106 protein-coding genes (1 of these 106 only partly in view) are annotated in these 115,343 nt (G+C 57.0%); 41 read left to right on the top strand and 65 right to left on the bottom strand.

The annotated features are described in order from the left end of the window. Window positions 1-281 precede the first annotated feature (281 nt). The 9 genes from csrA to mltB form a co-directional block, all read right to left on the bottom strand. A complete protein-coding gene (gene csrA / locus HII27_RS11770) occupies window positions 282-467 on the bottom strand; it encodes a carbon storage regulator CsrA (RefSeq protein WP_000906486.1) in 186 nt (61 codons plus the stop codon). A 240-nt stretch (window positions 468-707) separates the two neighbouring features. Next, on the bottom strand, window positions 708-3,335 hold the full coding sequence (alaS, locus tag HII27_RS11765; protein WP_185668073.1) for an alanine--tRNA ligase: 2,628 nt from the start codon (window positions 3,333-3,335) through the stop codon (window positions 708-710). Between the two features lie 250 nt (window positions 3,336-3,585). After that, entirely contained in the window at window positions 3,586-4,086 is a 501-nt protein-coding gene (recX, locus tag HII27_RS11760) for a recombination regulator RecX (protein ID WP_185668072.1), read from the bottom strand. 152 nt (window positions 4,087-4,238) lie between these two features. Continuing rightward, complete coding sequence (gene recA, locus HII27_RS11755) at window positions 4,239-5,297, bottom strand: recombinase RecA (protein ID WP_035892538.1); 1,059 nt, start codon at window positions 5,295-5,297, stop codon at window positions 4,239-4,241. An 80-nt stretch (window positions 5,298-5,377) separates the two neighbouring features. Beyond that, complete coding sequence (pncC, locus tag HII27_RS11750) at window positions 5,378-5,875, bottom strand: nicotinamide-nucleotide amidase (protein ID WP_185668079.1); 498 nt, start codon at window positions 5,873-5,875, stop codon at window positions 5,378-5,380. A 138-nt stretch (window positions 5,876-6,013) separates the two neighbouring features. Beyond that, window positions 6,014-6,892, bottom strand: coding sequence for a metal ABC transporter substrate-binding protein (locus tag HII27_RS11745; RefSeq protein WP_185668071.1), 879 nt, complete (start codon window positions 6,890-6,892; stop codon window positions 6,014-6,016). 17 nt (window positions 6,893-6,909) lie between these two features. After that, complete coding sequence (locus HII27_RS11740) at window positions 6,910-7,764, bottom strand: metal ABC transporter permease (RefSeq protein WP_185668070.1); 855 nt, start codon at window positions 7,762-7,764, stop codon at window positions 6,910-6,912. Beyond that, window positions 7,761-8,471: a metal ABC transporter ATP-binding protein gene (locus tag HII27_RS11735; RefSeq protein WP_185668069.1), complete on the bottom strand. Its 711-nt coding sequence runs from the start codon at window positions 8,469-8,471 to the stop codon at window positions 7,761-7,763. Before HII27_RS11735 ends, HII27_RS11740 begins: the two co-directional genes overlap by 4 nt. 194 nt (window positions 8,472-8,665) lie before the next feature. After that, window positions 8,666-9,736: a lytic murein transglycosylase B gene (gene mltB, locus HII27_RS11730; protein WP_185668068.1), complete on the bottom strand. Its 1,071-nt coding sequence runs from the start codon at window positions 9,734-9,736 to the stop codon at window positions 8,666-8,668. A 391-nt stretch (window positions 9,737-10,127) separates the two neighbouring features. Here mltB and srlA point away from each other — a divergent pair, with 391 nt between their 5' ends. The 7 genes from srlA to gutQ all read left to right on the top strand — a co-directional run bounded on the left by srlA (window position 10,128) and on the right by gutQ (window position 15,053). After that, window positions 10,128-10,691, top strand: coding sequence for a PTS glucitol/sorbitol transporter subunit IIC (gene srlA / locus HII27_RS11725; protein ID WP_185668067.1), 564 nt, complete (start codon window positions 10,128-10,130; stop codon window positions 10,689-10,691). Beyond that, a complete protein-coding gene (gene srlE, locus HII27_RS11720) occupies window positions 10,688-11,674 on the top strand; it encodes a PTS glucitol/sorbitol transporter subunit IIB (RefSeq protein WP_185668066.1) in 987 nt (328 codons plus the stop codon). The genes srlA and srlE overlap by 4 nt, the downstream gene beginning before the upstream one ends. Window positions 11,675-11,684: 10 nt before the next feature. Next, the gene (srlB, locus tag HII27_RS11715) at window positions 11,685-12,047 is read left to right on the top strand and encodes a PTS glucitol/sorbitol transporter subunit IIA (RefSeq protein ID WP_185668065.1); all 363 of its coding nucleotides are present in this window, start codon (window positions 11,685-11,687) and stop codon (window positions 12,045-12,047) included. Window positions 12,048-12,064: 17 nt separating this feature from the next. Then, complete coding sequence (srlD, locus tag HII27_RS11710) at window positions 12,065-12,844, top strand: sorbitol-6-phosphate dehydrogenase (RefSeq protein ID WP_185668064.1); 780 nt, start codon at window positions 12,065-12,067, stop codon at window positions 12,842-12,844. Window positions 12,845-12,893: 49 nt separating this feature from the next. Next, on the top strand, window positions 12,894-13,253 hold the full coding sequence (gutM, locus tag HII27_RS11705; protein WP_185668063.1) for a transcriptional regulator GutM: 360 nt from the start codon (window positions 12,894-12,896) through the stop codon (window positions 13,251-13,253). 68 nt (window positions 13,254-13,321) lie between these two features. Next, a complete protein-coding gene (gene srlR / locus HII27_RS11700) occupies window positions 13,322-14,095 on the top strand; it encodes a glucitol operon DNA-binding transcriptional repressor SrlR (RefSeq protein WP_185668062.1) in 774 nt (257 codons plus the stop codon). After that, entirely contained in the window at window positions 14,088-15,053 is a 966-nt protein-coding gene (gene gutQ, locus HII27_RS11695; RefSeq protein ID WP_185668061.1) for an arabinose-5-phosphate isomerase GutQ, read from the top strand. Before srlR ends, gutQ begins: the two co-directional genes overlap by 8 nt. On the opposite strand, the gene norR is transcribed toward gutQ, so the two are convergent. Continuing rightward, window positions 15,050-16,573, bottom strand: a complete 1,524-nt coding sequence (gene norR / locus HII27_RS11690) for a nitric oxide reductase transcriptional regulator NorR (RefSeq protein WP_185668060.1) — start codon at window positions 16,571-16,573, stop codon at window positions 15,050-15,052. The two genes, gutQ and norR, sit on opposite strands and share 4 nt — an antisense overlap. A gap of 191 nt (window positions 16,574-16,764) precedes the next feature. Here norR and norV point away from each other — a divergent pair, with 191 nt between their 5' ends. Both norV and norW read left to right on the top strand, forming a co-directional pair. Further along, window positions 16,765-18,213: an anaerobic nitric oxide reductase flavorubredoxin gene (gene norV, locus HII27_RS11685; protein WP_185668059.1), complete on the top strand. Its 1,449-nt coding sequence runs from the start codon at window positions 16,765-16,767 to the stop codon at window positions 18,211-18,213. Then, complete coding sequence (norW, locus tag HII27_RS11680) at window positions 18,210-19,343, top strand: NADH:flavorubredoxin reductase NorW (protein ID WP_185668058.1); 1,134 nt, start codon at window positions 18,210-18,212, stop codon at window positions 19,341-19,343. The genes norV and norW overlap by 4 nt, the downstream gene beginning before the upstream one ends. Before the next feature lie 177 nt (window positions 19,344-19,520). Here the strand turns inward: norW and HII27_RS11675 are convergent, their stop codons facing one another. The 5 genes from HII27_RS11675 to HII27_RS11655 form a co-directional block, all read right to left on the bottom strand. Further along, window positions 19,521-20,537 (bottom strand): HoxN/HupN/NixA family nickel/cobalt transporter, encoded by a 1,017-nt coding sequence (locus HII27_RS11675; RefSeq protein WP_185668057.1) that lies wholly within the window; start codon window positions 20,535-20,537, stop codon window positions 19,521-19,523. 10 nt (window positions 20,538-20,547) lie between these two features. Next, window positions 20,548-22,773: a carbamoyltransferase HypF gene (gene hypF, locus HII27_RS11670; RefSeq protein WP_185668056.1), complete on the bottom strand. Its 2,226-nt coding sequence runs from the start codon at window positions 22,771-22,773 to the stop codon at window positions 20,548-20,550. A 4-nt stretch (window positions 22,774-22,777) separates the two neighbouring features. Continuing rightward, entirely contained in the window at window positions 22,778-24,928 is a 2,151-nt protein-coding gene (fdhF, locus tag HII27_RS11665; protein WP_185668055.1) for a formate dehydrogenase subunit alpha, read from the bottom strand. 35 nt (window positions 24,929-24,963) lie between these two features. Continuing rightward, a complete protein-coding gene (gene hydN, locus HII27_RS11660) occupies window positions 24,964-25,509 on the bottom strand; it encodes an electron transport protein HydN (RefSeq protein ID WP_185668054.1) in 546 nt (181 codons plus the stop codon). A gap of 144 nt (window positions 25,510-25,653) precedes the next feature. Beyond that, the gene (locus HII27_RS11655) at window positions 25,654-26,667 is read right to left on the bottom strand and encodes a LacI family DNA-binding transcriptional regulator (RefSeq protein WP_185668053.1); all 1,014 of its coding nucleotides are present in this window, start codon (window positions 26,665-26,667) and stop codon (window positions 25,654-25,656) included. A gap of 262 nt (window positions 26,668-26,929) precedes the next feature. Here HII27_RS11655 and ascF point away from each other — a divergent pair, with 262 nt between their 5' ends. Beyond that, window positions 26,930-28,387 carry a PTS cellobiose/arbutin/salicin transporter subunit IIBC gene (gene ascF, locus HII27_RS11650; protein ID WP_185668052.1) on the top strand — a complete coding sequence of 486 codons (1,458 nt, stop codon included), beginning with the start codon at window positions 26,930-26,932 and terminating at the stop codon, window positions 28,385-28,387. Window positions 28,388-28,406: 19 nt separating this feature from the next. Beyond that, window positions 28,407-29,831 carry a 6-phospho-beta-glucosidase gene (locus tag HII27_RS11645; RefSeq protein ID WP_185668051.1) on the top strand — a complete coding sequence of 475 codons (1,425 nt, stop codon included), beginning with the start codon at window positions 28,407-28,409 and terminating at the stop codon, window positions 29,829-29,831. Between the two features lie 153 nt (window positions 29,832-29,984). On the opposite strand, the gene hycI is transcribed toward HII27_RS11645, so the two are convergent. The 9 genes from hycI to hycA all read right to left on the bottom strand — a co-directional run bounded on the left by hycI (window position 29,985) and on the right by hycA (window position 37,839). Continuing rightward, window positions 29,985-30,458 (bottom strand): hydrogenase maturation peptidase HycI, encoded by a 474-nt coding sequence (hycI, locus tag HII27_RS11640; protein ID WP_185668050.1) that lies wholly within the window; start codon window positions 30,456-30,458, stop codon window positions 29,985-29,987. Between the two features lie 21 nt (window positions 30,459-30,479). Continuing rightward, window positions 30,480-30,890: a formate hydrogenlyase maturation HycH family protein gene (locus HII27_RS11635; RefSeq protein ID WP_065357866.1), complete on the bottom strand. Its 411-nt coding sequence runs from the start codon at window positions 30,888-30,890 to the stop codon at window positions 30,480-30,482. Further along, the gene (locus HII27_RS11630; RefSeq protein WP_035892565.1) at window positions 30,887-31,654 is read right to left on the bottom strand and encodes an NADH-quinone oxidoreductase subunit B family protein; all 768 of its coding nucleotides are present in this window, start codon (window positions 31,652-31,654) and stop codon (window positions 30,887-30,889) included. Before HII27_RS11630 ends, HII27_RS11635 begins: the two co-directional genes overlap by 4 nt. Further along, the gene (locus HII27_RS11625) at window positions 31,654-32,196 is read right to left on the bottom strand and encodes a formate hydrogenlyase complex iron-sulfur subunit (RefSeq protein ID WP_035892566.1); all 543 of its coding nucleotides are present in this window, start codon (window positions 32,194-32,196) and stop codon (window positions 31,654-31,656) included. Before HII27_RS11625 ends, HII27_RS11630 begins: the two co-directional genes overlap by 1 nt. A gap of 9 nt (window positions 32,197-32,205) precedes the next feature. Then, window positions 32,206-33,915, bottom strand: a complete 1,710-nt coding sequence (gene hycE / locus HII27_RS11620) for a formate hydrogenlyase subunit HycE (protein WP_185668049.1) — start codon at window positions 33,913-33,915, stop codon at window positions 32,206-32,208. A gap of 16 nt (window positions 33,916-33,931) precedes the next feature. Then, window positions 33,932-34,855 carry a respiratory chain complex I subunit 1 family protein gene (locus HII27_RS11615; protein ID WP_185668048.1) on the bottom strand — a complete coding sequence of 308 codons (924 nt, stop codon included), beginning with the start codon at window positions 34,853-34,855 and terminating at the stop codon, window positions 33,932-33,934. A gap of 2 nt (window positions 34,856-34,857) precedes the next feature. Then, window positions 34,858-36,684 (bottom strand): formate hydrogenlyase subunit 3, encoded by a 1,827-nt coding sequence (gene hycC / locus HII27_RS11610; RefSeq protein ID WP_185668047.1) that lies wholly within the window; start codon window positions 36,682-36,684, stop codon window positions 34,858-34,860. After that, window positions 36,681-37,289 carry a 4Fe-4S dicluster domain-containing protein gene (locus HII27_RS11605; RefSeq protein WP_185668046.1) on the bottom strand — a complete coding sequence of 203 codons (609 nt, stop codon included), beginning with the start codon at window positions 37,287-37,289 and terminating at the stop codon, window positions 36,681-36,683. Before HII27_RS11605 ends, hycC begins: the two co-directional genes overlap by 4 nt. 82 nt (window positions 37,290-37,371) lie before the next feature. Continuing rightward, a complete protein-coding gene (gene hycA, locus HII27_RS11600) occupies window positions 37,372-37,839 on the bottom strand; it encodes a formate hydrogenlyase regulator HycA (protein ID WP_185668045.1) in 468 nt (155 codons plus the stop codon). 213 nt (window positions 37,840-38,052) lie between these two features. On the opposite strand from hycA, the gene hypA reads away from it, so the two are divergent. The 10 genes from hypA to HII27_RS11550 all read left to right on the top strand — a co-directional run bounded on the left by hypA (window position 38,053) and on the right by HII27_RS11550 (window position 48,847). After that, the gene (hypA, locus tag HII27_RS11595) at window positions 38,053-38,403 is read left to right on the top strand and encodes a hydrogenase maturation nickel metallochaperone HypA (RefSeq protein WP_185668044.1); all 351 of its coding nucleotides are present in this window, start codon (window positions 38,053-38,055) and stop codon (window positions 38,401-38,403) included. Between the two features lie 3 nt (window positions 38,404-38,406). Continuing rightward, a complete protein-coding gene (hypB, locus tag HII27_RS11590) occupies window positions 38,407-39,279 on the top strand; it encodes a hydrogenase nickel incorporation protein HypB (protein WP_185668043.1) in 873 nt (290 codons plus the stop codon). Beyond that, window positions 39,270-39,542, top strand: a complete 273-nt coding sequence (locus HII27_RS11585) for a HypC/HybG/HupF family hydrogenase formation chaperone (protein WP_035892574.1) — start codon at window positions 39,270-39,272, stop codon at window positions 39,540-39,542. Before hypB ends, HII27_RS11585 begins: the two co-directional genes overlap by 10 nt. Further along, entirely contained in the window at window positions 39,542-40,663 is a 1,122-nt protein-coding gene (gene hypD / locus HII27_RS11580) for a hydrogenase formation protein HypD (RefSeq protein WP_185668042.1), read from the top strand. The genes HII27_RS11585 and hypD overlap by 1 nt, the downstream gene beginning before the upstream one ends. After that, a complete protein-coding gene (gene hypE / locus HII27_RS11575) occupies window positions 40,660-41,670 on the top strand; it encodes a hydrogenase expression/formation protein HypE (RefSeq protein WP_185668041.1) in 1,011 nt (336 codons plus the stop codon). The genes hypD and hypE overlap by 4 nt, the downstream gene beginning before the upstream one ends. 116 nt (window positions 41,671-41,786) lie before the next feature. Next, window positions 41,787-43,871 carry a formate hydrogenlyase transcriptional activator FlhA gene (gene flhA / locus HII27_RS11570; RefSeq protein WP_185668040.1) on the top strand — a complete coding sequence of 695 codons (2,085 nt, stop codon included), beginning with the start codon at window positions 41,787-41,789 and terminating at the stop codon, window positions 43,869-43,871. A 56-nt stretch (window positions 43,872-43,927) separates the two neighbouring features. Continuing rightward, entirely contained in the window at window positions 43,928-44,356 is a 429-nt protein-coding gene (locus HII27_RS11565) for a TOBE domain-containing protein (RefSeq protein WP_185668039.1), read from the top strand. Window positions 44,357-44,547: 191 nt separating this feature from the next. Beyond that, window positions 44,548-45,483 (top strand): alpha/beta hydrolase, encoded by a 936-nt coding sequence (locus HII27_RS11560; RefSeq protein ID WP_185668038.1) that lies wholly within the window; start codon window positions 44,548-44,550, stop codon window positions 45,481-45,483. A 225-nt stretch (window positions 45,484-45,708) separates the two neighbouring features. Further along, window positions 45,709-48,006, top strand: coding sequence for a formate C-acetyltransferase (locus HII27_RS11555; protein ID WP_185668037.1), 2,298 nt, complete (start codon window positions 45,709-45,711; stop codon window positions 48,004-48,006). After that, a complete protein-coding gene (locus HII27_RS11550) occupies window positions 47,972-48,847 on the top strand; it encodes a [formate-C-acetyltransferase]-activating enzyme (RefSeq protein WP_185668036.1) in 876 nt (291 codons plus the stop codon). Before HII27_RS11555 ends, HII27_RS11550 begins: the two co-directional genes overlap by 35 nt. A gap of 97 nt (window positions 48,848-48,944) precedes the next feature. Here the strand turns inward: HII27_RS11550 and HII27_RS11545 are convergent, their stop codons facing one another. Beyond that, window positions 48,945-49,712 (bottom strand): phytanoyl-CoA dioxygenase family protein, encoded by a 768-nt coding sequence (locus HII27_RS11545; protein ID WP_185668035.1) that lies wholly within the window; start codon window positions 49,710-49,712, stop codon window positions 48,945-48,947. A 161-nt stretch (window positions 49,713-49,873) separates the two neighbouring features. On the opposite strand from HII27_RS11545, the gene HII27_RS11540 reads away from it, so the two are divergent. Continuing rightward, window positions 49,874-50,695, top strand: coding sequence for a helix-turn-helix transcriptional regulator (locus tag HII27_RS11540; RefSeq protein ID WP_185668034.1), 822 nt, complete (start codon window positions 49,874-49,876; stop codon window positions 50,693-50,695). Here HII27_RS11540 and HII27_RS11535 read toward each other — a convergent pair whose 3' ends face one another. After that, window positions 50,696-51,040, bottom strand: a complete 345-nt coding sequence (locus tag HII27_RS11535; protein ID WP_185668033.1) for a nitrous oxide-stimulated promoter family protein — start codon at window positions 51,038-51,040, stop codon at window positions 50,696-50,698. Between the two features lie 64 nt (window positions 51,041-51,104). Continuing rightward, entirely contained in the window at window positions 51,105-51,392 is a 288-nt protein-coding gene (locus HII27_RS11530; RefSeq protein WP_185668032.1) for a SelT/SelW/SelH family protein, read from the bottom strand. Window positions 51,393-51,598: 206 nt separating this feature from the next. On the opposite strand from HII27_RS11530, the gene HII27_RS11525 reads away from it, so the two are divergent. The 5 genes from HII27_RS11525 to HII27_RS11505 all read left to right on the top strand — a co-directional run bounded on the left by HII27_RS11525 (window position 51,599) and on the right by HII27_RS11505 (window position 57,628). Next, window positions 51,599-53,956 carry a TonB-dependent receptor domain-containing protein gene (locus HII27_RS11525; protein ID WP_185668031.1) on the top strand — a complete coding sequence of 786 codons (2,358 nt, stop codon included), beginning with the start codon at window positions 51,599-51,601 and terminating at the stop codon, window positions 53,954-53,956. 61 nt (window positions 53,957-54,017) lie between these two features. Further along, the gene (locus HII27_RS11520; protein ID WP_185668030.1) at window positions 54,018-55,049 is read left to right on the top strand and encodes a hemin-degrading factor; all 1,032 of its coding nucleotides are present in this window, start codon (window positions 54,018-54,020) and stop codon (window positions 55,047-55,049) included. Continuing rightward, on the top strand, window positions 55,046-55,861 hold the full coding sequence (locus HII27_RS11515; RefSeq protein WP_185668029.1) for a heme/hemin ABC transporter substrate-binding protein: 816 nt from the start codon (window positions 55,046-55,048) through the stop codon (window positions 55,859-55,861). Before HII27_RS11520 ends, HII27_RS11515 begins: the two co-directional genes overlap by 4 nt. After that, window positions 55,861-56,856: a FecCD family ABC transporter permease gene (locus tag HII27_RS11510; protein ID WP_185668028.1), complete on the top strand. Its 996-nt coding sequence runs from the start codon at window positions 55,861-55,863 to the stop codon at window positions 56,854-56,856. Before HII27_RS11515 ends, HII27_RS11510 begins: the two co-directional genes overlap by 1 nt. Further along, window positions 56,849-57,628: a heme ABC transporter ATP-binding protein gene (locus HII27_RS11505; protein WP_185668027.1), complete on the top strand. Its 780-nt coding sequence runs from the start codon at window positions 56,849-56,851 to the stop codon at window positions 57,626-57,628. The genes HII27_RS11510 and HII27_RS11505 overlap by 8 nt, the downstream gene beginning before the upstream one ends. 64 nt (window positions 57,629-57,692) lie before the next feature. On the opposite strand, the gene HII27_RS11500 is transcribed toward HII27_RS11505, so the two are convergent. The 3 genes from HII27_RS11500 to yedE all read right to left on the bottom strand — a co-directional run bounded on the left by HII27_RS11500 (window position 57,693) and on the right by yedE (window position 60,835). Beyond that, window positions 57,693-59,237 (bottom strand): DUF1593 domain-containing protein, encoded by a 1,545-nt coding sequence (locus HII27_RS11500; protein ID WP_317983849.1) that lies wholly within the window; start codon window positions 59,235-59,237, stop codon window positions 57,693-57,695. Between the two features lie 156 nt (window positions 59,238-59,393). Further along, window positions 59,394-59,627, bottom strand: coding sequence for a sulfurtransferase-like selenium metabolism protein YedF (gene yedF / locus HII27_RS11495; RefSeq protein WP_035892595.1), 234 nt, complete (start codon window positions 59,625-59,627; stop codon window positions 59,394-59,396). After that, window positions 59,624-60,835 carry a selenium metabolism membrane protein YedE/FdhT gene (gene yedE, locus HII27_RS11490; RefSeq protein ID WP_185668026.1) on the bottom strand — a complete coding sequence of 404 codons (1,212 nt, stop codon included), beginning with the start codon at window positions 60,833-60,835 and terminating at the stop codon, window positions 59,624-59,626. Before yedE ends, yedF begins: the two co-directional genes overlap by 4 nt. A gap of 303 nt (window positions 60,836-61,138) precedes the next feature. Here yedE and mutS point away from each other — a divergent pair, with 303 nt between their 5' ends. Continuing rightward, window positions 61,139-63,700 (top strand): DNA mismatch repair protein MutS, encoded by a 2,562-nt coding sequence (gene mutS / locus HII27_RS11485; protein WP_185668025.1) that lies wholly within the window; start codon window positions 61,139-61,141, stop codon window positions 63,698-63,700. 745 nt (window positions 63,701-64,445) lie between these two features. Here mutS and HII27_RS11480 read toward each other — a convergent pair. From HII27_RS11480 to HII27_RS11470, 3 genes are read right to left on the bottom strand one after another with little or no spacing between them, the layout of a single operon-like run. After that, the gene (locus HII27_RS11480) at window positions 64,446-64,682 is read right to left on the bottom strand and encodes a non-oxidative hydroxyarylic acid decarboxylases subunit D (protein WP_035892892.1); all 237 of its coding nucleotides are present in this window, start codon (window positions 64,680-64,682) and stop codon (window positions 64,446-64,448) included. Window positions 64,683-64,692: 10 nt separating this feature from the next. Next, the gene (locus HII27_RS11475; protein ID WP_185668024.1) at window positions 64,693-66,120 is read right to left on the bottom strand and encodes a non-oxidative hydroxyarylic acid decarboxylases subunit C; all 1,428 of its coding nucleotides are present in this window, start codon (window positions 66,118-66,120) and stop codon (window positions 64,693-64,695) included. Beyond that, a complete protein-coding gene (locus HII27_RS11470; RefSeq protein ID WP_185668023.1) occupies window positions 66,120-66,713 on the bottom strand; it encodes a non-oxidative hydroxyarylic acid decarboxylases subunit B in 594 nt (197 codons plus the stop codon). Before HII27_RS11470 ends, HII27_RS11475 begins: the two co-directional genes overlap by 1 nt. 152 nt (window positions 66,714-66,865) lie before the next feature. Between HII27_RS11470 and HII27_RS11465 the strand changes: the two genes are divergently transcribed. Then, window positions 66,866-67,270 (top strand): MarR family winged helix-turn-helix transcriptional regulator, encoded by a 405-nt coding sequence (locus HII27_RS11465; protein ID WP_185668022.1) that lies wholly within the window; start codon window positions 66,866-66,868, stop codon window positions 67,268-67,270. Between the two features lie 61 nt (window positions 67,271-67,331). Here HII27_RS11465 and rpoS read toward each other — a convergent pair whose 3' ends face one another. The 12 genes from rpoS to cysD form a co-directional block, all read right to left on the bottom strand. Beyond that, complete coding sequence (gene rpoS / locus HII27_RS11460) at window positions 67,332-68,324, bottom strand: RNA polymerase sigma factor RpoS (RefSeq protein ID WP_035892885.1); 993 nt, start codon at window positions 68,322-68,324, stop codon at window positions 67,332-67,334. A 115-nt stretch (window positions 68,325-68,439) separates the two neighbouring features. Then, entirely contained in the window at window positions 68,440-69,588 is a 1,149-nt protein-coding gene (nlpD, locus tag HII27_RS11455) for a murein hydrolase activator NlpD (RefSeq protein ID WP_185668021.1), read from the bottom strand. A gap of 122 nt (window positions 69,589-69,710) precedes the next feature. Then, a complete protein-coding gene (locus tag HII27_RS11450; protein ID WP_185668020.1) occupies window positions 69,711-70,340 on the bottom strand; it encodes a protein-L-isoaspartate(D-aspartate) O-methyltransferase in 630 nt (209 codons plus the stop codon). Then, window positions 70,334-71,095: a 5'/3'-nucleotidase SurE gene (gene surE, locus HII27_RS11445; protein ID WP_185668019.1), complete on the bottom strand. Its 762-nt coding sequence runs from the start codon at window positions 71,093-71,095 to the stop codon at window positions 70,334-70,336. The genes HII27_RS11450 and surE overlap by 7 nt, the downstream gene beginning before the upstream one ends. Further along, a complete protein-coding gene (gene truD / locus HII27_RS11440; RefSeq protein WP_185668018.1) occupies window positions 71,076-72,125 on the bottom strand; it encodes a tRNA pseudouridine(13) synthase TruD in 1,050 nt (349 codons plus the stop codon). Before truD ends, surE begins: the two co-directional genes overlap by 20 nt. After that, the gene (gene ispF, locus HII27_RS11435) at window positions 72,122-72,601 is read right to left on the bottom strand and encodes a 2-C-methyl-D-erythritol 2,4-cyclodiphosphate synthase (RefSeq protein ID WP_185668017.1); all 480 of its coding nucleotides are present in this window, start codon (window positions 72,599-72,601) and stop codon (window positions 72,122-72,124) included. The genes truD and ispF overlap by 4 nt, the downstream gene beginning before the upstream one ends. A 15-nt stretch (window positions 72,602-72,616) precedes the next feature. After that, entirely contained in the window at window positions 72,617-73,312 is a 696-nt protein-coding gene (gene ispD / locus HII27_RS11430) for a 2-C-methyl-D-erythritol 4-phosphate cytidylyltransferase (RefSeq protein WP_185668016.1), read from the bottom strand. Between the two features lie 19 nt (window positions 73,313-73,331). After that, window positions 73,332-73,649 carry a cell division protein FtsB gene (ftsB, locus tag HII27_RS11425; RefSeq protein ID WP_185668015.1) on the bottom strand — a complete coding sequence of 106 codons (318 nt, stop codon included), beginning with the start codon at window positions 73,647-73,649 and terminating at the stop codon, window positions 73,332-73,334. A gap of 161 nt (window positions 73,650-73,810) precedes the next feature. Next, on the bottom strand, window positions 73,811-74,137 hold the full coding sequence (locus HII27_RS11420) for a DUF3561 family protein (RefSeq protein ID WP_185668014.1): 327 nt from the start codon (window positions 74,135-74,137) through the stop codon (window positions 73,811-73,813). A 43-nt stretch (window positions 74,138-74,180) separates the two neighbouring features. Next, window positions 74,181-74,786, bottom strand: coding sequence for an adenylyl-sulfate kinase (gene cysC, locus HII27_RS11415; RefSeq protein ID WP_185668013.1), 606 nt, complete (start codon window positions 74,784-74,786; stop codon window positions 74,181-74,183). Further along, the gene (cysN, locus tag HII27_RS11410) at window positions 74,786-76,213 is read right to left on the bottom strand and encodes a sulfate adenylyltransferase subunit CysN (RefSeq protein WP_185668012.1); all 1,428 of its coding nucleotides are present in this window, start codon (window positions 76,211-76,213) and stop codon (window positions 74,786-74,788) included. The genes cysC and cysN overlap by 1 nt, the downstream gene beginning before the upstream one ends. A gap of 9 nt (window positions 76,214-76,222) precedes the next feature. Beyond that, the gene (gene cysD, locus HII27_RS11405; protein ID WP_185668011.1) at window positions 76,223-77,131 is read right to left on the bottom strand and encodes a sulfate adenylyltransferase subunit CysD; all 909 of its coding nucleotides are present in this window, start codon (window positions 77,129-77,131) and stop codon (window positions 76,223-76,225) included. Window positions 77,132-77,462: 331 nt separating this feature from the next. Here cysD and HII27_RS11400 point away from each other — a divergent pair, with 331 nt between their 5' ends. Further along, complete coding sequence (locus HII27_RS11400) at window positions 77,463-78,509, top strand: aminopeptidase (RefSeq protein ID WP_185668010.1); 1,047 nt, start codon at window positions 77,463-77,465, stop codon at window positions 78,507-78,509. 40 nt (window positions 78,510-78,549) lie between these two features. Here HII27_RS11400 and HII27_RS11395 read toward each other — a convergent pair whose 3' ends face one another. Continuing rightward, complete coding sequence (locus tag HII27_RS11395) at window positions 78,550-79,329, bottom strand: SDR family oxidoreductase (protein ID WP_185668009.1); 780 nt, start codon at window positions 79,327-79,329, stop codon at window positions 78,550-78,552. Then, entirely contained in the window at window positions 79,307-79,639 is a 333-nt protein-coding gene (locus HII27_RS11390) for a nuclear transport factor 2 family protein (protein WP_185668008.1), read from the bottom strand. The genes HII27_RS11395 and HII27_RS11390 overlap by 23 nt, the downstream gene beginning before the upstream one ends. Window positions 79,640-79,742: 103 nt before the next feature. On the opposite strand from HII27_RS11390, the gene HII27_RS11385 reads away from it, so the two are divergent. Then, on the top strand, window positions 79,743-80,645 hold the full coding sequence (locus tag HII27_RS11385) for a LysR family transcriptional regulator (RefSeq protein WP_185668007.1): 903 nt from the start codon (window positions 79,743-79,745) through the stop codon (window positions 80,643-80,645). Between the two features lie 37 nt (window positions 80,646-80,682). Here the strand turns inward: HII27_RS11385 and cysH are convergent, their stop codons facing one another. The 3 genes from cysH to cysJ all read right to left on the bottom strand — a co-directional run bounded on the left by cysH (window position 80,683) and on the right by cysJ (window position 85,012). After that, window positions 80,683-81,417 (bottom strand): phosphoadenosine phosphosulfate reductase, encoded by a 735-nt coding sequence (gene cysH, locus HII27_RS11380; RefSeq protein ID WP_185668006.1) that lies wholly within the window; start codon window positions 81,415-81,417, stop codon window positions 80,683-80,685. A gap of 80 nt (window positions 81,418-81,497) precedes the next feature. Continuing rightward, a complete protein-coding gene (gene cysI, locus HII27_RS11375) occupies window positions 81,498-83,210 on the bottom strand; it encodes an assimilatory sulfite reductase (NADPH) hemoprotein subunit (RefSeq protein WP_185668005.1) in 1,713 nt (570 codons plus the stop codon). Then, on the bottom strand, window positions 83,210-85,012 hold the full coding sequence (gene cysJ / locus HII27_RS11370) for an NADPH-dependent assimilatory sulfite reductase flavoprotein subunit (protein ID WP_185668004.1): 1,803 nt from the start codon (window positions 85,010-85,012) through the stop codon (window positions 83,210-83,212). The genes cysI and cysJ overlap by 1 nt, the downstream gene beginning before the upstream one ends. Window positions 85,013-85,316: 304 nt before the next feature. On the opposite strand from cysJ, the gene queD reads away from it, so the two are divergent. Further along, window positions 85,317-85,682, top strand: coding sequence for a 6-carboxytetrahydropterin synthase QueD (gene queD, locus HII27_RS11365; protein ID WP_163446301.1), 366 nt, complete (start codon window positions 85,317-85,319; stop codon window positions 85,680-85,682). 166 nt (window positions 85,683-85,848) lie between these two features. Then, window positions 85,849-87,090 carry a bifunctional glucose-1-phosphatase/inositol phosphatase gene (agp, locus tag HII27_RS11360; protein WP_185668003.1) on the top strand — a complete coding sequence of 414 codons (1,242 nt, stop codon included), beginning with the start codon at window positions 85,849-85,851 and terminating at the stop codon, window positions 87,088-87,090. Between the two features lie 81 nt (window positions 87,091-87,171). Here agp and queE read toward each other — a convergent pair whose 3' ends face one another. Next, window positions 87,172-87,843 (bottom strand): 7-carboxy-7-deazaguanine synthase QueE, encoded by a 672-nt coding sequence (queE, locus tag HII27_RS11355; protein ID WP_185668077.1) that lies wholly within the window; start codon window positions 87,841-87,843, stop codon window positions 87,172-87,174. A gap of 292 nt (window positions 87,844-88,135) precedes the next feature. Between queE and HII27_RS11350 the strand changes: the two genes are divergently transcribed. Together HII27_RS11350 and HII27_RS11345 are read left to right on the top strand one after the other, a co-directional pair. Beyond that, window positions 88,136-89,473 (top strand): gluconate:H+ symporter, encoded by a 1,338-nt coding sequence (locus HII27_RS11350; RefSeq protein ID WP_185668002.1) that lies wholly within the window; start codon window positions 88,136-88,138, stop codon window positions 89,471-89,473. Between the two features lie 340 nt (window positions 89,474-89,813). Next, entirely contained in the window at window positions 89,814-90,923 is a 1,110-nt protein-coding gene (locus tag HII27_RS11345; protein WP_185668001.1) for an SDR family oxidoreductase, read from the top strand. A 50-nt stretch (window positions 90,924-90,973) separates the two neighbouring features. Here HII27_RS11345 and eno read toward each other — a convergent pair whose 3' ends face one another. The 5 genes from eno to rlmD form a co-directional block, all read right to left on the bottom strand. Beyond that, window positions 90,974-92,272, bottom strand: a complete 1,299-nt coding sequence (gene eno / locus HII27_RS11340) for a phosphopyruvate hydratase (RefSeq protein WP_035892853.1) — start codon at window positions 92,270-92,272, stop codon at window positions 90,974-90,976. A 79-nt stretch (window positions 92,273-92,351) separates the two neighbouring features. Then, entirely contained in the window at window positions 92,352-93,986 is a 1,635-nt protein-coding gene (gene pyrG, locus HII27_RS11335; protein ID WP_035892851.1) for a glutamine hydrolyzing CTP synthase, read from the bottom strand. Window positions 93,987-94,209: 223 nt separating this feature from the next. Next, the gene (mazG, locus tag HII27_RS11330) at window positions 94,210-95,001 is read right to left on the bottom strand and encodes a nucleoside triphosphate pyrophosphohydrolase (protein ID WP_185668000.1); all 792 of its coding nucleotides are present in this window, start codon (window positions 94,999-95,001) and stop codon (window positions 94,210-94,212) included. Window positions 95,002-95,061: 60 nt separating this feature from the next. After that, entirely contained in the window at window positions 95,062-97,299 is a 2,238-nt protein-coding gene (relA, locus tag HII27_RS11325) for a GTP diphosphokinase (protein ID WP_185667999.1), read from the bottom strand. Window positions 97,300-97,349: 50 nt separating this feature from the next. Continuing rightward, a complete protein-coding gene (gene rlmD / locus HII27_RS11320) occupies window positions 97,350-98,648 on the bottom strand; it encodes a 23S rRNA (uracil(1939)-C(5))-methyltransferase RlmD (protein ID WP_185667998.1) in 1,299 nt (432 codons plus the stop codon). A 56-nt stretch (window positions 98,649-98,704) separates the two neighbouring features. Between rlmD and barA the strand changes: the two genes are divergently transcribed. Continuing rightward, complete coding sequence (gene barA, locus HII27_RS11315) at window positions 98,705-101,458, top strand: two-component sensor histidine kinase BarA (RefSeq protein WP_185667997.1); 2,754 nt, start codon at window positions 98,705-98,707, stop codon at window positions 101,456-101,458. A gap of 81 nt (window positions 101,459-101,539) precedes the next feature. Here barA and HII27_RS11310 read toward each other — a convergent pair whose 3' ends face one another. From HII27_RS11310 to syd, 6 genes are all read right to left on the bottom strand, one after another. Next, window positions 101,540-102,679, bottom strand: coding sequence for a glycerate kinase (locus tag HII27_RS11310; RefSeq protein ID WP_185667996.1), 1,140 nt, complete (start codon window positions 102,677-102,679; stop codon window positions 101,540-101,542). A 62-nt stretch (window positions 102,680-102,741) separates the two neighbouring features. Then, on the bottom strand, window positions 102,742-104,082 hold the full coding sequence (gene gudD / locus HII27_RS11305) for a glucarate dehydratase (RefSeq protein WP_185667995.1): 1,341 nt from the start codon (window positions 104,080-104,082) through the stop codon (window positions 102,742-102,744). 220 nt (window positions 104,083-104,302) lie between these two features. Beyond that, the gene (locus HII27_RS11300) at window positions 104,303-104,746 is read right to left on the bottom strand and encodes a flavodoxin (RefSeq protein ID WP_185667994.1); all 444 of its coding nucleotides are present in this window, start codon (window positions 104,744-104,746) and stop codon (window positions 104,303-104,305) included. Between the two features lie 15 nt (window positions 104,747-104,761). After that, on the bottom strand, window positions 104,762-105,544 hold the full coding sequence (gene truC, locus HII27_RS11295; RefSeq protein WP_185667993.1) for a tRNA pseudouridine(65) synthase TruC: 783 nt from the start codon (window positions 105,542-105,544) through the stop codon (window positions 104,762-104,764). Further along, window positions 105,544-105,873, bottom strand: coding sequence for a YqcC family protein (locus HII27_RS11290; RefSeq protein WP_185667992.1), 330 nt, complete (start codon window positions 105,871-105,873; stop codon window positions 105,544-105,546). The genes truC and HII27_RS11290 overlap by 1 nt, the downstream gene beginning before the upstream one ends. Window positions 105,874-106,506: 633 nt before the next feature. Continuing rightward, a complete protein-coding gene (gene syd, locus HII27_RS11285) occupies window positions 106,507-107,052 on the bottom strand; it encodes a SecY-interacting protein (RefSeq protein ID WP_185667991.1) in 546 nt (181 codons plus the stop codon). Between the two features lie 69 nt (window positions 107,053-107,121). Here syd and queF point away from each other — a divergent pair, with 69 nt between their 5' ends. From queF to xni, 5 genes are all read left to right on the top strand, one after another. Beyond that, window positions 107,122-107,967, top strand: coding sequence for an NADPH-dependent 7-cyano-7-deazaguanine reductase QueF (queF, locus tag HII27_RS11280; protein WP_185667990.1), 846 nt, complete (start codon window positions 107,122-107,124; stop codon window positions 107,965-107,967). A gap of 115 nt (window positions 107,968-108,082) precedes the next feature. Continuing rightward, complete coding sequence (gene ppnN / locus HII27_RS11275) at window positions 108,083-109,447, top strand: nucleotide 5'-monophosphate nucleosidase PpnN (protein WP_035892831.1); 1,365 nt, start codon at window positions 108,083-108,085, stop codon at window positions 109,445-109,447. 501 nt (window positions 109,448-109,948) lie between these two features. Next, window positions 109,949-111,238: an HAAAP family serine/threonine permease gene (locus tag HII27_RS11270; protein ID WP_185667989.1), complete on the top strand. Its 1,290-nt coding sequence runs from the start codon at window positions 109,949-109,951 to the stop codon at window positions 111,236-111,238. Window positions 111,239-111,291: 53 nt separating this feature from the next. Then, window positions 111,292-112,659: an L-serine ammonia-lyase gene (locus HII27_RS11265; protein WP_185667988.1), complete on the top strand. Its 1,368-nt coding sequence runs from the start codon at window positions 111,292-111,294 to the stop codon at window positions 112,657-112,659. A gap of 121 nt (window positions 112,660-112,780) precedes the next feature. Beyond that, window positions 112,781-113,536, top strand: a complete 756-nt coding sequence (xni, locus tag HII27_RS11260) for a flap endonuclease Xni (protein WP_185667987.1) — start codon at window positions 112,781-112,783, stop codon at window positions 113,534-113,536. 58 nt (window positions 113,537-113,594) lie between these two features. On the opposite strand, the gene rlmM is transcribed toward xni, so the two are convergent. The 3 genes in view from rlmM to gcvA are tightly spaced (at most 19 nt apart) and all read right to left on the bottom strand, a layout consistent with a single transcriptional unit that may run on beyond the window. Further along, window positions 113,595-114,695, bottom strand: coding sequence for a 23S rRNA (cytidine(2498)-2'-O)-methyltransferase RlmM (gene rlmM, locus HII27_RS11255; RefSeq protein ID WP_185667986.1), 1,101 nt, complete (start codon window positions 114,693-114,695; stop codon window positions 113,595-113,597). Beyond that, window positions 114,688-115,083: a DUF423 domain-containing protein gene (locus HII27_RS11250; protein ID WP_123650616.1), complete on the bottom strand. Its 396-nt coding sequence runs from the start codon at window positions 115,081-115,083 to the stop codon at window positions 114,688-114,690. The genes rlmM and HII27_RS11250 overlap by 8 nt, the downstream gene beginning before the upstream one ends. 19 nt (window positions 115,084-115,102) lie before the next feature. Continuing rightward, window positions 115,103-115,343, bottom strand: partial view of a glycine cleavage system transcriptional regulator GcvA gene (gene gcvA / locus HII27_RS11245; RefSeq protein WP_185667985.1) — the 3' portion only. Its footprint extends 677 nt past the window's final position; 241 of the gene's 918 nt are visible here — the last part of the coding sequence; the start codon falls outside the window, past its right edge; the stop codon is at window positions 115,103-115,105.

Raw genomic sequence — 115,343 nt, 5'->3', positions numbered from 1 at the left:
TCTGCTCATCGTCGCTGTGTGGCGCACATATTACTTTCTGAGACTTATAAGTCAAACAATTTTCCGCAGATTTTTTTCGTTTGCACATTTCACACGCAATAAGCTGTTAAAAAAGACAGAATGCACGTTTTATCAACAGATAAATTGCGTTTTTGCCGGTATAGCAGCAAAAAAGAAAATGGACGTAAAAGCGCTGGGGCGAAGAAAAAAGGGAGAAAACGAGGGGAAAACGAAGAAAACTGCGAGAGGTGCGTCTCACCCGCGGGGTGAGACGCGAGAACTTAGTAACTGGACTGCTGGGATTTTTCAGCCTGGATACGCTGGTAGATCTCTTCACGGTGAACAGAGACTTCTTTAGGGGCATTTACGCCGATGCGCACCTGGTTACCCTTCACCCCTAAAACTGTCACAGTGACCTCATCTCCAATCATGAGGGTCTCACCAACTCGACGAGTCAGAATCAGCATTCTTTGCTCCTTGAAAGATTAAAAGAGTCGGGTCTCTCTGTATCCCGGCATTCTCCATCATATAACGCCAAAAGGTCAGCTATGACAAACACCTTCGTGTAAGCGGTCACGGCATCACACTCTGTTAAATGTAAGTTTAGCCGATCTACATGACTTCAACCTGACTTTATCGTTATCAGTACCGCATATGCAAGGTGCCTTAACATTTAACGTTAAGGCACTCGCATGCGTTTATTGTTATTACAGTTTAGCGCTGACCCAGCCTTTCACACTGGACAGTGCAACAGGGAGCGCAGCCGCGTCGGTACCACCAGCTTGCGCCATATCCGGACGACCGCCCCCTTTGCCGCCCACCTGCTGAGCGACCATGCCAACCAGCTCCCCTGCTTTCACACGGTCGGTCACATCCTTAGACACGCCTGCAATCAGAGAAACCTTACCTTCTGCGACCGTCGCCAGTACGATAACCGCAGAACCTAACTGGTTCTTCAGATCGTCGACCATAGTACGCAGCATCTTCGGCTCAACGCCGGCAAGCTCGCTCACCAGCAGGTTAACGCCGTTAATATTCTCAGCTTTACTGGAAAGGTTTGCGCTTTCCTGTGCCGCGGCCTGCTCTTTCAGCTGCTGCAGCTCTTTTTCCAGCTGACGCGTACGTTCAATAACGGTACGCACTTTTTCGGTGACGTTGTGGCTGTCGCCTTTCAGCAGCTGCGCAATATCGCTCAGGCGATCGCTTTCAGCGTGCAGCGTGGCAATTGCACCTTCACCAGTGACAGCTTCGATACGACGAACGCCTGCCGCGGTGCCGGATTCGGACACAATGCGGAACAGACCGATATCGCCGGTACGAGAAGCGTGAGTACCACCGCACAGCTCGGTAGAGAAGTCGCCCATGCTCAGAACGCGAACGTGGTCGTCATATTTCTCACCGAACAGCGCCATCGCGCCCTTCGCTTTCGCCGCTTCGAGATCCATGATGTTGGTTTCGATTGGCAGGTTGCGACGAATCTGGGCGTTGACCAGATCTTCAACCGCACGAATCTCTTCCGGCTTCATGGCTTCGAAATGAGAGAAGTCGAAGCGCAGAACCTTATCGTTCACCAGCGAGCCTTTCTGCGCAACGTGCGTGCCCAGAACCTGGCGTAGCGCGGCGTGCATCAAGTGCGTTGCAGAGTGGTTCAGACGGATGCGTGCACGGCGTGCAACATCAACGTCAGCCTGCACACCATCGCCCACTTTCAGCGCGCCGGTAGCCAGCTTGCCGAGGTGACCAATTGCCTGGCCGTATTTCTGGGTGTCGCTGACAGCAAAGCTAAAGCCCGCGCCTTTCAGTTCGCCCTTATCGCCAACCTGACCGCCGGACTCTGCATAGAACGGAGTCTGGTCAAGCACCACAACCGCTTCCTGGCCAGCAGCAATAGCGTCTACCGCTTTGCCGTCAACGAACAGCGCAGTCACTTTGCCGTTCAGTTCCAGGTGGTCATAGCCTTTAAATTCTGAAGCACCATCAACGCGAATCATCGCGTTGTAGTCGGCGCCAAAACCGCTGGACTCACGCGCACGACGGCGCTGCTCTTCCATCGCGGCTTCGAAGCCAGCTTCGTCAACCTTGATGTTGCGCTCACGGCAAACGTCCGCCGTCAGGTCAACCGGGAAGCCGTAGGTATCGTACAGACGGAAAGCGGTTTCGCCGTCCAGCGTATCGCCGGTCAGTTTTGCCAGCTCTTCGTCGAGCAGCGCCAGACCGCGCTCCAGCGTACGAGCAAACTGCTCTTCTTCGGTTTTCAGTACCTGCTCAACCTGCGCCTGCTGACGTTTCAGCTCTTCGCCTGCTGCACCCATCACTTCTACCAGCGGGCCAACCAGCTTGTAGAAGAAGGTGTCTTTCGCGCCCAGCATGTTGCCATGGCGGACGGCGCGACGAATGATGCGACGCAGCACGTAGCCGCGGCTTTCGTTAGACGGCATCACGCCATCGGCAATCAGGAACGCACAAGAACGAATGTGGTCCGCAATCACGCGCAGAGACTTGTTGCTCAGATCGGTCGCGCCGGTCGCTTTCGCCACCGCGTCGATCAGTTTACGGAACAGGTCGATGTCATAGTTGGAGTTCACATGCTGCAGCACAGCGGTAATACGCTCCAGACCCATACCGGTATCCACGGACGGCTTCGGCAGCGGTTCCATGGTGCCGTCAGCCTGACGGTTGAACTGCATGAAGACGATGTTCCAGATCTCAATGTAACGGTCACCGTCTTCTTCTGCGGAACCCGGAGGGCCACCCCAGATGTGGTCGCCGTGGTCATAGAAGATTTCGGTGCACGGGCCGCAAGGACCGGTATCGCCCATCTGCCAGAAGTTATCCGAAGCGTACGGCGCGCCTTTGTTGTCGCCGATACGGATGATGCGCTCACGCGGGATACCGACTTCTTTTTCCCAGATTTCGTAAGCTTCGTCATCGCTCTCATAGACGGTGACCCACAGACGCTCTTTCGGCAGGGCGAACCAGTTCTCACCGGTCAGCAGTTCCCACGCGTACTGGATAGCGTCGTGTTTGAAGTAGTCGCCGAAGCTGAAGTTGCCCAGCATTTCGAAGAAGGTGTGGTGACGTGCGGTGTAACCGACGTTTTCCAGGTCATTGTGTTTACCGCCCGCACGCACGCAACGCTGCGCGGTGGTCGCGCGAGAATAATTACGCTTGTCGAGACCGAGGAACACATCTTTGAACTGGTTCATCCCGGCATTGGTAAACAGCAACGTAGGGTCGTTATTCGGCACCAGGGAGCTGCTGGCAACTATCTGATGGCCTTTACTATGGAAAAAGTCGAGAAACGCCTGACGGATCTCAGCGGTGCTCTTGCTCATAATTATCCTGACATCAAGCTACACTTCATCCTTCAAACCGCGAGGCAACGGCTGTTTTCACCTCCGAACACGTACTGAAGTACCTGCCTGGAGCTTCTCTCGCCCATCGTTCTGATGCGGCTTGAATGATTTTGTGTATTAAGGAATATTCGTCACCGACGCGGATTGCTTTAAAAACAACCCGCCTCCGGACGGAAAAAGTGGGAATAAGATAAGTTTTCTTTAAAGGGAAGTAAAATCCCCAGTGCGGTCAATCAGCAAAATTTCGCCATATTTCCTGGATATCTTCCATCAGGTAGCCGCGATAGAGCAAAAAACGCTGGATTTTGACCTTTTCCGCAAAAGTGGTCGGCAACGGTTCACCGTATTTTCTTACCGCCTGATCGCGCGCCAGTAAAGCCCAATCAATGTCGCACTCGCGCATGGCCTGCTCGATGGCTTCGCGGGCAATGCCCTTCTGCCCCAGCTCCTGACGGATCCGCGCCGGGCCATATCCTTTGCGGCTGCGCCCGGCCATAAACTGCTGCACAAAGCGGCTATCGTCGAGGTAGCGGTTTTCAAAGCACCAGGCCACCACCTTTTCAACCTCTTCCGGCGGCGCGTCGATAGGCTCAGGACCATTTTTCCCCATCACTGGGGCGGTAAGTTTACGTCGCAGCTCCTGTTCGCTGTGATCACGCATTGCCAGAATGCGAATGGCGCGATCCAGCAGGCGAGCATAGGCGGAACGACGCGGTGAGTTTTCGGTCATGATGTTTTACCGTCGTAATAAATGCAAAAAGGGCTGCATAAGCAGCCCTTCAAATGTGCACAATCAAGTAGCCCGGACGAGGTGCGATAGCACCGACCCCGGGGGACTCTGAGCGCATTCCCGGCGTCGTTTCACTCGGCCGGGCTACATGATTAGAAGTCTTCGTTGGTTTCTTCGACGCTGTTGTTATCAACGGCGAAGTCCGGCGTAGAGTCCTGGTTGTTGAGCAGCAGCTCACGCACTTTCTTCTCAATTTCTTTCGCCGCAGCCGGGTTCTCTTTCAGCCAGGAGATAGCGTTCGCTTTACCCTGACCAATTTTGTCGCCGTTGTAGCTGTACCAGGCACCCGCTTTTTCAATCAGCTTTTCTTTCACGCCGAGGTCGACCAGCTCGCCGAAGAAGTTGATACCTTCGCCGTAGAGGATCTGGAATTCAGCCTGTTTAAACGGCGCAGCAATTTTATTCTTCACAACCTTCACGCGAGTTTCGCTACCCACCACGTTGTCGCCCTCTTTCACCGCGCCAATACGACGGATATCAAGACGTACGGAAGCGTAGAACTTCAGCGCGTTACCACCGGTAGTGGTTTCCGGGTTACCGAACATCACGCCGATTTTCATACGGATCTGGTTGATGAAGATCAGCAGGGTGTTGGACTGCTTCAGGTTACCCGCCAGTTTACGCATCGCCTGGCTCATCATACGTGCCGCGAGGCCCATGTGAGAGTCACCGATTTCGCCTTCGATTTCCGCTTTCGGGGTCAGCGCCGCAACGGAGTCAACGACGATAACATCTACGGCACCGGAACGCGCCAGCGCGTCACAGATTTCCAGAGCCTGTTCGCCGGTGTCCGGCTGGGAGCACAGCAGGTTGTCGATATCAACGCCCAGCTTGCGAGCATAAACCGGGTCCAGCGCGTGTTCAGCATCGATAAACGCACAGGTTTTGCCTTCACGCTGTGCTGCGGCAATAACCTGCAGCGTCAGGGTGGTTTTACCGGAGGATTCTGGCCCGTAGATTTCGACGATACGGCCCATTGGCAGGCCACCAGCGCCCAGCGCGATATCCAGTGAAAGCGAACCGGTAGAGATAGTTTCCACGTCCATGGAGCGGTCTTCACCCAGACGCATGATGGAGCCTTTACCGAATTGCTTTTCGATCTGGCCCAGCGCTGCAGCCAACGCTTTCTGTTTGTTTTCGTCGATAGCCATTATTACTCCTGTCATACCGGGTGTTACCGGATAGTGAATTCTGTTCTGTTGAGGCAATTATACTGTATGGTCATACAGTATCAAGTATTTTGTAGAAATTGTTGCCAGAGGAGATTGAGCGCATAAGCGGTCGCCTGTCGACGCACCGATTCACGGTCGCCGTCAAAGCATTCACGCTGGGTAACGCCTTGCCCGGTGGCGCTTGCTACGCCGAACCAGACCGTGCCAACCGGCTTTTCCGCGCTGCCGCCGTCCGGCCCGGCAATGCCGCTAACCGAGACTGCAAAGTCAGCCCGCGCCGCGCGCAGTGCTCCAATGGCCATCTCAACGACCACCGGTTCACTCACCGCACCGTGCTGTTCGAGCGTCACTTCACGCACGCCAATCATCTGCGATTTGGCCTCGTTGCTGTAGGTCACAAACCCACGCTCAAACCAGGCAGAACTGCCAGCAATATCGGTAATGGTTTTGGCTATCCAGCCGCCGGTACAGGACTCTGCGGTGGTCATCGTCGCCCCACGCGCTTTCAGCGCCAGGCCAACCTTTTCACTCAGCTGCATTAATTCTGAATCTGTCATCATCGCTCCGCTTCAGCCCGATAAAGAGGCCATCAAAGATAGCACTTTCAGAACAGATGTGGGGACGGGATGGTGATTTTACGAGGGGGATTCCGAAATTGAACGCCCCGGAAGAACCGGGGCGAGGAAGTGCCGGGTTTAGCGCATGCTGGCGGCGATAAGCTCCACGTTATGACGCAGCATTTTGACGTAGCTGTCCGCCACGCCGCCCGATTTCGACAGCGCTTCCGGATACAGTTCGCCGCCCGGCTGCGAGCCGGTAGCCGCGGCAATCTGTTTCACCAGGCGCGGATCGAGCTGGTTTTCCATAAACCAGGTGTGTACGCCATCGGCCTTAATTTGCTTAATCAACGCTGCCACCTGCGCCGCGCTGGCCTCGCTTTCTGAAGAGAGCCCTTGAGGTGCCAGGAAGGTGACGCCGTAGGCGCGAGAGAAGTAGCCAAAGGCATCGTGGCTGGTCAGCACCTTACGCTTCGCCTGCGGAATGGCGCTGAACTGCTGCTTCGTCCAGCTATGAATATCGTTAAGCTCGCCAATGTAGCGTTTGCCGGAAGCATTGAGCGCCGCGCTATCTTCCGGGTCAGCCTTCACCAGGCCAGTCAGGATATTCTGCGCGTACAGTGCGCCGTTTGCCGCGCTGTTCCAGGCGTGCGGGTCGGTCACCGTTTTGCCATCTTCATCCAGAGTGTGGGTTTTTACGCCCGTTGAAGCCACCACCAGTTCACCTTTAAAGCCCGATGCTTTGATAAGGCGGTCCATCCAACCTTCCAGCCCCAGACCGTTGACCACCACGACATCCGCTTTGCTGAGCAGCGCGCTATCTTTCGGCGACGGCTCGAAGGTATGCGGGTCGCCGTCCGGGCCAACCAGCGTGTCGACGTGAACGTGATCGCCACCCACCTGCTTCACCATGTCGCCCAGCACCGAAAAGCTGCTGACCACGTTGAGCGTCTTTGCCATCGCCCCCTGCGCCGCCAGCCCTAACGCCAGCGCCATAATCACCCCAATACGTTTCATCTTGTCCCCTTTCCTCTTCATTTTAACCAGCTCACGGTCAGCCGGCTTCGCTTGCCAAACAACACAGAAATCAAAAAGATACCGCTCGCGGTTAGCACAATCGACGGTCCGGCGGGCAGATTCGCGGCCCACGACAGACTGAGCCCCATCCAGGCACATACGCCGCCTATCAGCGCCGCCAGCAGCAGAATTGACGGTAAGGTTTTCGCCCAGCAGCGCGCCGCAACGGCGGGCAGCATCATGACCCCCACCGCCATCAGCGTGCCCAGCACCTGAAAACCGGCCACCAGGTTGAGCACCAGCAGCGCCAGAAACAGCCCGTGCAACAACACGGGCAGCCAGCGCGCATTCACCTGTAGCCAACTGCTATCAAACGCTTCGCTCACCAGTCCCCGGTAGAAAAGCGCAATGCAGAGCAGCGTCAGGCTGGCGACCCCCGCCACAAACAGTGCGGCATCGTTATCCACCGCCAGAATCGAGCCGAACAGCAGATGCAGCAGGTCAACGTTGGAGCCGCGCAGCGAGACCAGCGTGACCCCCAGCGCCAACGACCCTAAGTAGAATCCGGCGAAGCTGGCATCCTCTTTCAGCGGCGTGCGTCGGCTAACCCAACCGGCCACCAGCGCCACCGTAATGCCAGCAATAAAGCCGCCTACGGTCATCGCCAGCAGTGACATGCCGTTGACCAGATAACCCACCGCCACGCCGGGAAGAATGGCATGCGACAGCGCGTCCCCCATCAGGCTCATCCGCCGCAGCAGTAAAAAGACACCGAGGATGGTGGTACTGAGCGACAGCGCGAGGCACACCACCAGCGCCCGGCGCATAAAGCCAAACTCGATAAAGGGTTGGAAGAAGGTGTGCCAGATCATGCGTGCCTCGCGGATTTGAATGCAGAAAGCACGTCGCGGGTATGCCCCCAGCAGGCGTTCTGTGGTGCCAGCAACAGCGTTTCCGGGAAGTACTCCGCCACGCGTTGATTGTCATGCAGCACCGCCAGCACGGTCTGCCCCTGCTGATGCATCTCCTGAATTACCCCCATCAGGTCATGACTGGTGGCTTCATCAATGCCGGTGAAGGGCTCATCAAGCATCACCAGCGGCGCGCGCTGTACCAGCACGCGGGCAAAGAGCATGCGCTGGAACTGGCCGCCGGAAAGTGCGTCAATGGGTGTTTTCGCCATGCTTTCCAGCCCCACTCGCGCCAGTGCAGCGGCAATGCGCTGGCGCGTGTCGCTACGCAGGCCACGCAGCAATGAAATTCGCGGCCACGCCCCCTGGCTCACCACGTCCAGCACGGTTAACGGAAACTGCGACTCCAGCGCATGACGCTGGGCCAGCCAACCGATCACCGGGCGTGAAGGTGCCCAGCGAATGACGCCGCTTACCGGCGGAATAAATCCCGCCAGCGTTTTCAGTAAAGTGGATTTTCCGCAGCCGTTCAGGCCGACAATCGCCGTCATGCTGCCTTTGTGAATGACGCCGCTCAGCGATGGCGTAATCGCCACGCCTTCATAGCCTGCCACCAGGTTGTCCAGTTCAATCATGGCAGCGACACCGCCCACCAGACCATCAGCCACAGCACGCTCAATAGCGCGCAGGCCAGCAAAACCCGCGTCACGCTGCTGGCCATAAAAACAGGAGTGAACATCTTCGCCTCATCATTTAATGTTATAACGTAACAATATTGAATTAGCAGTAAGATGTAAACGGCAGAAAATGATGCGAAATGTAACAAGCTCCCCTCTGAACCGAGGGGAGCCAGAAGGAAGGATTACTGACCGCGCGCCTGAGAGACTGCCAGACCCAGCTGCCAGACGGCCATCGCATAGTGGGTACTGTGGTTATAGCGGGTGATGGTGTAGAAGTTCGGCAGACCGTACCAATACTGATAGCCCGTGCCGATATCCAACCGCAGCAGGCTGGCCTGCTGATGATTACCCAGCGGCTGCATCGGCGTTAAGCCTGCCGCCGCCAGCTGCGAAACGCTGTATTTGGTTTTGAAGCCATTCTCCAGCCCCGGAGCCTGACCCATCGCCTGCACCGCCACCGCGTCGCCACTTACCCAACCGTGCTGTTTGAAGTAGTTCGCCACGCTGCCGATGGCATCTTCCGGATCCCACAGGTTGATATGACCATCACCATTGAAATCAACCGCATACTCTTTGTAGGAAGACGGCATAAACTGCCCGTAGCCCATCGCCCCGGCAAATGAGCCTTTCAGATCCAGCGGGTCATCCTGCTCATCACGCGCCATCAGCAGGAAGGTTTCCAGCTCACCGGAGAAGTACGCCGCGCGGCGCGGATAGTTGAAGGAGAGCGTCGCCAGCGCATCGAGAATGCGCGTTTTACCCATCACTCGGCCCCAGCGAGTTTCCACACCGATAATCCCGACGATAATTTCCGGCGGCACGCCGTACACCTGGGAAGCGCGCTGCAGCGCGTCCTGATGCTGGTTCCAGAACACCACGCCATTCTGGACGTTATCCGGCGTAATGAACTGATTGCGATAGCGCAGCCACGCCCCGTTCGGGCCGGTTGGCGGCAGGCCGGTCGGTGCCTGCCTGTCCATCAGGCGCAACACGTAGTCCAGGCGCTTGGCCTGAGAGAGGATTTCATGCAGTTGCTGTCGGTCAAAACCGTGCTTGCTCACCATCTTGTCAATGAACTGCTCTGCCGCCGGGTTGTTAGCAAAATCACCGGTCGGAATTAGCGCATTGTGCTGAGGTTCAAGGAGAAAACCGCCGGAAGTGGTTGCCGGAGATTCAGCCGTTTTAGGTTTGCTGCTACAAGCAGCGAGCAGGACACACAGGGGGAGTAAAGCCAGAACACGACGCTTCAACATGGGACATCCGTTTAACAATATCAGCAAGAGTTAAATATGGTAAAGCATCCGCCACGCTGCAAGGAAGCGGTTGTCGCGCTCGCTCGCAGAATTTCTCATTCCTGCACTTCGTTTTCTCTTTTTCCTGCGGCCACCCTCGCAATAACTTTCACAATAAAATATTTATCTTTCATTTTGCGATCAAAATAACACTTTAAAAGCTTTCGATCTGATTAAAATCATCCACCTTTTGGTCGTATACCCTAAATAATTCGAGTAGCAGGAAGGCGGCAAGGGAGTGAATCCCCAGGAGCTTACTCTAGTAAGTGACTGGGGTGAGCGAGCGCAGCCAACGCACCTGCAACTTGAAGTATGACGGGTATAAAACGATAAATACCTACAGGAGATAACGATGGTCGACACCATTACCCTTGGTGCTGAATGGTTCATCGGGCTGTTTCAGAAAGGCGGAGAGGTCTTCACCGGCATGGTGACCGGCATTCTTCCGCTGCTGATTAGCCTGCTGGTTATCATGAATGCGCTCATTAACTTCATCGGTCAGCATCGCATTGAGCGGTTTGCTCAACGCTGTGCCGGCAACCCCGTCTCTCGCTACCTGCTGCTGCCCTGCATTGGCACATTTGTGTTTTGTAACCCCATGACGCTGAGCCTCGGGCGCTTTATGCCTGAGAAGTACAAGCCCAGCTACTATGCCGCCGCTTCCTATAGCTGCCACTCGATGAACGGACTTTTCCCCCACATCAACCCCGGTGAACTGTTTGTCTATCTGGGCATAGCCAACGGCCTGACCACGCTCGGTCTGCCGCTCGGGCCGCTGGCGGTGAGCTACCTGCTGCTCGGTCTGGTGACTAACTTCTTCCGCGGCTGGATTACAGACTTCACCACCGCCGTCTTTGAGAAAAAAATGGGCATCCAATTGGAACAGAACGTTCAACTGTCGGGAGCGGCATCATGACGCGTATTCGTATTGAAAGAGGAACCGGCGGCTGGGGTGGCCCGCTTGAACTGGACGCCGAACCCGGTAAGAAAATCGTCTACATCACGGCCGGAACCCGCCCGGCCATCGTTGACAAACTCGCCGAACTCACCGGCTGGCAGGCCGTCGATGGATTTAAAGAGGGTGAACCGCCTGAGCAGGAGATTGGCGTGGCGATCATCGACTGTGGCGGTACGCTGCGCTGCGGTATCTACCCGAAGCGCCGGATTCCCACCATCAATATCCATGCCACCGGCAAATCTGGCCCGCTGGCGCAGTTTATTCTGGAGGATATTTACGTCTCCGGCGTCAGGGAAGAGCACATTCGCCTGGTTGGTAACGCGAGCGAAACCGCTGACGTCGCACCGTCCGCAAAGCCTAAGGCCGCCAGCGGGCGCGATTACGACACCAGCAAAAAGATCACCGAACAGAGCGACGGCCTGCTGGCCAAAGTCGGCATGGGAATGGGATCGGCAGTGGCGGTGCTGTTCCAGGCAGGTCGCGACACCATCGATACGGTGCTCAAGACCATTCTGCCGTTTATGGCGTTCGTGTCGGCGCTTATTGGCATCATCATGGCATCAGGCCTCGGCGACTGGATAGCCCACGGCCTGGCACCGCTTGCCAGCCACCCGCTTGGGCTGGTCACGCTGGCGCTGATCTGCTCCTTCCCGCTGCTATCCCCTTTCCTTGGGCCAGGCGCCGTTATCGCTCAGGTGATTGGCGTCCTGATAGGCGTGCAAATTGGGCTTGGCAATATCCCGCCGCACCTGGCGCTGCCCGCCCTGTTCGCGATTAACGCCCAGGCCGCCTGCGATTTTATTCCGGTGGGGCTCTCGCTCGCCGAGGCCCGGCAGAACACCGTGCGCGTCGGCGTGCCTTCCGTACTGGTGAGCCGCTTTTTGACCGGCGCCCCAACCGTGCTGATTGCCTGGTTTGTATCCGGCTTTATCTATCAATAGGAAAAACACGATGGCCGTGATTTATCAGACCACCATTACCCGTATCGGCCAGAGCGCCGCAGAAGCGCTGGGCGAACAAATGCTGATCACCTTCCGGGAAGGCGCTCCGGCAAATATTGAAGAATTTTGCTACATCCACCGTCCCGGCGAACTGAGCGGCCCACTTCTGAAGGGCATGCAGTTTGAGATTGGCCCCCAGCGCTATCAGGTCACCGCGGTGGGCAGCGTCGCCGAACAAAACCTGCGCGAACTGGGACATATCACCCTGTGCTTCGACGGGCAAAACGAAGCGAAGTTTCCCGGCACGGTACACCTCGCCGGGCCTACGCCGGACGATATTGCACCGGGTACTATTTTGCAGTTTATCGATTGATATTTAAGGAGAAAATCATGAAACAGGTTGCCATTGTTATTGGCGGAGGCCAGACCTTAGGGGCCTTCCTCTGCCGCGGGCTTGCCGCAGAGGGATACCGCATCGCCGTAGTCGATATTCAAAGCGATAAAGCCGCCAGCGTCGCGCAGGAGATTAACGCCGAATTTGGCGAGGGGATGGCCAGTGGCTTTGGAGCCGATGCCACCAGCGAACAGAGCGTGCTGGCGCTATCGCGCGGTGTGGATGAAATTTTTGGCCGCGCGGATCTACTGGTCTACAGCGCCGGTATCGCGAAAGCTGCATTTATCAGCGACTTTGCGCTTGGCGATTTTGACCGCTCGCTCCAGGTCAACCTGGTGGGCTATTTCCTCTGCGCCCGCGAATTCTCCCGGCTGATGATCCGTGACGGCATTGCCGGGCGCATCATTCAAATTAACTCAAAATCCGGCAAGGTGGGCAGCAAGCACAACTCAGGCTACAGCGCGGCAAAGTTTGGCGGCGTAGGCTTAACGCAGTCGCTGGCGTTGGATTTGGCCGAGTACGGCATCACCGTACACTCACTGATGCTTGGCAACCTGCTGAAATCTCCGATGTTTCAGTCGCTGCTGCCGCAGTACGCCACCAAGCTTGGTATCGAACCGGGCGAGGTGGAGCAGTACTACATTGATAAAGTGCCGCTAAAACGTGGCTGCGACTACCAGGATGTGCTGAACATGCTGCTGTTCTATGCCAGCCAGAAAGCCTCCTACTGTACCGGCCAGTCAATCAACGTCACCGGCGGGCAGGTGATGTTCTAAACGTTTTGCCCGGTGGCGCTACGCTTACCGGGCAACCAAGGAGCACATCATGGTCTCAGCCCTGATTACCGTTGCCGTTATTGCCTGGTGCGCGCAGCTTGCGCTGGGTGGCTGGCAAATCCACCGCTTCAACCGGGCGTTCGATAAGCTCTGCCAGCAGGGTCGAGTTGGCGTAGGGCGCTCCGGCGGGCGCTTTAAGCCGCGCGTGGTGGTCGCTATCGCGCTGGATGAACGCCTTCACGTTGTCGATTCGCTGTTTATGAAAGGGGTCACCGTATTCGCCAGGCCGGGGAAAATTGACGGGCTGAAAGGAAAACATCGTGATGAATTACAGCCTGATGTGATCTTTCCCCATGATCCCCTATCGCAGAATGCACTATCATTGGCGCTTAAACTGAAACATGGGTAATTTCGTTGTGAATGCTAATAGCTTGCGAAATTATCATTTCGCAAATTTATGTCAGGGTAATCACGCCTATGAAACCTCGTCAGCGTCAGGCCGCTATTCTTGAGCACCTGCAAAAGCAGGGAAAATGCTCGGTTGAAGAGTTGGCCCAGTACTTTGACACCACGGGAACCACCATTCGCAAGGATCTGGTCATTCTGGAAAACGCGGGAACCGTCATTCGAACCTACGGCGGAGTAGTGTTAAACAAGGACGAATCCGACCCGCCTATCGATCACAAAACGCTCATCAACACCCACCAAAAAGAGCGCATCGCAGAGGCCGCGGTTGCCTTTATCCACGACGGTGATTCCATCATTCTGGATGCGGGCAGCACCGTGTTACAGATGGTTCCCATGCTCGCCCGCTTTCGCAACATCACCGTGATGACCAACAGCCTGCACATCGTTAACGCGCTGTCGGAACTGGACAACGAGCAGACCATCCTGATGCCCGGCGGCACCTTCCGCAAAAAATCCGCCTCGTTCCACGGGCAACTGGCGGAAAATGCCTTTGAGCATTTCAGCTTTGATAAACTCTTTATGGGCACCGACGGCATCGATCTGAACGCCGGGGTGACCACCTTTAACGAGGTCTATACCGTCAGTAAAGCGATGTGCAACGCCGCACGCGAAGTGATTCTGATGGCGGACTCCTCAAAATTCGGACGAAAAAGCCCTAACGTGGTGTGCAGTCTGGAGAGCGTCGACAAGCTGATTACCGACGCGGGAATCGACCCGGCGTTTCGTCAAGCGCTGGAAGACAAAGGGATTGAAGTGATCATAACCGGAGAGAGCAATGAGTGATTTTTTGTTAGAGGCCGGGCGTAAGGCCCTGTTACTGGAACTGCAGGAAGCAAGCCGCCTACCCGACCGTCTTGACGAGACCTTTGTTCAGGCCGCCAACGCCATCCTGAACTGCAAAGGAAAACTGATTGTTTCCGGGATGGGCAAATCCGGCCATATCGGCAAAAAGCTGGCCGCCACCTTCGCCAGCACCGGCACTCCGGCGTTCTTCGTCCACCCGGCGGAAGCGCTGCACGGCGATCTGGGCATGGTGGAAAGCCGCGACGTGATGCTGTTTATCTCCTACTCTGGCAGCGCCAAAGAGCTCGACTACATTATTCCGCGCCTGAAAGAAAAATCCGTAGTGCTGCTGGCGATGACCGGCAAGGCCAACTCCGCGCTGGCGCAGGCAGCCGACGCCGTTATCGATATTTCCGTTGAACGTGAAGCCTGCCCGATGCACCTGGCGCCAACCTCCAGCACCGTCAACACGTTGATGATGGGCGACGCGCTGGCGATTGCCGTGATGCAGGCGCGCGGCTTTAATGAAGAAGATTTTGCGCGCTCTCACCCGGCAGGCGCGCTGGGCGCACGCCTGCTCAACCGCGTTCACCACCTGATGCGTCAAGAGAGCGATGTCCCGCAGGTCACCGTTCACGCCAGCGTAATGGATGCGATGCTGGAACTCAGCCGCACCGGCATGGGGATGGTGGCGGTCTGCAACGATCAATCACAGGTTCAGGGCGTGTTCACCGACGGCGATCTGCGTCGCTGGCTGGTGAGCGGCGGTTCGCTGGCGGATTGCGTTAACGACGCGATGACCAAGGGCGGCGTGACCCTGCACGATCAGGCCCGCGCCGTGGATGCTAAAGAACAGCTGATGAAGCAGAAAATCAGCGCCGCGCCGGTGGTAGATGACAACCATCGGCTGGTCGGCGCAATTAACCTGCAAAACTTCTACCAGGCCGGGATCCTTTAATCCTTCAGCCCCAGACGCTTCGCCAGCCGGTGCAGGTTGGCGACGTCTGTCTCCAGCGCCCGGGCGCTTGCCGCCCAGTTATGTTGATGCATCTCCAGTGCCTGACGAATCATCTGCCGCTGAAAATGCTCGGTGGCGTCACGCAGGTTATTCACCGTTGCCAACGGGGCCGCAACCTCAGCAACCGCCGCCGTCGGTGTACTTTCCTGGAACGCAAAGTGCTGCGCTTCCAGTACCACCTCGCCGTTGCTGCGCGTGGTTGCCCGCGCCAACACCACCGCACGGTGTACCGCGTGCTCAAGCTCGCGCACATTACCCGGCCAGCCGTAGTTTTGCAGATGCGCCCGTGCGCCGCTGCTTAATACTACTCGCGACAATCCAAGCCGCAGCCGACACTGCTCGCAGAAGTAGCCCGCCAGCAGCACCACGTCGTCACCCCGTTCGCGCAGCGGCGGCACGGATAGCGGGAATACGCTCAAACGATGGAACAGGTCTGCACGAAAGTTGCCCGCCAGCACCTCTTCGCGCAGGTCGCGGTTGGTCGCAGCCAACACCCGCACATCAACACGCAGGCTGCGGTCATCACCGACGCGCTGAATATCGCCATACTGCAGCACGCGCAGCAGTTTGGCCTGCAGCGCCAGCGACAGCTCGCCAATTTCATCTAAGAACAGCGTGCCGTTGTCGGCCATCTCAAACTTGCCGCTGCGGTTGCTGATAGCCCCGGTAAACGCCCCTTTGACGTGGCCAAACAGCTCGCTCTCGGCCACGCTCTCCGGCAGCGCGGCGCAGTTCAGATACACCAGCGGGCTGACTGCGCGCGGCGAGCCCTCATGAATCGCTTTTGCCACCAGCTCTTTCCCGGTGCCGGTTTCGCCGCTTATCAGTACGTTCAGGTCGGAAGCGGCGACAATCTCAATCTCTTTTTTCAGCTGCGTCATGCCCGGCGACAGACCAATCATCTGCGTCTCTTTCACCTGCTCGAAATCGGTCGGCGCGCCCGGCAGCATGTTCTGGCTTTCAAGCTGCTCAATCAGCAGCGCGTTGCTGAGCGCCCCCGCCGCCAGCGCGGCAATCAGCCGCAGCTCTTCATCGCTGAAGACATCAAACTGGTCCGGCGACATACCGTCGAGAGTCAGTGCGCCAATCAGGTTTTGCCCGGCAAACAGCGGCAACCCGATGCAGGCGTGGACCTTCAGGCTCTCCTGGCCAGGGATCAGGCCGTCGTACGGGTCCGGCAAATCGCTGTCGGCCGGGAAACGCACTACGTCACCCGCACGGGCAATCGCCTCCAGCCGCGGATGCCCTTCGAGGGTAAAACGCCTGCCGAGCACGTCTTTCGCCAGCCCATCAATCGCCAGCGGAATAAACTGCCGCGCGTCGTAGCGCAGCAGCGCGGAGGCATCACACTCCAGCACCTGGCGAAGCGTGGTGATCAGACGCTGAAATCGGTCCTGATGGCCGACGCCGCGCTGGAGTTCAATGGCGATGCCTGCTAGCACATCAACGGAAAAGCTCATGGCGTACCTCGTACAGTCATTTTGACAATGCATAATGTCATATTGACAATATTAAGCATAGTCATTTTGACTAACAATAAAGAGGTATAAATTAATTAAACCAATAAAATCAATCAATTAAAAAGTTGGCACGCAACCTGCAATTAGCAATACATCTTTTTTGAAAAAACGCTGAATTAATTGAGGTTGCTATGTCTATTCTGGTTAAAAATAACATTCATTGGGTTGGTCAACGCGATTGGGAAGTACGTGATTTCCACGGTACCGAATACAAAACGCTGCGCGGCAGCAGCTACAACAGCTACCTTATCCGTGAAGAGAAAAACGTCCTGATTGATACCGTCGACCATAAATTCAGCCGTGAATTCGTGCAGAACCTGCGCGGCGAAATCGACCTGGCTGATATCGACTACATCATCATTAACCACGCCGAAGAAGACCACGCCGGTGCGCTGACCGAGCTGATGTCGCAGATTCCGGACACCCCAATCTACTGCACCGCCAACGCCATTGACTCCATCAACGGCCACCACCATCACCCAGAGTGGAACTTCCACGTGGTGAAAACCGGCGACAGCCTGGACATCGGTAACGGCAAACAGCTGATCTTCGTTGAAACCCCGATGCTGCACTGGCCTGACAGCATGATGACCTACATGACCGGCGACGCGGTGCTGTTCAGTAACGATGCCTTCGGCCAGCACTACTGTGACGAACGCCTTTTCAACGACGAAGTTGACCAGACCGAACTGTTCGAACAGTGCCAGCGCTACTACGCCAACATCCTGACCCCGTTCAGCCGCCTGGTGACGCCGAAAATCACCGAGATCCTCGGCTTTAACCTGCCGGTTGATATGATTGCCACCTCCCACGGTGTGGTATGGCGTGAAAACCCAACGCAGATCGTCGAACTGTATCTGAAATGGGCGGCGGACTATCAGGAAGACCGTATCACTATCTTCTACGACACCATGTCCAACAACACCCGCATGATGGCGGATGCGATTGCTCAGGGGATCAACGAAGTTGACCCGAACGTGGCGGTGAAAATCTTCAACGTCGCCCGCAGCGATAAAAACGAAATTCTGACCAACGTCTTCCGTTCTAAAGGCGTGCTGGTGGGGACTTCAACCATGAACAACGTGATGATGCCGAAAATTGCTGGCCTGGTGGAAGAGATGACCGGCCTGCGCTTCCGTAACAAACGCGCCAGCGCCTTTGGTTCTCACGGCTGGAGCGGCGGTGCGGTTGACCGTCTGTCTACTCGTTTGCAGGATGCGGGCTTTGAAATGTCACTGAGCCTGAAAGCGAAATGGCGCCCGGATCTCGACGCGCTGGAAATCTGCCGTCAGCACGGCCGTGAAATTGCCCGTCAGTGGGCGCTGGCGCCACTGCCAGAAGCCACGGCAAAACCAGACGCCGCGAAAGAGGCCTGCGCCTGTGCCGCCGCTGCCGCTGCCGACCTCGGCCCAAGCATGCAGTGCAGCGTGTGTCAGTGGGTTTACGATCCGGCAAAAGGCGAACCAAACCAGGACGTCCAGCCAGGCACCCCGTGGAGCGAAGTCCCTGACAACTTCCTGTGCCCGGAATGTTCATTAGGGAAAGATGTCTTTGACGTGATGGCGACGGAGGCAAAATGAATCATGGCATCGTGATCATCGGCTCGGGCTTCGCGGCCCGGCAGTTGGTGAAGAATATTCGTAAGCTCGACGCGAGCGTCAAACTGACGCTCATCGCCGCCGACAGCATCGACGAGTACAACAAACCGGACTTAAGCCACGTGGTGAGCCGGGGGCAAACCGCCGCCGACCTCACCCTGCAAACCGCAGGCGAGTTCGCCGAGCAGTACAACCTGAATCTGTTCCCGCAGACCTGGGTGACCGGCATCGACGCCAATGCGCATGTGGTGAAAAGCCAGAACCATGAATGGCAGTACGACAAGCTGGTGCTGGCAACGGGCGCGTCAACCATCGTGCCGCCGGTACCGGGCAAAGAACTGATGCTGACCCTCAACAGTCAGCAGGAGTTCGGTGCCGCGCAGAGTGCGTTGCGCGATGCCCAGCGCGTGCTGATTATCGGCGGCGGCCTGATTGGCAGCGAGCTGGCGATGGACTTTAGCCGCGCCGGTAAAGCGGTCACCGTGGTCGATAACTCCGCCAGCGTGCTGGCCTCGCTGATGCCGCCGGAAGTGAGCAGCCGGTTGCAGCATCGTCTGACCGACATGGGTATTCATCTGCTGCTGAAATCTCAGCTGCAGTCGCTGGAGCAGACTGCCACCGGTATTCGCGCCACCTTTGACCGCGACCGTCACGTCGAGGTTGATGCGGTGGTGGCCGCCACCGGCCTGCGTCCGGAAACCGCGCTGGCACGCATGGCGGGCCTTGAAATTAACCGTGGCGTGAAGGTCGATAGCACCCTGCGTACCAGCAACCCGGATATCTATGCGCTGGGCGACTGTGCGGAGATCAACGGTACCGTGCTGCCGTTCCTGCAGCCGATTCTGATGAGCGCGATGTGCCTGGCGAAGAATATTCTCGGCCAGTCCGGCGAGCTGAAGCTGCCAAACATGCTGGTGAAGGTGAAAACGCCGGATCTGCCGCTGCATCTGGCCGGTGAAACCCGCCGTCAGGATTTGAACTGGAAGATTGAAACCCGCGCCGACGGTATGCTGGCGCAAGGCTACGACGAAGGCCAGCAGCTGCGGGCATTCGTGGTTAGCGAGGAGCGAATGAAAGAGGCCTTTGGTCTGTTGAAGTCGCTCACAAGTTAAGCCGTAAACTCTCTGTCCACTGTATGACTTAACCTCAAGCGCAAGGACGCGCTAGCGTCTGATTTTAGCCCCGCTGCCCCGGGGCTTTTTTTGTTTTTGCGCCCGGCGTTTCCCCGGCGGCGCTACAGATCGAATGTAGCCCGGCCAAGCGTGGCGCCGCCGGGAACGGCTCAAATCTTAACGCACCACCAGCGCGTCATAGTTACGCCAGCGGTAGTTGACCATCGACACCAGCCAGCACAGCGCGAACAGGCCAATGACCACAAAGCCCGCGTTGCCAAGGTTGTCACTCAGCATCGACACACCGCTCCAGATGCCGCCGGTCAGGTCGAACTTATCGATAATCAGCCCCAGCGCTTCCAGCCCGCCGATAAACAGCGCAACCACCACGGAGGCACCGGTAATCGTCATGTTGTAGTAAAGCTTGCGCTGCGGCTTGTTGAAGGCCCAACCGTACGCGCCCACCATCAGAATGTTATCCAGGGTGTCAACCAGCGCCATGCCGCTCGCGAACAGCGCCGGGAAGACCATAATCGACCACATTGACATCCCGCTGGATGCGCTGGCGGCAGAGATGCCCAACACGCCAATTTCAGTGGCGGTGTCAAAACCGAGGCCAAACAGGAAGCCCACCAGATACATGTGCCAGCTCTTGCCAATCAGGCGGAAAGTACGGCTGAACAGCGCGCTCATCATGCCGCCCGTCACCGGCAGGTCAGCGGAAACCGACTCGCCTTTTTTCAGCGACTGGAAGCTGCGCCACACGCCGCGCAGAATAATCAGGTTGACCAGCGCCATCGCCAGCAGGAACACCGCCGACACGGTGGTGCCGATGATGCTGCCGGTGTCGTGGAACCAGCTCATCTTATGCTGGAACGCGGTCGCCGTGGCGGCAATCGCCACCGATGCCAGCACCACGATGGAGGAGTGGCCGAGCGAGAACCAGGCACCGACGCCAAACGGGCGCTTACCCTGCTGCATCATTTTACGGGTGACGTTATCAATCGCCGCAATGTGGTCAGCGTCCACCGCATGACGCAGGCCGTAGCCCCACGCCAGCAGACTGGCGGCCATCAGCGCGCCGTTATGACCAAATGCCTGCCATGCCCAACCCCAGGCCAGTAAATTCGCCAACACGAGAACCATAACCAGCAGCGTTGCGCGCGGCTGTTGACGAAGAACATTCCACAACATGAGTAACTCCTTAAACCAGATGGCGAGCTGCAGCAATCACAGACTGCCCGTATGAAATTGCCCCATCCCCCGCGGGTAAACGCTTTGGAAAGAGCAAAGTGAAATCGTGTAGATAGTGCGTAAGGCGATTGCGCAGCAGCACGTTGTGCAGCACACCGCCGCCGAAAGCCAGCGTCGAGAGCGACAGACGCTCTGCATGCTGACGCATTAAGGCGGCAATGCCCTGCGCCAGCGCATCATGAAACGCCCACGCTTTTTGCGCCGGGGTTGCCTGCCAGCTCAGCCATGCCTGCCAGAAGGTGGCGAGATCCAGCTGATTATCAACAACCGGCATCGTCACTGGATGTCTCACGCCCGCACAGCCCGACGCCAGCGCTTCCAGCCGACAGGCGGCCTCGCCTTCGTAGCTCAGCGCCAGCGGCGCGCAGCCGACCGCACAGGCCACCGCGTCAAACAGGCGGCCGCAGGAGGACGCCACCGGACTGTTGATCCCGCGCTGAATCGCCTGCGCCAGCAGCGGCCAGTTTTGCTGCTGTACGGTCTGCGTAGCATCAAACGTTTCCCAGCCGGGCACGAACGCCAGGCAGTGCGCCAGCAGGTTACGCCACGGCTGACGCGCCGCCAGGTCACCGCCCGGTAGCGCCACGGCGGGTAGGCCGCCAAGATGTTCACACTCGCGGTAGCTCACGCGCAGACACTCACCGCCCCACAGCGCGCCGTGTTCGCCCATGCCGATACCGTCGAGCGCCATCGCAATCACCTCACCGCCGTCAAGCGGCCAGTCGTGCTCGGCAAGGCAGGCGGCAATGTGCGCGTGATGATGCAGCACCTGATGCTGCGGCAGCGCCAGTTCAGCCGCCCATTGGGACGAACGATAGGCCGCATGGTAATCCGCCACCACCGCCTGCGGCGCAAAGCCATAAATGGACTGCATCAGCGCCAGCGCCTGCCGCCACTGGGCTTCCACGCCGTCGTCGGTCAGGTCGCCAAAATGCTGGCTGAGTACCGCCCGGTCGCCGCGAACCAGGCAGAAGGTATTTTTCATGTCCGCGCCGAGGCAGAGCATCGGCGGCACATCGCGAAAGCCCGGCGGCAGGGTCAATGCATCCGGCACATAGCCGCGCGAACGGCGCAGCATCTCACCGCTCTGACGCACCACCGAATCGTCCATACGCTGCACGATATCGCGGTTGTGCAGCAGGAAGCCGTCGGCAATATCGGCCAGATCGGTCAGTGCATCATCGTTGGTCAGCGCCGGTGGCTTACCGCTCAGATTACCGGAGGTCATCACCAGCGGGCGCGCCAGCGCCTGCATTAGCAGATGCTGTAGCGGGTTGGCGGGCAGCATCACGCCAACCTCCGCAAGATCCGGCGCAATCTCCGGGCAGACCCCAGGAATCAGATGTTTATCCACCAGCACAATCGGTGCGGCGGGGGTTTTCAGCAGCGAGCGCGCGTCAATTGACAGCGCGTCGGCGTTTGCCACCATCACCGCTAGCGGTTTTGCCGGGCGATGTTTGCGCGCACGAAGCGTCGCCACCGCCGCAGAATTTCCGGCATCGCAGGCCAGATGGAAGCCGCCAATGCCCTTCACTGCCACAATGCCACCGGCATCAATCATGGCGATAGCGGCGGCAAGCGCCGCCTCTTTTTCCGCGCGTTGTTCGCCGCTTTGCCACATCAACCACGGCCCGCACTCGGCGCAGGCCACCGGCTGAGCGTGAAAACGGCGGTCATAAGGATTACGGTACTCCGCCTCGCACTGCGGGCAGAGCGGAAACGCCGCCATCACCGTCAGCGGGCGGTCGTAGGGCATGGCGTGAATAATGGTAAAGCGCGGCCCACAGTGGGTGCAGTTGATAAACGGGTAGCGATAGCGCCGCTCCTGCGGGTCGTTCATTTCTGCCAGGCACGCCGGACAGGTTGCCGCATCCGGGACAATCTGGGTGCTCATCGCCCCGGCACCGCTCTGGCGGATGGTAAAATCGGTCGGCAGCGTCGGCCACTCAAAGGGCTCGACGTGGGTACTATCAATGCGCGCAAGCGGCGGGCAGTACTGGTACAGCGCGGCGATAAAGTCCGCTTCGTCACCGTACAGGCGCAGCAGTACCCCGGCGCTGTCGTTGCAGACATCACCGAGGCAGCCGCGCTGTTTGGCTAGCTGCCAGACAAAAGGACGGAAGCCCACCCCTTGTACTTTTCCGCAGATGCGGATCTGCACGCCGTTTGCGTTCATCTGATTACCCGTTGAGCGCCGCGTTGAGGCGCGTTTTCATCGACTGATAGCTGTCCTGCGCGTAGATTTCGGCCCAGTTCTGATCCTCAATCGCCTCGATTTTCACCGCGCAATACTTGGTTTCCGGCGTTTTCGAGATAGGGTCGAGGTTATCCTGGGTCAGTTCGTTGCAGGCGCCAATCCACCATTGGTAGGTCATATAAACGCTGCCGTGATTGATGCGTTCGCTCACGCAGGCGCGGCTAATCACTTTGCCGCGACGTGAGGAGACCCACACCAGCTGCTTATCATGCACGCCAAGCAGGTTGGCATCCTGCGGGTTCATCTGCACAAAGCCTGGCTCATCAGCGAGCGATTGCAGCGCCGCGCAGTTGCCGGTCATCGAGCGACAGGAGTAGTGCCCGACCTCGCGTACGGTGCAGAGCACCAGCGGGAAGTCGGCGTCCGGCGTTTCGGCTGGTGCACGCCACGGTGCCGCAAACAGGTGGCCTTTACCATCAGGCGTGGCAAACTGATTGCCTTCGTACAGATACGGCGTCCCCGGATGGTCAAGGGTCGGGCACGGCCACTGTACGTGCCCCATCTCACCCATTTTCTCGTAGGTTACGCCGTAGAACAGCGGGCACAGCTCGCGCATTTCGTCCCAGATTTGCTGGTTGTCGTCGTAATGCATCGGGTAGCCCATTTCGCTTGCCAGCAGGCTGATAATTTCCCAGTCGCGCTTGACGTTATAGGTCGGTTCGATGGCTTTCTCGAAGCGCTGGAAGCCGCGGTCGGCGCAGGTGAAGACGCCGCCGTGTTCACCCCATGAGGTAGCGGGCAGCAGCACATCCGCCTGCTCGGCGGTCTTGGTCATAAAGATGTCCTGCACCACCACAAAGTCGAGCGCTTCAAACCCTTTGCGCACCAGACCTAAATCCGCCTCGGTTTGCAGCGGGTCTTCGCCCATGATGTAGTAGGCTTTCACCTTCCCTTCGATGGCCAGATGCGGCACTTCGGTAATGCGCACGCCGACTTTGTCGTCCATCAGGCTGGCATCGATGCCCCAGGCTTTGGCGAACTTCTCGCGCACGGCGGCGTCCACCACATCCTGATAGCCAGGGAACTGGTTTGGCAGCACGCCCATATCACACGCGCCCTGCACGTTGTTCTGCCCACGCACCGGGCCAACGCCGACGGCTTCTCGCCCGAGGTTACCGGTCAGCAGCGCCAGGCTTGCCAACCCTTTCACCACGTCAACCGCCTGGCCAAACTGGGTGACACCCATGCCCCACATAATGGTCGCCGACGGCGCGGCCGCGTAGGTGCGCATCGCCTGACGAACCTGCATGGCCGGAATGCCGGTCAGGGATTCCACCGCTTCCGGCGCGTAGTCTTTGACGATTTCGCGCAGCTCATCAAGCCCGGTGGTATAGCGAGAAACGTACTCGTGGTCGTACAGGTCTTCTTCCAGCAGCACGTGGGCGAAAGCGTTCACCAGCGCCATATTGCTGCCGTTACGCATCTGCAGATGCTGGTCGGCGATGCGCGCGGTTTCAATACGACGCGGATCGCAGACGATAATTTTGGCCCCTTTGTCTTTCGCCTTAATCACGCGACGCGCCACAATCGGGTGCGAGTCCGCGCAGTTGTAGCCAAAGACCAGCAGGCAGCGGGAGTTTTCAATATCGCCGATGCTGTTGCTCATCGCGCCGTTGCCCAGCACGTCCTGAAGCCCGGCCACCGATGGGCCGTGGCAAACGCGCGCGCAGCAGTCGACGTTATTGGTATGCAGCACGCCGCGGGCGAATTTCTGCATCACATAGTTGGTTTCATTGCCGGTGCCGCGCGATGACCCGGTGGTCATAATGGCGCGCGGCCCGAATTTGGCTTTGATATCGCCAAGACGCTTCGCGGTATAGCGAATCGCCTCATCCCAGCTCACGGGAGTGAACTTGCCGCCTTTTTCATAGCGGATCATCGGCTGCGTTAATCGGGGGGTCAACAGCTTGGTATCGTTGAGGAAATCCCAGCCGTAATAGCCCTTCAGGCACAGCTCATTCTGGTTGGTTTTACCGTCGGCGGCCTCGGCGCGGATAATTTTACCGTTGTCGACAACCAGCTTCAGTTTGCAACCAGCCCCACAGTAAGGGCACACACTCGTGATTTTTTTCATCAGTAACAGACCTGTTAAAAGAGAAATAAGGATGATTAAAGAGAGATAGACGCGGCGCTATCAAGCGCGGCGCGACGGCGTTTTTCCGCGCTCAGCTGTTCAAGCTTGCTACGGTCGACGCAAAACAGCGCGTGAGTCGGGCAGGCTTCCATACAGGCTGGGCCAGCTTCACGGTGGTAGCAGAGGTCACACTTGTTGGCTTCCGCTTTCTCCGCACGCACCTTCAGGCCCGCACCGCTGTTACGAACCACCGGACGCACCACCACTTCCATCGCACCGTAAGGGCACGCCACCACGCAGGTTTTGCAGCCGATGCAGCGTTCCTGCATCACGTGGATAAAACCTTTATCGCGGCTGATTGCGCCGTTCGGGCAGACGTTAGCGCACGGCGCGTCTTCGCACTGGCGGCAGGCGGTGGCGGTAGAGACATCTACGCCTTTAATAACGTGAATACGGGGCAGGAAAGATTGCGGCGTCAGCGCGGCGCAGTCCTGATCTTCCTGGTGGGAAACCACGCATGCGACTTCGCATGTCCGGCAGCCAATACATTTACTCGCATCAGCAATGATGAAACGGTTCATCAACTTCTCCAGCAATGACAGTGAATTCGCGGGAGAATGCATTATTCGAGCCAACTTTTAGTTAGTTGTTTTTTAAGGAAATTTTATTGTGAATGATGAGGAATAAGCTGTCATCGTCACTTATGACGATGACAGATGACGACGCTAAGCGTGCGGACCGGGGACGATGGATTCACGCTCAATCAGTTCACCAGGGAAGGTTTGCTGATATTTAAAATCCCCGCCGTCGAGCATGAAAATAAGGCGGTGGATGGTCTCTTTGATCATTTCCGTGACCGGAATTCGCACGCTGGAGAGCGACGGCACCATATACGGTGCGAGAGTAATATCATCAAAACCCAGCACCGAAACCTGCTGCGGTACGTTTATTCCGCGCGCATGCAGACGTTTAATCGCCCCGACCGCCATATCGTCATTACTGGCGACCAGCGCGCTAAAGTTCACCTTACTGTCTAGCAGCGCATCCACTCCGGCGGCACCGGTCGCGGGCGTCCACTTTCCTTGTACAATCAGCTCATTACGCACGGCAATGCCGTGCTTCGTCAGCGCGTCTTTATAGCCGGACAGGCGTTCAATACCGGTAGGAGAATCCAGCGAGCCGGTAATAAACGCAATATCGCGATGGCCAAGGAGAATTAACCGCTCCACCGCATTCTGGCTGGCGGATTTTTGATCGCAATACACGCAGTGGCTGCTATTTCGCCGCAGTCGACGGTTAATCACTAATATCGGCTGCTGTTGCTGCTGAATAATGTCGTCAATATCGTCGACGCTCAGAAAACGGGGATAAATAATAATGCCGTCGCAGCGCAGGTCGAGCAGATACTGAATCGCGTCCCGCTCTTCTTGCGCGCTATGCTTACCATCCGCCAGGATCAACCGCCGCCCCTGATCTTCGGTCATGCTCGCCGCGTGGAACAGCAGTTCGCTGAAATAGACCCCGTGATAGAGCGTATTGGTGACCACCAGCCCCAGCGTCTGCGTCTTTTTGGTCGCCAGGTTACGTGCCAGAAGATTAGGCCGATAGCCACTCTCTTCAATGGCCAGAAACACCCGGTCTTTCGTCTCCTGACTGACATAACCGTTGCCCGATAGCACCCGGGATACGGTGGCTTTCGACACGCCCGCCCGTCGCGCCACCTCCAGCATTGTCGTCATAGTCATACCTTTGAGAAATCATTTGCCAGCAGTGTACTTCACCGTTTCGCTATTTTCAGCATCCACCGATCTGCGCGCTTTTTGCCCAACGTTGGTTCATGTGATCGGTTTCACGAATTAATCAAAAACAAAAATTAGATCTTGATGTAACAAAAATAACACATGAATATTATGTGGAACCGGTTTCCTATGCAACGTTTCATCACCCCGCCACACCGGGCGATGAGCGATAAGTACCCTACTGATAAAACAGGATTTTCCGATGTCTAAAAACTATGCGGCTCTGGCGCAATCCGTGGTGGGCGCGCTTGGCGGCGTGGAGAACATCTCCGCCGTCACGCACTGCATGACTCGCCTGCGCTTTGTACTGAAAGATGAAACGCAGGTCGACAGCGCCAGCCTCAAGGGCATCAGCGGCGTGCTGGGCGTGGTGCGTAATGACAACCAGTGCCAGGTGATTATCGGCAACACCGTCTCCCAGGCCTACCGTGAGGTGGTGAACCTGCTGCCGAGCAACCTGCAGCCTGCCGCCCCGGTCGGAAAACCGAAACTCACCTTACGCCGTATCGGCGCGGGGATCCTCGACGCGCTGATCGGCACCATGTCGCCGCTGATCCCGGCAATTATCGGCGGATCGATGGTTAAGCTGCTGGCGATGATCCTCGAGATGACCGGCGTGCTGCCAAAAGGCGCACCGACGCTCACTATTCTGACGGTGATCGGCGACGGCGCGTTCTTCTTCCTACCGCTGATGGTCGCCGCCTCTGCGGCGGTGAAGTTCAAAACCAATATGTCACTGGCGATTGCTATTGCCGGGGTGCTGGTGCATCCGAGCTTTATTGAGCTGATGGCGAAAGCGGCTCAGGGCGAGCACGTCGAATTCGCCTTTATCCCGGTAACGGCGGTGAAGTACACCTATACCGTGATCCCGGCGCTGGTGATGACCTGGTGCCTCTCCTACATTGAACACTGGGTCGATAAGATCACCCCGGCGGTCACTAAAAACTTCCTTAAACCGATGCTGATCGTGTTGATCGCCGCACCGCTGGCGATCCTGCTGATTGGCCCGATTGGCATCTGGATCGGTAGCGCCATCTCCGCATTGGTGTACACCATTCACGGCTACCTCGGCTGGCTGTCGGTCGCCATTATGGGCGCACTGTGGCCGCTGCTGGTGATGACCGGGATGCACCGCGTCTTTACGCCCACCATCATTCAGACCATCGCCGAGACCGGCAAAGAGGGCATGGTGATGCCGTCGGAAATTGGCGCCAACCTGTCGCTCGGCGGTTCGTCGCTGGCGGTGGCATGGAAAACCAAAAACCCGGAGTTGCGTCAGACCGCGCTGGCGGCGGCCGCTTCCGCCATTCTGGCCGGCATTTCTGAACCGGCGCTGTACGGCGTCGCCATCCGTCTGAAACGCCCGCTGATCGCCAGCCTGATAAGCGGCTTTATCTGCGGCGGCATTGCCGGTGCCGTCGGGCTTGCCAGCCACTCCATGGCCGCACCGGGCCTGTTCACCAGCGTGCAGTTCTTCGACCCGGCCAACCCGATGACGATCGTCTGGGTGTTTGGGGTGATGGCGCTGGCGGTGGTGCTCTCCTTTGTGCTGACGTTGATTCTTGGTTTTGAGGATATTCCCGTCGAAGAGGCCGCCGCTGAGGCGCGCAAGCGTGAGGCCACCGCGCCTGCCGGTGCGGCAGCGGCACGAATTTCATAATTTTTTAGCGAGGTAACGCATGTCGACATTTCCGCAAGGGTTTCTCTGGGGCGGCGCCATTGCCGCCAACCAGGCTGAAGGGGCTTATCTTGAGGGTGGCAAAGGGCTGACCACCGTGGATATGATCCCGCACGGCGTAAACCGCCTGCCGGTGAAGCTGGGGCAAGAGAAGCGCTTTACGCTGCGCGACGATGAGTTCTACCCGAGCCATCAGGCGATCGATTTTTATCATCGCTACAAAGAAGATATCGCGCTGATGGCGGAGATGGGCTTTACCGTGTTCCGCACCTCGATTGCCTGGAGCCGACTCTACCCGAACGGCGACGAACTGACGCCAAACGAAGCGGGCATCGCTTTCTACCGCGACCTGTTCCTCGAGTGCCAGAAGTACGGCATTGAGCCGCTGGTCACCCTGTGCCACTTCGACGTACCGATGTATCTGGTCACCGAGTATGGTTCATGGCGCAACCGCAAAATGGTCGATTTTTTCGCCCGCTATGCCCGCACCTGCTTTGAGGCGTTCGACGGGCTGGTGAAGTACTGGCTAACCTTCAACGAAATCAACATTATGCTGCACAGCCCGTTCTCCGGCGCGGGGCTGGTGTTTGAAGAGGGTGAAAACCAGGATCAGGTGAAATACCAGGCCGCGCACCACGAGCTGGTCGCCAGCGCACTGGCCACCAAAATCGCCCATGAGGTCAACCCGCAAAACCAGGTCGGCTGCATGCTGGCGGGCGGTAATTTCTACCCTTACTCCTGCAAGCCGGAAGACGTGTGGGCGGCGCTGGAGAAAGACCGCGAGAACCTGTTCTTTATCGACGTGCAGGCGCGCGGCCGCTATCCGGCCTACTCGGCGCGGGTGTTCCGCGAGAAAGGCGTGACGATCGCTAAAGAAGCGGGCGATGACGAGATCCTCAAGCACACCGTCGATTTTGTTTCGTTCAGCTACTACGCCTCGCGCTGCGCGTCGGCGGAGATGAATGCCAACAATACCAACGCGGCAAACATCGTGAAGTCGCTGAAAAACCCGTATATCGAAGCCAGCGAATGGGGCTGGGGCATCGACCCGCTCGGCCTGCGCATCACCATGAACATGATGTACGACCGCTACCAGAAGCCGCTGTTCCTGGTGGAAAACGGCCTTGGCGCGAAAGACGTGGTTAACGCTGACGGGCAGATTGATGACGATTACCGCATCAGCTATCTGCGTGAACATATTCGGGCGATGGGGGAAGCGATTGAGGACGGGATTCCGGTGATGGGTTACACCACCTGGGGCTGTATTGATCTCGTGGCGGCGTCGACCGGTGAGATGAGCAAGCGCTATGGGTTTGTCTACGTTGACCGTGATGATGCGGGGAATGGGACGCTGGCGCGGACGCGTAAGAAGTCGTTCTGGTGGTATAAGAAGGTGATTGCCAGCAACGGGGAAGATTTGGCGTAGGTGCCAGGTTTCCCCTCACCCTAACCCTCTCCCCAAAGGGGCGAGGGGACCGTCAGGTGCGGTTTGGGGATATGAACTCATTGCGTTAAAGCGGCACGGGTTTTCTCCCTCTCCCTTCCAGGGAGAGGGCCGGGGTGAGGGTACAAACGACGACTACTCTTCGTCCTCAGCTTCCAACTGCGCAAACCCGCCGTTCCCCTGCCACCCTTCAAGACGCTGATAAACCACCTCAACCGCATCTTTGATCGCCTGGGTCATCGGGTAATAAAAGCCCACGATATCCGGCTGAATACCGAGGAAAATCACCTCACCCACGTCGTCTTTCAGCTGATCCACCAGGTAGTTCAGCGGCATATTGTGGGTAGTCATCATAAACATCTCGGCGATGTCGTCCGGGTCGATAATGCGAATCTCGCCCGGGTTCAGCCCCATATCGGTGGCATCAACAATCAGCAGGCGAGCTGGGTTCAACTCGCGGATCGCCACAATATCGTTTTCCGGCGCGCTGCCGCCGTCAATCACAACCCACGCCCCTTTCGGCTGGGCTGCACACATTTCTGCCAGCAGAGGGCCAGCGCCATCGTCGCCCATCATGCTATTGCCGACACAGAGTAAAACGTCAGTCATGGTCATTCCTCAATCGTAAAATCAGTCGCGCAGGCGACGCACCATCAGATAGATGGCGCTCTCCTGATGAATGGCGTGCAGCATATTGAGCATCGCCTGGCTCCACTCTTTTTGCTGCGGGGTTTGTGACGCCCGCGCTTTATCAAACGCGTTCGCCAACATCGACACGTGGTTGCTGTCGATGACAATCTCGCCGTACTTCGGCACGCCTTCCATCTTGCGCCGCGCCGTACTGTCCGCTTCAAGCGTAGCAATCCACGCCAGATATTCATCCCACGGGCAGGTCAGCGCGGCTTCGAGGCAGTCGATGACCCCGAGGTGGTGGCCAATCGCCAGGCTGTAATAGACAACCTGCTGCGCCTCGGAAGGCGTGGCATCGTTCTCATCAATAAATTTACGGCTCAGTTGACTGAACACCACCTGTTCGCTCATCGAATACGTGCCTCTTCTACTACGTGGTTAAGCTGCGTGACGATTTCCGTCAGACGCGGATCGTTTTCTGTGGCCAGCCACTGCTGAACCTGAGTGTCACCCTGGCCCAGATGCAGCATATAGTCGTCGGCAATCTGGCGACCATAACGATAGCCAGCCAGACGGCGCGCGGCACGGTCAACCTGCACGCGCAGCGGCTGGACCATATCCGGATGCAGAATTTCAGCCGGCTGTGCGTCCAGTTCACTTGGCGCACGCGCGTGGATTTTCTGCTCCAGCAGACCCAGCGCCATGGCAAAGCCGTACAGCGTTGCCGCAGGCGTTGGCGGGCAGCCAGGAATGTACACGTCTACGGGTACAATTTTATCGGTGCCGCCCCAGACGCAGTACAGGTCGTGGAAGATACCGCCGCTGTTGCCGCAGGCGCCGTAGGAGATACAGATTTTCGGGTCCGGCGCGGACTGCCAGGCGCGCAGCGCCGGCGAACGCATGGCGCGGGTGACCGCACCGGTAAACAGCAGAATGTCGGCATGACGCGGTGACGGCACCACTTTAATACCAAAACGTTCGGCGTCGAACAGCGGTGAAAGCGTGGCAAAAATTTCGATTTCGCAGCCGTTACAGCCGCCGCAGTCCACGCGGTACACGTAGGCGGAACGCTTGATGTTTTTCAGCAGCGACGCTTTCATGCTGGCGATAGATTCTTCTACCGTCATCGGCACCGGCATGCCGTTGTCGTCGCGTGGCCCTATTAAGTTGCTCATCAGATGGCCTCTTTCATGTGGCGAGTCAGGTCAATACGGTCGGAAGGCACCAAACATTTCTGACGCTTACATTCCGGGCAGGTCTCAAAGCTTTCGCGGTGATTTTCCGCGCGGCTGTCGCCGTTGTGCTTGAGCAGCGCAATGGCGTAATCAATCTCTTTTTGCACTGCAAACGGACGGTTGCAGACGCGGCAGTTGCAGATATCAAAACGGGACTGCTGCAAGAAATCTTCTTTCTTCCACACCGCCAGTTCGTACTCCTGCGACAGCTTGATCGCCGCCGTCGGGCATACTTCTTCACAGCGGCCGCAGAAGATGCAGCGGCCGAGGTTGAACTGCCACGCCAGCTGATTGCTGACGCGGTCGGTTTCCACCGTCAGGGCGTTCGACGGGCAGGCGTTCACGCACGCCGCGCAGCCGATACACTGCTGCGGGTTGTGTTCCGGCTTGCCGCGGAAGTTTTTATCAACCGGCATCGGTTCCAGCGGATAGGACGATGTCGTAGTGCCGGTTTTGATGACTTTTTTGATAAAGGTAAACATGACGATTCCTTATTTCAGCGGCGAGTTCTTACGCTCGATGCTGTAGCGCTCAAGCTCTTTGTACGGCACGACCTTGCTCTTCTTCTTACGCACGTCAACCACGGTCATACGGTCGGTACAGGAGTAGCAAGGATCGAGGCTACCGATAATCAGCGGCGCATCGGAAACGGTGTTGCCGCGCAGCATGTAGCGCAGGGTTGGCCAGTTGGCGTAGGTCGCCGCGCGGCAGCGCCAGCGGTACAGCTTCTGGTTGTCGCCGGTCATGCTCCAGTGAATATCATCGCCACGAGGCGCTTCTGAGAAGCCCAGCGCGAAACGGTTAGGAATGTAGGTGAACCCTTCCACCGCCAGCGGGCCGCCCGGCAGGTTATCGAGGCCGTAATCAATCATGTTCAGCGCGGTGAACACTTCGTTGATACGCACTTTCAGGCGGGAGATAACGTCACAACCCTGCTCGCTGTGTACTTCCATCGGCAGCAGACCGTAGCCCACAAACGGGTGATCGGCACGGGTATCACGGGCGTGGCCGCTGGCGCGAACCATCGGACCGACGTTACTGAAGTCACGGGCGATTTCCGGATCCAGGCGGCCGATACCGACGGTGCGCTGTTCCATGTTCGGGGTGCTCAGCAGAATATCCACCAGATCCTGCACGTCGCGACGCATCTGCTGCGCCAGCTGACGGGTCTGGATCATGTCGTCTTTCAGGAAGTCACGACGGATGCCGCCAATCAGGTTCAGGCCGTAGGTTTTACGCGCGCCGGTGAGGATTTCCGCCATTTTCATGGAGGCTTCACGAACGCGGAAGAACTGCATAAAGCCGGAGTCAAAACCGGTGAAGTGGCACGCCAGGCCGAGGTTCAGCAGGTGCGAGTGCAGACGCTCAACTTCCAGCAGAATGGCGCGGATCATCTGCGCACGTTCCGGCACCACGATGCCCATCGCGTTCTCGACGGAGGTGGTGTAGGCGGTGCTGTGGGCAAAACCACAGATGCCGCACACGCGGTCGGACAGGAAGGTCACTTCGTTGTAACCCATGCGGGTTTCCGCCAGTTTTTCCATGCCACGGTGGACATAGAACAGACGGTAGTCGGCGTCGATAATGTTCTCGCCGTCAACGAACAGGCGGAAGTGGCCCGGTTCATCGGAGGTGACGTGCAGCGGGCCAATTGGCACCACGTTGTTTTTCTTGCTGCCCAGCTCGTTGATGAACTCGTAGGTTTCGGCATCCGTGGTCGGTGCCGGGCGCTGACGGTAGTCCATGCTGTCTTTACGCAGCGGGTACAGCTCGTCTGGCCAATCATCCGGCAGCACCAGACGACGTTCGTCAGGCAGGCCCACCGGGCGCAGGCCGTACATGTCGCGCACTTCGCGCTCGCCCCAGACCGCCGCCGGAACGCGTGGCGTGACGGACGGGTATTCGAGGGTGTTCGGATCGACTTCGACGCGCACGGTAATCCAGCACTTGGTGCCTTTTTCCATCGACAGCACGTAGTAGACCGCATAGTGTCCGTTCAGTTTACGTTCGTCGTTGCCGAACAGCACCGACAGCCAGCCGCCCTGCTGGTAGTAAAGAAACTCGACGACTTCCGGCAGGTAGTTCACCTTCACGGTAATCGTTAACTGGTCTTTGGTCTGCCAGGCTTCGTCCAGCACCACGCCCGGGAAGGACTGGTGCAGCGCAGCGAGGTAGTGTTGACCCACTTTTTCTTCAGACATGCTCAAAACTCTCTTATCACGCCACCAGCAAGGAGACGAAGGCTAAAAAGGCTAAACCGAACCCGGTCCAGGTGATACGACCGGTAATATCCAGACGCAGACGCGCCATGCTGTTTTCGAACAGCGCGATAATCAGCACGCCAACCACCAGCTTGACGATGGCGGCAATCACGGCAACCACCAGCCCACCAACGCTAAAGCTGGTCATCTGTCCCCACGGGATGAAGACGCCAACGAACATCTGCAGCACCACCAGCTGTTTCAGGCTGATGCCCCACTTCAGCACGCCGAAGCCGCTGCCGCTGTATTCAGACAGTGGGCCTTCCTGCAGCTCCTGCTCCGCTTCCGCTAAGTCGAACGGCAGTTTGCCCATTTCGATAAAGGTGGCGAAGGCACAGGCGCAGAAGGCCAGCGCCAGCGGAATGCTGCGGCTGACCGGCCAGTGGTAAACCGTGGCAGTGATGTTACTGATATGGGTAGAGCCTGCGACCAGCGCAGCGACCCACAGACCCAGCAGCAGAATCGGCTCCACCAGCACGCCGAGCATCGCTTCACGGCTTGCGCCGATGGCGGTGAACGGGCTACCGGTGTCGAGACCGGCAATGGCGAAGAAGAAACGCGCGACGGCAAACAGGTAGATAAGGGTAATCAAGTCGCCCAGACCCGGCAGCGGGGAAGCAACAGTCACCACCGGCAGCGCGGTCGCAATCGTCAGCATCACGCCAACCATCACAAACGGCGTCAGGCGGAACACCCAGCCGGAAGCGTCCGGGCCAATGCTCTGACGGCCCAGCAGTTTGATGATGTCGCGATACTCCTGCATCACGCCCGGCCCGCGACGGTTATGCAACCGTGCGCGCAGCACGCGGGTGATACCAGACAGCAGCGGCGCGACGGCAAACAGCACCAGCGCCTGCAGTACAGCAAATATGAACGTCATGTTCAGGCTCCTCGAGAGATGACAATCACGACCAGCACCGCCAGTTCAACCAGCGCCAGGCGTTGCAGCAGCAGCGGCGCCGCCGCGTTCTGCCAGCCCGGAACCAGAGAGACCGGGTTAAGCCATTTGCGCAGTTTCAGTACCGGGGCAAAGGCCTGTTTCACCGGCATCGCAAAACCGTGCGCGGTGATCACCATGGATTGTTCGTGGTCGTAACCACAGACCCACGCCGCGCCGCGAGAACGGCTTGGCAGGCGGTTGCCTTTGAGCAGCGCCAGAATGATGAACGGCAGCAGCGGACAGGCAATCAGCAGCAGGGTAATCATCGGCTGGGAGACCACGGTGTGCGCGGTAGCCATCGGCAGCGGCACGGCGGCGCTCAGCATTGGCAGCAGCCACGGCGCGGCAACGCCGCCAACGATGCACAGCAGCGCCATCACCACGGTGCTGATCGCCATCAGCAGCGGTGCGCAGCAGGCGTTTTCCGCCTCTTTAGTGCGCGGTGCGCCAAGGAAGGTAACGCCGTAGACTTTCGCCATACACATCACCGCCAGTGCGCCGGTGATCGCCAGGCCAACGGCCAGCAACGGCCCCAGCAGACGACCAATAAACGCTCCGCTGGTGCTCAGCTTGAAGAAGGACTGGTAGATAACCCATTCGCCAGCAAAGCCGTTCAGCGGCGGCAGCGCAGCCATCGCCATCAGGCCGACCAGCATCGCCAGGGAGATCATCGGCATACGTTTACCGATACCGCCCAGCTTCTCGATGTCGCGGTGGCCGGTACGGAACCAAACCGAGCCCGCGCCGAGGAACAGCGTGGTTTTGAACAGGCTATGGTTAAGCAGATGGTACAGACCACCGGTCAGACCCAGCGCCACCATCACCGGCTCCTGCAGTGCCAGGCCGGTCACGCCGACGCCTAAACCGAGCAGGATGATGCCGATGTTTTCCAGCGTGTGGTACGCCAACAGACGCTGAATGTTGTGCTCCATCAGCGCGTACAGACCGCCGACAAACGCGGTGATCATGCCCAACACCAGCAGCGCAATGCCCCACCACAGCGGCTGAACATCACCCAGCAGCGACACGGTGAGAATGCCGAGCAGACCCACTTTCATCACCACGGTAGAGAACAGCGCGGCAGCCGGTGCGCTCGCGTTGGCGTGAGCCTGCGGCACCCAGCCGTGCAGCGGGATAATCCCTGCCAGCAGGCCGAAGCCCATCACGCAAAGTACCCAGATGTCAGAACCGATTGGCAGCATCTGCGCACGTTCGTTCAGCAGCACCAGATCCAGCGTGCCGTAGCGCTGCCACAGCAGCAGGCAGGCAATCGCCAGCAGAATAGTGCCCAGACGGCCCAGTGCAAACCACAGCTTGCCGGAGGAGGCGCAGCCGGTGAGGAACGCGCCGCACAGCGCCATGATTTCCGCCATCACCACCAGCGAACCGAAGCTGCTCGCCACGATCGCGCAGACGGCAGCCGCCAGCAGGATGTTAATCAGCAGGCCGTTGCTTTTGACGTTCGGATGACGATGCCAGTCAATGTTATAGAGGCTGACAAACAGGCCGCACAGGCCGAGCGCAATCAGCCATACCGCGTTCAGCGGGGAGACCAGCACGGTGTAGTGGACCAGCGACAGGCTGCCCAATACCGGGTAACCGTGAACCAGCACCTGAACGCCCGCCAGCCCCGCGCACAGGCTGCCCAGCGCGCCGCCGATGCCGGCAACAAAACCGCTCAGGGATTTATTAAACGACAGCACAAAGGACAGCACGGCGGCGGCGGCAAACCAGGCCACTGCGCTATTAATCAACGTCATGACGCTCATTTCGCCTCTCCTTGTTGCGCCTGGAACAGCGTCAAATCGCCTAAGTCGGTATGGAAGGTCAGCTCACGTTTGCGTTTGCTGACGCGGGCGATGTCCATGTTGTTCACCAGATGCAGCGCTTTGGTCGGGCAGGTACGCACGCAGGCTGGGCCTTCTTCGTCGAAGTGGCACAGGTCGCATTTCACCGCGATAGCACGGATACCAGGCACCCAGTCCAGCAGCGTACTGACGCGAGCCGGAGCCGGCGGCGCAGGCAGCGCTTTCGGCGAGTTAGCGTTGGCCGGGATATCCAGCGGACGGCTACCGGAAAATTCAATCGCCCCAAACGGGCAGGCAATGCCGCACAGTTTGCAGCTCACGCACAGGCTTTCGTTCAGCTGTACGGCGCCATCGACGCGGGTAATCGCATTTACCGGGCAAACCCCGGCGCACGGCGCGTCTTCACAGTGGTGACACATCTGTGGCGCGGATTCTTTTTCATTGAGCATTACTCTAAGCCGCGGCATAGATTGCAGGCCGTGGTGGCGATGCGTTTCCGCACAGGCCGCTTCACAGGTACGGCAACCGATACAAACGGTAGAGTCAGCAATTACAAAACGATTCACCAGGTCTTCCTCAGGTGACAGTCATTTTTGACGAAATTATGCAGAGCAAGTGTCATTTCGACACCCGTCGACACACCGATAATCAAGCGTGAGAAGCCCGTTGAGGCTCTTGTGCCAGCTGGCTGAAACTCACCGGGCTGTCGCTTTCAAGCGCCGCATACAGGGTGTCGTATACCGGCGAAATTTTTTCCAGGTAATGCTCCAGCACCTGCTCGCGGTCGCGGATATTGACGGTGCCGTCAATAAAGCCGTTCATGCTCATCTCGGCGCTGCCTACGCACTGTTTATTCAGGCCGTCGCGGGTTTCAACTACGTACTCAACGGTGTGGCTGTTAAAGCCGCTGGCCAGGCTCACAGAAACCACGAAGTGTTCGAACAGCACGAAGCTCAGCTCTTTCTCTGGCGCGCAGTTCATGGCGTGATGCAGACGCGCTTTGGACAACGTAATCCCTTGAACCAGAGAGTTGCAGTAGACACGCCATTGATCCTGATGGCGGCGGTGACGATCGGCGATATAGTCGGCCTTCTCGCTAATTTCCCAAATAGTCATGTCGGTTACCCGGTTAATAGAAACAAGCCTCCTAAGCACTTTTCATGCCATGTTTTTAACCTGCTGATTTTATTTAACTTTAATGAAATGACACTGCCGGAGTGACATGTCATTTCGTCAGTGCGACATCGTCATCGACAGTCTTTACGCCCCATATTTCATCTCTGGCATCGTTATTGCATTACTCCTGCGAGTGATGTACCAGGAGGCGTTATGCACGAAATCACGCTCTGCCAGCGAGCGCTGGAAATTGTCGAACAACAGGCGATACAAAACGGCGCGAAGCGCGTCACCGGCGTCTGGATGAAGGTCGGTGCTTTTTCTTGTGTAGAGACGAGCGCAATGACCTTTTGTTTTGATCTGGTGTGCCGCGGCACGCTGGCTGAAGGCTGTACACTGCACGTCGAAGAACAGGAGGCGGAATGCTGGTGTGAATCCTGCCAGCAGTATGTTCAGCTCGTGTCAGTTCACGTGCGCCGTTGTCCGCAATGCCATAGCGACAACCTGCGCATCGTCGCCGACGACGGTTTACAGATTCAGCGAATTGAAATTGATCAGGAGTAAAGTATGTGTACCACCTGTGGTTGTGCCGATGGCAACCTCTATATAGAGGGCGATGAACGTAACCCGCACTCGCTGTTCCGCAGCGCGCCTTTCGCCCCGGCAGGCCGTCCGGCAATCTCCATTACCGGCGTCAGAACCCGAGAATTTGAACCGCAGGCCGCGGATAACGGCGACCTGCACTACGGCCACGGCGAAGCGGGCACTCACGCGCCGGGCATGAGCCAGCGCCGGATGCTGGAAGTCGAAATAGATGTGCTGGATAAAAACAACCAGATTGCCGCCCGCAACCGCGCACGCTTTGCCGCCCGCGAACAGCTGGTGCTGAATCTGGTCTCCAGCCCTGGCTCCGGTAAAACTACCCTGCTCACCGAAACCCTGATGCGTCTGAAAGACCGCGTCTCCTGCGCCGTTATCGAAGGCGACCAGCAGACGGTGAACGACGCCGCGCGTATCCGCGCCACCGGCACCCCGGCGATTCAGGTCAACACCGGTAAGGGCTGCCACCTTGATGCGCAGATGATTGCCGACGCTGCCCCGCGCCTGCCGCTTGAGAGCAACGGGATTCTGTTTATTGAGAACGTCGGCAACCTGGTCTGCCCGGCGAGCTTTGATCTGGGCGAACGCCACAAAGTCGCCGTGCTGTCGGTCACCGAAGGTGAAGACAAGCCGCTCAAGTACCCGCATATGTTTGCCGCCGCGTCGGTCATGCTGCTCAACAAAGTTGACCTGCTGCCGTACCTCAACTTCGACGTTGAGAAGTGCCTCGCCTGCGCGCGCGAAGTGAACCCGAATATTGAAATCATCCTGCTCTCCGCCACCAGCGGCGAAGGCATGGATAGCTGGCTGAACTGGCTGGAGACGCAGCGATGTGCATAGGCATTCCGGGACAAATTTCTGCCATTGATGGCGTACAGGCGAAGGTAGATGTTTGCGGCATTAAGCGCGACGTCGACCTGACGTTGGTCGGCGCAGTGGACGAAAACGGTCAGTCGCGCATCGGCCAGTGGGTGCTGGTGCACGTGGGTTTTGCCATGAGCATCATCAACGAAGAAGAGGCGCGCGATACCCTCGCGGCGCTGGAAAATATGTTTGAAGTCGAGCCCGACGTTGGCGCGCTGCTTTTTGGCGAGGAACGGTAATGCGTTTTGTTGATGAGTACCGCGCGCCCGAGCAGGTGATGCAGTTGATTGCCCACCTGAAAAGCCGGGCGCAGCATCTGGCCTATACCGCTGAACGCCCACTGCGCATCATGGAAGTGTGCGGCGGCCACACGCACGCGATTTTCAAATTCGGTCTCGACCAACTGCTGCCGGAGAACATCGAATTTATCCACGGGCCGGGCTGCCCGGTGTGCGTACTGCCGATGGGGCGCATCGACACCTGTATTGAAATCGCCAGCCATAAAGAGGTGATTTTCTGTACCTTCGGCGACGCTATGCGCGTGCCGGGGAAAAACGGCTCGCTGATGCAGGCGAAGTCACGCGGTGCGGATATCCGCATCGTCTATTCGCCGATGGACGCCTTAAAGCTGGCGCAGCAGAACCCGGACCGTAAAGTGGTGTTCTTCGGCTTAGGCTTTGAAACCACCATGCCGACCACCGCCATCACGCTGCAACAGGCGAAGGCGCAGAAGGTCAGTAACTTCTTCTTTTTCTGTCAGCACATTACGCTGATTCCCACGCTGCGCAGCCTGCTCGACCAGCCGGACAACGGTATCGATGCGTTTCTGGCGCCGGGCCACGTCAGCATGGTCATCGGCACCCACGCCTACGGCTTTATCGCCAGCGACTATCAGCGCCCGCTGGTGGTGGCAGGTTTTGAGCCGGTTGACCTGCTGCAGGGCGTGAACATGCTGGTGGAGCAGAAAATTACCGCCTCGCCTTGCGTCGAAAACCAGTACCGCCGCGTGGTGCCGGACGATGGCAACCTGCTTGCACAAAACGCCATTGCCGAGGTATTTGCCGTCAAGGGCGACAGCGAATGGCGCGGCCTGGGGTTAATCAACGACTCCGGTGTGCAACTGACGCCAGACTATCAAGCATTCGACGCGGAAGCGCACTTCAAACCGCAGCCACAGCGCGTCTGCGATGACCCGCGCGCCCGCTGCGGCGACGTGCTGACCGGCCGCTGCAAACCACATCAGTGCCCGCTGTTTGGCGCCACCTGCAACCCGCAGAGCGCGTTTGGCGCGCTGATGGTGTCGTCGGAAGGCGCCTGCGCCGCCTGGTATCAATATCGCAGTCAGGAGGCAGAAGCATGAAAAGTATTCAGTTAGCGCACGGGAGCGGCGGGCTGGCGATGCAGCAGCTGATCGACAGCCTGTTTATGAAAGCCTTCGCCAACCCCTGGCTGGCAGAGCAGGAAGATCAGGCGCGTCTGTCGCTGGCCTCGCTGACCGCCCACGGCGACCGCCTGGCCTTCTCCACCGACAGCTACGTCATTGACCCGCTGTTCTTCCCCGGCGGCAATATCGGCAAGCTGGCGATTTGCGGCACCGCCAACGATGTGGCGGTGAGCGGCGCGGTGCCACGCTACCTCTCCTGCGGCTTTATTATTGAAGAAGGGCTGCCGATGGAGACGCTGGAGGCGGTGGTCAACAGCATGGCGGAGACGGCCAAAGCGGCGGATATCGCCATCGTCACCGGCGACACCAAGGTCGTGGGTCGTGGCGCGGCGGATAAGCTGTTTATCAATACCGCCGGAATGGGTGCCATCCCGTCCGATATTCACTGGGGCGCGGCAACGCTCACCCCGGGGGATCTGCTGATGGTCAGCGGCACGCTCGGCGACCACGGCGCGACCATCCTCAACCTACGCGAACAGCTCGGTCTTGACGGCGAACTGCAGAGCGACTGCGCGGTGCTGACGCCGCTTATCCAGAGCCTGCGCCCAATTGCCGGGGTGAAAGCGCTACGTGATGCCACCCGCGGCGGCGTCAACGCGGTGGCCCATGAGTTTGCCGCCACCAGCGGCCACGGTGTTGAAATTCATGAACAACATATTCCGCTGAAAGACGCGGTGCGCGGCGTGTGCGAATTATTAGGGCTTGACGCGCTTAACTTCGCAAATGAAGGTAAACTGGTGATCGGCGTGACCCGCGAAGCAGCCGATGAGGTGCTCGCCGCACTGCGCGCCCATCCGCTGGGGCGTGATGCCGCTATCATTGGCGAAGTCACGGAACGCCGTGGGGTTCGCGTTGCCGGGCTGTACGGCGTGAAACGCACGCTGGATCTTCCTCACGCCGAACCGCTGCCACGAATCTGTTAACAGGCCGCTCAAGGTCTGAAATTTATTATTATTATTAGAGCTTATCCCCGTCAGTATGGTGACGGGATAGGCTTTTGGCGATCGCACCCACCGCGGTGCATTTATGGGCAAGCTACATGTCGTATACACCGATGGGCGATCTCGGCCAGCAAGGGCTGTTTGATATCACCCGGACTCTTCTCCAACAACCCGATCTGGCCGCACTCAGCGAAACGCTGGCGCAGCTGGCAAAACAATCTGCGCTAGCGGACAGCGCGGCGATCATCCTGCTGCAGCCGGGAAACCACCGCGCGGGCTACCACGCCACGCATGAAGCGGGTAAACCCATCGCCTATGAAGACGATAGCGTGCTGGCAAACGGCCCGGTCAGACGACTGCTGTCTCGCCCCGATGCCCTGCACTGCAGCTACAGCGAGTTCCATGAAGCCTGGCCGCAACTGGCCCACAGCGGGCTCTACTCACCGTTCGGGCACTACTGTCTGCTACCGCTGGCGGCGGAAGGACGCATCTTCGGCGGCTGCGAGTTTATCCGCCAGAACGACCAGCCGTGGAGCGAAAAAGAGTACCAGCGCCTGCATACATTTACCCAGATTGTTGCCGTCGTCACCGAGCAGATCCAAAGCCGGGTGACCAACAACGTCGATTACGATCTGCTGTGCCGCGAGCGCGATAATTTCCGTATTCTGGTGGCGATTACCAACGCCGTGCTGTCGCGCCTCGACATGGACGATCTGGTCGGCGCAGTAGCCAAAGAGATCCACTACTACTTCAATATCGACGCCATCAGCGTGGTGCTGCGCGGCAACCGCAAAGGCAAGCTGAATATCTACTCAACGCACTATATTGACGTCAACGATCCGGTCCACGATCAGAGCGAAGTGAACGAATCCGGCACGCTGACCGAACGCGTGTTTAAGAGCCAGGAGATGCTCAAGCTCAATCTCCACGAACAGGACAAGCTGGCCCCGTACGAGCGCCAGCTGTTTGAAATGTGGGACGATAAAATTCAGACGCTGTGCCTGCTGCCGCTGATGTCCGGCGACAAAATGCTCGGCGTGCTGAAGCTTGCCCAGTGCGACGAAAAAGTGTTCTGCGCCGCCAACCTGAAGCTGCTCAAGCAAATTGCAGAGCGCGTCTCCATTGCCGTCGATAACGCCCTCGCCTATCAGGAAATACACCGTCTGAAAGAGCGTCTGGTGGACGAGAATCTCGCGCTGACCGAACAGCTGAACAACGTTGACGGCGAGTTTGGCGAGATAATCGGCCGCAGCGAAGCGATGTTCAACGTGCTCAAGCAGGTTGAGATGGTGGCGCCAAGCGACAGCACCGTGCTGATCCTCGGCGAAACCGGCACCGGTAAAGAGCTGATTGCCCGCGCCATCCACAATCTGAGCGGCCGTAACAGCCGCCGGATGGTGAAGATGAACTGCGCGGCAATGCCGGCTGGCCTGCTGGAAAGCGACCTCTTCGGCCACGAGCGCGGCGCATTTACCGGTGCCAGCGCCCAGCGCATTGGCCGCTTTGAACTGGCGGATAAAAGCTCCATGTTCCTCGATGAAGTGGGCGATATGCCGCTAGAGCTGCAGCCGAAGCTGCTGCGCGTGTTGCAGGAGCAGGAGTTCGAACGCCTCGGCAGCAATAAGCTGATCCAGACTGATGTACGCTTGATCGCCGCCACTAACCGCGATCTCAAGCAGATGGTGCTGGATCGCGAATTCCGTAGCGATCTTTACTATCGCCTGAATGTCTTCCCGATCCACCTGCCGCCGCTGCGCGAGCGCCCGGAAGATATTCCGCTGCTGGTCAAAGCCTTCACCTTTAAAATCGCCCGCCGTTTGGGGCGCAACATCGACAGCATTCCGGCGGAAACGCTGCGGACCTTAAGCCAGATGGAATGGCCGGGTAACGTGCGCGAGCTGGAAAACGTGATTGAGCGTGCGGTGCTGCTGACCCGCGGCAGCGTGCTGCAGCTTTCTCTGCCGGAGCTGGCCTTTGCCAGCGAAGCGCCGCCGGAGCCAATGCCGATGGCGGAGTCGCCGAAAGAGGGAGAGGACGAATATCAGCTGATTGTTCGGGTGCTGAGAGAGACCAACGGCGTAGTGGCCGGGGCGAAAGGCGCGGCGCAGCGTCTGGGGCTTAAACGCACCACATTGCTCTCAAGAATGAAACGCCTGGGTATTGATAAAGATACGTTAATGTAAAAACTGTGGCTATACTGACCTCTGATTCAATAACGAGTGAATGGAGGCAGTATCGTATGGCAGTTTCAGCACGCAACCAATTAACAGGCACCATCAGCGCAGTCTCTACCGGCGCGGTCAACGACGAAATCGAACTGACCCTGCCGGGCGGCGCAAAGCTGGTCGCTATCGTCACTCACAGCAGTAAAGAAGCGCTGGGCCTGGTCAATGGTAAGGAAGCCATTGCGCTGATTAAAGCCCCGTGGGTCACGCTGGCAACCGAAGACTGTGGTCTGAAATTCTCCGCCCGCAACCAGTTTGCCGGTGAAGTCACTCAGGTGACCGAAGGCGCGGTGAACGCTACCGTACATATCAAAACCGATGCTGGCTTTGAGATTGTTGCCGTGGTCACCAACGAAAGCCAGAGCGAGATGAAGCTGGCGAAAGGCAGCCGCGCGATTACGCTGATCAAAGCATCCGCGATTCTGATCGCCACCCGCGCGTAAGTTTTCTCCGGCGTCGCTGCGCTCGGCCGGGCTACATTCGGTTCGTAGCCCGGCCGAGCAACGCGACGCCGGGAATAGCATCCACCTCACACCTTCTCGTTTCTCTATTTATGAAACATCGTTTTGTGAATTCATTCCCGTTCTCACGATGTCATGGATGATAAATAAGCGTTTTCCCCGTGGAGACGTCTATGATTCGCTTACCTCTGTCCGCCGCTCTTGCTCTGGCATTTTCCGTACAGACGGCTGTTGCCGCCCTACCCGTTTTTTCCATCTGGCCCGGTGGCGAAGCGCCTGGCGCTAAAAACAGCCCGGTGAGCTACGCGCTGGTTGAACGCAGCAAAGACCCGAGCCTGCCGGATCGCGCCGTTACCGGCATCCGCGCCCCGGAAATCACCGTCTACGCCCCGGCACATCCGAACGGCGTCGCGCTGCTGGTGACACCCGGCGGATCCTACCAACGAGTGGTACTGGATAAAGAAGGCAGCGATTTAGCCGCGCCGTTTAACGACAAAGGCTACACCCTGTTCGTGATGACCTACCGCATGCCCGCCGATGGTCATGCCGAAGGGGCCAATGCGCCATTAGCTGACGCCCAGCGAGCGCTGCGCACGCTACGCGCTAACGCCACGAAGTGGCATATTGATCCGCAAAAAATTGGCGTGATGGGGTTCTCGGCGGGTGGTCACGTGGCCGCAAGCCTGGAGACGCGCTACGACGAAACGGTATATTCCCCGCTCGATGCCATCGATAAACAGAGCGCACGCCCCGACTTCGTGGTGCTCGGCTACCCGGTTATCTCGATGGATAAAACCATAGCTCACCCCGGCTCGCGCACGGCGCTGATTGGCGACACGCCAACGGCCGAGCAGATTAAGCACTACTCTCCCGAGCGGAACGTCACCGCACAAACGCCGCCAACCTTCCTGATGCACGCGGTGGATGACCCGTCGGTACCGGTCGATAACTCGCTGGTGATGTTCAACGCCCTGCGCGCGCACAATGTGCAGACCGAGCTGCATCTGTTCGCCGAAGGGAAGCATGGATTTGGTATTCGCGGTGCCAAAGGCCTGCCCGCCGCCGCATGGCCAGAGCTGGCGATGAACTGGATTGCTTCTCTGCCGTAAAACTCCCCCGGCGTCGCTGCGCTCGGCCGGACTACATTCGTTTCGTAGCCCGGCCAAGCAACGCGACGCCGGGTATTGCACCCAGACAAAATTGAGATCTCATTTTTCCCTTTTGATCACAATAATCCAGTAAATCACCTCATTCTCTTCTGTCTCCTCGCCCCGCATTTGCCTAACGTAGATCCCATAACAAACGTCAGGTTAATCCTCCGAGGAGCCCGCAAAATGACTAATCGTATTCAGCGCCTGAAAGACGCCCTCTTCGCCAACCCGCGCGAAATCTCCCTTGAACGCGCCGTCCTCTACACCGAAAGCCATCGTCAGACCGACGGCGAGCCGGTGCTCATTCGCCGCGCCAAAGCCACCGCCCATATTCTCGATAACGTCGCCATCAGCATTCGTGAAGATGAGTTGATTGCCGGGAACCGCACCATCAAACCACGCGCCGGGATTATGTCGCCGGAGATGGACCCGTACTGGCTGTTAAAAGAGCTGGACCAGTTCCCGACTCGCCCGCAGGACCGCTTCAACATTAGCGATGACGATAAGCGCCTGTACCGCGACGAACTGTTCCCGTACTGGGAAAAGCGCTCGATGAAGGATTTCATCAACGCCCAGATGACCGACGAAGTAAAAGCCGCCGTCAGCACGCAGATTTTCAGCGTCAACCAGACCGACAAAGGCCAGGGCCATATCATTATCGACTACCCGCGCCTGCTGAATAACGGCCTGGACGCGCTGGTTAATGAGATGCACGCCCATCTGCGCGAGCAGCCTGATAACGTCTTTTATCAGGCGGTGCTGATTCTGCTGGAAGCCTCCCAGCGCCACATCCTGCGCTACGCCGCGCTGGCCGACGAGATGGCAAGCGGCTGCAATGACCCGCAGCGTCGTCAGGAGCTGGAAACCATCGCTAGCATCTCGCGCCATAACGCCGCGCAGAAGCCGGAAAACTTCTGGCAGGCCAGCCAGCTGTTCTGGTACATGAACATCATTTTGCAGTATGAGTCGAACGCCAGTTCCATTTCGCTCGGCCGCTTTGACCAGTACATGCTGCCGTTCTGGCAGGCGTCGCTGAACCACGGCGAAGACCCGGCGTTTATGCAGGAATTGCTCGAATCCTTGTGGGTGAAGTGCAACGATATCGTGCTGCTGCGTTCCACCAGTAGCGCCCGCTACTTCGCGGGCTTCCCGACCGGCTACACCGCCCTGCTCGGCGGCCTGACCGAGAACGGTCGCAGCGCGGTGAACATCCTCTCCTTTACCTGTCTGGATGCCTACCAGAACGTGCGCCTGCCGCAGCCGAACCTCGGCGTGCGGGTCAACGAACTGATTGACCGCCCGTTCCTGCGCAAAACCGCCGAAACCGTGCGCCTCGGCACCGGGATCCCGCAGATCTTCAACGATGAAGTGGTGGTGCCCGCGTTCCTCAACCGCGGCGTGTCGCTGGAAGATGCCCGCGATTACGCGGTGGTCGGCTGCGTCGAGCTGTCGATTCCGGGGCGCACCTACGGGTTGCACGATATCGCCATGTTCAACCTGTTGAAGGTGATGGAAATCGTCATGCTTGAGCACGAAGGCAATGCGCAACTCACCTACGACGACCTGCTGACGAGCATTCGCGACAAGATTCGCCACTACATTAAGCTGATGGTGGAAGGCAGCAATATCTGCGATATCGGCCATCGCGACTGGGCGCCGGTGCCGCTGCTCTCCTCGTTTGTTGAAGACTGTATCGCCAACGGCAAAGACATCACCGACGGCGGCGCGCGCTACAATTTCTCCGGGGTACAGGGTATCGGAATCGCCAACCTGAGCGATTCGCTGCATGCGCTGAAAGGGATGGTGTTCGACCAGCAGCGCATGAGCTTCGACGAACTGCTGGCGGTGCTGAAGGCCAACTTCGCCACGCCGGAGGGCGAGAAGGTTCGCGCACGGCTGATTAACCGCTTTGAAAAATACGGTAACGACATTGACGATGTTGATAACATCAGCGCCGATCTGCTGCGTTTTTACTGCAAAGAGGTGGAAAAGTACCGTAACCCGCGCGGCGGCCAGTTTACGCCGGGCTCCTATACCGTCTCTGCCCACGTGCCGCTGGGATCGGTGGTGGGCGCGACGCCGGACGGACGTTTTGCCGGTGAACAGCTGGCGGACGGCGGGCTGTCGCCGATGGTCGGCCAGGACGGTCAGGGGCCAACGGCGGTGCTGAAGTCAGTGAGCAAGCTCGATAACTATCTGCTCTCTAACGGCACGCTGCTGAACGTCAAGTTCACCCCGGCGACGCTGGAGGGGGAAAGCGGTCTCAACAAGCTGGCGGATTTCCTGCACGCCTTTACCAAACTCAAGCTCCAGCATATTCAGTTCAACGTGGTGAACGCCGAAACCCTGCGCGAAGCCCAGCAGCGCCCGCAGGATTTTGCCGGGCTGGTGGTTCGCGTGGCGGGCTACAGCGCCTTCTTTGTCGAACTGTCGAAGGAGATTCAGGATGACATTATCCGCCGCACCGCGCATCAACTGTGAGGTGATTGAGACGCGCGCCGACACGGCGCGCATTTTCAATATCCAGCGCTATTCGCTTAACGACGGTCAGGGCATCCGCACGGTGGTGTTCTTTAAAGGCTGCCCACATACCTGCCCGTGGTGCGCCAACCCGGAGTCGATGTCGCCGAAAATCGAGACCGTCCGCCGGGAGAGCAAGTGCCTGCACTGCGCCACCTGTTTGCAGGATGCCGAGGAGTGTCCGTCCGGGGCGTGGGAACATATTGGCCGTGACGTGACGCTGGAATCGCTCGAACGGGAAGTGCTCAAAGACGACGTGTTCTTCCGCGCGTCGGGCGGCGGCGTAACGCTTTCCGGCGGCGAAGTGCTGATGCAGGCCGAGTTCGCCACCCGCTTTTTACAGCGTCTCAAGCAGTGGGGCATTCGCACCGCCATTGAAACCGCGGGCGATACCTCCCCTCGCCGCCTGCTGCCGCTGGCGCAGGCGTGCGATGAGGTGCTGTTTGACCTGAAAATCATGGACTGCGCGCAGGCGCGTCAGGTGCTCAGCATGAACCAGCCGCGGGTGCTGGAGAACTTTCGCCTGCTGGTGACGGAGGGCATCAAAGTGATTCCACGGCTGCCGCTGATCCCTGGTTACACCCTCAACGCTAAGAACGTCGCACAGATTCTGGCGTTTCTGGCGCCGCTGCCTATTGAGGAAGTGCATCTGCTGCCGTTCCATCAGTACGGCGAGCCGAAGTATTCCCTGCTGGAGCGCGAGTGGGCAATGGCGGGGATAAAAGCGCCGGAGCTCGAGGAGATTGCACCAATTCAAGCGATGGTGGAACAAGCGGGATATCGGGTGGTGATGGGGGGATGAGCGCCGAGCATCCCCGGCGGCGCTCCGCTTGGCCGGGCTACACGCTCATGTAGCCCGGGCGAGGCGTTTATGCCGACCCCGGGGCCGGCACAACATCTCATTCCACATCCAACAACCACTTCTGCGCCGGGGTCAACCGGCTCGCCGTTTCCGGCGTTAACCAGCGGCGCTGATCCTGCTGCGCGGTATCCGCACGGTCGATATACAGCCCGTGAAGTACCCGGCGGCGAGAGCCTTCGCGGTTAGTGGTGCCACCGTGCCAGGCGTGGGCGTTGTAGATCATCACACTGCCTGCTGGCGCCTCAAAAATCACCTCATCCGGGTGCGGCAACCCCACATCCTCCAGCACCTCTTCCGGCAATTCCGGGCGCAGATGGGTTGCCGGAATAATCCGCGGCGCGCCGTTGGCGGCGTAGAGATCGTCAATCGCCCAGATGGTGTTGACCAGGTGAACCTTCGGGAAATCCGGACGCGGCTTTTTCCAGTCAGCGTGTAGCGGCTGATGGCCGCCGTTGTACAGCGCCTCGCGGGCGTTGAGGCTGGAAATTTTAAACTCGCCCTCAAAGATATAGCGGCACGCCGACAAAATCAGCGGATGCGACCACACCTTCTCCCACACCACGCCCTTGTTGACGAGGTTCGCCACGCGCGTCGCCGTCTCTTCCTGATGGTGCTCCACCGCCAGGTTCTCCCCTTCTTTCTCCACCAGATAGTCAATGCGCTCGCGCATCGCCGCCAGCCAGTCGGCATCCGCCACGCCGTGGACGATGGTGTAACCCTGAGTATCCAGTTCATGTTTCATTGTCGCTGACAGTTCGCCACTCGCGCCCAGCGCCTCCAGCCAGAATGCCGCTTGCTTGTCCATACCGCCCTCTCTTTTGTTAACCATTTCACAACATGTATGAAAAGTTACTGCACGAGCGGTCGGCATTCTGTATGAGATAGCTACACAACACTGGATTTTTGTGTACAGCAAAATAAAGTGTGATGAGATTCAAAATCCAGAATAATAACCAGGACATGAACATGTCAGAGCAATCCCTCGTCCCCGTGCTGGAGCAGCTGCTTGCCCGGCAAAGCGACCTTGTCGTGCGGTTTCCGCAAACCTCGCAGCCCGCGCCGGAGCTGGCGATGAGCGTGTCGTTTCCCCGTCTGGAGATCGTGCTGGAAGGCGAGCTTGCCGACGGTTGCCTGAGCGCGCCGCTCGGCCCGCTGCAGGCGCTCTATCTGCCCGGTGGCCGCTGGAACGCCCCGCAGTGGCAAGGCCCGGCTACCACGCTGAGCATTCTGTTCAGCAAACAGAAGCTCGGCTTCAGCCTGCAGCGGTACGACGGCAAAAAATTTGTGGAAATTCGTAAGCAGCACGTGGCGCGGCTGGGCCCGCGGGTAGGATCGTATCTGCTGCTGGCGATGAACGAACTGGCTATTCGCCCGGTGATGCCCACGGCGCAGATCGTGCTAAGCGGGCTGCTGAGCCACTGTATCGATCAGCTTACCCATCTGGCAGATACGGTGAGCAAGAGCAAAGAGCTGTTTCTCGCCGTTCAGGAGTATATCGACGAGCACGCCGCTGAGGCGCTCAGCCGGGAGACGGTGGCGAAGAAGTTCCATATTACGCCGAACTACCTGTCGCATCTGTTTCAGAAGTCCGGCTCGGTGGGATTCAATGAGTATCTGACCGCCGTGCGGCTTGAGCTGGCGAAGAAATTACTGCGTGGGTATGAGATGAAAATCAAAGAGATAGCCCATCACTGCGGCTTTGAAGACAGCAACTACTTCTGCCGAATCTTCCGCAAGCACACGGCGCGTTCGCCGTCAGAGTACCGCCGTCACTGCCGCACGATGTAGCTATTTTTTGGGGCGATATTTTTCCGGCAGCTCCGGCACCGGGCGACGGTCATCAATCAGATGGCGGATGGTCAGGATCGGGTGCCGCCACAGCATACGCGGGCCAGCCCAGCGCATAATCTGCTTCATCTCTTCGCGTTTGGCGGGCTGATAGCAGTGCACCGGGCACTGCTTGCAGGCCGGTTTTTCCTCGCCAAACACGCATTTATCCAGCCGTTTATCGGCATAGGCATTCAGCGCCTGGTAGTGCTCTGCATCGTCCTGCGCCTGCGGGCAGCGTCGCTGATAAAGCGCAATCATGCTGCGGATGGTCCGTTTTTCACGGTCGATGCGTTTGCCTGCCATAGCCTGTTCCTCACCAATAAAGATGCATTAATAATACACGTTTAATGGTGCTTTCGCAGCCGCTTTATGCCTCGTGCTTGTCCACGTGGCCCAGCGGTTTTTCCGGGAAGCAGACGTCGCGCACCCGGCGTTTCAGCTCGGCGGCATCCGGGAAACCCTCGTCGCGCTTGCGATCCCAGATAAGCTCCTCGCCCACGGTAATGGTAAAAATACCGCCGGTGCCGGGCACCAGGGTCACCGAGGCGATATCGGTGCTGAAAGTGTGCAACAGCTCCTGCGCCATCCAACTGGCGCGCAGCATCCAGTTGCATTGGGAGCAGTAGGTGACCGTAATAGCGGCTTTCTGCGTCATAACATTCTCACAATGAATTAAAGGACTAATTGTAATCAAATTGTTGCATGCATAGAGATTTATTTGCAAACTTTATTGCAAATGATAATTCCTATCATTACTATTCGCATCAAATTAAACGGAGTCGTTCGAAGCGCTTATGGAAAAGCCGACTTCTGGAAGTAGCGAGTGAGCCAATACTAATAACGATGAAAGGCATGGCAACTATGTACAAATCCATTCAATCAGAGGCGTGGTGCAAGAAAAGCCTACTGGTAACCTCTTTGCTTGCAGCGATTTACCAGACTTCCGCCGTTGCGGCTGACACACAGGACAAAACCGCGGCGGTAGACACCGCCGAGCAGATGACCGTCACGGCGCCAGCTCCGGTACTGAAGTCGGGCAATCAGCACGCCATTAGCGCGCAGGAGTTGCAGGACAAAGGGGCCAACGACTTTGGTTCCATCATGCGTTATGAACCTCTGATTGGCGCGACCGGCTCCAGCGGCGGCTCCGGCAACGGCAAAAGCGGCTTCGACCGTGGCGGCTACACTGGCTACAACATTCGCGGGCTCGAGAGTAACCGCGTCGGTATCGACGTGGACGGTATCGCCCAGCCAAACGCCACCGGCCGTAGCTACGTTAGCCGCGCGGGCCAGAACACCTTCGGCATTGGCCGCGACTACATTGACCCGTACATGTACGGCAGCGTCGATATTCAGTCCGGTGCCACCGACACCGAAACCGCCAACTCTTCTATCGGCGGCAACGTCTCCTTCCAGCCGAAATCGGCGGACGACTACCTGCACCCAGGTAAAACCAGCGCCTTTAGCTACCGCAGCGGTTATGACTCCGCTGACCGCAGCTGGCACAACGGCCTGACAGCGGCGGGCGGTGATGAAACCCTGCGCGGGATTTTCGTCTACAGCCGTCGTGATGGTCAGGAAACCACTACCAACAGCTCAAGCGTCGACGCTTTCCCGGCAAACTGGCACTCTGACGCGTTTATGACCTCGGGGATCTGGCAACCAAACGATCAGCATAAACTGACCAGCACCCTCGATTACTACCATAAAACCAACCATACCCATTACGACGTCTGGAACGACAGCGGCAGTAAGACCATTGGTAACGCGCAGCAGACCAGCCAGACCCGTCGCTGGGGGCTGAGCCTGAAAGATGACTGGACGCCGATGAACGACTTCATCGACAGCATGTCCACCAAGGTGTACTACCAGCACACCGAAGCGCACGACCAGACCTACATGCCGGACAGCTTCACCAGCACCATGGAAACGGTCTACTCAAACTACGATACCGATACCTGGGGTATGCAGACGGCATTGGCAAAAACGCTTGGCCGCCACGATCTGAGCGCTGGCTTCAACGCTAGCACCACCAAAACCCAGCGTCCGTTCAGCCAGTCGCCGATCCCGAGCGTCTTCAGCGAGATCATGCAGCCGGAAGCAGACAGCCGTGAATACACGGTAGCCGGCTTCCTGCAGGATCAGATCAACTTCGATCTCGACGGCCATAACGCGGCGGTGATCCCGGGCGTCCGCGTGGTGCATCAGTCCACCAAGCCGGAGAACCTTAGCAGCCTGACCACTAACAGCACGGTGCTGACGGAGTCGTCGGTTTCTAATCTGTATGGCAAAAATTCAGATACTCAGGCGCTGCCGTCGCTGACCTTCCAGTACGACATCACGCCGCGCATGATGACCTATCTGCAGTACAAACGCGGCGCGGAGTTCCCGAACACCAGCCAGCTGTACGGTTCATGGAACCTCGGTTCCAGCTACGCGGGCCGCGGCCAATACGCACTGATCGGCAATACCGATCTGAAAACCGAGACCAGCGACAACTTCGAATGGGGCATGAAGGGCGAGGTGACCGAAGGGATCACCATGCGTACCGCGCTGTTCTACAACAGCTATAAAAACTTTATCGCTTACACCCGTTACACCCGCGCGAACAACCCGGGTCAGTTCACTAACGTACCGTCAAACATCTACACCATTTACCAGGCGGAAAACCGCGATAAAGCCTATATCTACGGCGGTGAGATCAGCGCGAAGTTCAACTTCGGCACCTGGTTTGAACAGGTTGATGGCCTGAGCGCTACCCTGGCTTACGGTTACAGTGAAGGGCAGTCGAAATCCAGCTACAACGGCGACAAATATGTCGACCTCGATAGCGTTGCGCCAATGAAAGCCATCGTCGGCGTGGCGTGGGATGACCCGTCCAAAGTCTACGGTACCGCGCTGACCGCCACCTTCGTGAAAGGCAAACGCGCCACCACCACCAACCGCGAAAGCTACACCAACACCGGCAACACGCTGACGGATTCCACCAAAGAATATATGCGCGTACCTGGCTACGGCATGCTCGACTGGACGGCTTACTGGCGCGTGGCGAAGAACGTCCGTATCAACGGCGGGGTGTATAACCTGACCGACCGTAAATACTGGGACTACCTGAGCAGCCGCAACATTGAAACGTCCACCAACCAGGACGCCAATGATAAATCGCTGGCGGTCATGCCGGGCCGCACCTGGCAGCTGGGCGTTAACGTCGATTTCTGATAACAACATCAATGAAACCTGCCCCCGGCTACTGGCCGGGGTAATTATAAGGAAGAGAGCTATGCAAAACGCACCAACCGAACTGTGGCAGCGCTATCAGGACGTTAAAGCCAACGGTACTGCCAAATACGCTCGCGACATCGCTGCCGTGATGGGCATCAGCGAAGCGGAGCTGACCGAAGCACGCGTCGGCCACGATGCCGTTCGCCTGCAGGATAATGCCCGCGCGATCCTTGCCGCGCTTGAAAACGTGGGCGAAACCAAATGCATCTGCCGCAACGAATATGCGGTTCACGAGCAGGTTGGCGCCTTCACCCACCAGCACCTTGACGGCCATGCAGGCCTGGTACTGAACCCTCGCGCGCTGGACCTGCGTCTGTTCCTGAGCCAATGGGCCAGCGCGTTTCACGTCAACGATCAGGGTCGCGAAAGCATTCAGTTCTTTGACCCGCACGGCGACGCGGTGCTGAAGGTTTATACCACCGATGCCACGGATAGCGCTGCCTGGCAGGCGCTGATTGCTGAACAGACGCAATCAACCCCAACGCCGCTGGCCCTTCGCCCGGTAGAAAATGCCCGCTACGCCGAGACGGCAGACGGTGCGGCGCTGGAAAAAGAGTGGCGCGCAATGACCGACGTGCATCAGTTCTTCGTGCTGCTGCGCAAATACAACCTCTCACGCCAGCAGGCTTTCCGTCTGGTGAGCGATGACCTGGCCTGCCGTATTGACACCGAAGCGCTGCCTCGCCTGCTGGAAACCATCCAACAGGACGGCAACGAATTTATGATTTTCGTCGGCAACCGCGGCTGCGTGCAGATCTTCACCGGCACGCTGGAGAAGCTGACGCCAATGCGCGGCTGGATCAACATCTTCAACAGTACCTTCACCCTGCACCTGCGCGAAGAAACCATCGACGAAGTGTGGGTCACGCGCAAACCGACCGTGGACGGCCACGTCACCAGCGTGGAACTGTTTGCCAAAGACGGCACCCAGATTGCGCAGCTGTACGGCCAGCGTAGCGAAGGCCACCCGGAGCAAACGCAGTGGCGCAACCAGGTAGATAGCCTGACGGCGGAAGGCCAGACCGTATGAAACGCCTGCTGATACTGTTAGCTGCGCTGCCGCTGTTCTCCAGCGCCGCCGAGCGCATTATCACCCTGGGCGGCGACGTCACCGAAATTGTCTACGCGCTGGACGCGCAGTCTCAACTGGTGGCGCGCGATAGCACCAGTACCTGGCCCGCGGCAACCCAGTCGCTGCCGGACGTCGGCTACCTTCGCCAGTTGAGCACCGAAGGCATCCTCTCACTGCGCCCGACGCTGGTTCTTGCCAGCAGCCAGGCGCAACCGTCGCTGGTGCTGCAAAAGGTGGAAGGCAGCAAGGTTAAGGTGGTGAACGTGCCGGGCGGCTACGACGCCACGGCAATGGATAACAAAGTTCAGGTCATTGCCGATGCGCTGGGCAAGCAGACGCAGGGCGATGCGCTGCGTAAAACGCTGCACGACGATATGGCAAAAATCCCGGCGCAACCGCTGAACAAGCGCGTGCTGTTTATTCTCAGCCACGGCGGTTCCGGCGCGCTGGTGGCCGGTCAGCAAACGGCGGCAGACGGCGCCATCAAGCTGGCTGGCTTACAGAACGCCATGCAGGGTTTCGACCACTACCGCACCATGTCGCAGGAAGGGGTCATTGCCAGCCTGCCGGATCTGGTGGTGATCTCCGCTGATGGCCTGAAAGGCATGGGCGGCGAAGCCGCGCTGTGGAAGCTGCCGGGGCTGGCGCAGACGCCTGCCGGGCGCAACAAGCAGGTGCTGGTGATTGACGATATGGCGCTGCTAGGCTTCGGCCCGCGCACGCCGCAGGCGCTGCAACAGCTGCGCCAGAAAGCGGAGCAGTTACACTGATGAACGTCACCGCCTCACGCCAGCTGTGGCTGATGGTGCTGCTGCTCGTTGCCCTGACGCTGTTTGCCACCACGCTCGGCGCGATGCGCCTGCCGCTGGCAAGCATCTGGCCGTCGGGCGATGAGGTACTGCGCCATATCTGGCTCACCATCCGCCTGCCCCGCGTTCTGCTAGCGCTGCTGGTTGGCAGCGCGCTGGCGCTCTCCGGCTGCGTGATGCAGGGGCTGTTTCGCAACCCGCTGGCGGACCCGGGTCTGCTCGGGATCAGCAGCGGTGCAGCGCTGGCGGTTTCATTCTGGGTGGTGCTGCCGATTTCGGTGCCGGTGCTGGTGGCGCTCTACGCGCCGATGCTGGCGGCGTTTATCGGCAGCCTGGCGGTGATGGCGGTGATTTTTGTCCTCAGCAAAGCGGGAGACGGTTCGCTCTCCCGCCTGCTGCTGGTCGGGATTGCGATTAACGCTCTGTGCGGTGCGCTGGTGGGCATGCTGTCATGGATTAGCAACGACACGCAGCTTCGCCAGATGTCGCTCTGGGGCATGGGCAGCCTGGGGCAGGCTGAGTGGCCAACGCTGCTGGTGGCCGCCACGCTGATTATCCCTGCGTCGCTGGTCGTCTGGTGGACGGCAGCGCGTCTGAATTTACTTCAGTTGGGTGATGAAGAGGCGCACTACCTCGGCGTTAACGTGCGGGTACTGCAACGGCTGTTGCTATTGTGCAGCGCGGTGCTGGTAGCCGCTTCGGTGGCGATCAGCGGCGTCATTGGTTTTATCGGGCTGGTAGTGCCGCACCTGATGCGAATGTGGCTGGGGCCAGATCACCGGGGGCTTATCCCCGGTTCTTTGCTGGCAGGCGCGATTTTACTGCTGATTGCCGACACCCTAGCCCGCACCATCGCCGCGCCTGCCGAAATGCCGGTTGGACTGCTAACCAGTCTGCTCGGTGCGCCGTGGTTCCTGTGGCTTATTTTCCGTCAGGAGAGGGGGATGCGTGGATAACCAGTACGTTGCACGTTCGCTATCGCTGAAGCTCGGTAAACGCCGGGTGATTGATAACGTCTCGCTGGCGCTACAGTCTGGTGAAGTCACGGCGCTGATTGGCCCTAACGGCGCAGGGAAATCGACCCTGCTGCGGCTGTTGACCGGGTTTTTAACCGCCGACAGCGGCGAGCAACATATCGAAGGTAAAGCGCTTAGCGCGTGGTCCGCCCCCGCCCTCTCCCGCCGCCGCGCGGTGATGCTGCAACGTACGCAGCTCAATGCCAACTGGCCGGTTGAAACGGTAATTGCCATGGGGCGTGCGCCGTGGGGTCCACAGGTTGATCCGGCGCTGATTGCGCGGGTGATGGCCGAAACCGGCTGTACGCACCTGGCAGGCCGCCTCTACCCGGCGCTCTCCGGTGGCGAACAGCAGCGCGTACAGCTGGCGCGGAGCCTGGCGCAGTTGTGGGGTGAAGATGGTCCGCAGGGCTGGCTGTTTCTGGATGAACCCACTTCGGCGCTGGATCTTTACTATCAACAGCATCTGCTGCGGCTGCTAAAAAAGCTGACTCGTCGCGGCAAGCTTCACGTCTGTATCGTGCTGCACGACCTCAACCTCGCCGCGCTGTGGGCCGACTCAATACTGCTGCTACATCAGGGGAAGCTGGTGGCGCAGGGAACGCCGCAGGAGGTAATTCAGCAATCGGTGATCCACCGTTGGTACGGCGCGGATATCAGCCTGAGCCAACATCCGGATGCCGATGTACCCCAGGTTTATCTGGCGCCATAACGCGCGACACCACTGCGGATTTCCTGAGATAAAGCGGGTGACCGATGCCACCCGCTCACCTCGGTTACTTCACGGAAATGACAATTCGGCGGTAGGAGGTCAGCGACGGTTTACCGTCATCGGTCACCGCCAGAATCAGATGCTCAGTCCCCGCTCGTTTTGCCGTTACCTCAACCGTCGGATGCCCGTTTTCCCCCATCGTTAACACTGCGGGAGCGTTGAGATTATCTTCCCCACGACGTCCCTGTACATCAGCCACCGCCACCGGCTGAGAACTGGCAGAACCCGCTTCAGGATAAAGGAACCAGTTGTAGCCTAACGCGTTGCCATCCGGGTCTTTGGTACCGTCCGCGCTTACCGTCACCACATCACCTACCTTGGCTGTCAGGTAAACCACATCCTGTCCGCCCTGACCATTGACCACCACCTGCGGATTATGGTTGGCAGATGCAAAGTCCTTCACGCTCCAGTCCATTCTGGCCGCAAAGTCGTGCTGGAAGGCTTCACGCCAGCGCCAGATAGTGGCCTGATTCGAGGTGTACTGCTTACCGTCAACGCCGGTTACCGTATCCGCCGCATTAGGGTTGCCAGGAAAAAAATCACCGCCGCTGGTCCAGATAGGCCGCGTTTCATGCTGCGGCTGGCGCACGATATAGCGCCCGCCCCATCCGCCCCAGCCCGGGTTCATGTCGCCGTTAAGGCCGTTGCGAATCAGGTTGAGGAAAGCCGGGGTATCGCCTTCCATAATAAAGAGGTAATGCAGATAGCCTTTCCCCATTGGCCCTTTCGCGCGGATATTTTCATCCAGCCAATGCTGAGACACCGTAGTGAAATCAGCGCCCGGCGCATTACGGTAATACATATCGCCGCTGATACCGGTCCAGGTCGCGCGAGCATAGTCTTCCCCGTTCTGGCTCGATGGATCGACAATATAGGTGATGTCTGGGTAATGTTCACGAACCCAGCTCCCGGCATCATCCTGATCGGAAATGGAGTACACCACCAGATTACGGGTCAGCGCTTGTACCTTTTGCGCTGGCTGCTGGCGAGAGAGATCCTGCAACGCTTGCGCCAGAGTATTCGCACCGCCCCAGAGGTTAATAAACAGCGGGTGCTGCGCGTCTGTACTGCGTTCAATGGCTTTGAGTAACAGGTCGGAACCCGCCGTATTTTTCCCCTCCCCCGTTGCCGCCATGCCATAGCTGGCAAGGCCTGGTGCGACGACTGATTTTAACTGCGCTGACGTCGGGAAACCGGCTGCATGTTTCAACAGGTTAGGTTGCACCTCTGCATAGTGCCCCACCACCAGGTCAATCATATCGGTATGCACTTTTTCACGCTGCCAGGTGGAAGTCGTTGCCACCAGCCCCTCGACGTTCATCTCATTGGAATAGAGTAAAAAACGGGTGAGCGACATCTGGTCATCGGGTTCGTTGCCGATATCCGACAACACGAAAACGCGCGGTTTTGCCTGATACGGCAGCACCTTACCGGCGATCTGCTGGATAGTGGTGTCGGCATGGGTCAGCAGCGGCGTGGCTAACGCCATCATGCCGCTCATTGCCAGTAATACACCTTTCGTTAGCTTGCTCATTCGTTGGTTAATCACGTAAACCTCAATGCGGTGTGTCGGATAGAAAGTACAAACAACATAGTAAACCAAGGAAACAAAGTAAACTGCGCAGGCCGGTTCTGTGATCAAACACACATTGGGATTTTATGATTAAAGGGAAATACGCCCTCGCCGGACGGCGAGGGCGACAGGTTACTTCTGGATTAAATAGCGGATGGTTGGCCCATCCTGCTGGATGTCGAGCACGGTGTAGCCGTGATTGCGTGCATCCACCGGGATGTTATTAATCGACTGCGGACAGTCGCTCACCACTTCCAGTATTTCGCCTTTCTTTAACTGCGGCATCGCTTCAAGCGTCGCGACGGCCGGGTACGGACAAGGTTCGCCCACCATATCCAGACGATAGTCCGGGACGATCGTTTTCATACACTCTCCTTCGCAGGAATACTGGTGGAAGCCTGACGGCGGAAGAACCGTTTTTCCCAGCCAAGAATTAACAACAGCGCAATCAGCAACAGGCCGTAGGTGACCAGCAGGCCGCCGAGCGGGCCAAACGTGGTCAGCAGGTTAACTTTGTCCCAGCTCGTGGCGAGCGACGGGGAAATGTCGTCCCAGTAGTAGGCCAGAATGGTCGAGCCAATCACGTTGCCGAGCCCTACCCACCAGTAGTGCACTTGCCCTTCAACGGCACGGTACATCCAGCCGGTTTCACAGCCGCCGGCCAGCACAATGCCGAAGCCAAACAACAGGCCGCCAATCACCGCATTCGGGCCAGCCCACATAATTTTTGGCGCCACGCCCAGCTGCACGTAGCTGAAGATACCGATGGCGCTTACCGCCATGCCGAAGATAATGGCCTTCGCCATTTGTGTGCGGCCGGTGATCCACAGGTCGCGGAACGCCGAGGTAAAGCAGATTTGCGCCCGTTCAATCAGCAGGCCAAAGCCCACGCCGAACAGCATCGCCAGCCCCAGTTTCGGGCTGCCCGCCGCCGTCAGCAGCGCCCAGCCGACCATGCCGATAAACACCAGCATGCCCAAACGGAAGCGGCGGCGCGCCTGCTCAGGGCGCTGCGTCAACGGCGATGCCGCCGAGACTTTGACCATTTTGACCGGAATACGGAAGATAGGCAGCAGCGTGAAGCGTGCGCCAAACCATGAGCCGAGGGCCGTCGCCAGCGCGAAGAACCAGGCGTGCAGCGAGAACTGCGGAATGCCCGTAAAGAAAGCCGCGAGATTACAACCCATTGCCAGACGCGCGCCAAAGCCAGCAATCATGCCACCGACAATCGCCTGCACAATACGGATGCGGCTTTTCGGCAAACGCAGCTTAACGTTATTGGCCCACAGCGCTGCGGCAAAACAGCCGCCGAACATGCCGATAATCATCATGCCGTCGATACGCGTCAGCGGCGTGCCGTCGAGGCCAATCAGCTTGTAATAACCCCAGGTCTCAGTATGTACGCCCGCCAGTTGCAGCAGTTGCCCGCCCCAGCGCGTGAACTCGCCCGTCACCGCCCAGAAGGTGCCGGTGATACCGAAGTAATAGGTGGAGAGAATACCGGCCGCGATTACCGCAGGAACCGGAGACCAGAATTTGATCAGGAAGGTGTGTTTAAATTGTTGCCATGTCATCGATGTTAGCCTCTGAACTCAGAAGGAGCCTTGTACGAAGAACCGCACAAGAGCCGGGGATTATAGCGGCTAACGCTTTCAGGAGAATGACAACCGTCGCAAAAGGTCGGCGAGATCAATTTGCCGACGAGGCCATTTCAGGACGAGGCCCCCTCTTCTGTTTTCCTGTCCTTCAGACTCCGTTATCATGCAGCCTACGTACTCATGAAAAAAGAGGCCGGATTTCATGAGATCCACGGCACCAGATGAGTCCGAACACATTACGCACTCAGTAAAATTCAAGAAAATGGACATCACAAACGGATGAGTACAATCGACAATTTCGACGCACACACGCCGATGATGCAGCAGTATCTGAAGCTGAAAGCGCAGCATCCCGAGATCCTGCTGTTCTACCGCATGGGTGACTTTTACGAGATGTTTTATGACGATGCGAAACGCGCATCGCAGCTGCTCGACATCTCGCTAACCAAACGCGGCGCTTCTGCCGGTGAACCGATTCCGATGGCGGGTATCCCGCACCACGCGGTAGAAAACTACCTCGCCAAACTGGTGAATCAGGGCGAATCCGTCGCCATTTGCGAACAGGTTGGCGACCCGGCCACCAGCAAAGGTCCGGTCGAGCGCAAAGTCGTGCGTATCGTCACGCCGGGTACCATCAGCGATGAAGCGCTGCTGCAGGAGCGCCAGGACAACCTCCTCGCCGCCGTCTGGCAGGACAGCAAAGGCTATGGCTACGCCACGCTGGATATCAGCTCCGGGCGTTTTCGCATCAGCGAACCGGCCGACCGTGAAACCATGGCCGCTGAACTGCAGCGCACGAACCCTGCCGAGCTGCTGTACGCCGAAGACTTTGCCGAGATGGCGCTGATTGAAGGTCGCCGCGGCCTGCGCCGTCGCCCGCTGTGGGAGTTCGAAATCGACACCGCGCGTCAGCAGCTGAATCTGCAATTTGGCACGCGTGACCTGGTTGGCTTTGGCGTTGAAGGCGCACCGCGTGGGCTTTGTGCAGCAGGCTGTCTGCTGCAATACGTGAAGGACACCCAGCGGACCTCGCTGCCGCACATCCGCTCCATCACCATGGATCGCCAGCAGGACAGCATCATTATGGATGCCGCCACGCGCCGCAATCTGGAGATCACCCAGAACCTGGCGGGCGGGCTGGAAAACACCCTTGCCTCCGTGCTCGACTGCACCGTCACGCCGATGGGCAGCCGTATGCTTAAGCGCTGGCTGCATATGCCGGTGCGCGATATCAAAACCTTGACCGAACGCCAGCAGACCATCGGCGCACTACAGGATGTCACCGCCGATCTGCAACCGGTGCTGCGTCAGGTCGGCGACCTGGAACGTATCCTTGCTCGTCTGGCGCTGCGCACCGCGCGTCCGCGCGACCTCGCCCGTATGCGTCACGCCTTCCAGCAACTGCCGGAACTGCGTGCACAACTGGAAAGCGTCGACAGCGCGCCGGTGCAGATGCTGCGCGAGAAGATGGGCGAGTTCACCGAACTACGCGAGCTGCTGGAACGGGCGATTATTGATGCTCCGCCGGTGCTGGTGCGCGATGGCGGCGTGATTGCCCCAGGCTACCATGAAGAGCTCGACGAGTGGCGCGCGCTGGCCGATGGCGCGACCGATTACCTCGATCGTCTGGAAATTCGCGAACGCGAGCGCACCGGGCTGGATACGCTGAAAGTCGGGTATAACGCCGTCCACGGTTATTACATTCAGATCAGCCGCGGTCAGAGCCATATGGCGCCAATCAACTACGTGCGCCGCCAGACGCTGAAAAACGCCGAACGCTATATCATCCCTGAGCTGAAAGAGTACGAAGACAAAGTTCTGACCTCGAAAGGTAAGGCACTGGCGCTGGAAAAACAGCTCTATGACGAACTGTTCGACCTGCTGCTGCCGCATCTGGGAGACCTTCAGCAGAGTGCCAGCGCGCTGGCAGAGCTGGACGTGCTGGTGAACCTCGCGGAGCGCGCCTACGCGCTTAACTACACCTGCCCAACGTTTATCGATAAACCTGGCATCCGGATTATCGAAGGCCGCCATCCGGTGGTGGAACAGGTACTGAACGAGCCGTTTATCGCCAACCCGCTGACCCTGTCGCCGCAGCGTCGAATGCTGATCATTACCGGTCCAAACATGGGCGGTAAAAGCACCTATATGCGGCAAACGGCGTTGATTGCACTGCTGGCCTATATCGGTAGCTATGTTCCGGCGCAGAGCGTGGAGATTGGCCCTATCGACCGTATCTTCACCCGCGTGGGCGCGGCGGATGACCTGGCCTCCGGCCGCTCAACCTTTATGGTGGAGATGACCGAAACCGCCAATATTCTGCATAACGCCACCGAAAACAGCCTGGTGCTGATGGACGAGATTGGCCGCGGTACGTCAACCTATGACGGTCTGTCGTTGGCCTGGGCCTGTGCGGAGAATCTGGCGAATAAGATCAAGGCGTTAACGCTGTTTGCGACCCACTACTTCGAGCTGACACAGTTGCCGGAGAAAATGGAAGGCGTGGCGAACGTCCATCTGGATGCGCTGGAGCACGGCGATACCATCGCCTTTATGCACAGCGTGCAGGACGGCGCGGCCAGCAAGAGCTATGGTCTGGCGGTAGCGCAACTGGCGGGCGTGCCGAAAGAGGTGATCAAGCGTGCGCGTCAGAAGCTGCGCGAGCTGGAAAGCATCTCACCAAACGCAGCAGCGACACAGGTCGATGGTACGCAGATGTCGCTATTGTCGGCTCCAGAAGAGGTCTCTCCGGCGGTAGAAGCGCTGGAAGGTCTGGATCCTGACTCGCTGAGCCCGCGTCAGGCGCTGGAGTGGATTTATCGTCTGAAGGGAATGGTGTAATTATCCGCGCCGCTTCGCTTATGTTGAAGTGGCGCCTTTATCGCGGTTGAATTTATCGAAAAATAAAAATGTACGCATACGTCAAATGAAAAAAAGCCCTCACCAGTACGGCAAGGGCTTTTAGAATACTACAAACTTCAGGTTTAACATTAATTAACTTACTGAATTATTACTACAATTTATACTGCTTTCAAATGCACCCGTTTACTACAGATAATATTGGGCATTAAAACTTAAAAACCTCCCTCCATTTATCCTGTTGCACATACCGCCAGCCTTATCACGAACTTAAGCATGGCGCCTTAAACAAGTACATTCCCCATCGCGACATATACTCTTTGATGCGTTGCCTTATTACCGTTGCGTTTACCATGATGCGATAATCGCAGCAAATCACTTTAAAACAATACCTTACATCGTCGCGCATACTCTACCATTTTGCGTTCCAGCACAATCACTACGAGGCCTTAAAACATGCTGCATCCCAAACTACAAACTTCGTGGCCTTATTTACAAAATGGTTAACCCCAGTACTTCTGAATAAACACTTACTTTTATTGTGCTGTTAATACTTAATCTACGCATTTATCGCACGGTGTCAACACTGTTTTTAAAACCATGGCTATATTTACATGTCCTGGAATATTGAGCGTCTCAGAAATAAGAAAAAATCCAGAATATGAGCAGCAATCCTCGTATAAAAAAACAACAGCGACGAGGCGAAACCCCATCGCTGTTGAGTGCATTAGCGCTTATCTTCCGCCAGCAGCGGTGGAATGCTTGGCACCATTGGCGCGTCATCAATATCTTTCTGCGTCATGCGGAACGCTTCCGGATAATGTTCGCGGCTAGTGCGGCGTAGCGGTTCGGTATCGCGCCAGGTGTACAGGCAATGCTGGCACTGGTATACGGTCCAGACATCTTTTACCGGCGATTTCGCCATCACTTCAATATGTTCATCGGCGCAACGTGGACAAATCATCTTTTCCTCCTTACTTACGGTTAGCCAGCATAGCGGTCAGTTTTTCAGACCAGGCCTTGGTTTCAGGTAAATCCTGTACCGGCTGGCTGTAGTGACCACGGTTGTCCGGCGCAACCGGCGTGGTAGCGTCGATAATCAGTTTGTCGGTAATCCCCGCCGGGCTTGAGCCAGGGTCGAGCTCCAGCACCGACATATTCGGCAACTGCACCAGATCGCCCGCCGGGTTCACCTTCGACGACAGCGCCCACATCACCTGCGGCAGGTTGAACGGGTCGACGTCTTCATCGACCATAATCACCATCTTCACGTAGCCCAGACCATGCGGCGTGGTCATGGCACGCAGGCCAACCGCGCGGGCAAAGCCGCCGTAGCGTTTTTTGGTGGAGATGATCGCCAGCAGGCCGTGGGTGTACATGGCGTTGACCGCCTGCACTTCCGGGAACTCGGCTTTTAGCTGCTGATACAGCGGTACGCAGGTGGCCGGGCCCATCAGGTAGTCAATTTCAGTCCACGGCATGCCGAGGTAGAGGGATTCAAAAATCGGCTTGGTGCGATAAGAGACTTTATCAATGCGCACTACCGTCATGTTGCGGCCGCCGGAATAGTGGCCGGTAAACTCACCGAACGGGCCTTCAATTTCACGCTTACGCCCTTCGATAACCCCTTCGATGATCACCTCAGAGCCCCACGGCACGTCAAAGCCGGTTAGCGGTGCGGTGGCAATTGGGTACGGGCTTTCGCGCAGCGCACCGGCCATCTCATATTCGGACTGATCATATTTCAGCGGTGTGGCGCCCATCAGGGTAATAATCGGATCGTTACCAAGGGTGATAGCAATCGGCAGGTCTTCACCGCGCTCTTCCGCTTTATGCAGGTGCAGTGCGATATCGTGCATCGGCACCGGTTGCAGGCCGAGCTTACGCTTGCCCTTCACTTCCATACGGTAGATGCCGACGTTCTGCTTGCCAAAGTTGTCCGGGTCCAGCGGATCGCGGGAAACGACGCATGCTTTGTCGAGGTAGAAACCGCCGTCACCGTCGTTCAGGCGGAACAGCGGCAGGATATCGAACAGATTAATATCGTCACCATCAACGGTATTTTCCGCCCACGCCGGGTTAGCACGGCGCTCCGGCGTAATCGGGAACTTGTCCCAGCGGCGAATAAACTCATCAATCTGTTTTTTCACCGGCGTATTCATCGGCAGGCCTAGCGAAATCGCATGGTTCTGCCAGGAGCCGATGGTGTTCATCACCACGCGGGCATCGGTAAAGCCGCGGATATTGTCAAACCATACGGCTGGCGCACCGTCGCCAATACGTCCTGTCGCATTGGCCGCGGCCGCCAGATCCGGTTCGGCGTTTACCTCTTCACTGATTTTGAGCAGCTGCCCCTGGTCTTCCAGCGCCTGCAAAAAACCGCGTAAGTCATCAAAAGCCATTATGCATTCTCCTGTGAAAGTTGTTTCGTCGCCGGTAACCCCTGCCAGCGGCGCGCTTTATCGTGTTTGAGGCCGAACTGATCGAGCACTCGCGTCACCACATGCTGAACAATGTCGTCTACCGTTTCCGGGTGGTTATAAAAAGCCGGCATCGGGGGCACCATCGCCACGCCCATGCGGGAAAGCGCCAGCATATTTTCCAGATGAATAGTGCTGAGCGGCATTTCGCGCGGCACCAGCACCAGCTTGCGCCCCTCTTTCATCACCACGTCGGCAGCGCGCCCAACCAGCCCTTCAGCGTAGCCTGCCCGAATACCGGCCAGCGTTTTCATGCTGCACGGGATAATAATCATGCCGTCGGTCTGGAAAGAGCCGGAAGAGATAGTGGCTGCCTGGTCTGCCGGGCTGTGGCTGAAATCGGCCATGGCCGCGACGTCGCGCGCGCTCCACGGGGTCTCCAGTTCAATGGTAGTTTTCGCCCATTTCGACATGACCAGGTGAGTCTCCACCTCCGGCATCTCGCGCAGCGCCTGGAGAAGCGCAACGCCCAGCGGCGCGCCGGTCGCGCCCGTCATGCCAATAATCAGTCTCATCACTCACCTCAATTTCGTTCGTGTACGAACAATATATTTCAACTTACTCCTGTCGAATGAGGCTGACAAGACGGTTCGTCTTCGCTCGCATTTTTTGTTCAAATTGCCGGGAACGGCTATCATAGGCACCCGCACCCCGCAGGAGAGCCATCATGAAAATCAAAAACGAAGCGTTCCACCTACTTCGCCATCTTTTTCAGCAGCATACTTCGCGCTGGCAGCAGGAATTACCCGAACTGACCAAGCCACAGTATGCGGTGATGCGCTCGATTGCTGAAAGCCCAGGCATTGAACAGGTGGCATTAACCAGCGTGGCGGTCAGCACCAAGGCCACGCTCGCCGAGATGCTCAGCCGGATGGAGCTCAAAGGGCTGGTGAGACGCGAGCACGACCCTGACGATAAACGTCGCCGGTTTGTCTTTCTGACAGAAGAAGGTGAAGCGCTGCTGGCGGCCAGTCAGCCGGTGGGAAATCGCGTCGATAACGAATTTTTGCAGCGTTTAACGCCCGAAGAACGCGAGCAATTTACGCACCTGGTGCGTAAGATGATGGAATAGCACGGAAAAAAGGCAAAGAAAAAGGCCAGCATTGCTGCTGACCTCTTTGAACAAAACTTTATTACTCGCGGAACAGCGCTTCGATATTCAGCCCCTGAGTCTGCAGGATTTCGCGCAGACGACGCAGACCTTCAACCTGAATCTGACGCACGCGCTCGCGGGTCAGGCCAATCTCGCGACCGACATCTTCCAGCGTAGCTGCTTCATACCCCAACAGACCAAAACGACGCGCCAGCACTTCTCGTTGTTTGGCGTTCAGCTCGAACAGCCATTTCACGATGCTTTGCTTCATGTCATCGTCCTGCGTGGTGTCTTCCGGGCCGTTTTCATTTTCATCGGCCAGGATGTCCAGCAGCGCTTTCTCAGAATCCCCGCCCAGCGGCGTATCAACTGAGGTGATGCGTTCATTGAGACGCAGCATACGGCTTACGTCATCAACCGGTTTATCCAGCTGTTCGGCAATCTCTTCCGCACTCGGTTCGTGATCCAGCTTGTGCGACAGTTCACGCGCGGTACGCAGATAAACGTTCAGCTCTTTAACAATATGGATTGGCAGACGAATGGTACGGGTTTGGTTCATGATAGCCCGTTCAATAGTCTGACGGATCCACCAGGTGGCGTAGGTTGAAAAACGGAACCCACGTTCTGGGTCGAACTTCTCTACGGCACGAATCAGCCCCAGATTGCCCTCTTCGATAAGATCCAGCAGCGCCAGACCACGATTGCCGTAACGGCGGGCAATTTTCACCACCAGACGGAGGTTGCTTTCAATCATCCGACGGCGTGAGGCTACATCGCCACGCAGAGCACGACGAGCAAAATAGACTTCTTCTTCAGCGGTCAATAACGGAGAATAGCCGATCTCGCCTAAGTAAAGCTGAGTCGCATCGAGTACACGTTGAGTAGCACCCTGCGATAAGAGCTCTTCTTCCGCGAGTTCGTTGTCACTGGGTTCCTCTTCACTCAAGGCTTTCTCATCGAAAACCTCTACTCCATTCTCATCAAATTCCGCGTCTTCATTTAAATCATGAACTTTCAGCGTATTCTGACTCATTAAGGTGACTCCTACCCGTGATCCCCAGGCAATGCACCTTAGCATGTTACTTTTCAGGCGGCTCCAGCATCGGCCAGCGTCGCCTGAAAGCGTTCATGTGAAGGACTTTGCCGAATTATCGCTGCGGTAAATACTGCAGCGGGTTGACGGATTTCCCCTTGTAACGAATTTCAAAATGCAAACGTGTTGAACTGGTTCCGGTGCTACCCATGGTAGCGATTTTCTGCCCCGCTTTTACGTCCTGTTGTTCCCGGACCAGCATCGTATCGTTATGAGCGTAGGCACTCAGGTAATCATCGTTGTGTTTGATGATAATAAGATTACCGTAACCGCGCAGTGCGTTACCGGCATAGACGACGCGCCCATCGGCGGTTGCGACGATTGCCTGTCCTTTACTGCCCGCAATATCGATGCCTTTGTTGCCACCGTCGGTGCCGCTAAAGTTTTCGATAATCTTGCCGTCAGTTGGCCAGCGCCATGATGAGATTGGCGAACTGGTTGAAGTACTGCTGGCAGTCGGTACGGTTGTGCTCGCAGTTGGTGCCGTTACAGGCGCTGTGACGGTGCTCGTCGCAGGCTTGTTATTAGGCAACATTTTGTTAGCACTTTGTTCACCTGAATCCTCAGAATACGTAATTGTCGTGGTCGACGCAACAGGTGCGGTTGATTTTTGTGCAGGTTTTGAGACTAATCCGGAACTTCCGCTGCTGGCCTGTGAGCTGGCTATCGCCACCGGGTTATTGCCGGTGATCGGCTGCCCGGAAGCGTTACCCACCTGCAGCACCTGACCAACGTTCAACGCGTAAGGCGCGGCCACGTTGTTGCGCTGGGCAAGGTCACGGAAATCATTGCCGGTGACCCAGGCAATGTAAAACAGCGTATCGCCGTGCTTCACCGTATAGGTGCTGCCGCCAGCATAGCTGCCTTTTGGAATATTACCGTATTTACGGTTGTAAACGATGTGGCCGTTCTCCATCTGTACCGGCTGCTCAGCAACGGGCTGAGCAATGCGCGGCTGGGTTTGAACGGGCTGCGTCTGAACCGGCTGTACCGGTTGAATCTGAGGAGTCGACTGCGCCGTGCTGCCCATTTTCGGCGGCGGCGTAATTAACATGCCGGAACTCGTGCTGCTGGAACCGTTACTGTTCACGGAGCTGACTGGCGCTGGGGCATTATTCGATGATGTACAACCGGCCAGCCAAAGTGAAGCCAGTGATAATGCCACAATACGATTAACGGTAAATTTAGGGCTTCCCGCGCTCATTTATCCCCCAGGAATAGGTTAACTGCCAGTGACTGAATACCGCGCAACGCACGTGCTGAACACTGGAAAACGTGTCCACCATACGCTGAATTGGGCCAAAAAACCTCAGAATAATCCGGGTCTCAGGCCAGTTCCCCTTTCACCAGGGGAACAAAACGGACGGCCTCTACGGTATCGATAATGAATTCGCCTCCCCGCCGATGAACGCGCTTCAGATATTGCTGATCATCGCCCACGGGCAAAACGAGAATACCGCCTTCGTCGAGCTGCGACATCAGCGCAACCGGAATCTCCAACGGCGCCGCCGTGACGATAATGGCATCAAACGGGGCGCGCGCCTGCCACCCCTGCCAGCCATCGCCGTGGCGGGTAGATACATTGTGTAAATCAAGCTGCTTCAGGCGACGACGCGCGTGCCATTGCAGGCTTTTAATCCGCTCAACGGAACAGACGTGATGCACCAGATGGGCGAGAATTGCGGTTTGGTACCCCGAACCGGTGCCGATCTCCAGCACCCTTGAATCGGGGGTCAACTCCAGCAGCTCCGTCATTCGCGCCACCATATACGGCTGCGAAATGGTCTGTCCCTGCCCTATCGGCAGCGCAACGTTATCCCACGCGCTGTGTTCAAACGCTTCATCAATAAATTTTTCACGCGGCACCTGCGCCATCGCGTCCAGCACCCGCTCGTCATGAATGCCGAGCTGGCGCAGCTGATTAAGCAGGCTCTGGATGCGTCTACTGACTACCATTGCACGTCAACCCTCGCCTGCTCCAGCCAATCGGAAACCACCTCATGCGCGCTATGGGCAGTGAGGTCAACGTGCAGCGGTGTGACGGAGACGTAGCCTGCATCAACGGCGGCGAAATCGGTGTCCGGGCCAGCATCGCATTTGTCGCCAGGCGGGCCAATCCAGTAGAGCGTGTTACCGCGCGGATCCTGCTGCGGGATCACTTTATCCGCCGGATGGCGGCTGCCGCAGCGCGTGACGCGAATACCTTTGATTTGATCGAGCGGCAGATCCGGAACGTTAACGTTCAGAATGCGCCCGGTACGCAACGGCTCACGCGCTAAAGCGCGCAGCAGCGAGCAGGTGATGGCGGCGGCGGTGTCATAATGCTGATGGCCATTTAGCGAGACCGCCAGCGCGGGAAAGCCAAGGTGGCGGCCTTCCATCGCGGCCGCTACCGTGCCGGAATAGATAACGTCATCGCCCAGATTCGGCCCGGCGTTAATGCCAGAAACCACGATATCCGGGCGCGGACGCATCAGCGCATTCACGCCCAGATAGACACAGTCCGTTGGGGTGCCCATCTGGACGGCGATGTCGCCGTTTTCGAAAGTGAAGGTACGAAGCGAGGACTCAAGCGTCAGCGAATTAGACGCACCGCTGCGGTTACGATCGGGTGCAACTACCTGAACCTCGGCAAACTCCCGTAAGGCTCTGGCCAGCGTCTGAATACCTGGCGCATGGATCCCGTCATCGTTACTCAGCAATATTCGCATAATCACCTGTTGTATTGATAAGTTCCCTTACCACGCTGGTCGCAAAGCTTCCTGCCGGCAGCCAGAAACGCAGTTCGACGGTGACGTCGTCCCACCAGTTCCAGCTAAGCTGCTGCGGATAAAGCAGCTGGGCGCGGCGTGCGGCTTCGACCTTTTCCCGCTGCAGCAGTGACTGCAGCGCGGTCTCTTCGGCCAGCGTATTTTGTTCAAATTCCAGCGCGGTCCGCTGGGTGCCCCAATCGCCGCTACCGGGCAGCGCGGCGGTAATCATCAGTTCACGCGCGTCCACGCGAGCCTGCAGCACCGCAAGCTCGTCGTCGGTGGCCACAAACCAGCTGCCACGCCCCGCTAATTGTAGCGCATCGCCGTCAACAACTTGATTAAAGTCCGGTTTTTTTAGGCGCTCACTCACAATCTGATTAAACAACGCGCTGCGGGCCGCCGACAACCAAAAACTGCGTTTATTACGATCGCGCACCGGCACGCCGCTCTCGGCCCAGCGCAGCGCGCCAAGCAGGTTACTGCCGCCAATGCCAAAGCGCTGAGCGCCAAAGTAGTTCGGCACGCCGCGTTCGGCAATCGCCTGCAGCCTGACTTCAACATCGTCGCGGCCGCTCACTTCACGCAGAACCAGCGTGAACTGGTTACCTTTCAGCGCACCTAAACGTAATTTACGCTTATGGCGGGCATATTCCAGTACCTGGCACCCTTCCAGTTGGAACTGGCTTAGGTCCGGCATTGCATTGCCCGGTACGCGAGCGCACAGCCACTGTTCGGTGACCGCATGCTTATCTTTTTGCCCGGCAAAGCTTACTTCACGGGCATGTATTTTAAGGAATTTTGCCAGCGCGTCGGCAACAAACCGGGTGTTGCAGCCATTTTTCAGAATGCGCACCAGTATATGTTCGCCTTCGCCGTCCGGCTCAAAGCCTAAATCTTCGACCACCAGAAAATCTTCCGGGTTGGCCTTCAGCAGCCCGGTTCCCTGCGGTTTACCGTGCAGGTAGGTAAGTGCGTCAAACGGAATCATGGTTTCGCCTTATGCAGCAGCGCGACCGCTTCACAGGCAATGCCTTCACCGCGCCCGGTAAAGCCGAGCTTTTCGGTGGTGGTCGCTTTTACGTTAACGTCGTCCATATGACAGCCGAGGTCTTCGGCAATAAACACGCGCATTTGTGGGATATGCGGCAGCATCTTTGGTGCCTGGGCAATAATGGTGACATCGACGTTACCCAGCGTGTAGCCCTTGGCCTGCACGCGTTTCCACGCTTCGCGCAGCAAGGCGCGGCTGTCAGCCCCTTTAAAGGCCGGGTCGGTATCAGGGAACAGTTTACCGATGTCGCCCAACGCCGCCGCGCCCAGCAGGGCATCGGTCAGCGCGTGCAGCGCAACGTCGCCGTCGGAGTGCGCCAGCAGCCCTTTTTCATAAGGGATACGTACGCCGCCGATGATAATCGGGCCTTCGCCGCCAAACGCGTGTACGTCAAAACCGTGTCCAATGCGCATTATGTCTTCTCCAGGTCAACCCAAGCGGGTGAGGTAAAATTCGGCAAGCGCCAGATCTTCCGGGCGAGTAACCTTAATATTATCAGCACGTCCGGCAATCAACTCGGGATGAAAGCCGCAATATTCTAATGCCGATGCTTCGTCGGTAATCGACGCCCCTTCGTTCAGCGCGCGGGTTAAACACGCCAGCAGCAGCTCACGAGGGAAAAATTGCGGGGTCAGGGCGTGCCACAAATCGTTACGATCGACCGTGTGCGCAATCTCTGTTTTACCGGGTTCGGCACGCTTCATGGTATCGCGTACCGGCGCCGCCAGAATGCCGCCAACGCGGCTGGTGTCGCTTAAGCGGAGTAGTCGCGCAAGGTCATCCTGATGCAGGCACGGGCGCGCCGCATCGTGCACCAACACCCATTCGGCGTCATCAATCGCACGCAGACCGGCCAGCACGGAATCGGCGCGTTCGCTGCCGCCTTCAACGACGGTAATCTGCGGGTGTTGCGCAAGCGGAAGCTGCTGGAAGCGTTCGTCTCCGGCGGAGACGGCGATGATCACCCGCTGGACGCGGGCATTAGCCAGCAGCGCATCCACCGAATGTTCGAGAATCGTTTTGTTACCGATTGAGAGATATTGTTTTGGGCAGTCCGTTTGCATGCGGCGGCCAAATCCGGCTGCCGGCACCACGGCGCATACGCCCGGAAAAGTTACGGCCATGTCGTCATCCTGGGACTGTTTATCGATTAGTTTGCGTTTGCCCCGCACCCTGGCTGCGCTTAGACGCATCCGGAACCAGACGATAGAAAGTTTCGCCCGGACGGGTCATGCTGAGTTCGTTACGTGCGCGTTCCTCGATCGCCTCCTGGCCACCGTTGAGGTCATCAATTTCAGCAAAGAGCTGATCGTTGCGCGCTTTTAATTTCGCGTTGGTTGACTGTTGTACGGTCACATCATCACGGACCTTGCTGAAGTCATGAAGACCATTTTTTCCAAACCACAACGAATATTGTAGCCAGACCAGCAAAGCCAGTAATAGCAGCGTTAATTTACCCATCCTGCCCCCTGAAAAACGGCACTATCATCCCATAACTTGCCGTCATACTCCACTCCAGCCACAGGCGATACCGCATATCGCTGGAAATGTACCATATTTCAAGCACTGAAAGGCACGTCTGGTCATCGCTCACGTCATGGGTAAGCGCTAATGCAGACGCATTAACTCATAAGCCACATGAATAACAAACCACACAGAATAGCGACCGTTACCAGGGTTGCAACAATGGTGTAGCCGAGTTTGCCTTTCACTAATGAGTGAAACGCAACGCCGATTACGACCGCGACAGGCATCAGGGCGAGGAAGAAAGGCCAGGTGTACAAAAAGAAGAACAGCGTATTATTGCCGTAATGCAGATAGGGAATACCCAGCGCCATCAACCACGCGACAAAGCCGACAAAAGCCCCTGACAAAGACCATGTGGTCTCATCATAGGTAGGGGCGAGTGACTCGGATTCGGCCACGTTGATGTTCTGAGTATTGCGCATAAATAATCCTGTTAGGCCGGAGCCAAAAAACTCCGGCACGTTTTCAGGATCTGATAATATCGCTCTGCTTGAGTAGATCTAATAATTGCGCAACCAAATTTGTTACTAATTGTTCACCATCAAGGCGGATTGCAGGCCGCTCGGGAGATTCATATGATGAATCAATTCCGGTAAAATTCCGCAGTTCACCGGCACGCGCTTTTTTGTAGAGCCCTTTCGGATCGCGCGCTTCACAGGTCGCCAGTGACGTATCGACAAACACTTCAAAGAAGCGGTCATCGCCGACGCGCTCGCGAACCATCTGACGCTCCGCCCGGTGCGGTGAAATAAACGCGGTCAATACGACCAGCCCGGCATCCACCATCAGCTTCGCCACTTCACCCACACGACGAATGTTTTCCTTACGGTCCGCGTCGGTAAAACCTAAATCGTTACACAAACCGTGGCGCACGTTATCGCCATCAAGCAGATAGGTGCTGACGCCGATTTGATGCAGCGCCTCTTCCAGCGCCCCGGCCACGGTAGATTTCCCCGAGCCCGAAAGCCCGGTGAACCACAGCACAACCCCACGGTGACCGTGGAGCTGTTCGCGCTGCTGTGCGGTGACAGGATGGGCGTGCCAGACGACGTTTTCGTCATGCTGAGCCATTACTTGCCTCCCAGCAGATCGCGCGCACCCCAGTGTGGGAAGTGTTTACGCACCAGCGCATTCAGCTCCAGCTCGAAGGCGCTGAATTCAGAGGTGGTCACGGTATCCTGGGTATTTGGCTCGTGCACCATACCGGCGCCAACAGTGACGTTGGTTAAGCGGTCGATAAAGATAAGGCCACCGGTCACCGGGTTCTCCTGATATTTGTCGAGCACCAGCGGTTCGTCAAAGGTCAGGTCTACAAGACCAATGCCGTTCAGCGGCAGCGCATCCACTTCACGCTGGGTCAGGTTGTTGATATCTACCTGGTACTGAATGCCGTCCACGCGGGCGCGGGTTTTCTTGCCAGCGACTTTGATGTCGTAGCTCTGCCCCGCCGCCAGCGGCTGTTCAGCCATCCATACCACGTCAACGGCGGCACGCTGTACCGACGGCAGCACATCCTGCGCGTCCAGCAGCAGATCGCCACGGCTGATGTCGATTTCATCTTTCAGCACCAGCGTCACCGCTTCACCTGCGTAGGCTTCCGGCAGGTCGCCATCAAAGGTAACGATACGGGCAACCGTGGATTCCACGCCTGATGGCAGCACTTTAATGCGCTGGCCGACCTTCACGCTGCCCGAGGCAACGGTGCCGGAGAAGCCGCGGAAGTCGAGGTTAGGACGGTTAACGTACTGCACCGGGAAGCGCATTGGCTGGGTGTCCACCGTACGGCGGATCTCCACGGTTTCCAGTACTTCCAGCAGCGTCGGGCCGCTGTACCATGCAATCTTGTCGCTGCTGCTGGCCACGTTATCGCCTTCCAGCGCGGAGAGCGGCACGAAGCGAATATCGAGGTTGCCCGGCAGCTGTTCGGCGAAGGTCAGGTACTCTTCGCGAATGCGGTTAAAGGTCTCTTCGCTGTAGTCGACGAGATCCATTTTGTTGATAGCCACTACCAGGTGTTTGATCCCCAGCAGCGTCGAAATAAAGCTGTGACGGCGGGTTTGGTCGAGCACGCCTTTACGGGCATCGATCAACAGGATCGCCAGATCACAGGTGGACGCACCGGTCGCCATGTTGCGAGTGTACTGCTCGTGCCCCGGGGTGTCGGCAATAATAAATTTGCGCTTCTCGGTGGAGAAGTAACGGTATGCCACGTCGATGGTAATACCCTGCTCGCGCTCGGCCTGCAGGCCGTCCACCAGCAGCGCCAGATCGAGTTTTTCGCCCTGGGTACCGTGACGTTTGCTGTCGTTATGCAGCGAGGAGAGCTGGTCTTCATAAATCTGGCGGGTGTCGTGCAGCAGGCGGCCAATCAGCGTACTTTTGCCGTCATCCACGCTGCCGCAGGTCAGGAAACGCAGCAGGCTTTTGTGCTGCTGGGCGTGCAGATACGCTTCCACGCCGCCTTCATCAGCGATTTGTTGTGCAATAGTGGTGTTCATGGCGGCTCCTTAGAAATAACCCTGACGTTTTTTAAGCTCCATGGAGCCAGCCTGGTCGCGGTCAATCACGCGGCCCTGACGTTCACTGGTGGTCGAGACCAGCATCTCTTCGATAATTTCCGGCAACGTCTGCGCGTCGGACTCTACCGCGCCGGTCAGCGGCCAGCATCCCAGGGTACGGAAGCGCACCATCCGTTTTTTAATCACTTCACCCGGCTGCAGGTCGATACGGTCGTCATCGATCATCATCAGCATGCCATCGCGTTCCAGCACCGGACGCTCAGCGGCCAGATAGAGCGGAACAATATCGATGTTTTCCAGGTAGATGTACTGCCAGATATCCAGCTCGGTCCAGTTGGAGAGCGGGAAGACGCGGATGCTTTCACCTTTGTTAATCTGGCCGTTGTAGTTGTGCCATAACTCCGGGCGCTGGTTTTTCGGGTCCCAGCGGTGGAAACGGTCACGGAAGGAGTAGATACGCTCTTTGGCGCGCGACTTCTCTTCGTCACGGCGCGCGCCGCCGAACGCGGCATCAAAGCCGTATTTGTTCAGCGCCTGCTTCAGCCCTTCGGTTTTCATGATGTCGGTATGCTTAGCGCTGCCGTGCACGAACGGGTTAATCCCCATCGCCACCCCTTCCGGGTTTTTATGCACCAGCAGTTCGCAGCCGTAGGCCTTCGCGGTACGATCACGGAATTCGTACATTTCACGGAATTTCCAGCCGGTATCAACGTGCAGCAGCGGGAACGGCAGCGTACCAGGATAAAACGCTTTGCGCGCCAGGTGCAGCATTACGCTGGAATCTTTACCGATGGAGTACATCATCACCGGATTAGCGAATTCGGCGGCCACCTCACGGATGATATGGATGCTTTCCGCCTCCAGTTGCCGCAGGTGAGTAAGTCGTTTTTGGTCCATAACCGTTCCTTAAGCCTGATTCATTGCACGTCTGTTGTGTTGATGCCGGATTGTGTCGTGTCGTCGGGCGCTTTTTTTTGTTGTTGCGGGTGTCGTGCTACAACTCGCTAACAATCAGCAATAGAGGGACTATAGGGGGTGGTTTAGACCAAATGAAATTACGAAAAGGAATGAGTTGTTACTCAAAGGAATAACGAGCTGAAAAAGCAAATATCAAAAAGTGCTTAACGCCCGCTATTTCCGGCATTTAGGAGGTTTTGAAATTGTGTAATCCCCTTCACGGTTTCATACTACTCACGACTATTTTTTTGCATCGTTGTAAGGACTTCCTATGTTCTCCGCACTGCGCCACTGTCTGACAGCCATGGCGCTCGGCGTCTGCACTCTTCTTCCAGCACAGGCGGCCACCACGCCTCTGGGAACCATCGCTAATACGCAAGCTCGCTATATCGCCACCTATTTCCCTGGCCGCATTACCGGTACGCCAGCCGAAATGCTCTCCGCTGACTACATTCGCCAGCAGTTTGCGCAAATGGGCTACCAGAGCGATATCCGCACCTTTAACAGCCGCTATATCTACACCACCAAAGATAACCGTAAGAACTGGCATAACGTGGTTGGCAGTACGGTGATCGCCGCTCATGAAGGGAAATCACCGCAGCAGATTATTGTGATGGCGCATCTGGATACCTACGCGCCGCATAACGACAGCGACGTGGAGAAAAACCTTGGCGGCCTGACGCTTCAGGGGATCGACGATAATGCGCTGGGCCTGGGCGTCATGCTGGAGCTGGCAGAGCGTTTTAAAAGCATTCCGACGCAGTACGGCATTCGCTTTATCGCCACCAGCGGCGAAGAAGAAGGCAAGCTCGGCGCAGAGAATCTTCTCAAACGCATGAGCAGCGCGGAGAAGAAAAACACCCTGCTGGTTATCAACCTCGATAACCTGGTGGTTGGCGATAAAATCTATTTTAACAGCGGCGTGAAAACACCCGCCTCGGTGCGCAAACTGACCCGCGACCGCGCGCTGACCCTTGCGCATAGCCGCGGTATTGCGGCGGCAACCAATCCCGGCCTGAATGCGCAATACCCACAGGGAACCGGCTGCTGCAACGACGCGGAAATTTTCGATAAAGCCGGGATTCCGGTGCTCTCCGTTGAAGCGACGAACTGGTCACTCGGTAAAAAAGATGGCTACCAGCAACGGGCAAAAAGCGCGAGCTTCCCTGACGGCACCAGCTGGCACAATGCCCATATCGACAATCAGCAGTATCTCGATAAAGCGCTGCCGGGGCGTATTGAGCGCCGCAGCCGTGAAGTCGTGCGGGTGATGATGCCGCTGATGCGTGAGCTGGCGAAGGCGAAAACGCGCAGTTGATACCATCAAGGTCAGGCGCCCTGCCTGACCTTTTTTCACATTACACCGTCGGGATCGTCCCACCATCAATGACGTATTCGCTGCCGGTAATCGAACCGGCCCGCTCAGAGGCCAGGAAGGCAATCAGGTTCGCCACCTCATCCGGCGTCGACGGCCGGCCGAGCGCAATCCCGCCCAGTGAATCCATAATGATCTTTTTGCTGCCTTCGTAGTCAATCCCCTTCTCAACGGCAAGCCGCTCGGCAAAACGAACCGCGGCCTCGGTTTCAATCCATCCCGGCGACACCGTTACAACACGCACGCCTTTTGGCGACACCTCTTTGGACAGGCTTTTACTGTAGGTGGATAACGCCGCTTTCGCCGCCGCGTAAGCCGTGGTGGACTCCGGCAACGGCAGCGTGCGTTGAATAGACGAGACGTGAACCACTACCCCCTTCCCATTAGCGACCATTGCAGGCAGCAGCAGGCGATCCAGACGGACGGCAGGATAGAGGTTCAACGCCAGCTCCTGCTGCCAGATATCATCGCTGAGCACGGCGTAACCTCCAGCTGGCGATGACGACCCGCCCAGCATATGGACGACAATATCAACGCCGCCAAGCTGCGTCTGTACCGCATCGGCCAGCGTCGCGCAGCCTTCTGCAGTAGTGAGGTCCGCGGCGACAAACAGCGCCTCGCTGCGGGCCTCCGGCTGATGTCTGGCACTGATCATCACCCGTGCCCCCTGCGCTAAAAACAGCGCCGCCGTCGCCGCCCCGGCACCTTTGGTCCCTGACGTGACCAGCACTCGTTTCCCCTCAAGCCCCAGGAAGCTCGGCATAGCCAATCTCCAGTTCAACAATACGGTTCATCATGAGACGGAAATCGTAGTCCAGCACCACCGGGCTCCCCGGAAAGTTACCGCTGACGTTGGCGCGAATCGTGACGATATCGCCACGTGAAAACATGTCGAACGGCTCGGAGACAAAATCATATTGTTCCCTTGAGGCAACCCGCCATGCGCGGATAGCCGTGCGGCCGGTGTAAGTATTCCCCTCGTCTTTGACCACCGCATATTCGGCAAAGGCGCTCATTGCCGTATCGAGACTCTCTTCATTAAAGAAATGCTGTATTGCCATCGGCATGTTCATGCTGCCGCTCCTCTTAAATAAACGTTACGGGTTTACTTTAAGGAGCCGCTATAATTTAAACAATCAGGACAAACATTGATGAAGTAATGAAGGAAACGGGATAATGTCGCGCGTTACGCTCACCGATTTAGAAGCCGTCATGGCCATTGCGCGTCGGGGTACTTTCCGCGCGGCGGCGGTCGATTTAGGCGTCTCCACCACGGCGTTAAGCCACACCATTGCCAAATTTGAGTCCGGGCTTGGCGTCCGACTGTTTAACCGCACCACCCGTAGCGTCAGCCTTACCGATGCAGGCCGCCTGTTTATTGATAATGTTGGCCCGTCGCTACAGGGGGTTTATGACGCTCTGGAGGTCGTCCGCGCCCGTCGCGAAACGCCGTCGGGCCTGCTGCGGATTAACACGCCGCCCTTTGCGGCACGCACGATCCTCTCTTCGCTGGTGCTGAAATTTCTGCAGCGCTATCCCGAAATGCAGGTGGATATTGTCACCGATGGCCGACTGATTGATATCGTGGCGGAGGGCTTTGATATGGGCGTCCGCGTGGCGAAGCTTATCCCCAATGACATGATTGCCATTTCATTAGGCCAGCCGCAGCGTCACGCAATTGTCGCCTCGCCGCAGTATCTGGCGCAGCACGGCAGCCCAGAAACGCCCCTCGACCTGCTTCAACACGCCTGCATCCGGGTCAGGTTGCCAGACGGCACGATTTATCGCTGGCATCTGGAGAACGCCGGAGAGGTAGTTCAGGTGGATGTTCGCGGGCAGCTCACGCTTGATGAAGCCTCTTTAGCGAGGATTGCCGTGCTGGAAGGTTCAGGTATTGGCTGTTTTCTGGAGCAGGATGTGGTGGAAGATATTGCAGCAGGCCGCTTGATTCGCCTGCTCAGCGACTGGACGCCGCCTTTCCCCGGATTGTGTATCTACTACCCCGGACGTCGCAACCCTTCCGCGGGGCTTGCTGCGTTTCTGACGATGGCGAGGGAGTCAGCTAGCCAGCAGGGTTGATATCACGCAGCGGAAAAGCCGCTGCGTGATAATGTGATTACCCTTCGTGCAGCCCGCACTCGCGCTTAAGCCCGAAGAAGCGCGTCTCTTCTTCCGCCATGCCCGGTTCCCATTTGCGAGTGGTGTGGGTATCGCCCACTGACAGATAGCCTTGATCCCACAGCGGATGATACTTCAGGCCGTGCTTTTGCAGGTACTGGTAAACCGTACGGTTGTCCCAGTCGATGATCGGCAGCACTTTAAAGACGCCGCGCTGAATGGCCAGCACCGGCAACGTAGCGCGGCTGCCTGACTGCTCGCGGCGCAGGCCAGCAAACCAGGTTTGTGCGTTAAGGTCGCTAAGCGCCCGGTTCATCGGCTCAACCTTGTTGATGTCATTGTATTTCTCAATGCCCTCAACGCCCTGCTCCCACAGCTTGCCGTAGCGCGCTTCCTGCCAGGCCGCGCTCTCTTTCGCGCGATAGACCTGCAGGTTGAGTTTGAGTTTGTCCGTTAACTCGTCGATAAACTGATAGGTTTCCGGGAACAGATAGCCGGTATCGGTGAGGATCACCGGGATATCCGGGCGAATCTGATTCACCAGATGCAGGCTTACCGCCGCCTGGATACCAAAGCTTGAGGAGAGCACGTATTCGCCGGGCAGGTTTTCCAGCGCCCAGGCTACGCGCTCCTCGGCGCTCAGTTTTTCCAGCTGGGCGTTGGTTTCGGCCAGTGCTAATACGCGATCGACTTTCGGCAGTTCGTTCAGCGCGCTTAAAGACAGTACGGACATAGCAACCTCGTTTGTGTGTTTTCCCCTCACCCCGGCCCTCTCCCCTATGGGGAGAGGGTTAGGGTGAGGGGGAAACGGAGTTATTCCCAGAAATCACGCGCTGGATCGAGCACCGGGCGAATGATGCCCGCACGCACCGTAAAGTCGCCGAAGCCTTCACCCGCTTCGCGCTCTTTCGCCCAGCGCCCAACCAGTTCGTCTACAGAAGCGAGAATTTCCGTTTCCGTAATGTTTTCACGATACATACGCGGTATGCGCGTCCCCATGCGGTTGCCGCCCAAATGCACGTTGTAGCGGCCCGGCGCTTTACCTACCAGCCCCAACTCGGCGAGCATCGCACGGCCACAGCCGTTCGGGCAGCCGGTCACGCGCATCACAATGTGCTCTTCAGGGATACCGTGTTTCTCCAGAATATCTTCCACTTTGTCAGTGAACGACGGCAGGAAACGCTCGGCTTCCGCCATCGCCAGCGGGCAGGTCGGGAAAGACACGCAGGCCATGGAGTTTTCACGCTGCGGCTTCACCGCATTCATCAGCCCATGGTCGCGCGCCAGTTTCTCGATCTTCGCCTTCTGGCTTTCCGGTACGCCAGCGATGATCAGGTTCTGGTTCGCAGTGATGCGGAAATCGCCTTTGTGGATCTTCGCGATCTCCAGCAGTCCGGTTTTCAGCGGACGGCCCGGGTAATCGAGAATACGACCGTTTTCGATAAACAGCGTCAGGTGCCAGTTATCGTCGATCCCTTTCACCCAACCAATCCGATCGCCACGACCGGTGAACTCGTAAGGGCGGATTGGCTCAAATTTGATCCCCGCACGACGCTCAACCTCTTCCTTGAAGGTGTCGACGCCGACGCGCTCAAGGGTGTATTTGGTTTTGGCATTTTTACGGTCGGTACGGTTACCCCAGTCGCGCTGAGTCGTCACCACCGCTTCCGCTACCGCCAGCGTATGCTCAAGCGGCAGATAGCCGAACTCGCTTGCCGTACGGGCGTAGGTTTTCTTGTTACCGTGCTCGATGGACAGACCGCCGCCCACCAGCAGGTTGAAGCCCACCAGCTTGCCATTTTCGGCAATCGCCACGAAGTTCATGTCGTTAGCGTGCAGATCGATATCGTTCTGCGGCGGGATCACCACGGTGGTTTTAAATTTACGCGGCAGATAAGTTGAACCGAGGATCGGCTCTTCGTCCGTCGTCGCTACTTTTTCCTGATCGAGCCAGATCTCAGCATAGGCGCGGGTGCGCGGCAGCAGATGCTCAGAAATTTTCTTCGCCCACTCGTAGGCCTCGGCGTGCAACTCGGACTCATACGGGTTGGAGGTACACAGCACGTTACGGTTCATGTCGTTGGCGGTCGCCAGCGCATCAAGCCCGACGGAGTGCAGCATCTGGTGAACCGGCTTCACGTTCTTCTTCAGAATGCCGTGGAACTGGAAGGTCTGACGGTTGGTCAGACGGATGCTGCCGTAAATGGTGTTGTCAGCGGCGAATTTATCGATGGCCTTCCACTGCGTGGTGGTGATCACCCCGCCCGGCAGACGACAGCGCAGCAGCATCGCATGGCGCGGCTCCAGCTTCTGCTCGGCGCGTTCGGCGCGAATGTCACGGTCATCCTGCTGATACATGCCGTGGAAGCGGATCAGCAGGAAGTTATCGCCGTGGAAGCCGCCGGTCAGACCGTCGTTCAGGTCTTCCGCGATGGTGCCGCGCAGGAAATTACTTTCACGCTTCATGCGCTCGGCGTCAGTCAGTTTGCCTTCGACCACTAAAGGCCCTGGGTATTTTTCGCTCATTAGTAGACATCTCGCTGATAACGGCGCTCAACGCGCAGCTCACTTAAAAATTCATCCGCCGATTCGATTTCCATTGCACCGAATTCAGCAATCACTTCCAGCAATGCCTGCTCAACGTCTTTCGCCATGCGATTAGCGTCGCCGCAGACATAAATGTGGGCACCGTCATTGATCCAGCGCCACAGTTCCGCGCCCTGTTCGCGCAGTTTGTCTTGTACGTAGATTTTTTCTTTTTGGTCACGTGACCAGGCCATATCGATACGGCTCAGCACGCCTTCTTTTACGTAACGCTGCCACTCCACCTGATAGAGGAAATCCTCGGTGAAGTGCGGGTTACCAAAGAACAGCCAGTTTTTGCCTTCAGCGCCATCGGCCGCGCGCTGCTGCATAAAGGCGCGGAACGGTGCAATACCGGTACCCGGGCCAATCATAATAACCGGCGTCTGCGGGTTAGCCGGCAGGCGGAAGTTATCGTTATGTTCGATGAATACGCGGACTTCGCCCTCTTCTTCCACGCGGTCGGCGAGGAAGCTGGAGGCGCCACCGGCGCGTGCCCGGCCTTCAATCTCGTAGCGCACAACGCCAAGGGTCACGTGCACTTCGCTCTCGACTTCCGCCTGCGACGAGGCAATAGAGTAGAGGCGCGGCGTCAACGGACGCAGCAGGCCAATCAGCGCATCGGCATCCAGCTGAGCAGGAGAGAAACGCACCATGTCGACAATCGGCGTAGTCGCGGCATACTGCTGCAGCTGCGCTTTATCGCCCACCAGCGGCAGCAGAGATTCACTGCGGGTCAGCGTGGCGTAGTTTTCCACGATATTGGCGGTGTTGACCGTCAGCTCGAAGTGCCACTGCAGTGCATCGGCGAGCGGCAGCGTTTTGCCCTCAACCGTGACCGACTCGTCACCCTTGAGCCACAGCAGTTCAACCAGCTCTTTGACCAGCTCTGGGTCGTTCTGATACCAGACGCCCAGCGCATCACCAGGCTGGTAGCGCAGGCCGGAGTCGCCGAGATCGATTTCGATATGGCGAACATCTTTTTCTGAATCACGGCCGGTGATTTTCTGGTTCACCGACAGCGACGCCGTGAGCGGGGCTTCTTTGGTGTATGGGCTGGAGTGGATGTCGTTAACCGCTCCGCTCGCCGCCGCCTGAACGGAAGGTGCCGCCGGCGCACGCGCTTTCAGCACCTCAACCAGACGCGCACGCCATTCGGCGGCCGCCGCCTGATATTCCACGTCGGCATCCACGCGGTCGAGCAGGCGTTCACCGCCGAGCTCAGCCAGCTTGCTGTCGAAATCTTTACCGGCCTGGCAGAAGAATTCATAGGACGTGTCGCCCAGCCCCAGCACCGCAAAGGCGGTATCAGTGAGCTTCGGCGCTTTCTTCGAGAACAGGAACTTATGCAGCGCCACGGCTTCTTCCGGCGCTTCCCCTTCACCCTGTGTAGACGCTACAACAACCAACAGCTTTTCTGACGCGATTTGTTTGAATTTATAATCCCCGGCATTCACCAGGTTCACGTTCAGTTTGGCAGCCAGCAGGTCGTCACGCAGCGCTTCCGCCACGCGGCGGGCGTTGCCCGTTTGCGACGCAGAGATAAGCGTAATGCTCGGGACTTCAGCGGCGACTGGTGCGGCAGCGACTGCGCCCGCACCAGGCTGCTGATTAAGCACGCCCCAAAAATAGCCGGAAACCCACGCAAGCTGGGTTGGTGATAAATCGGTTGTGGCCGCCTGAAGGCGTGCCATCTGCTCCGGGTTTAGCGGGAGCAACGCTGAAGGGGGGGACTGTGTTGTCATGCGTCGTTATGTTCCAGTAGCAAAGCTGTTTCTAATCAGGAAAAACAGAACTGAATGTAAGGTTAACGACGTCGATAATAACAATTAAAGAAGTGATAGAAATATCAAATAACCAAATGGACTAACCTGTTTTCCTGGTAGTTATTAGCGATAAAACAGGTTGAATAACACATTGATATAATTAGAAAATAATCATCATCAAGATTAATACTTGTACTCGTTGTCTATTTGCCCGTTTTAGTTAATGCAGAAAAATGTGCATTCGGGTACTATGCGGCGTTTTTTTCCGCAAGACTGAGAGTTCATGATGTCCACCACACTGTTTAAAGATTTCACCTTCGAAGCCGCCCACCATCTGCCGCACGTGCCGGAAGGACACAAATGCGGTCGCCTGCACGGCCACTCGTTTATGGTGCGTCTTGAGATCACCGGTGAAGTCGATCCTCATACCGGTTGGATCATGGATTTTGCCGAACTGAAAGCGGCATTCAAGCCAACCTACGATCGTCTGGATCACTACTACCTGAACGATATTCCGGGCCTCGAAAACCCAACCAGCGAAGTGTTGTCCCGCTGGATCTGGGAACAGGTAAAACCGGTCGTTCCGCTGCTTAGCGCAGTAATGGTTAAAGAAACTTGCACGGCCGGCTGCGTTTATCGCGGCGAGTAAGTCAGCCTGCACGCGGGGAGTCGGTTCACGTCTCCCCCGTTTTCCCTTCTGCAGCGTCCTATCACATTCATTTCCCTAATCTTTCAGAATGCGGCCTCCGCCCAGGAAAAATGACGAAGTTCTGTCACACTCATTGGGTTGGTTAATACATTGTGAGGAATAAGGGATGAAGAAAACGCTTCTCGCCGCAGCGATGCCGGCACTGTTATTGTTCTCAGGACTGAGTCAGGCGCAAACCCCACCCGAAGGCTATCAGCTTCAGCAGGTGCTGATGATGAGCCGTCACAACCTGCGTGCGCCGCTGGCGACCAACGGCAGCGTGCTGGAGCAGTCAACGCCGAACGCCTGGCCTGAATGGGATGTCCCCGGCGGCCAGTTGACCACCAAAGGCGGTGTACTCGAAGTCTATATGGGCCACTATATGCGTGAGTGGCTGGCGCAGCAGGGTATGGTCACCAGCGGCGAATGCCCGGCGCCCGACACGGTATACGCCTACGCCAACAGCCTGCAGCGTACCGTCGCTACCGCACAGTTCTTTATTAACGGTGCCTTCCCTGGCTGCGACGTCGTGGTTCATCACCAGGAAAAAATGGGCACGATGGACCCAACATTCAACCCGGTGATCACCGACGACTCTGCCCAATTCCGCGAGCAAGCGGTACAGGCAATGGAGAAAGCGCGCCTGGCCAAACAGCTCGACGAGAGCTACAAGCTGCTGTCACAGATCGCCCGCTATCAGGATTCTCCATCCTGCAAAGAAAAACAGCAGTGCTCACTGACCGAAGCGAAAGACAGCTTTAGCGCCAATTACCAGAAAGAGCCTGGCGTTAAGGGGCCGCTGGCGATAGGTAACTCGCTGGTTGATGCGTTCACGCTGCAATATTATGAAGGGTTCCCGCTGGACCAGGTGGCTTGGGGTGAAATTAAAACCGACCAGCAGTGGCGTCTGCTTTCACAGCTGAAAAACGGCTATCAGGACAGCCTGTTCACCTCGCCGGAAGTGGCGCGCAACGTGGCGAAACCGCTGGTGAAATATATCGATAACGCGCTGGTGACCGAAGCGGCGAAAACGCCAAAAATCACCGTACTGGTTGGGCATGACTCGAATATTGCCTCGCTGCTGACGGCGCTTGATTTCGACGCCTACACGCTGCCGGGACAGTACGAGCGCACGCCGATTGGCGGGAAAATTGTCTTCCAGCGCTGGCATGATACGAAAGCGAATCGGGAGTTGATGAAAATTGAGTATGTTTATCAGAGCGCCGATCAGCTGCGTAACGCCGATACGCTGACGCTGAAGACGCCGCCGCAGCGCGTCACGCTGTCGCTGAAAGGCTGTCCGGTAGATGCCAACGGTTTCTGCCCGATGGATACCTTCTCGAAGGTGATGAACGACGCGGCGAAGTAAAATATAACGTAGCCCGGACGAGGTGCATCGCACCGACTCCGGGGAACTTCCCGGCGTCGCGTCGCTCGGCCGGGCTACCTATCAGGCAATATTCAGATATTTGTGCGTCTGCATCGACAGGCGCCAGTTACGCGCAATGCAGGTTTCAATGCACAGGCGGGTGGCATCATCTTTCTGGCTGATTGGCTGCAACGCAATAATGCGCGGTTTGTCATCGCTCAGCGTATCCAACAGTTCATCCAGCGCTTCGATATCGCGCACGCGGCCTACCGGATGTTTGATTTCATCGGCACGTTCCAGCGCCTGTGACAGCACGTCATAGCCGCCGCGCATATTCACCTTCGGCGACACGGTGACCCAGGTACCCGGCGTGCAGCGCACTTCATGAGTACCGCTGGTTTCAATCTGGCAGCTGTAGCCGTTTTGCTCAAGCAGCGCCGTGAGCGGCGTTAAATCGTGGATGCAGGGTTCACCACCGGTGATCACCACGTGGCGCGCGGTCCACCCCTGGCGGCCAATAATTGCCAGTAGGTCATCGCTGCTCGCCGCCCCCCATTTGTCGCTCTCTTTGGTTTTTGCCAGGATACTGAACAGCGAAACTTCCCGATCGCTAAGCTTTTCCCAGGTATGCTTAGTATCACACCAGGCACAGCCTACCGGGCATCCCTGTAAACGAATAAAAATGGCGGGGACGCCAGTAAAATAACCTTCACCCTGCAGGGTCTGGAACATCTCATTAATCGGGTACTGCATCATCAACTCTTCAGTAGTGGTAAACCGTTATTATCGCATACTTCGCGCCAACTATCCCTCGCACTTATTGCGCAACCGCTTCCATACCTTTGGCCTGGATACCACGTCACTCTTTTCTGTGATGAATCAGCTTATTTTTATGAAATTAACAATTTCATTACATCAATCTTTTGCCGGGCTTCACCGTTTAACATGTTGCTATGTCAATCAAATTGGTATGACACATTTGTATAGGTAATATCCTTCGCTGGCTACATATCATACCAATTATAAATTTTGACAAGGAAAATGGATGAACGCGTTTGCTGAAGCCTTGCCGGTGATCTGGGTCGCCCTGGGCGTGGTACTGCTACTTATTCTCAATATGAAATTTAAGATCAATGGCATGCTGGCTCTGTTGCTGGCGGCTATTTTTGTAGGGATCTGCGAAGGGTTGCCGCTGGAAGCGATCGGCAAGTCGATCGAGGCCGGTGTGGGAAGCACTCTGGGGCATCTGGCACTCATCATTCTGTTCGGGGCGATCCTCGGAAAATTGATGGTGGATTCCGGTGCCGCCCAGCGCGTCTCCTCAACGCTGCTTAATAGTTTTGGGCCGAAGAAAGTGCAGTGGGCCATTATGGTTATTGGGCTGATCTTCGGCCTGGCCATGTTCTACGAAGTTGCCTTCCTGATCCTTGCGCCGCTGGTTATCAGCATTGCACGTGAGGCAAAAATCCCGTTCCTGAAACTTGGCATCACCATGGTAGCAGCAGCAACCACCGCGCATAGTCTATTCCCACCGCAGCCGGGCCCAACGGCGCTGGTCGCTGCCTTCCACGCCGATATGGGGATGGTCTATATCTACGGGATTATCGTCGCGATTCCAACGGTGATTTGCTCCGGTATTCTGCTGCCAAAACTGCTGGGCAACCTTGAGCGCCCTATCCCGCAGCTGCTGGAATCACAAAAAGTTTTCCGCGATGACGAAATGCCGTCGTTCGCCACCAGCCTGCTGGTACCACTGATCCCGGCGATTATCATCACCGGCGTTACCGTGATTAAGCTGTTTATTCCGGCCAATGCGGGTATCACCTCTTTCCTGAACTTTATCGGTAGCGCACAGGTCAGCATGCTGATAGCCGTTCTGGTTGCGCTCTACGCCTTTGGTACCGCGCGTGGCAAATCAATGACCGAGGTGATGAGCTCCTACTCAACGGCTATCGAAAAAGTGGCGTTAGTGGTCTTTATCATCGGCGCAGGCGGTGCGTTCAAGCAAATCATCATGGATACCGGCGTGGGTGATTACATCGCTGATATGATGCGAACCTCTTCCGTTTCGCCGTTGATTATGGCGTGGTTTATTACCGTGCTGCTGCGTCTGGCTACCGGTGCGGGCACAGTCTCTGCCATTACCGCTGCAGGTATTGTGGGGCCAATGATTACCACTTTTAATGTTGATCCGGCGCTAATGGTGTTGGCGACCGCTTCAGGGAGCAACACGCTGACCCACGTCAATGATGCCGCCTTCTGGTTATTCAAAGAGTATTTTGGGCTGTCGATTAAAGATACTTTCAAAACCTGGGGACTTTTAGAATTAACTAACTCCGTTGTCGGTCTGTTAATTGTATTATTACTCGATTTGATTATCTAAGCCTTATTAAAAATATTTTTTATAAATAATCCGTAGTGCAGCCCACTACGGATTATTTTTCTTTCTTTTACCAGCCCATTTTTGATGTAACAAGAAATGTTTATTTTTACAGTTTAGACATAACCATTAGTTTAATATATTCATTAAAAAAACAACATGATACGCGACAATACAAAATTTATTGAATCTTTTTAAATATCAAATTGTCCAATTTAATCCGCGCTAGCCTGTAACCTTAAAATAAGCTTAAGCCCCTCCATTATTGCTCACTTCTTTATTTAAGCGCCGTTTACTTTTCCGATCCTAGAATCCGCAAACCAACCATGACGAGACAGTATTCATGAATACACTATTAATCACAGGCGTTACCGGTTTTCTGGGCGGTGCGGCACTGGAAGCAATCCTCAATAGCCACAGCGGCGTTAATTTACTGCTTTTAGTCCGTGCGGATAACGGTGAAGCCGCTGTCGCAAGGGTTAAGGAGAACTTACGTAAATTCAATATTGATGAAGAGAAGCTGGCGAAGATCACCCCACGCAATATCCTACTCGGTGACCTGGCCTCCCCGGATAGCTTTCTCAACGATGCGCGTCTGGACGGCGTAACCCACGTACTGAACTGCGCCGCCGTTGCGTCATTTGGCAGCAACCCGCTAATCTGGAAAGTGAACGTAGAAGGCACGCTGCAGTTTGCTCACCATATGGCGAAGGTCGAGGGGTTACAGCGCTTCCTGCACGTTGGTACGGCAATGTCCTGCTCGCCTGAGCCGGATTCTCTGGTCGCTGAAAGCGCAGAGTTCCGCGAGCGCGCCGAGCATCTGGTGGAGTATACGCACTCTAAATCCACCATCGAACAGTTGATGCAGCAGCAGCTCCCGACGCTACCGCTGGTGATAGCCCGCCCTTCTATCGTTGTGGGTCACACCCATCACGGCTGCCAGCCTTCCAGCAGCATTTTCTGGGTCTTCAGCATGGGGTTAATGCTGCAAAAATTCATGTGCTCTATGGAAGACCGCATCGACGTGATCCCGGTAGACTACTGCGCCAGCGCGCTGCTTATGCTGCTGACGGCAACGGTCGCTCAGGGAGAGGTCGTGCATATTTCAGCCGGTGAAGAGAACAGCGTCCGCTTTGCCGATATCGACAACGCCATGGCTTCCGCGCTGGAGCAAGCGCCGGTGGGCGATAAGTATGCTCAGGTCAGCTATGAAACGCTGGTCAAAATGCGCCGCGAGCTGAAAACCATTTTCGGCCCGTGCAACGAACGGTTGATGCTGAAGGCAATGCGCCTGTACGGGGCTTTCGCTACGCTGAACGTGCGCTTTAGCAACGACAAACTGCTGAGTATGGGGATGCCAAAACCCCCTCGCTTTACTGACTATATTGACCGCTGCGTGCAGACCACCCGCGGGCTGACCATCCCGCAGCAGATGGCGGTCGATTTTAAGTAAAAAAAATGCCAGCCCGAGGGCTGGCATTTTTATATCAGAGAAAGTCGGGCTTATGCCTGACCTTTGATCTCTTTACGACCGTTGTACGGCGCTTGTTCACCCAGAGCTTCTTCGATACGAATCAGCTGGTTGTACTTAGCAACGCGGTCAGAACGGCTCATAGAACCAGTTTTGATCTGGCCAGCAGCGGTACCAACAGCCAGGTCAGCGATGGTAGCGTCTTCAGTTTCGCCAGAACGGTGAGAGATGACAGCGGTGTAGCCAGCGTCTTTCGCCATTTTGATCGCAGCCAGAGTTTCGGTCAGGGAACCGATCTGGTTGAATTTGATCAGGATGGAGTTAACGATGCCTTTTTCGATGCCTTCTTTCAGGATCTTGGTGTTGGTTACGAACAGATCGTCACCAACCAGCTGGATTTTGTCGCCCAGTACTTTGGTCTGGTATGCGAAACCAGCCCAGTCAGATTCGTCCAGGCCATCTTCGATGGAGACGATTGGGTACTGTTTGGTCAGTTCTTCCAGGAAGTGAGTGAATTCTTCGGAGGTGAATGCTTTGTTGCCTTCGCCAGCCAGAACGTATTTACCGTCTTTGTAGAATTCAGAAGCTGCACAGTCCATCGCCAGAGTGATGTCTTTGCCCAGCTCGTAGCCAGCTGCTTTAACCGCTTCAGCGATAACAGCCAGAGCTTCAGCGTTGGAACCCAGGTTAGGAGCGTAGCCGCCTTCGTCACCAACTGCAGTGTTCATACCTTTAGCTTTCAGAACTTTAGCCAGGTTATGGAACACTTCGGAACCCATACGTACGGCTTCTTTCAGGGATTTCGCGCCAACTGGCTGAATCATGAATTCCTGAATGTCGACGTTGTTGTCAGCGTGCTCGCCGCCGTTGATGATGTTCATCATCGGAACTGGCATGGAGTATTTGCCTGGGGTGCCGTTCAGTTCAGCGATGTGAGCGTACAGTGGCAGACCTTTAGCAGCAGCTGCTGCTTTGGCGTTTGCCAGAGATACGGCCAGGATTGCGTTCGCGCCGAAGTTGGATTTGTTCTCAGTACCGTCCAGATCGATCATGATCTTGTCGATGCCAGCCTGATCTTTAGCATCTTTACCCAGCAGAGCCTGAGCGATTGGGCCGTTTACAGCGCCAACTGCTTTCAGTACGCCTTTACCCATGAAGCGAGATTTGTCGCCATCGCGCAGTTCCAGCGCTTCGCGGGAACCAGTAGAAGCACCTGACGGAGCTGCTGCCATACCAACGAAACCACCTTCCAGGTGAACTTCTGCTTCAACAGTCGGGTTACCACGGGAGTCGATGATTTCACGACCGATGATTTTAACGATTTTGGACATTAGGTTTTCCTCAGTACAAGTTAAACTAAAACTCCAGACAAACAACGCCCCTCGTGGGGCGTTGCCGTTCTAACTTTTCTTACTTCTGACGCTTCTGGTACTCGCTCGCGGCTTTCACGAAGCCAGCAAACAGCGGGTGCCCATCACGCGGCGTGGAAGTAAACTCCGGATGGAACTGACAAGCAACGAACCACGGGTGGTTCGGAACTTCGATGATCTCGACCAACTGATCATCCCCGGAACGGCCCGCAACGCGCAGACCTGCAGCTTCAATCGGTTTCAACAACATGTTGTTGACTTCATAGCGGTGACGGTGACGCTCAACGATAGTTGGCTCGCCGTACATCTGGCGGACCAGGCTGTCATCGCTAAGCTGGCACTGCTGTGCGCCAAGGCGCATTGTGCCGCCGAGATCGCTCTTTTCAGTACGAACTTCGACATTGCCATCTTCATCACGCCATTCGGTAATGAGCGCCACAACCGGGTACTTACAGTCTGGCACAAATTCCGTAGAGTTGGCGTTTTCCATGCCTGCAACGTTACGCGCGAATTCGATCAGCGCAACCTGCATACCCAGGCAGATGCCCAGATAAGGAATTTTGTTTTCACGCGCATAGCGTGCAGTAGCGATCTTACCTTCAACACCACGGTAGCCGAAGCCGCCAGGGATCAGGATAGCATCCAAATCTTTCAGAATTTCGACGCCGCGCGTTTCCACATCCTGCGAATCAATCAGCTTGATGTTGACGGTTACGCGGTTTTTCAGGCCACCGTGTTTCAGCGCTTCAATCACCGATTTATAAGCATCTGGCAGTTCAATGTACTTGCCGACCATACCAATCGTGACTTCGCCTGCCGGGTTCGCTTCTTCGAAGATAACCTGTTCCCATTCGGCCAGGTTTGCTTCCGGGCAGTTCAAGCTGAATCGTTTACAAATATAATCGTCCAGCCCCTGAGATTTCAACAGGCCTGGAATTTTATAAATGGAATCGACGTCTTTCATTGAAATAACGGCTTTTTCTGGCACGTTACAGAACAATGCAATTTTTGCACGTTCGTTGGCCGGAACCGCACGATCGGAACGACAGATCAGAATATCTGGCTGAATACCGATGGACAGCAGCTCTTTCACGGAGTGCTGAGTCGGTTTGGTTTTGACTTCGCCCGCGGCTGCCATATATGGCACCAGAGTCAGGTGCATGAACAGCGCGTTTTCACGACCGATATCCACGGCCAGCTGACGAATCGCTTCCAGGAATGGCAGGGATTCGATATCACCGACGGTACCGCCGATTTCAACCAGCACCACATCATGACCTTCGCCACCGGCGAGGACGCGTTCTTTGATCGCGTTAGTGATGTGTGGGATAACCTGCACGGTTGCGCCCAGATAGTCGCCACGACGCTCTTTGCGCAGGACATCTGAGTAGATACGGCCGGTAGTGAAGTTATTGCGGCGAGTCATTTTGGTACGAATAAAGCGCTCATAGTGACCCAGGTCCAGGTCGGTTTCAGCGCCGTCTTCGGTAACGAACACTTCCCCGTGTTGGATCGGGCTCATGGTGCCAGGATCGACGTTAATATACGGATCCAGTTTCATCATGGTCACGTTGAGGCCACGGGCTTCAAGAATGGCTGCCAGGGATGCTGCGGCAATGCCTTTACCCAGAGAGGATACGACCCCGCCGGTCACAAAAATATAGTTCGTTGTCATGCTGGACCTGAGAAGTTAGGGTGAAACGATGGAATAACCAAGACGGGAAAGTAGTATACCCGAACATGGCGAGCGCCACAAACTTTCATTCTCGCTCCTCAATCGCCGCAGAAACAAACATGGGGAGTGAGAAAATAGCCCCTTTGGGGTAAAAGTTTTTGACGCAAATCAAGCGCTTGTCATTTAAGATTTCGCACTTTTCGCCCTTTCCCACAAAAATTCTTTAGAGATCAGATTCCTGCCGTTTTACCTGCTGCCAAACTTCTTCCATCACATCCAGATCCACACCGGTCATTTCCAGGCCACGCGCGGCGACAATCCGCTCAACTTCGCGGAAACGGCGCTCAAATTTTTCGTTCGCCTTCTGCAATGCGGTCTCTGCTTTTACCCCTAAATGGCGAGACAGGTTAACGGTGGCAAACAGCAGGTCGCCCACCTCTTCTTCCAGTTTAGCCTCGTCGACCACCGCCTGCCTGGCTTCGTCCATCACTTCGTCGATCTCTTCGTAAACTTTATCGAGCACCGGGCCAAGCGTGGTCCAGTCAAAACCAACCGCTGAGCAGCGTTTCTGGATTTTATGCGCCCGCATCAGCGCCGGGAAGGCACGTGGGATATCGTCCAGCGCGGAGTGCTGGGCTTTCTCTGCCCGTTCAGCGGTTTTGATTTTCTCCCAGCGGGTCAACACTTCCTGGCTGTTTTCAGCGCGGGCGTCGCCGAAAATGTGCGGGTGACGACGCTCCAGCTTGTCGCTGATAGCGGCACAAATATCATTGAAATCAAAGCGCCCCTCTTCTTGAGCCATCTGCGCGTAAAACACCACCTGGAACAGCAGGTCGCCCAGTTCGCCGCGCAGGTCGTCAAAGTCTTCGCGCGCAATGGCGTCGAGCACTTCGTATGTCTCTTCCAGCGTGTAAGGGGCGATGGTGCTGAACGTCTGCTCTTTATCCCACGGGCAGCCGTTTTCCGGGTCACGCAGGCGCTGCATGATGCCGAGCAGTCGGTCGATTTGAGTCATGATGATTCCTTGCAAAAAGAGAGAGTTACCCTCCCCCATTGGGAGAGGGTAAAAAGAACATTAACCGCCGTGCAGTCGACGGGCGTCGATCACGTCCGGCACCTGGTTCAGCTTGCCGAGCACACGGCCCAGCACCTGCAGGTTGTAGATTTCGATGGTCATGTCGATAGTCGCCATCTGCTGCTTGGTGTCGCTACGGCTGGCCACGCCCAGCACGTTCACCTTCTCGTTGGCGAGAATGGTGGTGATATCGCGCAGCAGGCCGCTGCGATCGTTGGCCTGAACGCGCACCACCAGCGAGTAGCCCGCCGAGTAGCTTTCGCCCCACACGGCATCAACGATGCGCTCCGGCGCGTGCGACTGCAGCTCCGCCAGCTGTTCGCAGTCCGCCCGGTGCACGGAAATCCCGCGCCCCTGGGTGATAAAGCCGACAATCTCGTCACCGGGAATAGGCTGACAGCAGCGCGCGATATGGTGCATCAGGTTACCGACACCTTCCACCACGACGCGACCGTTGTCTTTACTGCGGTTCTGCGGCGTATACGTCTTCTGCTGAAGCTGTTTCAGCGCGGCGGCGTCCTGCTCGGCGGCGCTCGGCTTATTGAACTGCGCCTGCAGGAAGTTCACCATCTGGTTGAGACGAATGTCACCGCCGCCGATGGCCGCCAACAGTTCTTCTACGTCGTTAAAGTTGTAACGCGGCAGCAGGTGCTTCTCGGCCTCCTTGAGGCTGATGCCCAGATGCTCCAGCTCGTCGTCGAGGATCTGCCGCCCGGCCAGCACGTTCTTGTCTTTGTCCTGTTTACGGAACCAGGCGTGGATTTTCGAACGTCCACGGCTGGTCGTTACGTAACCGAGGTTCGGGTTCAACCAGTCACGGCTCGGGTTTGGCTGCTTCTGGGTGATGATTTCAATCTGGTCGCCCATCTGCAACTGATAGGTGAACGGCACGATGCGCCCGCCAATCTTGGCGCCGATGCAGCGGTGACCGACGTCGCTATGAATATGGTAGGCAAAGTCCAGCGGCGTGGAGCCTGCCGGAAGGTCCACCACGTCGCCTTTTGGCGTAAACACATACACGCGGTCGTCGAAGACCTGGCTGCGCACTTCGTCGAGCATTTCGCCGGAGTCGGCCATCTCTTCCTGCCACGCAATCAGTTTACGCAGCCAGGCGATACGATCTTCGTGACCGGAACGCGGCCCGCTCGCCGTGCCAGTACCCTCTTTGTATTTCCAGTGCGCGGCAACGCCCAGCTCGGCGTCTTCGTGCATCTGCTTGGTACGAATCTGGATTTCAACCGTTTTGCCGCCCGGCCCTAATACCACCGTATGGATGGACTGGTAGCCGTTTGGTTTCGGGTTTGCGACGTAGTCGTCAAACTCATCTGGCAGGTGGCGATAGTGAGTGTGCACTATCCCCAGCGCGGCGTAGCAGTCCTGCAAACGCTCCGCGACGATACGCACCGCGCGCACGTCAAACAGCTCGTCAAAAGCGAGGTGCTTTTTCTGCATTTTGCGCCAGATGCTGTAGATGTGTTTCGGGCGACCGTACACTTCGGCCTTCACGCCTTCGGTCTTCATTTCGCTGCGCAGGTGGCCGACGAAATCGGAAATGTAGTGCTCGCGGTCAATACGGCGCTCGTGCAGCAGCTTCGCGATGCGCTTGTATTCCGCCGGGTGCAGGTAGCGGAAGCAGTAATCTTCCAGCTCCCATTTGAGCTGGCCGATGCCTAAGCGGTTAGCCAGCGGCGCATAGATGTTGGTACACTCTTTAGCCGCCAGCACGCGTTCGTCTTCCGGTGCGTCCTTCACTTCGCGCAGGTGGGCAATACGTTCGGCAAGCTTGATAACCACGCAGCGGAAATCATCCACCATCGCCAGCAGCATGCGGCGGACGTTATCCACCTGCTCGGAGGAGACCGCATCGGTATGGGTGGCTTTCAGTTGGCGAATAGCCGCCATGTCGCGCACGCCGTGAATCAGAGTCACGACGGATTGACCGGCGCTTTCGCTCAGCACTTCTTCACTGACAACGTTAGCGTCTACTAACGGAAACAGCAGCGCGGCTCTTAACGTGTCGTTATCCATACTCAGCGTAGAGAGGATTTCAACCATCTCCACGCCGCGCCACAGCATCAGCTCGGCGTCATCATGTCCCACGGTCTGGCGACGACAATAATCCCAGGTCTCGGCTAAGCGTTCACACGACTGCTGGCTGGAAATTCCCAGACTTGCGATCCATTTTTGTGGGTCAAATTCACCAGCTTTATTGAGATGTGCACTTCTTACCGCAACCATTGTCCTCTCCTTTCAGGGACCGGCCTGTCGAAGTCGACAAGCCACCGTTATTACCTACGCTCAAACAGCACCATAGATTCCTGGTGCCCAGTGTGCGGGAACATATCAAGCATTGCCATACGCTGAATTTGGTACCCCGCATTCAACAACGCCTCGCTATCGCGCGCCAGCGTTGCCGGATTGCAGGAAACGTATACCACCCGCGTTGGCGCTAATTTTATAACATGCTGCATCACGCCCGGTGCGCCAGCACGGGCGGGATCGAGTAAAACCTTGTCAAAACCATGCTTAGCCCACGCCTGAAGCGTGACATCCTCTTCCAGATTCTCGTGGAAGAAGGTGACATTCTCCAGGTGGTTCAGCGCGGCATTTTCTCGCCCTTTCGCCACCAGCGCCGGGACGCCTTCAACGCCGACGACGCTTTGCGCGCGGGTGGCCAGCGGCAGGGTAAAGTTCCCCATTCCGCAGAACAGATCGAGTACACGGTCGGTTGACTGTACATCGAGCCACGACAACGCCGTTGCAACCATCTGCTGATTCACACCGTCGTTTACCTGAATAAAATCGCGCGGGCTGAAGGTTAAGCGTAGCCCGTCTGACGAATACCAGGGCTCCTCGCCGGTCACGCGTTCAAGTATCTCGCTTTCCGGCGCCAGATAAAGCGCAACGCCGGAAGAATGCGAAAAGCGTTCCAGTTTTTCTTTATCTTCATCCGAGAGCGCCGCCGTATGACGCAGCACCATCAGCGGACCGTTGTCGGCACTGACCAGTTCAACGTGTCCGAGCTGGCGTTTTCCCTTCAGGCTCTCCAGACATTCCCGTACACCGGGCAACAGCGCCTCAAGATTGGGCACCAAAACGGGGCACTGCACCACTTCAACAATATCGTTCGAATTCGCTTTGCGAAAACCCATCTGCAATTTTTGGGTTTTAGGTTGATAATTCACACTCAACCGCGCCCGGCGGCGGTATCCCCAGGGTTCGCCCGAGATAACGTCATCGACGTCGTGTTTCATTAACCGGTTCAACGCCTCGCGTTTGCTGCGCTGTTGTAGTGCAACGGCAGCATGCTGCTGCTGGCAACCGCCGCAGACGCCGAAATGGGGGCAACGCGGGGTTTCACGCTCGGAACTGGTGGTCAGACGGCGTTTTACCTGCCCGCGCGCGTACTGTTTTTTATCTTCCGTCAGGGTCACTTCCGCGCTTTCATCTGGCAATAAGCCATTGATGAATAATGCTTTACCGTTGTGGCGCGCCACACCTTGCCCGAAGGGATCAAGACTGCTCACTGTCACGGTTATGATCTGGCGCGTCGTCACGCGCCGTTTTGCAGAGTAGAATTGCGCCATCGTAGAGATTGTTCTCAATCAAAAATATTGCCCTGATTCTCCCACAACGGACCTCCATGACCAACTACAGCCTGCGTGCAAGAATGATGATTTTGATCCTGGCGCCAACCGTACTTATCGGTTTACTGCTCAGTATCTTCTTCGTCGTACACCGCTATAACGACCTGCAGCGTCAGCTGGAAGACGCCGGTGCCAGCATTATTGAACCGCTCGCCGTCTCCAGTGAATATGGTATGAACTTGCAAAATCGCGAGTCGATCGGCCAATTGATCAGCGTGCTGCATCGTCGCCATTCCGATATTGTGCGCGCCATTTCCGTATACGATGAACACAACAAGCTGTTCGTCACCTCTAACTATCAGTTGGACCCCAGCGAGCTGCAGCTGCCGCGCGGCACGGCGTTTCCCCGAAGGCTAAGCGTCACGCGGCTTGGCGATATCATGATTCTACGTACGCCGATTATCTCCGAGCACTACTCGCCGGACGAGTCGCCGCAGTCGGATGCCAAAACACCGATCAACATGCTGGGCTATGTGGCGCTAGAGCTGGACCTTAAATCGGTGCGGCTCCAGCAGTACAAAGAGATTTTCATCTCCAGCGTGATGATGCTGTTCTGTATCGGTATTGCGCTGATCTTCGGCTGGCGGCTGATGCAGGACGTCACGGGGCCAATTCGCAATATGGTCAATACCGTTGACCGCATCCGACGAGGGCAACTCGATAGCCGCGTTGAAGGCTTTATGCTCGGCGAGCTGGATATGTTGAAAAACGGCATCAATTCGATGGCCATGTCGCTGGCCGCCTATCATGAGGAGATGCAGCATAACGTCGACCAGGCCACCTCGGATCTGCGGGAAACGCTTGAGCAAATGGAGATCCAGAACGTGGAGCTGGATCTGGCGAAAAAGCGCGCGCAGGAAGCCGCGCGCATCAAGTCCGAGTTCCTTGCCAACATGTCGCACGAGCTGCGTACGCCGCTTAACGGGGTGATCGGCTTTACCCGCCTGACGCTCAAAACCGAGCTAAACCCAACCCAGCGCGACCACCTCAACACCATCGAGCGTTCGGCCAACAACCTGCTGGCGATCATCAACGACGTGCTCGACTTCTCGAAGCTGGAAGCCGGTAAGCTGCTGCTGGAAAGTATTCCCTTCCCGCTGCGGAACTCTCTTGATGAAGTGGTCACCCTGCTGGCGCATTCGGCCCACGATAAAGGGCTGGAGCTGACGCTCAATATTAAGAACGACGTGCCGGATAACGTCATCGGCGACCCGCTGCGTCTGCAACAGGTGATCACCAACCTGGTGGGTAACGCCATCAAGTTTACCGAAAACGGTAACATTGATGTGCTGGTTGAGCAGCGCGCCGTCAGCAATAACAAGGTGCAGATTGAAGTGCAGATCCGCGATACCGGGATTGGTATTCCAGAGCGCGATCAGTCTCGTCTGTTCCAGGCCTTCCGCCAGGCGGATGCCAGTATCTCCCGACGCCACGGCGGCACCGGGCTGGGGCTGGTTATCACCCAGAAACTGGTGCGCGAGATGGGCGGTGATATCTCCTTCCACAGCCAGCCAAACCGCGGTTCGACCTTCTGGTTTAACATCAACCTCGATCTGAACCCGAACGTCATCTCCGATGGCCCGGATACCAGCAGCCTGAAGGGCAAACGCATTGCCTACGTGGAGGCTAACGCCGCCGCGGCGCAGGCCACGCTGGATATGCTCGCCTCTACGCCGCTAGAGGTGGTCTACGCCGTCAGCATCGCTGCGCTCCCGGCAGAGTTTTACGACATTCTGCTGGTTGCCGTGCCGGTCTCCGTTCGCGACCTGACTATTCACCGCGAGAAGCTGAGCATGGCGCTGAATATGACCGATCACCTGGTGCTGGCGCTGCCGTGCCACGCGCAGGTTGATGCTGAAGCGCTGAAGAAGGACGGGGCATCAGCCTGTCTGTTGAAACCGCTGACCATTACCCGGCTGATGCCGGTGCTGCTGGAGTTTAGCCTCAGCACATCTTCTCAGATTGCCGTTCCGCATACCGAACATCGCCTGCCGATGACGGTCATGGCGGTGGACGATAACCCGGCCAACCTGAAGCTGATTGGCGCACTGTTAGACGATCAGGTGCAGCACGTGGAGCTTTGCGAAAGCGGCCACCAGGCCGTTGAGTGCGCCAAACAGATGAAGTTCGATCTGATTCTGATGGATATTCAGATGCCGGACATCGACGGCATTCGCGCCTGCGAACTGATTCGCCAGCTTCCGCACCAGCAGCAAACGCCGGTGATTGCCGTCACCGCTCACGCCCTTGCCGGACAGCGCGAGAAGCTGCTGACCGCCGGTATGAACGACTATCTGGCGAAGCCGATTGAAGAGAACCGGCTGCACGATTTACTGCTGCGCTATAAGCCCGGCGTGAATGTGGTGCCTCGCCCGATGCACACCGACCCGATTGAACCACCGGTCGACCTCAACGCGACGCTGGACTGGCAGCTGGCGCTGCGCCAGGCTGCCTATAAGCCTGACCTGGCGCGCGAGATGTTGCAGATGCTGATCGCCTTCCTGCCGGAAGTGCGTAACAAAGTGGAAGAGCAGCTCGTGGGCGAGCAGCCGGAAAATCTGGTTGATGCCATTCATAAACTGCACGGTAGCTGCGGCTACAGCGGCGTTCCGCGTCTCAAGCATTTGTGTCATCTGATTGAGAGCCAGCTGCGTAGCGGCACGGCGGCGGAAGAGCTGGAGCCGGAACTGCTGGAGCTGTTAGATGAGATGGACAATGTGACTCGGGAAACCCGGAAGATATTGGGATAGGTGCCGATCCCGGCGGCGCTTCGCTTGGCCGGGCTACATTTGATTGGTAGCCCGGGCGAGCGCAAGCGACCCCGGGGAAACCTACAGCGCCTGCCCTAGCTTAATGACCGCCGCAATATTCCGCGCTGCCATTCTCACATTCTCACCCGCCTCCGACAGTGCCTCCTCCAGCGTGCAAATGCGATACATCACACTGAACACCGCATCAATCCCATGCTGATGCACCACACCGACGTCCGGCGTCAGGCTGCCAGCAATGCCAATCACCGGGATACCGTAGCGCTTAGCCACCTTCGCCACGCCCACCGGCACTTTGCCGTGAATAGTCTGGCTATCCATCCGCCCTTCACCGGTAATCACCAGACTGGCATCCGCCACCAGCGCATCAAGATGCAGCGCCTCGGTGACAATCTCAATGCCGGGCCGCAGCGTTGCGCCGCAAAATGCGTACAACGCCGCCCCCATTCCCCCCGCCGCGCCACCGCCCTCAAGCGTCAATACATCGCGGCCTAAATCCCGCTGAATACACGCCGCATAGTGCGCCAGCGCCCGATCCAGGAACGCGACCATCTCCGGCGTCGCCCCTTTTTGCGGCCCAAACACCGCTGATGCCCCTTCTGCGCCGGTCAATGGGTTCGTGACATCGCAGGCAACATCAATCTGACAGCCCGACAGCCGGCTATCCAGCCCGCTGATATCAATACCTGCCAGCGCCTCCAGCCCGGCGCCTCCCGGAGGAATCGGCTGTCCGTCCGCTGCCAACAGCGTTGCCCCCAGCGCCTGCACCATCCCCGCGCCGCCGTCATTAGTGGCACTGCCACCAAGGCCAATAATAATCCGGCTCACGGCATGGTCCAGCGCGTGGCGAATGAGCTCTCCCGTTCCCCAGGAGGTGGTTTTTAGCGGATTACGCTTTGCGATAGGCACGCTTTCCAGCCCGCTTGCCGCAGCCATTTCAATAAACGCACATTGCCCATCGCCGGAAATACCGAAGAAGCCTGGCACGGGAGAACCCAACGGGCCGGTCACCTCAACCTCAAGCACTCGCCCCTGCGTTGCCGCCACCATCGCTTCTACCGTCCCCTCGCCACCGTCGGCAACGGGCAGCTTGCAGTATTCAGCATCGGGAAACACTTCGCGAAAGCCATCCTCTATCGCACAGGCAACATCGAGCGCACTCAGGCTTTCTTTGTAGGAGTCAGGGGCAATCACAATCTTCATGGGCTGTCCTTATGCGAATTTGTGGCTGGGTTCTGCATACTCCAGCAGAGTCGGCGGTAAGCTTAGCGCACCATGCACGGGCGTTTGTTATCAAATGTCCAGTTTGGGATCAGATACTGCATTCCCATTGCATCATCACGCGCGCCAAGACCATGCTTTTTGTACAGCGCGTTAGCCTTCATCACCTGGTCCATATCCAGCTCAACACCCAGACCCGGTTTGTTCGGTACCTGCACCATACCGCCTTTGATTTCAAACGGTTCTTTGGTCAGGCGCTGATTACCTTCCTGCCAGATCCAGTGGGTGTCAATCGCCGTAATTTTCCCCGGTGCGGCGGCCGCCACGTGGGTGAACATCGCCAGCGAAATATCAAAGTGGTTATTGGAGTGCGATCCCCAGGTCAAGCCGAACTCATGGCACATCTGCGCTACGCGCACCGAGCCCTGCATGGTCCAGAAATGCGGGTCCGCCAGCGGAATATCCACCGATTGCAACGCCAGCGTATGGCCCATCTGACGCCAGTCGGTGGCAATCATGTTGGTCGCCGTCGGCAGCCCCGTCGCACGGCGGAATTCGGCCATTATTTCGCGCCCGGAGAAGCCCTGCTCCGCCCCGCACGGATCTTCGGCGTAGGCGAGCGTTCCCTTAAGGTATTTGCCAATCTTAATCGCTTCGTCCAGCGACCATGCCCCGTTCGGGTCTAGCGTCACGCGCGCCTGCGGGAAACGTTTTGCCAGCGCGACAATAGACTCCGCTTCCTCTTCGCCTGCCAGCACGCCGCCTTTCAGTTTAAAGTCGTTGAAGCCGTACTTTTCATACGCCGCTTCCGCCAGACACACCACCGCATCCGGAGTCATCGCTTCGTCATGGCGTAGCCGATACCAGTCACATTTCTCGTCCGGCTGGCTTTGATATGGCAGCGGAGTTGCGTGGCGGTTCCCGATAAAGAACAGGTAGCCCAACATTTCGACTTCACTACGCTGCTGCCCTTCCCCCAGCAGCGATGCCACGTTCACGCCCAAATATTGGCCTAACAGATCCAGCATCGCCGCTTCGATACCGGTCACCACGTGAATAGTGGTACGCAGGTCAAAGGTTTGCAGGCCGCGGCCGGTAGCATCACGGTCGGCGAAGGTGTTGCGCACGGCGTTCAGTACGTTTTTGTACTCGCCCAACGTTTTCCCCACTACCAGCGGAATGGCATCTTCAAGCGTCAGGCGGATCTTCTCACCGCCGGGGATCTCTCCTACGCCCGTATGACCCGCGTTATCTTTGATAACCACAATATTGCGAGTAAAGAACGGCGCATGAGCGCCGCTCAGGTTCATTAGCATACTGTCGTGCCCGGCAACCGGGATAACCTGCATAGACGTCACTACGGGCGTGGAAGCGTGAATCGACATGGTTCAATCCTTGTTAACAATAGCGATAGCGAGAATGGCGCATAGCATTGTGCCTCTCGCTATCCATAAGATGGGATGACTTAACGCAGTATAGGAAGCGGCGAGCGGCAGCTCATCGTGCATATGCACAATTTTATTGGGGGATATTATGAGATGATATGGCTAATGTACAAATAGCAGCCGGTACGACAATATCGTACCGGTGCCTGAAGCAAAGCGTTTATTTCAGCAGCGTTGCCCACTGCTCCACCCACGGATTGGAGATGCTCTCCGGCTCGGGGTCTTCAGACGCATCAATCATCAGCATGTCGCCGATGCGCTGTGCGCCCTGCTCCTGCAACAGTGCGTCAAACCGCTTACCGCCGCCGCAGAAATTAGCGTAGGTGCTATCACCCAGCGCAATAATGCCGTAGCGCAGGTGGGGCTGATACATATCCTGCAGATCGTTAAACAGCGGCACGATGCTATCAGGCAAATCGCCCTGACCGGTGGTGGACGTCACCACCAGCACATACTTCCCGGTATAGCTTTCCCAATCGGAGACCATCGGGTCTTCAAACACCTTCGCCTGATGGCCAAGACCGCTCAGAATGGTTTCCGCTTCCTCGGCCACCAACAGCGAATTGCCGTACATGGTGCCGACAAAAATCCCTACTTCAGCCATGATTTAACTCCCTGTTTACTTCTCGATAGCTTCATCCTGACCGGAGTCGGCAACAAACTCAACCCTTTCATTCTCGGGGAGAAGCCCGCGCCAGCCGAAATGTGATAGCGCCTGCATCCAGACGTCATCCAGCCCGGCGCGAATGGTCAGTGGCTCGCCGGTAAAGGGGTGGGTTAATGAGAGCTGGCTGGCATGTAGCATCAGGCGATGGCAGCCAAAATGCTCTGCGGCGCTGCGGTTCTGGCGCAGGTCGCCGTGCTTGCTGTCGCCAAGAATCGGGTGACGAAGATGCGCCAGATGGCGACGCAACTGATGCTTACGGCCGGTTTTCGGCTCTAGCTCCACCAGCCCGTAGCGGGTGGTCGGGTAGCGCCCGGTGGCGACCGGCATTTCCACCGTCGCCAGACCGCGATAGTGAGTTACCGCTGGCTGCGGGTCTTTATTTTCGCGGGCGAACTTATCGGCGATTTTATCGAGCTCTTCCACCAAGGGATAGTCGAGCACCGCTTCATCCGTCAGCCAACCGCGTACGATGGCGTGATAGCGTTTCTGCATCTGGTGCTGTTCGAACTGCTGCGACAGCAGGCGGCCTGCTTCGCTAGAGAGCCCCATCAGCAGTACGCCGGAGGTTGGGCGGTCGAGGCGATGGGCGGTGAAGACGTGCTGACCAATCTGGTCACGCACCGTTTGCATCACCACCACTTTTTCATCACGGTCGAGCCAGCTACGGTGAACCAGCCAACCGGAGGGCTTATTCACCGCCACCAGCCACTCATCCTGGTAAATAATTTCCAGCATCAGTGCGCATCGCTCACGAAGAAGGCGTCCAGCTGTTCCAGCGGCGGCAGAATGATCGCGCGCAGCGGATGGGCTGCATCCAGCGCCATTTCATAATAGGGGGCGATAGCAAACCCGGTTGGCAGCGGCATGCCGCCATCGAGAAGTTGGTGCATGCGCGGAATCAGCACCCATTGCAGCCACTCTAGCGGCTCCAGCGTATCCATACAGAACGGCTGGTCGCTTGCAAATGCGCTCTCATGCGGTGCCGTCTCCTGCCAGTGTTCATGCTGACGCAGCAGGTTTTCAATAAGCAGTAGTTGGTCGCGTAAGTTGTCGTGGCGTGTCATGGGAACCTCAGAGGAAACAAAATCGGGCGCAGGATATCACTAGTTGGCGGGAAACAAAAAAAGGGAGCACTGTAAAAACAGTGCTCCCGGTTCGTTTCGCAGCAATCCAGCTACTTTTGGTGCTCCCTGCTCGTCCGTGACAACTTTTCCTGTGGTCTCCTGACCATGTTCATCCATAAACGGTTGCATCCTGCATCACACCACCCCGATGTGATTTCACCCAATCCGTGAGTGTATCCTGATCTTCCTGATCCACCAGATATCCTGTCTGGCTCTCATTCTCCGTCCTGGAGGTGTCCTTTAACGCGTACCTGCGTTATCCTCTTGCTTCATCCTGAAGCCTTTCCTTGAATCACCTTCCCGGTGTGTCCTATGAAGCGTCATCATCCTGATGTTCACTTCATTGTGCGACTCCCTGTCGACGTAGATAGAATCCGCTATTCCGCCCCGTCTTACAAGTGCCTCTCAGGCAAACACTTAAGGCTTACATCAGAGATTAAGCCTGTAGGATTCATTTATCTTATTGATATACAACGAAATGACTAAACAAATGGGATGAGTGTCTTACTTATGTTCTGGCGATCTCTCACAGGGCGTGTAAGAGATCTCTCACAAGGTGATGGGCGAATTGTCTTACAGGAGAGGCTCGAGTTGAGTCAGGAAACTCGCAAGGGAGGAGGCAAGAGGCAGACGATTACGGGTTCCGAGCGTCTCTTTGACCACTTCACCGGTCACGTTGCACACGGAAATCACGTCCAGTTCGCTGTCCAGCGTCGCGATAAAAATCGTCGGCGAAAGCTTCAGGCGCTTTTGCGTGACCAGGTGACCAATCAGGTTTTCCTGCACGCGACGGAAATCGTCGGGGCTCCACACCTGCAGCAGCGTCAGGGATTCGCCCATGAACATCGCGTGCATATCACCCGCATACTGAGTGGTATAATAGGTGTGAATGGGTTGTTGTACCACAATCTCCATTGCGCGTTCAACGCCATTTACATTCTGCTCGCCGTCAAACGGTTGAGGCTGCCAGAGCACCTCATCATCGGTCGTTGAGACCTGGCACGGGGACGGAATGCCGTAAAGTTCCTCGCTGCGCGGCAGGCTGTTGTGCTCACGCTGCCAGGCATCGCAATAGCGTTGGGTGAAAGCGTGTAATGCGTCTGCGGTCTGCTGATCCACGAATTTCTCTCTTCTGGTTAGCTAAGATACACTAGAAACAATAGTGTACCTGCTTTGTAACGGTGAAACATGTCTTCTTATGAGAACCATCAGGCGCTGTCTGGCCTGACCCTGGGTAAAACCACAGATTATCGCGATACCTACGATGCCTCTCTGCTTCAGGGCGTACCGCGCAGCTTAAACCGCGACCCGCTGGGGCTGCACGCTGATACCCTGCCATTCCACGGCGCGGATATCTGGACGCTGTATGAACTCTCCTGGCTTAACGCCAAAGGGCTGCCGCAGGTCGCGGTGGGCCACGTCGAACTGAGCCACGCGACGGTCAATCTGGTGGAGTCCAAAAGCTTCAAACTGTACCTCAATAGCTTCAACCAGACGCGCTTTGATAGCTGGGAAGCGGTACAGCAGACGCTGGAGCGCGATCTGAGCGCCTGCGCACAGGGTGTGGTGACCGTCGCGCTGTATCGTATCGATGAGCTGGAAGGCCAGCCTATTGCCCACTTCCACGGTAGCTGCATCGACAATCAGGATATCGAGATTGAGAGCTACGAATTCAACGCCGACTATCTCGACGGCGCGGCAGGAGACAACGTGGTACAGGAGACGCTGGTCAGCCATTTGCTGAAGTCCAACTGCCTGATCACCCATCAGCCAGACTGGGGCTCCGTGCAGATCCAATACCGTGGCCGGCAAATCGACCGCGAGAAGCTGCTGCGTTACCTGGTATCGTTCCGTCATCACAACGAATTCCACGAGCAGTGTGTTGAACGTATCTTCAATGACATTCTGCGTTTCTGCGCGCCGGAAAGCCTGAGCGTATACGCCCGCTACACCCGTCGCGGCGGTCTGGATATCAACCCATGGCGCTCAAACGGCGAGTTTGTCCCGGCTATTGGACGACTGGTACGTCAGTAAGCTTAACAAAATCTCAATTTTGCGCGCTTTGTTCCGCGCTGAGGTTGTAGTAAACGGGCCAGCGAGGCTATTGTAATCATCAAGGAAGACGATTTTCGTCCCGTAAGGAGTTCACTTGATTACACATATTAGCCCGCTTGGCTCAATGGATATGTTGTCGCAGCTGGAAGTTGACATGCTTAAACGCACGGCCAGCAGCGACCTGTATCAATTGTTCCGCAACTGTTCCCTGGCCGTACTGAACTCAGGTAGCCTGACCGATAACAGCAAAGAGCTGCTATCCCGTTTTGAAAGCTTCGACATTAACGTGCTGCGCCGCGAACGCGGCGTGAAGCTTGAACTGATTAATCCCCCGGAAGATGCCTTCGTTGATGGGCGGATCATACGCTCGCTGCAGGCTAACCTGTTTGCCGTCCTGCGCGATATTCTGTTTGTCTACGGGCAAATCCATAACACCGTCCGCTTCCCGAATCTCGATCTGGAAAGCTCGACCCACATTACCAACCTGGTCTTCTCTATTCTGCGTAACGCCCGCGCGCTGCACGTCGGGGAAGCACCTAGCATGGTGGTGTGCTGGGGCGGTCACTCCATTAATGAAAACGAATACCTGTACGCTCGTCGCGTCGGTAACCAGCTTGGTCTGCGTGAACTAAACATCTGCACCGGCTGCGGCCCAGGCGCGATGGAAGCACCAATGAAAGGCGCCGCGGTGGGTCACGCACAGCAGCGCTATAAAGAAGGCCGTTTTATCGGCATGACCGAACCGTCGATTATTGCCGCTGAGCCGCCTAACCCGCTGGTGAACGAACTGATCATCATGCCGGATATCGAAAAGCGTCTGGAAGCCTTTGTCCGTATCGCCCACGGCATCATTATCTTCCCTGGCGGCGTTGGTACGGCGGAAGAGCTGCTGTACCTGCTGGGCATTCTGATGAACCCAGCGAACAAAGACCAGGTGCTGCCGCTTATCCTCACCGGCCCGAAAGAGAGCGCCGACTACTTCCGCGTGCTGGACGATTTTGTCGTGCATACGCTGGGTGAAGGTGCCCGCCGTCATTACAAAATCATCATTGATGATGAAGTCGAAGTGGCGCGTCAGATGAAGAAAGCGATGCCGCTGGTGAAAGAGAACCGCCGTGATACCGGCGATGCTTACAGCTTCAACTGGTCGATTCGCATTGCACCAGACCTGCAAATGCCGTTCGAGCCGTCGCACGAAAACATGGCTAGCCTGAAGCTCTATCCAGACCAGCCGGTTGAAGTGCTGGCCGCCGACCTGCGTCGCGCCTTCTCCGGCATCGTGGCGGGTAACGTGAAGGAAGTCGGCATTCGCGCTATCGAAGAGTTTGGGCCGTACAAGATCCACGGTGATAAAGAGATGATGCGCCGCATGGACGAACTGCTGCAGGGCTTCGTGGCCCAGCACCGCATGAAACTGCCAGGCTCTGCCTATATTCCGTGCTACGAAATCTGCGCCTGAGTCTGACCTCAGCGTAATTCACTCCCCATCCGGCGGTCTTTTCCGCCGGAATTTCTCCCAAAACAGCCCGCTTAGCTCCACCTATTCATTCACAGCCAATCGTTTGCGTGCATTATCCAACCACATATTATTAGCAATAATTATGATTGAGCGCTAAAAAACGCCATTTTCACCATTTTTATCAGCGAAAACATCGCATTTACCCCCTCAACCATTTACCACACATACTGCGAATGGTAGCCTTCGCGACCATTAATTTCTGCATATATTGCAATTACAGTAAAAACGCCTGCAATAACCCACACTAAAAGTGGATTATTACATTTGCGATCATGATCACTGATACATTTACCAGTTAAATGTACATTTGCGCTCGTCTAAAACGGTATCGGGTAAAAATCACAAAAAAGCCGATACTTATAAAATTTAATCTTGGTTTTAACGTTATTTTTATTTTATTTGACTAAAAAATTAGCATTTTCCTTCCTCCAGGAGATACAGATGGAAAACACTCAAACCAGCACTATCGTCACAGCAGAATCTGCTAGCGGATGGCGCAAAACAGATACAATGTGGATGCTGGGTCTTTACGGCACCGCAATCGGTGCAGGCGTTCTGTTCCTGCCAATCAACGCCGGCGTTGGTGGCATGATCCCGCTGATCATCATGGCTATCCTTGCTTTCCCGATGACCTTCTTCGCACACCGCGGTCTGACTCGCTTCGTGCTGTCCGGTAAAAACCCGGGCGAAGACATCACTGAAGTGGTTGAAGAGCACTTTGGTATCGGCGCAGGTAAACTGATTACCCTGCTCTACTTCTTCGCTATCTACCCAATCCTGCTGGTTTACAGCGTGGCAATCACCAACACCGTCGAGAGCTTCCTGGCTCACCAGCTACACATCACGCCGCCGCCGCGCGCGCTGCTGTCGCTGATTCTGATCGTCGGTATGATGACCATCGTTCGCTTCGGTGAGCAGATGATTGTTAAAGCGATGAGCATCCTGGTGTTCCCGTTTGTCGCCGCCCTGATGGTGCTGGCTCTGTACCTGATCCCACAGTGGAGCGGTGCAGCGCTGGAAACCCTGTCCTTCAGCAGCGCAGCCTCTACCGGCAACGGCCTGTGGATGACCCTGTGGCTGGCAATCCCGGTAATGGTGTTCTCCTTCAACCACTCACCAATCATCTCCTCCTTCGCGGTCGCGAAGCGTGAAGAATACGGCCAGGGTGCAGAGAAAAAATGCTCCTCTATTCTGGCTCGTGCCCACGTGATGATGGTACTGACCGTGATGTTCTTCGTCTTCAGCTGCGTACTGAGCCTGTCCCCAGCGGACCTGGCGGCGGCAAAAGAGCAGAACATCTCCATCCTGTCTTACCTGGCGAACCACTTTAACGCGCCGGTTATCGCCTGGATGGCACCGATTATCGCGATTATCGCTATCACCAAATCCTTCCTGGGCCACTACCTGGGCGCACGTGAAGGCTTTAACGGTATGGTTATTAAGTCTCTGCGTAGCAAAGGCAAAACCATCGAAATCAACAAACTGAACAAAATCACTGCGCTGTTCATGCTGATTACCACCTGGATCGTGGCAACCATGAACCCAAGCATCCTGGGGATGATTGAAACCCTGGGCGGCCCAATCATCGCGATGATTCTGTTCCTGATGCCGATGTATGCTATCCAGAAAGTACCGGCAATGCGTAAGTACAGCGGTCACATCAGCAACGTCTTCGTTGTCCTGATGGGTCTCATCGCTATCTCCGCTATCTCCTACTCTCTGTTTAGTTAATCACCCTGCGCCGTCCCTTGGGGCGGCGCTCTTCAATACCATAGGGACGCCTCATGATTAGCGTATTCGATATTTTCAAAATCGGCATTGGTCCTTCCAGCTCACACACCGTTGGGCCAATGAAAGCAGGCAAACAGTTCACGGACGACTTGATTGCGCGTGGGATCCTCAATGATATTACTCGCGTAGTCGTCGATGTTTACGGCTCACTCTCTCTGACCGGTAAAGGTCACCATACGGATATCGCCATCATTATGGGTCTGGCAGGAAATCTGCCTGATACGGTCGATATCGAGTCTATCCCGGCGTTTATCCAGGATGTGAACACCCACGGTCGCCTGATGCTTGCTAACGGTCAGCACGAAGTGGAATTCCCGGTTGACCAGTGCATGAACTTCCATGCCGACAACCTCTCCCTGCATGAAAACGGCATGCGTATCACCGCACTGGCGGGCGATAACGCCGTTTACAGCAAAACCTATTATTCCATCGGCGGTGGTTTTATCGTCGATGAAGAGCACTTCGGTCAGCAGACTGAAGCGCCGGTGGCCGTACCTTACCCGTACAAAAACGCCGCCGACCTGCAGCGTCACTGCAACGAAACCGGGCTGTCACTCTCTGGCCTGATGATGAAAAACGAACTCACGCTGCACAGCAAAGAAGAGCTGGAAAAGCACTTCGCTGACGTCTGGGCAGTGATGAAGGGCGGTATCGAACACGGCACCACCACTGAAGGCGTCCTGCCGGGCAAACTGCGCGTTCCGCGCCGTGCCGCAGCGCTGCGCCGCATGCTGGTGAGCCAGGATAAAATCAGCAGTGACCCAATGGCGGTGGTGGACTGGATCAACATGTTCGCGCTGGCCGTTAACGAAGAAAACGCCGCCGGTGGCCGCGTCGTGACGGCGCCAACCAACGGCGCTTGCGGGATTGTTCCTGCAGTGCTGGCGTACTACGACAAGTTTATCCGTGAAGTGAACGCTAACTCGCTGGCACGCTACATGCTGGTCGCGAGCGCAATTGGCTCACTGTACAAGATGAACGCCTCTATCTCCGGCGCTGAAGTGGGCTGCCAGGGTGAAGTGGGCGTGGCCTGTTCAATGGCGGCTGCCGGTCTGGCTGAACTGCTGGGCGCAAGCCCTGCGCAGGTGTGCATCGCCGCGGAAATCGGCATGGAACATAACCTCGGTCTGACCTGCGACCCGGTCGCTGGCCAGGTTCAGGTACCGTGCATTGAGCGTAACGCCATTGCCTCGGTGAAAGCGGTAAACGCCGCACGTATGGCGCTGCGCCGTACCAGTGAGCCGCGCGTGTGCCTCGATAAGGTTATCGAGACCATGTACGAAACCGGTAAAGACATGAACGCCAAGTATCGCGAAACCTCTCGCGGTGGCCTGGCGATGAAAGTGGTTGCCTGCGACTAACGTCATCCCCCCAGAGGCCTCGTGCAGTTTTGCGAGGCCTCTTCCCGTTTTATCCCTCGCCAATAGCCTCACTGTGCCGTGAATGTTACCCTTACCGCTCGAATTGTTAGGGAGAACACCTGTGGCCGTCCATTTGCTGATTGTTGATGCACTCAACCTGATACGCCGTATTCATGCCGTTCAGGGTTCCCCCTGTGTGGAAACCTGCCAGCATGCGCTGGATCTGCTGATTGCCCATAGCCAGCCGACTCATGCGGTGGCGGTGTTTGACGATGAGGCACGCAATAGCGGCTGGCGACACCAGCGTCTTCCTGACTACAAGGCGGGCCGCCCGCCGATGCCAGACGATCTGCATGCCGAGATGCCCGCACTCCGCGCCGCCTTCGAGCTACGCGGGGTTCGCTGCTGGGTCTCCAGCGGTAACGAGGCCGACGATTTAGCGGCAACGCTGGCGGTAAAAGTCGCTGGCGCGGGCCATCAAGCCACCATCGTCTCCACCGATAAAGGTTACTGCCAACTGCTCTCGCCAAACCTGCGCATTCGCGACTATTTTCAAAAACGCTGGCTCGACGTGCCGTTTATCGAAAACGAATTTGGCGTCCAGCCGCATCAACTGCCGGACTACTGGGGGCTGGCGGGCATCAGCAGCTCGAAGGTGCCGGGTGTGGTGGGCATTGGCCCGAAGAGCGCCACCCAGCTGTTAACGCAGTTTCCCACGCTGGAAGCGCTGTATGAACATCTGGATGAGGTGCCGGAGAAGTGGCGCAAGAAGCTGGTAGAACATCGGGATATGGCATTTTTATGCCGCGATATCGCACGACTGCAGACGGATTTGCATATTGATGGGAATTTGCAGCAGCTAAGGCTGAATAGATAACACCGCCCTGAAGACGGTGCTGAACCCGGCGTCGCTGCGCTCGGCCGGGCTACAATCCTTAACGCTCGTCGCGACGGCCACCGACAGCGGCCCACAGACGACGCACGTGAACGGTTACCTCTTCGCGGTCATGGTACAGCTGACGCGCCTGAATCTGGGCGTTAATCCCGTTCTCATCAAGCCTTGCCTGGATGTGCGCCAGGTTCTGCGACAGCTCTTCATAGCGCTTTTTCATCGGCAGCTTGAGGTTGAAGATGGTCTCACGGCACCAGCCATTTACCAGCCAATCGGCCATCAGAGACGCCACTTTCGCTGGCTTCTCAACCATGTCGCACACCATCCACGAGATGTTGCTACGGGTTGGGCGATAGCGGAAACCATCTTCGCGCAGCCAGGTCACCTGACCGGTATCCATCAGGCTCTGCGCCATTGGGCCGTTATCCACGGAGGAGACCCACATGTTGCGCTTCACCAGCTGATAGGTCCAGCCACCAGGGCAAGCCCCGAGATCGACCGCGTACATGCCGTTCGCCAGACGCTCGTCCCACTCGTCGGCAGGGATAAAGACGTGGAACGCCTCTTCAAGCTTCAGAGTTGAGCGGCTTGGGGCATCGGCCGGGAACTTCAGGCGCGGAATCCCCATGTAGAACGGCGAGTTGTTGTTGCTATAGGAGTACCCGGTATAGCAACAGCCTGGCGCGATAAAGAACACGTGTACCACCGGACGCTTGGCGGTCTCGTACGGCGCCAGCACGTTGGCTTCGCGCAGCGCAGCGCGCAGCGGCACGGTGAATTTGCGGCAGAACTTCATCAGCTCTTTGCTTTCGTTGGTGTCTGCTACTTCAACGCGCAGATCGCCACCTTTCTCCACCACGCCCTGCAGCATGCCGACAACCGGGGTCACGCGGTCTTCGGCCGGTAAATCTTTCAGCAGTTCGCCCACCACAATCATCTGACGCGCAAACACCAGCGAGCTAAACGGCAGCTCGCGCGCCAGTTTGTCGGCATCCCCTTCCTGATAGCATTCGAAAATCACATAGCCGGAGTTATCTTTAACGCGCGCAAAGCCAAACACTTCGCGGCGACCGGCTTTATCGGTAATTTCCGCAGCACACTCTTTCTCAAACCCAGGGCGGCAATACAGCACAACCTTATTCATGAACAACACCCTTACGCTTAAGTCGAATCGCACCAATCAACATCAAAACCCAACCGGCGAGGAAGCTGACGCCGCCCACCGGGGTAACATACGCCCACAGGCGTAAATGGGAGAGCGCGAGGCAGTACAGGCTACCGCTGAACATCACGGTGCCCAGCGCCAGAAACACGCTGCTCCAGTAGAACCAGATACTAATGCGGCGCTGCATCGCCACCGCCAGTCCGAAAATCGCCAGAGTGTGGAACGCCTGATACTCCAGGCCGGTCTGGATCCAGCCCATTTCCACAACGCCCAACGATTTACTCAGCACATGCGCGCCAAACGCGCCCAGTGCAACAAAGATAAAGCCGCTGATAGCGGCAAAAATCAGCATAAAACGGCTGGTCATGGTATTACCCTAAATTCATTTATTGTTCGTAACGGAAACGGAACGTTTCTTGTTCATGGGCCGCTTTCGCCAGTATCCACTGTCGAAAGGCCGCTATTTTACCCAGTTCAGCCTGACTGTCATGACAAACCAGATAAAACGCATTCTTACTGACCAGAACATCATTAAACGGGCAAACCAGACGGCCTGCCTCAATTTCAGACTGCGCCATCACGTTGTTCGCGAGCGCAACCCCCTGTCCGTGGATGGCAGCCTGTAGC

This window comes from Kluyvera sichuanensis, assembly GCF_014218705.1.
In the GTDB taxonomy this organism is placed as follows: Bacteria; Pseudomonadota; Gammaproteobacteria; order Enterobacterales; family Enterobacteriaceae; genus Kluyvera; species Kluyvera sichuanensis.
The sequence above is the reverse complement of the archived record's forward strand: the minus strand, read 5'-3'. Positions and strand labels throughout refer to the sequence as shown.

What these genes read in the sequence shown, in the direction of transcription:
- hypA (WP_185668044.1), top strand. Translation starts at nt 38,053, where the DNA reads ATGCACGAAATCACGCTCTGCCAGCGAGCGCTGGAAATTGTCGAACAA.
- HII27_RS11250 (WP_123650616.1), bottom strand. Translation starts at nt 115,083, where the DNA reads ATGACCAGCCGTTTTATGCTGATTTTTGCCGCTATCAGCGGCTTTATC.
- srlB (WP_185668065.1), top strand. Translation starts at nt 11,685, where the DNA reads ATGGCCGTGATTTATCAGACCACCATTACCCGTATCGGCCAGAGCGCC.
- HII27_RS11535 (WP_185668033.1), bottom strand. Translation starts at nt 51,040, where the DNA reads ATGGCAGGCAAACGCATCGACCGTGAAAAACGGACCATCCGCAGCATG.
- srlR (WP_185668062.1), top strand. Translation starts at nt 13,322, where the DNA reads ATGAAACCTCGTCAGCGTCAGGCCGCTATTCTTGAGCACCTGCAAAAG.
- gudD (WP_185667995.1), bottom strand. Translation starts at nt 104,082, where the DNA reads ATGTCGATTCACGCTTCCACGCCCGTAGTGACGTCTATGCAGGTTATC.
- HII27_RS11560 (WP_185668038.1), top strand. Translation starts at nt 44,548, where the DNA reads ATGATTCGCTTACCTCTGTCCGCCGCTCTTGCTCTGGCATTTTCCGTA.
- norW (WP_185668058.1), top strand. Translation starts at nt 18,210, where the DNA reads ATGAATCATGGCATCGTGATCATCGGCTCGGGCTTCGCGGCCCGGCAG.
- barA (WP_185667997.1), top strand. Translation starts at nt 98,705, where the DNA reads ATGACCAACTACAGCCTGCGTGCAAGAATGATGATTTTGATCCTGGCG.
- gutM (WP_185668063.1), top strand. Translation starts at nt 12,894, where the DNA reads ATGGTCTCAGCCCTGATTACCGTTGCCGTTATTGCCTGGTGCGCGCAG.
- HII27_RS11470 (WP_185668023.1), bottom strand. Translation starts at nt 66,713, where the DNA reads ATGAGACTGATTATTGGCATGACGGGCGCGACCGGCGCGCCGCTGGGC.
- rlmM (WP_185667986.1), bottom strand. Translation starts at nt 114,695, where the DNA reads ATGAATAAGGTTGTGCTGTATTGCCGCCCTGGGTTTGAGAAAGAGTGT.
- HII27_RS11510 (WP_185668028.1), top strand. Translation starts at nt 55,861, where the DNA reads ATGAACGTCACCGCCTCACGCCAGCTGTGGCTGATGGTGCTGCTGCTC.
- pncC (WP_185668079.1), bottom strand. Translation starts at nt 5,875, where the DNA reads ATGACAGATTCAGAATTAATGCAGCTGAGTGAAAAGGTTGGCCTGGCG.
- HII27_RS11385 (WP_185668007.1), top strand. Translation starts at nt 79,743, where the DNA reads ATGTCGCGCGTTACGCTCACCGATTTAGAAGCCGTCATGGCCATTGCG.
- agp (WP_185668003.1), top strand. Translation starts at nt 85,849, where the DNA reads ATGAAGAAAACGCTTCTCGCCGCAGCGATGCCGGCACTGTTATTGTTC.
- HII27_RS11585 (WP_035892574.1), top strand. Translation starts at nt 39,270, where the DNA reads ATGTGCATAGGCATTCCGGGACAAATTTCTGCCATTGATGGCGTACAG.
- ascF (WP_185668052.1), top strand. Translation starts at nt 26,930, where the DNA reads ATGTCTAAAAACTATGCGGCTCTGGCGCAATCCGTGGTGGGCGCGCTT.
- recX (WP_185668072.1), bottom strand. Translation starts at nt 4,086, where the DNA reads ATGACCGAAAACTCACCGCGTCGTTCCGCCTATGCTCGCCTGCTGGAT.
- HII27_RS11450 (WP_185668020.1), bottom strand. Translation starts at nt 70,340, where the DNA reads ATGGTAGTCAGTAGACGCATCCAGAGCCTGCTTAATCAGCTGCGCCAG.
- HII27_RS11565 (WP_185668039.1), top strand. Translation starts at nt 43,928, where the DNA reads ATGGCAGTTTCAGCACGCAACCAATTAACAGGCACCATCAGCGCAGTC.
- srlE (WP_185668066.1), top strand. Translation starts at nt 10,688, where the DNA reads ATGACGCGTATTCGTATTGAAAGAGGAACCGGCGGCTGGGGTGGCCCG.
- HII27_RS11555 (WP_185668037.1), top strand. Translation starts at nt 45,709, where the DNA reads ATGACTAATCGTATTCAGCGCCTGAAAGACGCCCTCTTCGCCAACCCG.
- srlA (WP_185668067.1), top strand. Translation starts at nt 10,128, where the DNA reads ATGGTCGACACCATTACCCTTGGTGCTGAATGGTTCATCGGGCTGTTT.
- csrA (WP_000906486.1), bottom strand. Translation starts at nt 467, where the DNA reads ATGCTGATTCTGACTCGTCGAGTTGGTGAGACCCTCATGATTGGAGAT.
- ispF (WP_185668017.1), bottom strand. Translation starts at nt 72,601, where the DNA reads ATGCGCATTGGACACGGTTTTGACGTACACGCGTTTGGCGGCGAAGGC.
- HII27_RS11655 (WP_185668053.1), bottom strand. Translation starts at nt 26,667, where the DNA reads ATGACGACAATGCTGGAGGTGGCGCGACGGGCGGGCGTGTCGAAAGCC.
- HII27_RS11480 (WP_035892892.1), bottom strand. Translation starts at nt 64,682, where the DNA reads ATGATTTGTCCACGTTGCGCCGATGAACATATTGAAGTGATGGCGAAA.
- rpoS (WP_035892885.1), bottom strand. Translation starts at nt 68,324, where the DNA reads ATGAGTCAGAATACGCTGAAAGTTCATGATTTAAATGAAGACGCGGAA.
- cysH (WP_185668006.1), bottom strand. Translation starts at nt 81,417, where the DNA reads ATGTCCGTACTGTCTTTAAGCGCGCTGAACGAACTGCCGAAAGTCGAT.
- norR (WP_185668060.1), bottom strand. Translation starts at nt 16,573, where the DNA reads ATGAGCTTTTCCGTTGATGTGCTAGCAGGCATCGCCATTGAACTCCAG.
- hypF (WP_185668056.1), bottom strand. Translation starts at nt 22,773, where the DNA reads ATGAACGCAAACGGCGTGCAGATCCGCATCTGCGGAAAAGTACAAGGG.
- flhA (WP_185668040.1), top strand. Translation starts at nt 41,787, where the DNA reads ATGTCGTATACACCGATGGGCGATCTCGGCCAGCAAGGGCTGTTTGAT.
- gutQ (WP_185668061.1), top strand. Translation starts at nt 14,088, where the DNA reads ATGAGTGATTTTTTGTTAGAGGCCGGGCGTAAGGCCCTGTTACTGGAA.
- HII27_RS11745 (WP_185668071.1), bottom strand. Translation starts at nt 6,892, where the DNA reads ATGAAACGTATTGGGGTGATTATGGCGCTGGCGTTAGGGCTGGCGGCG.
- srlD (WP_185668064.1), top strand. Translation starts at nt 12,065, where the DNA reads ATGAAACAGGTTGCCATTGTTATTGGCGGAGGCCAGACCTTAGGGGCC.
- HII27_RS11530 (WP_185668032.1), bottom strand. Translation starts at nt 51,392, where the DNA reads ATGACGCAGAAAGCCGCTATTACGGTCACCTACTGCTCCCAATGCAAC.
- yedE (WP_185668026.1), bottom strand. Translation starts at nt 60,835, where the DNA reads ATGACATGGCAACAATTTAAACACACCTTCCTGATCAAATTCTGGTCT.
- HII27_RS11400 (WP_185668010.1), top strand. Translation starts at nt 77,463, where the DNA reads ATGTTCTCCGCACTGCGCCACTGTCTGACAGCCATGGCGCTCGGCGTC.
- HII27_RS11635 (WP_065357866.1), bottom strand. Translation starts at nt 30,890, where the DNA reads ATGAGCGAACAGGTGGTGTTCAGTCAACTGAGCCGTAAATTTATTGAT.
- cysD (WP_185668011.1), bottom strand. Translation starts at nt 77,131, where the DNA reads ATGGACCAAAAACGACTTACTCACCTGCGGCAACTGGAGGCGGAAAGC.
- cysN (WP_185668012.1), bottom strand. Translation starts at nt 76,213, where the DNA reads ATGAACACCACTATTGCACAACAAATCGCTGATGAAGGCGGCGTGGAA.
- nlpD (WP_185668021.1), bottom strand. Translation starts at nt 69,588, where the DNA reads ATGAGCGCGGGAAGCCCTAAATTTACCGTTAATCGTATTGTGGCATTA.
- hycE (WP_185668049.1), bottom strand. Translation starts at nt 33,915, where the DNA reads ATGTCTGAAGAAAAAGTGGGTCAACACTACCTCGCTGCGCTGCACCAG.
- hycI (WP_185668050.1), bottom strand. Translation starts at nt 30,458, where the DNA reads ATGACTGACGTTTTACTCTGTGTCGGCAATAGCATGATGGGCGACGAT.
- rlmD (WP_185667998.1), bottom strand. Translation starts at nt 98,648, where the DNA reads ATGGCGCAATTCTACTCTGCAAAACGGCGCGTGACGACGCGCCAGATC.
- HII27_RS11615 (WP_185668048.1), bottom strand. Translation starts at nt 34,855, where the DNA reads ATGACGTTCATATTTGCTGTACTGCAGGCGCTGGTGCTGTTTGCCGTC.
- queD (WP_163446301.1), top strand. Translation starts at nt 85,317, where the DNA reads ATGATGTCCACCACACTGTTTAAAGATTTCACCTTCGAAGCCGCCCAC.
- relA (WP_185667999.1), bottom strand. Translation starts at nt 97,299, where the DNA reads ATGGTTGCGGTAAGAAGTGCACATCTCAATAAAGCTGGTGAATTTGAC.
- cysJ (WP_185668004.1), bottom strand. Translation starts at nt 85,012, where the DNA reads ATGACAACACAGTCCCCCCCTTCAGCGTTGCTCCCGCTAAACCCGGAG.
- HII27_RS11675 (WP_185668057.1), bottom strand. Translation starts at nt 20,537, where the DNA reads ATGTTGTGGAATGTTCTTCGTCAACAGCCGCGCGCAACGCTGCTGGTT.
- HII27_RS11630 (WP_035892565.1), bottom strand. Translation starts at nt 31,654, where the DNA reads ATGAGCAACTTAATAGGGCCACGCGACGACAACGGCATGCCGGTGCCG.
- HII27_RS11545 (WP_185668035.1), bottom strand. Translation starts at nt 49,712, where the DNA reads ATGGACAAGCAAGCGGCATTCTGGCTGGAGGCGCTGGGCGCGAGTGGC.
- hypD (WP_185668042.1), top strand. Translation starts at nt 39,542, where the DNA reads ATGCGTTTTGTTGATGAGTACCGCGCGCCCGAGCAGGTGATGCAGTTG.
- HII27_RS11350 (WP_185668002.1), top strand. Translation starts at nt 88,136, where the DNA reads ATGAACGCGTTTGCTGAAGCCTTGCCGGTGATCTGGGTCGCCCTGGGC.
- HII27_RS11740 (WP_185668070.1), bottom strand. Translation starts at nt 7,764, where the DNA reads ATGATCTGGCACACCTTCTTCCAACCCTTTATCGAGTTTGGCTTTATG.
- HII27_RS11300 (WP_185667994.1), bottom strand. Translation starts at nt 104,746, where the DNA reads ATGGCTGAAGTAGGGATTTTTGTCGGCACCATGTACGGCAATTCGCTG.
- HII27_RS11550 (WP_185668036.1), top strand. Translation starts at nt 47,972, where the DNA reads ATGACATTATCCGCCGCACCGCGCATCAACTGTGAGGTGATTGAGACG.
- hydN (WP_185668054.1), bottom strand. Translation starts at nt 25,509, where the DNA reads ATGAACCGTTTCATCATTGCTGATGCGAGTAAATGTATTGGCTGCCGG.
- HII27_RS11265 (WP_185667988.1), top strand. Translation starts at nt 111,292, where the DNA reads ATGATTAGCGTATTCGATATTTTCAAAATCGGCATTGGTCCTTCCAGC.
- mazG (WP_185668000.1), bottom strand. Translation starts at nt 95,001, where the DNA reads ATGACTCAAATCGACCGACTGCTCGGCATCATGCAGCGCCTGCGTGAC.
- pyrG (WP_035892851.1), bottom strand. Translation starts at nt 93,986, where the DNA reads ATGACAACGAACTATATTTTTGTGACCGGCGGGGTCGTATCCTCTCTG.
- HII27_RS11270 (WP_185667989.1), top strand. Translation starts at nt 109,949, where the DNA reads ATGGAAAACACTCAAACCAGCACTATCGTCACAGCAGAATCTGCTAGC.
- mltB (WP_185668068.1), bottom strand. Translation starts at nt 9,736, where the DNA reads ATGTTGAAGCGTCGTGTTCTGGCTTTACTCCCCCTGTGTGTCCTGCTC.
- HII27_RS11540 (WP_185668034.1), top strand. Translation starts at nt 49,874, where the DNA reads ATGTCAGAGCAATCCCTCGTCCCCGTGCTGGAGCAGCTGCTTGCCCGG.
- ispD (WP_185668016.1), bottom strand. Translation starts at nt 73,312, where the DNA reads ATGGCCGTAACTTTTCCGGGCGTATGCGCCGTGGTGCCGGCAGCCGGA.
- hypE (WP_185668041.1), top strand. Translation starts at nt 40,660, where the DNA reads ATGAAAAGTATTCAGTTAGCGCACGGGAGCGGCGGGCTGGCGATGCAG.
- hycA (WP_185668045.1), bottom strand. Translation starts at nt 37,839, where the DNA reads ATGACTATTTGGGAAATTAGCGAGAAGGCCGACTATATCGCCGATCGT.
- HII27_RS11475 (WP_185668024.1), bottom strand. Translation starts at nt 66,120, where the DNA reads ATGGCTTTTGATGACTTACGCGGTTTTTTGCAGGCGCTGGAAGACCAG.
- recA (WP_035892538.1), bottom strand. Translation starts at nt 5,297, where the DNA reads ATGGCTATCGACGAAAACAAACAGAAAGCGTTGGCTGCAGCGCTGGGC.
- mutS (WP_185668025.1), top strand. Translation starts at nt 61,139, where the DNA reads ATGAGTACAATCGACAATTTCGACGCACACACGCCGATGATGCAGCAG.
- HII27_RS11345 (WP_185668001.1), top strand. Translation starts at nt 89,814, where the DNA reads ATGAATACACTATTAATCACAGGCGTTACCGGTTTTCTGGGCGGTGCG.
- cysI (WP_185668005.1), bottom strand. Translation starts at nt 83,210, where the DNA reads ATGAGCGAAAAATACCCAGGGCCTTTAGTGGTCGAAGGCAAACTGACT.
- HII27_RS11290 (WP_185667992.1), bottom strand. Translation starts at nt 105,873, where the DNA reads ATGACACGCCACGACAACTTACGCGACCAACTACTGCTTATTGAAAAC.
- HII27_RS11465 (WP_185668022.1), top strand. Translation starts at nt 66,866, where the DNA reads ATGAAAATCAAAAACGAAGCGTTCCACCTACTTCGCCATCTTTTTCAG.
- HII27_RS11395 (WP_185668009.1), bottom strand. Translation starts at nt 79,329, where the DNA reads ATGCCGAGCTTCCTGGGGCTTGAGGGGAAACGAGTGCTGGTCACGTCA.
- yedF (WP_035892595.1), bottom strand. Translation starts at nt 59,627, where the DNA reads ATGAAAACGATCGTCCCGGACTATCGTCTGGATATGGTGGGCGAACCT.
- HII27_RS11515 (WP_185668029.1), top strand. Translation starts at nt 55,046, where the DNA reads ATGAAACGCCTGCTGATACTGTTAGCTGCGCTGCCGCTGTTCTCCAGC.
- HII27_RS11525 (WP_185668031.1), top strand. Translation starts at nt 51,599, where the DNA reads ATGTACAAATCCATTCAATCAGAGGCGTGGTGCAAGAAAAGCCTACTG.
- cysC (WP_185668013.1), bottom strand. Translation starts at nt 74,786, where the DNA reads ATGGCTCAGCATGACGAAAACGTCGTCTGGCACGCCCATCCTGTCACC.
- truC (WP_185667993.1), bottom strand. Translation starts at nt 105,544, where the DNA reads ATGCTGGAAATTATTTACCAGGATGAGTGGCTGGTGGCGGTGAATAAG.
- surE (WP_185668019.1), bottom strand. Translation starts at nt 71,095, where the DNA reads ATGCGAATATTGCTGAGTAACGATGACGGGATCCATGCGCCAGGTATT.
- HII27_RS11520 (WP_185668030.1), top strand. Translation starts at nt 54,018, where the DNA reads ATGCAAAACGCACCAACCGAACTGTGGCAGCGCTATCAGGACGTTAAA.
- hypB (WP_185668043.1), top strand. Translation starts at nt 38,407, where the DNA reads ATGTGTACCACCTGTGGTTGTGCCGATGGCAACCTCTATATAGAGGGC.
- queE (WP_185668077.1), bottom strand. Translation starts at nt 87,843, where the DNA reads ATGCAGTACCCGATTAATGAGATGTTCCAGACCCTGCAGGGTGAAGGT.
- HII27_RS11390 (WP_185668008.1), bottom strand. Translation starts at nt 79,639, where the DNA reads ATGAACATGCCGATGGCAATACAGCATTTCTTTAATGAAGAGAGTCTC.
- fdhF (WP_185668055.1), bottom strand. Translation starts at nt 24,928, where the DNA reads ATGAAAAAAATCACGAGTGTGTGCCCTTACTGTGGGGCTGGTTGCAAA.
- eno (WP_035892853.1), bottom strand. Translation starts at nt 92,272, where the DNA reads ATGTCCAAAATCGTTAAAATCATCGGTCGTGAAATCATCGACTCCCGT.
- hycC (WP_185668047.1), bottom strand. Translation starts at nt 36,684, where the DNA reads ATGAGCGTCATGACGTTGATTAATAGCGCAGTGGCCTGGTTTGCCGCC.
- HII27_RS11645 (WP_185668051.1), top strand. Translation starts at nt 28,407, where the DNA reads ATGTCGACATTTCCGCAAGGGTTTCTCTGGGGCGGCGCCATTGCCGCC.
- HII27_RS11310 (WP_185667996.1), bottom strand. Translation starts at nt 102,679, where the DNA reads ATGAAGATTGTGATTGCCCCTGACTCCTACAAAGAAAGCCTGAGTGCG.
- HII27_RS11625 (WP_035892566.1), bottom strand. Translation starts at nt 32,196, where the DNA reads ATGTTTACCTTTATCAAAAAAGTCATCAAAACCGGCACTACGACATCG.
- norV (WP_185668059.1), top strand. Translation starts at nt 16,765, where the DNA reads ATGTCTATTCTGGTTAAAAATAACATTCATTGGGTTGGTCAACGCGAT.
- alaS (WP_185668073.1), bottom strand. Translation starts at nt 3,335, where the DNA reads ATGAGCAAGAGCACCGCTGAGATCCGTCAGGCGTTTCTCGACTTTTTC.
- HII27_RS11420 (WP_185668014.1), bottom strand. Translation starts at nt 74,137, where the DNA reads ATGCGCAATACTCAGAACATCAACGTGGCCGAATCCGAGTCACTCGCC.
- ftsB (WP_185668015.1), bottom strand. Translation starts at nt 73,649, where the DNA reads ATGGGTAAATTAACGCTGCTATTACTGGCTTTGCTGGTCTGGCTACAA.
- truD (WP_185668018.1), bottom strand. Translation starts at nt 72,125, where the DNA reads ATGATTCCGTTTGACGCACTTACCTACCTGCACGGTAAACCGCAGGGA.
- queF (WP_185667990.1), top strand. Translation starts at nt 107,122, where the DNA reads ATGTCTTCTTATGAGAACCATCAGGCGCTGTCTGGCCTGACCCTGGGT.